This window comes from Corynebacterium massiliense DSM 45435 (assembly GCF_028609805.1).
Lineage (GTDB): Bacteria > Actinomycetota > Actinomycetes > Mycobacteriales > Mycobacteriaceae > Corynebacterium > Corynebacterium massiliense.
This window is the reverse complement of sequence record NZ_CP063189.1, coordinates 1,548,470-1,662,359: the sequence shown is the minus strand read 5'-3', so window position 1 is coordinate 1,662,359 and position 113,890 is coordinate 1,548,470. Positions and strand designations below refer to the sequence as shown.

At 64.3% G+C, this 113,890-nt stretch carries 102 protein-coding genes, 3 tRNA genes, 1 other RNA gene and 3 pseudogenes (2 of these 109 cut by a window edge); 60 read left to right on the top strand and 49 right to left on the bottom strand.

Annotated features, from left to right (window positions below):
* From CMASS_RS07790 to CMASS_RS07780, 3 genes are all read left to right on the top strand, one after another.
* On the top strand, positions 1-621 hold the 3' portion of the coding sequence (locus tag CMASS_RS07790; RefSeq protein WP_022863248.1) for a response regulator transcription factor. Its footprint begins 195 nt before the window's first position; only the last 621 of its 816 coding nucleotides appear in the window; its start codon lies off the left edge, out of view; it ends in the stop codon at positions 619-621.
* Positions 622-783: 162 nt separating this feature from the next.
* Entirely contained in the window at positions 784-2,193 is a 1,410-nt protein-coding gene (locus CMASS_RS07785) for a YeeE/YedE thiosulfate transporter family protein (RefSeq protein ID WP_022863249.1), read from the top strand.
* Between the two features lie 79 nt (positions 2,194-2,272).
* The gene (locus tag CMASS_RS07780; RefSeq protein WP_022863250.1) at positions 2,273-2,437 is read left to right on the top strand and encodes a hypothetical protein; all 165 of its coding nucleotides are present in this window, start codon (positions 2,273-2,275) and stop codon (positions 2,435-2,437) included.
* Between the two features lie 2 nt (positions 2,438-2,439).
* On the opposite strand, the gene CMASS_RS07775 is transcribed toward CMASS_RS07780, so the two are convergent.
* Genes CMASS_RS07775 through CMASS_RS07760 form a run of 4 tightly spaced genes read right to left on the bottom strand, consistent with a single transcriptional unit; the run spans position 2,440 to position 7,214 of the window.
* The gene (locus CMASS_RS07775) at positions 2,440-3,912 is read right to left on the bottom strand and encodes an ATP-binding cassette domain-containing protein (protein WP_022863251.1); all 1,473 of its coding nucleotides are present in this window, start codon (positions 3,910-3,912) and stop codon (positions 2,440-2,442) included.
* Positions 3,909-4,751 (bottom strand): ABC transporter permease, encoded by an 843-nt coding sequence (locus tag CMASS_RS07770; protein WP_022863252.1) that lies wholly within the window; start codon positions 4,749-4,751, stop codon positions 3,909-3,911. The genes CMASS_RS07775 and CMASS_RS07770 overlap by 4 nt, the downstream gene beginning before the upstream one ends.
* Positions 4,748-5,707: an ABC transporter permease gene (locus CMASS_RS07765; RefSeq protein WP_022863253.1), complete on the bottom strand. Its 960-nt coding sequence runs from the start codon at positions 5,705-5,707 to the stop codon at positions 4,748-4,750. Before CMASS_RS07765 ends, CMASS_RS07770 begins: the two co-directional genes overlap by 4 nt.
* Positions 5,700-7,214 carry an ABC transporter substrate-binding protein gene (locus tag CMASS_RS07760; protein WP_033399618.1) on the bottom strand — a complete coding sequence of 505 codons (1,515 nt, stop codon included), beginning with the start codon at positions 7,212-7,214 and terminating at the stop codon, positions 5,700-5,702. Before CMASS_RS07760 ends, CMASS_RS07765 begins: the two co-directional genes overlap by 8 nt.
* A 102-nt stretch (positions 7,215-7,316) precedes the next feature.
* Here CMASS_RS07760 and CMASS_RS07755 point away from each other — a divergent pair, with 102 nt between their 5' ends.
* Entirely contained in the window at positions 7,317-9,035 is a 1,719-nt protein-coding gene (locus tag CMASS_RS07755; protein WP_022863255.1) for a BCCT family transporter, read from the top strand.
* Here the strand turns inward: CMASS_RS07755 and CMASS_RS07750 are convergent.
* From CMASS_RS07750 to CMASS_RS07730, 5 genes are all read right to left on the bottom strand, one after another.
* Entirely contained in the window at positions 9,032-10,033 is a 1,002-nt protein-coding gene (locus CMASS_RS07750) for an LLM class flavin-dependent oxidoreductase (RefSeq protein WP_022863256.1), read from the bottom strand. The genes CMASS_RS07755 and CMASS_RS07750 overlap by 4 nt on opposite strands.
* Positions 10,034-10,125: 92 nt before the next feature.
* Positions 10,126-11,418 carry a branched-chain amino acid transport system II carrier protein gene (brnQ, locus tag CMASS_RS07745; RefSeq protein ID WP_022863257.1) on the bottom strand — a complete coding sequence of 431 codons (1,293 nt, stop codon included), beginning with the start codon at positions 11,416-11,418 and terminating at the stop codon, positions 10,126-10,128.
* Positions 11,419-11,432: 14 nt separating this feature from the next.
* A complete protein-coding gene (gene brnQ / locus CMASS_RS07740) occupies positions 11,433-12,728 on the bottom strand; it encodes a branched-chain amino acid transport system II carrier protein (RefSeq protein WP_033399619.1) in 1,296 nt (431 codons plus the stop codon).
* Between the two features lie 67 nt (positions 12,729-12,795).
* A complete protein-coding gene (locus CMASS_RS07735) occupies positions 12,796-13,941 on the bottom strand; it encodes a MalY/PatB family protein (RefSeq protein WP_022863259.1) in 1,146 nt (381 codons plus the stop codon).
* Positions 13,942-13,950: 9 nt separating this feature from the next.
* Entirely contained in the window at positions 13,951-15,834 is a 1,884-nt protein-coding gene (locus CMASS_RS07730) for an ABC transporter ATP-binding protein (RefSeq protein ID WP_022863260.1), read from the bottom strand.
* A gap of 70 nt (positions 15,835-15,904) precedes the next feature.
* Here CMASS_RS07730 and CMASS_RS07725 point away from each other — a divergent pair, with 70 nt between their 5' ends.
* The 4 genes from CMASS_RS07725 to CMASS_RS07710 are packed head-to-tail and all read left to right on the top strand — an operon-like array spanning position 15,905 to position 17,253.
* Positions 15,905-16,438, top strand: a complete 534-nt coding sequence (locus tag CMASS_RS07725) for a hypothetical protein (protein WP_027018724.1) — start codon at positions 15,905-15,907, stop codon at positions 16,436-16,438.
* On the top strand, positions 16,435-16,962 hold the full coding sequence (gene idi / locus CMASS_RS07720) for an isopentenyl-diphosphate Delta-isomerase (protein WP_022863262.1): 528 nt from the start codon (positions 16,435-16,437) through the stop codon (positions 16,960-16,962). Before CMASS_RS07725 ends, idi begins: the two co-directional genes overlap by 4 nt.
* A 2-nt stretch (positions 16,963-16,964) precedes the next feature.
* Entirely contained in the window at positions 16,965-17,111 is a 147-nt protein-coding gene (locus tag CMASS_RS07715) for a hypothetical protein (protein WP_022863263.1), read from the top strand.
* Positions 17,104-17,253, top strand: coding sequence for a hypothetical protein (locus CMASS_RS07710; protein ID WP_022863264.1), 150 nt, complete (start codon positions 17,104-17,106; stop codon positions 17,251-17,253). The genes CMASS_RS07715 and CMASS_RS07710 overlap by 8 nt, the downstream gene beginning before the upstream one ends.
* Here CMASS_RS07710 and CMASS_RS07705 read toward each other — a convergent pair.
* Positions 17,234-19,231 carry a 4-alpha-glucanotransferase gene (locus CMASS_RS07705; protein ID WP_022863265.1) on the bottom strand — a complete coding sequence of 666 codons (1,998 nt, stop codon included), beginning with the start codon at positions 19,229-19,231 and terminating at the stop codon, positions 17,234-17,236. The genes CMASS_RS07710 and CMASS_RS07705 overlap by 20 nt on opposite strands.
* 65 nt (positions 19,232-19,296) lie before the next feature.
* Between CMASS_RS07705 and CMASS_RS07700 the strand changes: the two genes are divergently transcribed.
* Positions 19,297-21,132, top strand: a complete 1,836-nt coding sequence (locus tag CMASS_RS07700) for an AMP-dependent synthetase/ligase (RefSeq protein ID WP_022863266.1) — start codon at positions 19,297-19,299, stop codon at positions 21,130-21,132.
* A 120-nt stretch (positions 21,133-21,252) separates the two neighbouring features.
* A complete protein-coding gene (locus CMASS_RS07695; protein WP_022863267.1) occupies positions 21,253-21,939 on the top strand; it encodes a hypothetical protein in 687 nt (228 codons plus the stop codon).
* Here the strand turns inward: CMASS_RS07695 and CMASS_RS07690 are convergent.
* The 3 genes from CMASS_RS07690 to CMASS_RS07680 all read right to left on the bottom strand — a co-directional run bounded on the left by CMASS_RS07690 (position 21,923) and on the right by CMASS_RS07680 (position 25,516).
* Positions 21,923-23,038, bottom strand: coding sequence for an HNH endonuclease signature motif containing protein (locus tag CMASS_RS07690; RefSeq protein WP_273665888.1), 1,116 nt, complete (start codon positions 23,036-23,038; stop codon positions 21,923-21,925). The two genes, CMASS_RS07695 and CMASS_RS07690, sit on opposite strands and share 17 nt — an antisense overlap.
* A 67-nt stretch (positions 23,039-23,105) precedes the next feature.
* Positions 23,106-24,161, bottom strand: a complete 1,056-nt coding sequence (locus CMASS_RS07685; protein ID WP_022863269.1) for a CNNM domain-containing protein — start codon at positions 24,159-24,161, stop codon at positions 23,106-23,108.
* The gene (locus CMASS_RS07680) at positions 24,161-25,516 is read right to left on the bottom strand and encodes a hemolysin family protein (RefSeq protein WP_022863270.1); all 1,356 of its coding nucleotides are present in this window, start codon (positions 25,514-25,516) and stop codon (positions 24,161-24,163) included. The genes CMASS_RS07685 and CMASS_RS07680 overlap by 1 nt, the downstream gene beginning before the upstream one ends.
* Positions 25,517-25,673: 157 nt before the next feature.
* Between CMASS_RS07680 and hemW the strand changes: the two genes are divergently transcribed.
* The 6 genes from hemW to ybeY all read left to right on the top strand — a co-directional run bounded on the left by hemW (position 25,674) and on the right by ybeY (position 31,291).
* Positions 25,674-26,798, top strand: coding sequence for a radical SAM family heme chaperone HemW (gene hemW / locus CMASS_RS07675; protein WP_022863271.1), 1,125 nt, complete (start codon positions 25,674-25,676; stop codon positions 26,796-26,798).
* Between the two features lie 37 nt (positions 26,799-26,835).
* On the top strand, positions 26,836-27,864 hold the full coding sequence (gene hrcA / locus CMASS_RS07670; protein ID WP_022863272.1) for a heat-inducible transcriptional repressor HrcA: 1,029 nt from the start codon (positions 26,836-26,838) through the stop codon (positions 27,862-27,864).
* 64 nt (positions 27,865-27,928) lie between these two features.
* Positions 27,929-29,074 (top strand): molecular chaperone DnaJ, encoded by a 1,146-nt coding sequence (gene dnaJ / locus CMASS_RS07665; protein ID WP_022863273.1) that lies wholly within the window; start codon positions 27,929-27,931, stop codon positions 29,072-29,074.
* A 5-nt stretch (positions 29,075-29,079) separates the two neighbouring features.
* Entirely contained in the window at positions 29,080-29,820 is a 741-nt protein-coding gene (locus tag CMASS_RS07660; RefSeq protein WP_022863274.1) for a 16S rRNA (uracil(1498)-N(3))-methyltransferase, read from the top strand.
* A gap of 11 nt (positions 29,821-29,831) precedes the next feature.
* Entirely contained in the window at positions 29,832-30,779 is a 948-nt protein-coding gene (locus tag CMASS_RS07655) for a PhoH family protein (RefSeq protein ID WP_027018725.1), read from the top strand.
* The gene (gene ybeY, locus CMASS_RS07650; RefSeq protein ID WP_022863276.1) at positions 30,776-31,291 is read left to right on the top strand and encodes an rRNA maturation RNase YbeY; all 516 of its coding nucleotides are present in this window, start codon (positions 30,776-30,778) and stop codon (positions 31,289-31,291) included. The genes CMASS_RS07655 and ybeY overlap by 4 nt, the downstream gene beginning before the upstream one ends.
* Here the strand turns inward: ybeY and CMASS_RS07645 are convergent.
* Complete coding sequence (locus CMASS_RS07645; RefSeq protein WP_022863277.1) at positions 31,288-32,352, bottom strand: 2,3-butanediol dehydrogenase; 1,065 nt, start codon at positions 32,350-32,352, stop codon at positions 31,288-31,290. The genes ybeY and CMASS_RS07645 overlap by 4 nt on opposite strands.
* 113 nt (positions 32,353-32,465) lie before the next feature.
* Between CMASS_RS07645 and pdxY the strand changes: the two genes are divergently transcribed.
* The 5 genes from pdxY to CMASS_RS07620 all read left to right on the top strand — a co-directional run bounded on the left by pdxY (position 32,466) and on the right by CMASS_RS07620 (position 36,928).
* Positions 32,466-33,311, top strand: a complete 846-nt coding sequence (gene pdxY / locus CMASS_RS07640) for a pyridoxal kinase PdxY (protein WP_022863278.1) — start codon at positions 32,466-32,468, stop codon at positions 33,309-33,311.
* Positions 33,312-33,340: 29 nt separating this feature from the next.
* Entirely contained in the window at positions 33,341-34,327 is a 987-nt protein-coding gene (gene era, locus CMASS_RS07635) for a GTPase Era (protein WP_027018726.1), read from the top strand.
* A gap of 6 nt (positions 34,328-34,333) precedes the next feature.
* A complete protein-coding gene (recO, locus tag CMASS_RS07630) occupies positions 34,334-35,077 on the top strand; it encodes a DNA repair protein RecO (RefSeq protein ID WP_022863280.1) in 744 nt (247 codons plus the stop codon).
* 90 nt (positions 35,078-35,167) lie between these two features.
* The gene (locus tag CMASS_RS07625; RefSeq protein ID WP_051126860.1) at positions 35,168-35,845 is read left to right on the top strand and encodes an isoprenyl transferase; all 678 of its coding nucleotides are present in this window, start codon (positions 35,168-35,170) and stop codon (positions 35,843-35,845) included.
* On the top strand, positions 35,846-36,928 hold the full coding sequence (locus tag CMASS_RS07620; RefSeq protein WP_022863282.1) for a VIT1/CCC1 transporter family protein: 1,083 nt from the start codon (positions 35,846-35,848) through the stop codon (positions 36,926-36,928). It begins immediately after the preceding gene.
* Here CMASS_RS07620 and CMASS_RS07615 read toward each other — a convergent pair.
* Positions 36,918-37,343: a Fur family transcriptional regulator gene (locus CMASS_RS07615; RefSeq protein WP_027018727.1), complete on the bottom strand. Its 426-nt coding sequence runs from the start codon at positions 37,341-37,343 to the stop codon at positions 36,918-36,920. The two genes, CMASS_RS07620 and CMASS_RS07615, sit on opposite strands and share 11 nt — an antisense overlap.
* Before the next feature lie 137 nt (positions 37,344-37,480).
* Between CMASS_RS07615 and CMASS_RS07610 the strand changes: the two genes are divergently transcribed.
* The 3 genes from CMASS_RS07610 to CMASS_RS07600 are packed head-to-tail and all read left to right on the top strand — an operon-like array spanning position 37,481 to position 39,806.
* Positions 37,481-38,860, top strand: a complete 1,380-nt coding sequence (locus CMASS_RS07610; RefSeq protein ID WP_022863284.1) for a glycine--tRNA ligase — start codon at positions 37,481-37,483, stop codon at positions 38,858-38,860.
* A gap of 11 nt (positions 38,861-38,871) precedes the next feature.
* Positions 38,872-39,375 (top strand): hypothetical protein, encoded by a 504-nt coding sequence (locus tag CMASS_RS07605; protein WP_022863285.1) that lies wholly within the window; start codon positions 38,872-38,874, stop codon positions 39,373-39,375.
* On the top strand, positions 39,372-39,806 hold the full coding sequence (locus tag CMASS_RS07600; protein WP_022863286.1) for a hypothetical protein: 435 nt from the start codon (positions 39,372-39,374) through the stop codon (positions 39,804-39,806). Before CMASS_RS07605 ends, CMASS_RS07600 begins: the two co-directional genes overlap by 4 nt.
* Here CMASS_RS07600 and CMASS_RS07595 read toward each other — a convergent pair whose 3' ends face one another.
* Complete coding sequence (locus tag CMASS_RS07595; RefSeq protein ID WP_027018728.1) at positions 39,807-41,897, bottom strand: TPM domain-containing protein; 2,091 nt, start codon at positions 41,895-41,897, stop codon at positions 39,807-39,809.
* A gap of 38 nt (positions 41,898-41,935) precedes the next feature.
* Between CMASS_RS07595 and CMASS_RS07590 the strand changes: the two genes are divergently transcribed.
* Together CMASS_RS07590 and CMASS_RS07585 are read left to right on the top strand one after the other, a co-directional pair.
* Positions 41,936-42,568: a YdcF family protein gene (locus tag CMASS_RS07590; protein WP_022863288.1), complete on the top strand. Its 633-nt coding sequence runs from the start codon at positions 41,936-41,938 to the stop codon at positions 42,566-42,568.
* Between the two features lie 13 nt (positions 42,569-42,581).
* Positions 42,582-43,874 carry a deoxyguanosinetriphosphate triphosphohydrolase gene (locus tag CMASS_RS07585; protein ID WP_022863289.1) on the top strand — a complete coding sequence of 431 codons (1,293 nt, stop codon included), beginning with the start codon at positions 42,582-42,584 and terminating at the stop codon, positions 43,872-43,874.
* Here CMASS_RS07585 and CMASS_RS07580 read toward each other — a convergent pair.
* Together CMASS_RS07580 and CMASS_RS07575 are read right to left on the bottom strand one after the other, a co-directional pair.
* Positions 43,871-44,146 (bottom strand): hypothetical protein, encoded by a 276-nt coding sequence (locus CMASS_RS07580; RefSeq protein ID WP_022863290.1) that lies wholly within the window; start codon positions 44,144-44,146, stop codon positions 43,871-43,873. The two genes, CMASS_RS07585 and CMASS_RS07580, sit on opposite strands and share 4 nt — an antisense overlap.
* A complete protein-coding gene (locus CMASS_RS07575; protein WP_022863291.1) occupies positions 44,147-44,608 on the bottom strand; it encodes a guanyl-specific ribonuclease in 462 nt (153 codons plus the stop codon).
* A gap of 100 nt (positions 44,609-44,708) precedes the next feature.
* Between CMASS_RS07575 and dnaG the strand changes: the two genes are divergently transcribed.
* A complete protein-coding gene (dnaG, locus tag CMASS_RS07570; RefSeq protein ID WP_022863292.1) occupies positions 44,709-46,631 on the top strand; it encodes a DNA primase in 1,923 nt (640 codons plus the stop codon).
* Positions 46,632-46,640: 9 nt separating this feature from the next.
* Here dnaG and CMASS_RS07565 read toward each other — a convergent pair whose 3' ends face one another.
* Positions 46,641-46,922, bottom strand: coding sequence for a YtxH domain-containing protein (locus tag CMASS_RS07565; protein WP_022863293.1), 282 nt, complete (start codon positions 46,920-46,922; stop codon positions 46,641-46,643).
* Positions 46,923-47,094: 172 nt separating this feature from the next.
* Between CMASS_RS07565 and CMASS_RS07560 the strand changes: the two genes are divergently transcribed.
* Together CMASS_RS07560 and CMASS_RS07555 are read left to right on the top strand one after the other, a co-directional pair.
* Positions 47,095-47,247: a hypothetical protein gene (locus CMASS_RS07560; protein WP_156831808.1), complete on the top strand. Its 153-nt coding sequence runs from the start codon at positions 47,095-47,097 to the stop codon at positions 47,245-47,247.
* 97 nt (positions 47,248-47,344) lie between these two features.
* Positions 47,345-48,604: an acid phosphatase gene (locus CMASS_RS07555; RefSeq protein WP_022863295.1), complete on the top strand. Its 1,260-nt coding sequence runs from the start codon at positions 47,345-47,347 to the stop codon at positions 48,602-48,604.
* A gap of 28 nt (positions 48,605-48,632) precedes the next feature.
* Here CMASS_RS07555 and CMASS_RS07550 read toward each other — a convergent pair whose 3' ends face one another.
* Both CMASS_RS07550 and CMASS_RS07545 read right to left on the bottom strand, forming a co-directional pair.
* Entirely contained in the window at positions 48,633-49,778 is a 1,146-nt protein-coding gene (locus CMASS_RS07550) for a hypothetical protein (protein WP_027018730.1), read from the bottom strand.
* A 23-nt stretch (positions 49,779-49,801) separates the two neighbouring features.
* Positions 49,802-49,878 (bottom strand) — tRNA-Ile (locus CMASS_RS07545).
* A 185-nt stretch (positions 49,879-50,063) separates the two neighbouring features.
* On the opposite strand from CMASS_RS07545, the gene CMASS_RS07540 reads away from it, so the two are divergent.
* From CMASS_RS07540 to CMASS_RS10335, 3 genes are all read left to right on the top strand, one after another.
* Positions 50,064-51,776, top strand: a complete 1,713-nt coding sequence (locus tag CMASS_RS07540; protein WP_022863297.1) for an alkaline phosphatase D family protein — start codon at positions 50,064-50,066, stop codon at positions 51,774-51,776.
* Positions 51,777-51,905: 129 nt separating this feature from the next.
* Positions 51,906-51,978: transfer RNA gene (locus CMASS_RS07535), tRNA-Asn, on the top strand.
* Between the two features lie 344 nt (positions 51,979-52,322).
* Positions 52,323-52,553, top strand: a complete 231-nt coding sequence (locus CMASS_RS10335) for a helix-turn-helix domain-containing protein (protein ID WP_039676313.1) — start codon at positions 52,323-52,325, stop codon at positions 52,551-52,553.
* A gap of 150 nt (positions 52,554-52,703) precedes the next feature.
* Here the strand turns inward: CMASS_RS10335 and CMASS_RS07530 are convergent.
* The 5 genes and pseudogenes from CMASS_RS07530 to CMASS_RS07510 form a co-directional block, all read right to left on the bottom strand.
* Positions 52,704-53,413, bottom strand: a pseudogene (locus CMASS_RS07530) (IS6 family transposase).
* A gap of 93 nt (positions 53,414-53,506) precedes the next feature.
* Positions 53,507-55,741 (bottom strand): copper-translocating P-type ATPase, encoded by a 2,235-nt coding sequence (locus CMASS_RS07525; RefSeq protein ID WP_022863855.1) that lies wholly within the window; start codon positions 55,739-55,741, stop codon positions 53,507-53,509.
* Positions 55,742-55,792: 51 nt separating this feature from the next.
* A complete protein-coding gene (locus CMASS_RS07520) occupies positions 55,793-56,119 on the bottom strand; it encodes a heavy-metal-associated domain-containing protein (protein ID WP_022863856.1) in 327 nt (108 codons plus the stop codon).
* A 114-nt stretch (positions 56,120-56,233) separates the two neighbouring features.
* Positions 56,234-57,360, bottom strand: a pseudogene (locus CMASS_RS07515) (sensor histidine kinase).
* On the bottom strand, positions 57,357-58,079 hold the full coding sequence (locus CMASS_RS07510; protein ID WP_156831842.1) for a response regulator transcription factor: 723 nt from the start codon (positions 58,077-58,079) through the stop codon (positions 57,357-57,359). Before CMASS_RS07510 ends, CMASS_RS07515 begins: the two are co-directional and overlap by 4 nt.
* Before the next feature lie 404 nt (positions 58,080-58,483).
* Here CMASS_RS07510 and CMASS_RS07505 point away from each other — a divergent pair, with 404 nt between their 5' ends.
* Positions 58,484-59,059, top strand: coding sequence for a CueP family metal-binding protein (locus CMASS_RS07505; protein ID WP_027018851.1), 576 nt, complete (start codon positions 58,484-58,486; stop codon positions 59,057-59,059).
* Between the two features lie 71 nt (positions 59,060-59,130).
* Complete coding sequence (locus tag CMASS_RS07500; RefSeq protein ID WP_022863859.1) at positions 59,131-60,612, top strand: multicopper oxidase family protein; 1,482 nt, start codon at positions 59,131-59,133, stop codon at positions 60,610-60,612.
* Here the strand turns inward: CMASS_RS07500 and CMASS_RS07495 are convergent.
* Complete coding sequence (locus CMASS_RS07495) at positions 60,603-60,755, bottom strand: hypothetical protein (RefSeq protein WP_240482833.1); 153 nt, start codon at positions 60,753-60,755, stop codon at positions 60,603-60,605. The two genes, CMASS_RS07500 and CMASS_RS07495, sit on opposite strands and share 10 nt — an antisense overlap.
* Positions 60,756-61,937: 1,182 nt before the next feature.
* Here CMASS_RS07495 and cmtR point away from each other — a divergent pair.
* From cmtR to CMASS_RS07480, 3 genes are all read left to right on the top strand, one after another.
* Complete coding sequence (gene cmtR / locus CMASS_RS07490; RefSeq protein WP_003849933.1) at positions 61,938-62,297, top strand: Cd(II)/Pb(II)-sensing metalloregulatory transcriptional regulator CmtR; 360 nt, start codon at positions 61,938-61,940, stop codon at positions 62,295-62,297.
* Positions 62,294-62,893, top strand: a complete 600-nt coding sequence (locus tag CMASS_RS07485) for a cadmium resistance transporter (RefSeq protein ID WP_022863860.1) — start codon at positions 62,294-62,296, stop codon at positions 62,891-62,893. The genes cmtR and CMASS_RS07485 overlap by 4 nt, the downstream gene beginning before the upstream one ends.
* Before the next feature lie 199 nt (positions 62,894-63,092).
* Entirely contained in the window at positions 63,093-63,695 is a 603-nt protein-coding gene (locus tag CMASS_RS07480) for a short chain dehydrogenase (protein ID WP_084684467.1), read from the top strand.
* Positions 63,696-63,913: 218 nt separating this feature from the next.
* On the opposite strand, the gene CMASS_RS07475 is transcribed toward CMASS_RS07480, so the two are convergent.
* On the bottom strand, positions 63,914-64,588 hold the full coding sequence (locus CMASS_RS07475) for an IS6 family transposase (RefSeq protein WP_273665917.1): 675 nt from the start codon (positions 64,586-64,588) through the stop codon (positions 63,914-63,916).
* Positions 64,589-64,820: 232 nt separating this feature from the next.
* Here CMASS_RS07475 and CMASS_RS07470 point away from each other — a divergent pair, with 232 nt between their 5' ends.
* A complete protein-coding gene (locus CMASS_RS07470; RefSeq protein ID WP_084684334.1) occupies positions 64,821-65,405 on the top strand; it encodes an antirestriction protein ArdA in 585 nt (194 codons plus the stop codon).
* Between the two features lie 895 nt (positions 65,406-66,300).
* Positions 66,301-67,499 (top strand): annotated as a pseudogene (locus CMASS_RS07465) (IS3 family transposase).
* 279 nt (positions 67,500-67,778) lie between these two features.
* On the opposite strand, the gene CMASS_RS10330 reads toward CMASS_RS07465, so the two are convergent.
* Together CMASS_RS10330 and CMASS_RS10345 are read right to left on the bottom strand one after the other, a co-directional pair.
* Entirely contained in the window at positions 67,779-68,372 is a 594-nt protein-coding gene (locus tag CMASS_RS10330) for a tyrosine-type recombinase/integrase (protein ID WP_420536142.1), read from the bottom strand.
* A 41-nt stretch (positions 68,373-68,413) separates the two neighbouring features.
* The gene (locus CMASS_RS10345) at positions 68,414-69,001 is read right to left on the bottom strand and encodes a hypothetical protein (protein ID WP_475680098.1); all 588 of its coding nucleotides are present in this window, start codon (positions 68,999-69,001) and stop codon (positions 68,414-68,416) included.
* Positions 69,002-69,829: 828 nt separating this feature from the next.
* Here CMASS_RS10345 and CMASS_RS07460 point away from each other — a divergent pair.
* From CMASS_RS07460 to CMASS_RS07450, 3 genes are all read left to right on the top strand, one after another.
* Positions 69,830-71,668 carry a neutral/alkaline non-lysosomal ceramidase N-terminal domain-containing protein gene (locus CMASS_RS07460; RefSeq protein ID WP_240482739.1) on the top strand — a complete coding sequence of 613 codons (1,839 nt, stop codon included), beginning with the start codon at positions 69,830-69,832 and terminating at the stop codon, positions 71,666-71,668.
* Positions 71,669-71,745: 77 nt separating this feature from the next.
* On the top strand, positions 71,746-72,549 hold the full coding sequence (locus tag CMASS_RS07455) for a serine hydrolase domain-containing protein (protein WP_022862390.1): 804 nt from the start codon (positions 71,746-71,748) through the stop codon (positions 72,547-72,549).
* A gap of 192 nt (positions 72,550-72,741) precedes the next feature.
* The gene (locus CMASS_RS07450) at positions 72,742-73,236 is read left to right on the top strand and encodes a hypothetical protein (RefSeq protein ID WP_022862389.1); all 495 of its coding nucleotides are present in this window, start codon (positions 72,742-72,744) and stop codon (positions 73,234-73,236) included.
* On the opposite strand, the gene CMASS_RS07445 is transcribed toward CMASS_RS07450, so the two are convergent.
* Together CMASS_RS07445 and aceE are read right to left on the bottom strand one after the other, a co-directional pair.
* Entirely contained in the window at positions 73,233-73,565 is a 333-nt protein-coding gene (locus CMASS_RS07445; RefSeq protein ID WP_033399450.1) for an acyl carrier protein, read from the bottom strand. The genes CMASS_RS07450 and CMASS_RS07445 overlap by 4 nt on opposite strands.
* 128 nt (positions 73,566-73,693) lie before the next feature.
* A complete protein-coding gene (gene aceE / locus CMASS_RS07440) occupies positions 73,694-76,453 on the bottom strand; it encodes a pyruvate dehydrogenase (acetyl-transferring), homodimeric type (protein WP_022862387.1) in 2,760 nt (919 codons plus the stop codon).
* Positions 76,454-76,742: 289 nt separating this feature from the next.
* Here aceE and CMASS_RS07435 point away from each other — a divergent pair, with 289 nt between their 5' ends.
* Together CMASS_RS07435 and CMASS_RS07430 are read left to right on the top strand one after the other, a co-directional pair.
* Positions 76,743-77,174, top strand: a complete 432-nt coding sequence (locus CMASS_RS07435) for a DUF3052 domain-containing protein (RefSeq protein ID WP_022862386.1) — start codon at positions 76,743-76,745, stop codon at positions 77,172-77,174.
* Between the two features lie 83 nt (positions 77,175-77,257).
* Positions 77,258-77,330 (top strand) — tRNA-Val (locus CMASS_RS07430).
* Positions 77,331-77,499: 169 nt separating this feature from the next.
* On the opposite strand, the gene CMASS_RS07425 is transcribed toward CMASS_RS07430, so the two are convergent.
* The 4 genes from CMASS_RS07425 to CMASS_RS07410 all read right to left on the bottom strand — a co-directional run bounded on the left by CMASS_RS07425 (position 77,500) and on the right by CMASS_RS07410 (position 80,817).
* On the bottom strand, positions 77,500-77,817 hold the full coding sequence (locus CMASS_RS07425; RefSeq protein ID WP_022862385.1) for a hypothetical protein: 318 nt from the start codon (positions 77,815-77,817) through the stop codon (positions 77,500-77,502).
* 115 nt (positions 77,818-77,932) lie between these two features.
* Entirely contained in the window at positions 77,933-78,676 is a 744-nt protein-coding gene (locus CMASS_RS07420; protein ID WP_240482738.1) for an ABC transporter ATP-binding protein, read from the bottom strand.
* Positions 78,677-78,787: 111 nt separating this feature from the next.
* Positions 78,788-79,789 (bottom strand): FecCD family ABC transporter permease, encoded by a 1,002-nt coding sequence (locus CMASS_RS07415; RefSeq protein ID WP_022862383.1) that lies wholly within the window; start codon positions 79,787-79,789, stop codon positions 78,788-78,790.
* Entirely contained in the window at positions 79,786-80,817 is a 1,032-nt protein-coding gene (locus CMASS_RS07410) for a FecCD family ABC transporter permease (protein ID WP_027018521.1), read from the bottom strand. The genes CMASS_RS07415 and CMASS_RS07410 overlap by 4 nt, the downstream gene beginning before the upstream one ends.
* Positions 80,818-80,872: 55 nt before the next feature.
* Here CMASS_RS07410 and CMASS_RS07405 point away from each other — a divergent pair, with 55 nt between their 5' ends.
* The gene (locus CMASS_RS07405) at positions 80,873-82,015 is read left to right on the top strand and encodes an ABC transporter substrate-binding protein (protein WP_027018520.1); all 1,143 of its coding nucleotides are present in this window, start codon (positions 80,873-80,875) and stop codon (positions 82,013-82,015) included.
* Positions 82,016-82,035: 20 nt separating this feature from the next.
* Here the strand turns inward: CMASS_RS07405 and CMASS_RS07400 are convergent, their stop codons facing one another.
* Together CMASS_RS07400 and CMASS_RS07395 are read right to left on the bottom strand one after the other, a co-directional pair.
* Entirely contained in the window at positions 82,036-83,016 is a 981-nt protein-coding gene (locus CMASS_RS07400) for an SURF1 family cytochrome oxidase biogenesis protein (RefSeq protein ID WP_022862380.1), read from the bottom strand.
* Positions 83,017-83,022: 6 nt separating this feature from the next.
* Positions 83,023-83,514, bottom strand: coding sequence for a low molecular weight protein-tyrosine-phosphatase (locus tag CMASS_RS07395; protein WP_022862379.1), 492 nt, complete (start codon positions 83,512-83,514; stop codon positions 83,023-83,025).
* A 102-nt stretch (positions 83,515-83,616) separates the two neighbouring features.
* Here CMASS_RS07395 and CMASS_RS07390 point away from each other — a divergent pair, with 102 nt between their 5' ends.
* The 5 genes from CMASS_RS07390 (at position 83,617) to CMASS_RS07370 (ending at position 88,758) form a co-directional block, all read left to right on the top strand.
* On the top strand, positions 83,617-84,819 hold the full coding sequence (locus CMASS_RS07390; protein WP_022862378.1) for a Nif3-like dinuclear metal center hexameric protein: 1,203 nt from the start codon (positions 83,617-83,619) through the stop codon (positions 84,817-84,819).
* Between the two features lie 15 nt (positions 84,820-84,834).
* Positions 84,835-85,563 carry a zinc ribbon domain-containing protein gene (locus tag CMASS_RS07385; RefSeq protein WP_022862377.1) on the top strand — a complete coding sequence of 243 codons (729 nt, stop codon included), beginning with the start codon at positions 84,835-84,837 and terminating at the stop codon, positions 85,561-85,563.
* A gap of 40 nt (positions 85,564-85,603) precedes the next feature.
* Positions 85,604-86,827, top strand: a complete 1,224-nt coding sequence (locus CMASS_RS07380; protein ID WP_022862376.1) for a bifunctional RNase H/acid phosphatase — start codon at positions 85,604-85,606, stop codon at positions 86,825-86,827.
* Positions 86,828-86,843: 16 nt separating this feature from the next.
* Positions 86,844-87,275: RNase P RNA component class A (gene rnpB, locus CMASS_RS07375), an RNA gene on the top strand.
* Positions 87,276-87,345: 70 nt separating this feature from the next.
* A complete protein-coding gene (locus CMASS_RS07370) occupies positions 87,346-88,758 on the top strand; it encodes an RNB domain-containing ribonuclease (RefSeq protein ID WP_022862375.1) in 1,413 nt (470 codons plus the stop codon).
* Here CMASS_RS07370 and CMASS_RS07365 read toward each other — a convergent pair.
* Positions 88,755-90,074, bottom strand: a complete 1,320-nt coding sequence (locus CMASS_RS07365; RefSeq protein WP_022862374.1) for a galactokinase family protein — start codon at positions 90,072-90,074, stop codon at positions 88,755-88,757. The genes CMASS_RS07370 and CMASS_RS07365 overlap by 4 nt on opposite strands.
* Positions 90,075-90,311: 237 nt before the next feature.
* Between CMASS_RS07365 and CMASS_RS07360 the strand changes: the two genes are divergently transcribed.
* Positions 90,312-90,524: a hypothetical protein gene (locus CMASS_RS07360; RefSeq protein ID WP_022862373.1), complete on the top strand. Its 213-nt coding sequence runs from the start codon at positions 90,312-90,314 to the stop codon at positions 90,522-90,524.
* Here the strand turns inward: CMASS_RS07360 and CMASS_RS07355 are convergent, their stop codons facing one another.
* Positions 90,525-92,258, bottom strand: coding sequence for a CYTH and CHAD domain-containing protein (locus CMASS_RS07355; protein WP_022862372.1), 1,734 nt, complete (start codon positions 92,256-92,258; stop codon positions 90,525-90,527). It lies immediately after the preceding gene.
* A 75-nt stretch (positions 92,259-92,333) separates the two neighbouring features.
* A complete protein-coding gene (locus CMASS_RS07350; RefSeq protein ID WP_022862371.1) occupies positions 92,334-93,389 on the bottom strand; it encodes a DUF2786 domain-containing protein in 1,056 nt (351 codons plus the stop codon).
* Positions 93,390-93,575: 186 nt separating this feature from the next.
* On the opposite strand from CMASS_RS07350, the gene glnA (CMASS_RS07345) reads away from it, so the two are divergent.
* Genes glnA (CMASS_RS07345) through CMASS_RS07310 form a run of 8 tightly spaced genes read left to right on the top strand, consistent with a single transcriptional unit; the run spans position 93,576 to position 102,232 of the window.
* Positions 93,576-94,928 carry a type I glutamate--ammonia ligase gene (glnA, locus tag CMASS_RS07345; protein WP_022862370.1) on the top strand — a complete coding sequence of 451 codons (1,353 nt, stop codon included), beginning with the start codon at positions 93,576-93,578 and terminating at the stop codon, positions 94,926-94,928.
* A gap of 27 nt (positions 94,929-94,955) precedes the next feature.
* A complete protein-coding gene (locus tag CMASS_RS07340; RefSeq protein ID WP_027018518.1) occupies positions 94,956-98,063 on the top strand; it encodes a bifunctional [glutamine synthetase] adenylyltransferase/[glutamine synthetase]-adenylyl-L-tyrosine phosphorylase in 3,108 nt (1,035 codons plus the stop codon).
* A 50-nt stretch (positions 98,064-98,113) separates the two neighbouring features.
* A complete protein-coding gene (locus CMASS_RS07335; RefSeq protein ID WP_022862368.1) occupies positions 98,114-98,539 on the top strand; it encodes a hypothetical protein in 426 nt (141 codons plus the stop codon).
* Positions 98,536-99,060, top strand: a complete 525-nt coding sequence (locus tag CMASS_RS07330) for a hypothetical protein (protein WP_156831753.1) — start codon at positions 98,536-98,538, stop codon at positions 99,058-99,060. Before CMASS_RS07335 ends, CMASS_RS07330 begins: the two co-directional genes overlap by 4 nt.
* A gap of 11 nt (positions 99,061-99,071) precedes the next feature.
* A complete protein-coding gene (thrC, locus tag CMASS_RS07325) occupies positions 99,072-100,526 on the top strand; it encodes a threonine synthase (protein WP_022862366.1) in 1,455 nt (484 codons plus the stop codon).
* A gap of 5 nt (positions 100,527-100,531) precedes the next feature.
* Complete coding sequence (locus CMASS_RS07320; RefSeq protein WP_022862365.1) at positions 100,532-100,684, top strand: hypothetical protein; 153 nt, start codon at positions 100,532-100,534, stop codon at positions 100,682-100,684.
* Positions 100,647-101,705: a trypsin-like serine protease gene (locus CMASS_RS07315; RefSeq protein WP_169460786.1), complete on the top strand. Its 1,059-nt coding sequence runs from the start codon at positions 100,647-100,649 to the stop codon at positions 101,703-101,705. The genes CMASS_RS07320 and CMASS_RS07315 overlap by 38 nt, the downstream gene beginning before the upstream one ends.
* On the top strand, positions 101,705-102,232 hold the full coding sequence (locus CMASS_RS07310; RefSeq protein WP_022862363.1) for an NUDIX hydrolase: 528 nt from the start codon (positions 101,705-101,707) through the stop codon (positions 102,230-102,232). The genes CMASS_RS07315 and CMASS_RS07310 overlap by 1 nt, the downstream gene beginning before the upstream one ends.
* Before the next feature lie 51 nt (positions 102,233-102,283).
* Here the strand turns inward: CMASS_RS07310 and glnA (CMASS_RS07305) are convergent, their stop codons facing one another.
* Positions 102,284-103,720 carry a type I glutamate--ammonia ligase gene (gene glnA, locus CMASS_RS07305; RefSeq protein WP_022862362.1) on the bottom strand — a complete coding sequence of 479 codons (1,437 nt, stop codon included), beginning with the start codon at positions 103,718-103,720 and terminating at the stop codon, positions 102,284-102,286.
* Positions 103,721-103,843: 123 nt separating this feature from the next.
* On the opposite strand from glnA (CMASS_RS07305), the gene CMASS_RS07300 reads away from it, so the two are divergent.
* Entirely contained in the window at positions 103,844-104,320 is a 477-nt protein-coding gene (locus tag CMASS_RS07300) for an RDD family protein (RefSeq protein ID WP_022862361.1), read from the top strand.
* Positions 104,321-104,377: 57 nt separating this feature from the next.
* Here the strand turns inward: CMASS_RS07300 and CMASS_RS07295 are convergent, their stop codons facing one another.
* From CMASS_RS07295 to sucB, 7 genes are all read right to left on the bottom strand, one after another.
* Positions 104,378-105,172, bottom strand: coding sequence for a DUF4191 domain-containing protein (locus CMASS_RS07295; RefSeq protein ID WP_022862360.1), 795 nt, complete (start codon positions 105,170-105,172; stop codon positions 104,378-104,380).
* Positions 105,173-105,232: 60 nt separating this feature from the next.
* A complete protein-coding gene (gene lipA, locus CMASS_RS07290) occupies positions 105,233-106,354 on the bottom strand; it encodes a lipoyl synthase (protein WP_051126798.1) in 1,122 nt (373 codons plus the stop codon).
* Positions 106,355-106,407: 53 nt separating this feature from the next.
* The gene (lipB, locus tag CMASS_RS07285; protein WP_051126781.1) at positions 106,408-107,241 is read right to left on the bottom strand and encodes a lipoyl(octanoyl) transferase LipB; all 834 of its coding nucleotides are present in this window, start codon (positions 107,239-107,241) and stop codon (positions 106,408-106,410) included.
* Positions 107,242-107,427: 186 nt separating this feature from the next.
* Positions 107,428-107,820, bottom strand: coding sequence for a glycine cleavage system protein GcvH (gcvH, locus tag CMASS_RS07280; protein WP_022862357.1), 393 nt, complete (start codon positions 107,818-107,820; stop codon positions 107,428-107,430).
* Positions 107,821-107,908: 88 nt separating this feature from the next.
* The gene (gcvT, locus tag CMASS_RS07275) at positions 107,909-109,021 is read right to left on the bottom strand and encodes a glycine cleavage system aminomethyltransferase GcvT (RefSeq protein ID WP_022862356.1); all 1,113 of its coding nucleotides are present in this window, start codon (positions 109,019-109,021) and stop codon (positions 107,909-107,911) included.
* A 26-nt stretch (positions 109,022-109,047) separates the two neighbouring features.
* Positions 109,048-111,924, bottom strand: a complete 2,877-nt coding sequence (gcvP, locus tag CMASS_RS07270) for an aminomethyl-transferring glycine dehydrogenase (protein WP_022862355.1) — start codon at positions 111,922-111,924, stop codon at positions 109,048-109,050.
* 244 nt (positions 111,925-112,168) lie between these two features.
* Positions 112,169-113,890 carry the 3' portion of a 2-oxoglutarate dehydrogenase, E2 component, dihydrolipoamide succinyltransferase gene (gene sucB / locus CMASS_RS07265; RefSeq protein WP_022862354.1) on the bottom strand. It continues 444 nt past the right edge of the window, so only the last 1,722 of its 2,166 coding nucleotides appear in the window; its start codon lies beyond the right edge, outside the window — the gene reads right to left on this strand; the stop codon is at positions 112,169-112,171.

The following is a 113,890-nucleotide window of genomic DNA, read 5'->3' as shown; positions in this document are numbered from 1 at the left end:
AACGGCATCGAGGCAGTGCGCATGCTGGCCAGCGCCCAGCCCAATGCCGACGAGCGGGCCGCGGTCATTATGCTCACCGCGTTCGATACCGACGCGTTCATCATGGACGCCCTGCGCGCCGGGGCCATCGGCTTTTTGCTCAAGACCACGCCGCCGGATGCGCTGGCGGCGGCGGTTCGCGCGGCGGCCGATGGCCAGCAGATCATGAGCCCCTCGGTCGTCGAGCGTCTGGTGGGGCTCGCCCAGCGCCGCGAGCTGGGGGAGGGGCCAGATGCTGCCGCTGCGGATGCTGCCGCTACGGGTGCTGCCGTTACGGACGGCCCCGCCGCACAGGCACCCTCCGCACAGCCTGTCGCTCGGTACTCCACCGCGGGAGTCGAGTCCTCTCGCGCGCCCCAGGCGGGCGGTTCGCGCGAGGTGGCGCAGCGCAAACTGGCTCTGCTCAGCGACCGCGAGTTCGAGGTCGCCGAGTGTATTGCCCAGGGCTTGGGCAATGCGGACATCGCCTCGCGGCTGTTCGTCTCGCTCACGACAGTCAAGACCCACATCAAGCACATCCTGGACAAGGTCGGCGGCACCAACCGCGTGCACATCGCCATTACGGTCCTCGAAGCCCGCTAGCGCTCCTTGCTCGCGCTCCCCCGCTAGGGCGCCCGGTCGCGTGCGCATTACATTTACCCGCGCGGAGGTCGCTTTTGTGCGGTGGCGCGACCTAACCTCTAAGCGAACAGATCTGTTCACTGTAAATAGACGTTGCAGTCTGCGGCGGGCTACGGTGAGTGCATGCTTGCTACTGGACTTCTCGTCGGGCTCGCTTTCGGGTTCGTGCTGCAGCGCGGCCGGTTCTGCGTGACCGGAATGCTCCGCGACATCGTCATGAACAAAACCTGGCGCGGGTTTACCGCGCTGATGATCCTCATCTCGGTCCACTCGGTCGGACTCACGGCGCTGATTTCTACCGGAGTCATCACCCCGGAGTTCAGCAACTTCGCGCCGGTGGCCGTAGTGGCCGGCGGTTTCATCTTCGGCCTGGGCATCATCCTGGCCGGCGGCTGCGCCTCGGGCACGTGGTATCGCTCCGCTGAGGGGCTCGTGGGCTCCTGGATCGCTCTGCTGCTCTACGGCATCTCCGCCGCAGCCATGAAGAGCGGCCCGCTCGCCAGCTTTACCGATTGGATGAAGCACTGGAATACACCGGTGACCACCATCCACGGCGCCTTGGGGATCTCGCCGTGGGTGCTCGTTTTCGTCGTCTGCGCGATCACTTTCTTTATGGTGCGCTACTACCTGCGCAAGGACGCCGGGCGCCAGCGCTTTGCCCTGGGCCGCGCTTGGTACCAGAAGCCGCTGCATCAGTACGTCGCGGCGGTGCTGGTCGCGATCATCGGCACTGTCGCGTTCCCGCTCTCGGCGGCCGCGGGCCGCAACGACGGGCTGGGCATTACGACCCCGACGGCAGACCTGGTGCGCTACAGCGCGACCGGCGATGAAAAGTACGCCAACTGGGGCGTCATGCTGGTCCTCGGCCTGCTGGTGGGCGCGTTTATCGCCGCCAAGGCAGCGGGCGAGTTCCGCGTGCGCGTGCCCGACGCACAGACCGCCACGCGCGCGGTGTGGGGCGGCATCCTCATGGGCGTGGGCGCGAGCCTGGCCGGCGGGTGCACCGTGGGCAACGGCATGGTGCAAACCTCCCTCTTCAGCGTGCAGGGGTGGGTAGCCCTCCTCTGCATCGGGCTGGGCGTGGCAACGGGTGCCAAGCTGTGGCTGCGCCCGGCAGCCGCGCCCCGGTCGAGCGCCGGCCCGGCGTACAACGGCGCGTCCATCGACCGAGACGAGCAAGCGACCGAGGACGCCGTGCTGGCCGGCGGCCCGAACTTCGCCGACGCCACTGGGGCGGTGGCCCTCAAGCCGCGCACGGCAGAGACGGAGCCCGGCGCGGAGCTCGGCGTGCGTTCGCTTGGCGATGGCCACTTCTACCTCAACCAAGTCGGCGCCGTCTGCCCATTCCCGCTCATCGAGGCCAAACAGGCCATGGCACAGTTGGATCGCGGCGACGCGCTGGTCATCGACTTCGACTGCACCCAGGCCACCGACTCCATCCCGGCGTGGGCGGCCGACGCGGGGCACACCGTCACCGACCTGCACCACACCGGCGACGCCGGGTGGCAGATAACCGTGGTTAAAGGCGCCTAAATCCCAGCGCACATCACACCGGTGTCCGATACACTAAGGCGCTATAGGTTTCTCGCCAACAAGAAGCTGGGGACACCGTATGCACTTCGCTGAGCACGACGAATTCTTCTCCGGGAGCGCGAACAGCGCGGCCGCGCCTGAACACGCGGAAATGGCGGGGCTGGCCGCGGCCTTGAGCGTCTTCGACATCCCCGAAGAGCACCTCCTCGACCCCGCGCTCATGCGCCGGGTGACCGCGGGCTAGCCCTATCGCGTCGTCCGGGCGGCAGTGACCAGCGCGCGGGTGTACGCCTCGCGCGGGTGCTCCCACACCTTGTCGGTCGGGCCCTCTTCCACCACTGCGCCGTCGTGCAACACCACCACGCGGTCGCACAACCGCCGAATGACGGGGAAGTCGTGGGAGATGAACATGAGCGTGAGCCCGCGCTCTTTCACGAGCCGGTCCAACAGCTCAACAATCTGCCCGCGCACGGACACGTCGAGGGCGGAGACCGCCTCGTCCGCGAGCAGCACGTCGGGATCGCCGACGATCGCGCGCGCGATACCGATCCGCTGGCGCTGCCCGCCGGAAAACTCGTGCGGGTAACGGGCGGCGGCGTCTGGGGGCAAGCCGACATCGGCAAGCGCGGCGGCCACCTTGTCCCGCGGCGAGCCCGCCGTAACGCCCTCGGCGACGATGTCGCCCACCCGCATCCGCGGGTCGAGGGAGTCGTGCGGATCCTGAAAGACCATCTGCACCCGGCCGTCGACTGCGAGGTCACCTGCGTCGGGGCGCACCAGCCCGGCGATGCACGACAGCAGCGTCGTCTTGCCCGACCCGGAGCCGCCGACGATGCCGACGCGTTCGCCCCGCGCCACCCGCAGGCTCACCTCGCGTACCGCCTGCGTCGGGCCAAAGGACTTGGACACGCGGGTGGCGGTAACCGCCACGCGCGAGCGCGCAGGATCTCCCGCCGGGCGCGCGGGCTGCAGGCGGGACGCAGCGATGAGCTCCCGGGTGTACGGGTCCTGCGGCGCGGTCAAGACCGCCGGGGCCGGGCCGCGCTCGACGATGCGCCCGCCGTGCATCACCACCAGCTCGTCGCACATGGCTTCCGCGACCGCGAGGTCGTGGGTGATAAACAGCAGCGCGGTGTCGTGGTGCTCGGTGAGATCGTGGATGACGTTGAGCACCTCGGCCTGGGTGCGCGCGTCCAGGGCCGTGGTCGGCTCATCGCAGATGAGCAGGTCGGGGCGCGTGGCCATGGCCATGGCGATGAGCACGCGCTGGCGCTGCCCGCCGGACAGCTCGTGCGGGAAACGGCGCGCGGTCTCGGCCGGCAAGGACACATCCGCCAGCAGCCCTTCCACCGTGGTCTTTCCCGCGCGGGCGGCGAAACGCAGTTGCTTGCCGATGCGCATCAGCGGGTCCAGCGCCGTCAGCGGCTCCTGGAAGACCATCGCGACGGTGCTTCCGCGCAGGCGGCGCAGCTTCCTATCGGAGGCGCCGACGAGCTCGTGGCCGGCGAGTCGGACGCTGCCGGACTGGTGGAGCGCGTCCGGCACCAGCCCCAGGGCGGATAGCGCGGTCAGCGTCTTACCGGAGCCCGACTCGCCGATGATGCCGAGGCGCTGGCCGGCAAAGACGTCGAAGGACGCGCCGTCGACGAGGCGCGTGTCGGACGGGCCCGCGGCGGTGACCGTCAGATCCGTGACGCGGAGGATGGGCGAGTCGGTCATGCGTGCCTCCCTAGGCGGGTGTCGAGGGCGTCGCGGAGGCCATCGCCCAGCAGGTTGAACCCTAAGACCGTCACGGCGATGGCCGCCCCGGGAAACACGGCGAGCCACGGGTCGGTGGACAGGTGCGTTTGCGCGTCGTGGAGCATGCGGCCCCAGCTCGCTGCTGGGGGAGGGGTGCCCAGCCCCAAGTAGCTGAGCGCGGCCTCGGCGAGGATGGCGAGCGCGAAGTAGACGGACGCCTCCACGACGAGGATGCCCGCGATGTTGGGCAGCACGTGGCGCACCGCGATACGCGGGGCCGACACCCGTGACAGGCGGGCGGCGGCGATGAAATCGCGGTGGACGACCTGCAGCGTTCCCGCGCGCGCCAGCCGCATAAACGACGGCACCCCGGCGATGCCGATGGCCGCCATAGCGGTCAGCGTCGACGGGCCCCACACCGCGCCGGCGATGATGGCGAGCAGCAGCGCGGGGAAGGCGAGCAGCAGGTCGGCGCCGCGCATGAGCACACCGTCCAAGACGCTGCCGTGGCGCATACCGGCGGCGATGCCCAACGGGATGCCCACCAGCGCGGCGATGGCGACCGCGATGACGCCCACGCCCAAGGTGATGCGGGCGCCCACCATGAGCCGGCTCAAGGTGTCGCGGCCGAAGCGGTCGGTGCCCAAAAGGTGCGCGGTGCTCGGGCCGTGGAGGCGGGCGGGGGCATCGGCAAGCGCGGGCGGGTACGGCGTCCACACCAGCGACAATAAAGCGACGGCGGCGACCACCGCGACGATGCCGAGGCCGACGCGGCCGGTGGCCGGCAGGCGGCGGTAAAGACGGGCTGCCTGCGTCATACGCGGGCCTCCTTTCCGGGCCTGGCGCCGGCGCCGATCCGCGGATCGATGGCGCGGTACGCCACGTCTACCAGGAAGTTGATGAGCAGGGTGAAGGTGACCAGCAGCATGACGATGGACTGCACCGTGGTCAGATCGCGCTGCGTGACCGCGTCGAGCAGCATGGAGCCCAACCCGGGAAGGACGAAGACGTTTTCAATCACCACCGCGCCGATGACCAGCGTGGTGAGCTGCACGCCGGCGACGGTGAGCACGGGGAGTGCGGCATTGCGCAGCCCGTGGCGGACAAGCGCCTCCCGCGGTGACTGGCCGAGCGCCCGGGCGGTGCGGATGAAGTCCTGGCTCATCACGTCGAGGACGGCCGAGCGCACGTAGCGGGTGAGCATCGCGCCCTGCACCAGCGCCAAGGCGATGACTGGCAGCACCAGGCGCGCGGCGAACGCGCCCACGCTGTCGCGCGGGACCACCCAGCCGTTGGCCGGCAACCACCCCAGGCCCACCGAAAAGACGGCGACGAGCAGGATGCCGACAAGGAAACTGGGCACCGCGATGCCGACCTGCACGGCGGCGGTGACCAGCGTGCCGCCCGCGTCGCGATGGTGGCGCGCGGTCCACACCCCGGCCGGCAGCGCGATCGCGAGTGAGAGCGCCATGGCCAGGCCGACCAAGATGAGCGAGACCGCGCCGCGGTCGATGACCTCGGCCGAAATGTTTTCCTGCGAGGCCAGCGAGATGCTGAAATCGCCGCGAACCAGGCCTGCGACCCACTCGCCGTACTGGACGATGAGCGGGCGGTCGAGCCCCAGCTTGGCGGACAGCTCCGCCACCGACTTGTCGGTGGCGTTGACGCCCAACGCGATGCGGGCAGGATCCCCCGGCACCGCGCGCAGCAGCGTGAAGATGACGACGGACGCGAGGACCAAGGTCACCGCGAAACGGGCTATGAGCTTAAGCATCGGCACCTCGCAGGTCGGTGAGATCCATCCCGTCGGTCACCGCGTCCGGATGCACGCCGTCCACCCCGGGCCGGGTGACCACGATATTCGGCACGTTCATCACCGTCAGCGCGGCGGCGTCGGCCATAATCTGGTCCACCGCCTGTTCCATCAGCCGGTTGCTCTCGGCCGGGTTGGTGGCGCGATCGGCCTGCGCGAGCAGCTCGCGGGTGCGCGGGGAATCGTAGCCCAGGTAGTAATCCGGGTTGCCAAACAGCGTGGTGATGTCCCGCGGCTCCGCGTGGCTAATCACCGAAGCCTGGTAGTCGTGCGCGCCCATCACGTCCGCCAGCCACACCGCCGGAAACTCGGTGCTTTCCAGTGTCACGTCGAAGCCCACGGCGGTCAGCTGCGAGTACAAGAACTCGGCGATGGTCTGCGTGTAGGCGCGGGTGGGCACCTTGATGGTGATGGGGGCGCCGGTGGCGCCGGCATCGGCAAGCAACTGCTTCGCCTTGGCCGGGTCGTAGGGGTAGTAGTCCTTGCCGGTAAACCACGGATCGGACGGCGGGACGGGGGCGCCGCCGGTGTCGGTGCCGTGGCCGTCCCACACGATGGAGTTGGCGGCCTGACGGTCCACGGCGTAGGCGACGGCGCGGCGCGCCCGGGGATCATCGAAAGGCGCGGCGGCGTTGTTCATGGACACGACGAGCTCACCGGTGGTGGACCCGGTTTGCACCGGGTAGTCAGCGGGGAGATCCGCGAGCAGCTCCGGGTCCTGCAGGCCCCAGACGATGTCCGCCTGGTGCGTGCGCAGCGCGTTAACGGACGAGGTGGAATCGGGGAAGAACTTGATGGTCACGTCCTGGTGGGCAGGCTCCGACCAGTAGTCCGCCGCCGGGCGCGCGGCGAGGCGCAGGTACTCGCCGGGCGCGAAGTCGCCGACGGTGAACGGGCCGGTGCCGATGACCTCCCCGTGGGCGGCGGGCGTCATCTGCGCGCCGATGAGCGTGGACAGCGACCACAGCCACGAGCGGGAGGGGGCGCGCAACGTGACCTCGAGCGTGTGGTCGTCTATAGCGCGCGCCGAATCCACGATGTCCATGCCCTTGGCCAGCCCGTTGGTCCACTCGTTGCGCACCTGATCGATGGAGTAGGCGGCCGTGTGGGCGGAAAAGGCATCGCCGTTGGAAAAGCGCACGCCCTCGCGCAGGTGGAACGTGTAGGTCTTCCCGTCGGCGGAGGTCTCCCACGAGGTGGCCAGGCCCGGGGCGGGCTCGCCGCTGTCCGGGTCGATGTTGACCAGCGTCTCGTACACGTTGTGCATCAGCGCCCCGGGGATGGCGACGCCGCCGACGTTGGCGAAGTCGAGGGACGAAAAAGACAAGGTCGACGCAAGCGTGAGGCCGGGGGTGGCGCGATTGTCGTAGGACGGGACGACGGTATGACCAGCCGAGCACGCGCTCAGCGACAGGGCTGTGGCCGCGGCGGCCACGGACAGTGCCCTTGACGATGCGGGACGAACCATGGCCTGAGGCTACCGTGTTGACACTCACTTTCACCAACGGGGCCGGTGGGGATAGCTCTCTACACTGGGGAGAAATCTCTGTCTACCCGGATTGGAAAAGCTATGCCGAAAAGGCGCTTGCAATCGGACCCGTTCGTGTTCTGGACGGCCCTGGGGTTCATCGCGGTCTTCGTCACCGCCACTATCGCGTTCGGCGACACCGCGCGCGAAGTCTACGCCGCGGTGGCCAACACCCTTATGGACAACCTCACCTGGTTGTACGTGGGCGGGATTTCCGCCTCGCTCATCTTCCTCATGGTCATCTTCGTCTCCCGCTTTGGCAACCTGCGCCTGGGCGATGACGAAGACGAGCCGGAATACTCGATGCCGGTGTGGTTTTCCATGCTGTTTGCCGCCGGGCTCGGCGCCACGCTGATGTTTTGGGGTGCGGCCGAGCCGCTGCACCACGCATTCCGCCCGCCGCGCGGTGACCTGGAGCCGATGAGCAACGACGCCATCACCCAGGCCTTCGAGTTCACCTACTACCACTTCGCCGCCCACATGTGGGTCATCTTTACTCTGCCGGGCTTGGCGATGGGCTACTTCATCTACAAGCGCAAAATGCCCCCGCGCCTCTCGTCGGTCTTTTCGCCGCTTTTGGGCGGCTACGTCTACCGCTGGCCGGGCAAGCTGGTCGATTCGTTAGCGATCATCGGCACCGTCTTCGGCCTCGCCGTCTCCGTCGGGCTGGGCGTGCTGCAGATCAGCGCGGGCCTCAACATCCTGTGGGGCGTGCCGCTCGTCGGCTGGGTCGAGGTGATCATCATCTGTGTCATCACCGCAGCCGGCGCGACGTCCGTGGCCACCGGCCTGGACCGCGGCGTGAAACTGTTGTCCAACCTGAACATCGTCGGCTCGGTCGTGCTCTTGGTCTTCGTCGTCATCGTCGGGCCGACGCTGCAGATCTTCGAGCACACCACCGAGTCCTTCGGCGCGTACATCGGCAACCTGCCGGAGCTGATGTTCTGGGTGGACTCGTTCGACGAAAACCCCGGCTGGCACGCCACCTGGACCGCCTTCTACTGGGCGTGGACCATCTGTTGGTCGCCGTTCGTGGGCATGTTCTTCGCCCGCATCTCCCGCGGGCGCACCGTGCGCCAGTTCATCGGCGGCACCATCGCCCTGCCGTCCATCTTCGTCATCATCTGGTTCGCCGCCTTCGGCCGCACCGCCGTGGAGGTCGAACGCGACAACCCGGGCATCCTAACCAAGCCCGTTGTGGAGGAAGGAGACACGCCGCAGGTGCTGTTCACCCTGCTCGAGCAGTACCCGCTCTACGTCATCTCCGGGGCAGTGGCGCTGGCGGTCATCGTCTTCTACTTCGTGACCTCCATCGACTCCGCCGCCATGGTCATGGACATGTTCGCCACCGGCGAGGAGAACAAGACCCCGACGTACTACCGCGTCGGCTGGGCCGTGGCCATCGGCGTGGTCACCGCCGCGCTGCTGTTCATCAACGATTCCGGCATCGAGGCGCTCCAAGAGGTCGTCCTTATCGTGGCGCTCCCGTTCTTCTTCATGCACTTCGTCATGATGTATTCGCTGGTCAAGGCGATGAGCGACGATTCGGCCGCCGAGCAGCGGCCGAAATCCCGGCGGTGGGACAAGACCGACACGCCCGAGAAGCTCGAGGAGGGCGAGGCGCAGCCCGCGCCGGGCTACGACGCCGACGGCAACGAGCTGCAGCGCCCCGAGCTGGAGTACCACGAAGACGGGTACTGGAAGCTTTCCGAAGACGTCGTCGTGGAAGGCGAGCTGCGCCGCACACCCCCGGAGGCTTAGTCCGCGGCGGTGAGCTCCCAGGCATCGGCGAGGATGTCGATGCCCTGAAGGCACTCCGCGTGAGAGGAGGCCAGCGGGGAGATCATCAACTCGTCAGCCTGGGCCGTTTCCTGGAATTCGGTGAGGTAGTCGCGCACCGCGTCCCGGGTGCCCACCGCCGAGTACTGCAGCATGCCTAAAATCTGCTGTCCCTGGTAGTTGCCGATTAGCTGTTCCACCTGCTCGTCGGTGAGGAACCGGCCGCGCCCGGCGAAGCGTTTGACACGGTTGAAGGCGACGCGCTCCCAGATGTCCTGCGCCTCATCGTCAGTCGGCGCGGCCAGCACGTTGACCGCGGCGATGGTGTAGGGCTCGGCAAGCACCTCGGAGGGCTGGAAGTTCTCGCGGTAGTAGGCGGTCGCCTCCTTCAAGTGCGCCGGGGCGAAGTGGGAGGCAAACGCGTACGGCAGGCCGTACTTGGCGGCCAGGCTCGCGCCGAACATCGACGAGCCCAAGATGTAGAGCGGCACGTTGGTCCCCGCGCCCGGCATGGCCTGCACGCCGGGGATAGGGGAGTTGCCGCTCAGATACCCCTGCAGCTCCTTGACGTCTTCCGGGAAGCGCTCGGCGGACTGCGGGCTGCGCCGCAGCGCCCGGCCGAGGGTATTCATATCGGTACCCGGCGCGCGGCCTAGACCGAGATCGATGCGGTCGGGGTACATCTCCGCGAGCATGCCGAATTGTTCGGCCACGACGTAGGGCGCGTGGTTGGGCAACATCACGCCGCCGGAGCCCAGGCGGATCTTCTCCGTGTGCGCGCCGATGTGGGCGATGAGCACCGCCGGGGCCGAGGAGCTGATGCTTTTCATGTTGTGGTGCTCGGCGTACCAGATGCGCGAGTACCCCAGCTTCTCCGCGCGCTGCGCCAGCTCCACCGATCGCGCGATGGAATCGCCGGGCTTTTCGTCGTCGTAGATCGTGCAGAAGTCGATGAGCGACAGATCCGCTCGGTGGGCCATAGCGAACCCCTTCCCGTCTGTTGGCGTCGTGGATGGCTTCCATCATCCATCAACACGCCGCGGTAAGGGGAGATTCCTGCCCGCGGAGGAGGCTAGTGCGCTGGCGATGGTTCCTTGACAGCGCCGGCGCGGTCGACGAACCAGCCGGCAGCTGCCGCGATGACGGTGGGGATGACCCAGCCGATTTCGGCATCGGCAAGCGGCAGCCAATCGCCCAGTCCCGCGACCAGGACGGCGGAGACCACCGTCGCGGTCCACAGTGGGATGCGCAGGGTGTGGTGGAACGTGTGCCGGGTGGGAAGGACGTACTCCAGGATGGTCAGCGCGATGAGTGTGATGGCCGGCGGGTACAGGAACTCGACTACGGGGGCGGCGATGGCCATGACCGTCTCCAGGCCCATCGACGCCATGAGCACCGCCGCGACGGTGAAGATGCTCGCCCACGCGTGGTAGGACAGCCCCGGCACCAGCTGGTGGAAGAACTCGCCGGTCGCGTTGATGAGCCCGATGGCGGTGGTCAGGCACGCCAGGCTGATGATGAGGGCGAAGACGGCCTGGCCGATGGGGCCCATGGTGAGGCGGGCGGCATCGTTAAGCACGGCGGCACCGGAATCGTACGTCTGCGCGTCGGGCAGCAGCTGGCCCACGAACGCCAGGCCCAGGTAGATGACGGCCAGAAAGCCGCCGGCGATGAGCGCGGTGGTGGTCGCGCCGCGGACGACGTGGCGGTGGGAGTCAAAGCCGCGCAGCTTCAGCGCGGTGACGATGACGATGCCGTAGGCCAGCGCGCCCAGCGAATCCATGGTCAGGTAGCCCTCCATCAGCCCGGAGGTAAATGGAGCGTCCATCCCCGGGCCGGGGGAGCGCTGCCAGTTGGCAAAACTCAGCACAATGAGCAGCGCCAACAGCGCGACCAGGATCGGGGTGAGGAAGCGGCCCAGCGCGTCCAGCACGCGGGAGGGGTTCCAGCACAGCAACAGGGCGATGCCGAAAAAGACCGCGTTGAACGCCAGGCGCGCCGGCAGGGAGTCGACGTCCCACGTGTGGGAAATCGCGGTGTCGAAGGAGACCGCGCCGGTACGCGGCAGGGCGTAGAACGCGCCGATGGCCAGGTAGACCATCACGGAAAAGACCGTGCCGAAGGCGACGCCGCCGCGGTTGGCCAGCTGGCGCAGATCGCGTCCGGAGACCGCGATGGCGATGATCGCGGCGACCGGCAGCAGCACGCCGGCGGTGAGGAAACCGAGGATGGCGGGCCAGAAGCTTTCCCCGGCCTCGATGCCCAGCATCGGCGGCAGGATGGTGTTGCCGGCGCCGAAGAACATAGAAAAGAGCATCAGCCCGCAGAAAAAGACCGTGACGGGGCGGGAGGTGGTTTGGGACATAGGGATGGTTCTCCTTAGACGCTCTGCGGCTCTTGCTGCACAGGCCGGGCGAAGTCGACGGCGACGCCGATGAGCGCGGCGATCAGGGTGGGGACGAACCAGCCCACGCCGAGGGCCTGGCCGGGGGAAACGCTCAACCACTGCGGATCCCACGCCACGGTCAGGGCGGACCACGCCACCGCCGTCCACAGCGCGAAGCGGTAGGCGTAGCGCAGGTTGTTGCGCGGATTCAGCACGGTCAGGATGATGAGCGTGATGGCCGGCGGGTACAGGAACGTGATGATCGGCACCGCGACGAGCAGGACCGTGTCCAGCCCCTGGATGGCCAGGACCAGCGACAGGATGGTGAACCCGACTGCCCAGTAGTGGTAATTCACCTTCGGGACCAGCGCGGCGAAGAACTCGCCGGTGGCGGTCAGCAGGCCCACCGAGGTGGTCAGGCACGCCAGGATGACGATGGCCGAAAAGGCCACCTGGCCGACGGTGCCCATGGTCAGATGCGCCGAGTCGGCCAAAAGGGCGGCGCCGGAGTTGTAGTCCTGGCTGCCCTCCACGGTCTGGGCAACATACGCCAGGCCCAGGTAGATGACGGCCAGCAGGGCGCCGGAGAACAGGCTGGTCAGCATGGTCCCGCGGACCATGCTCTTGCCCGGCTTAAAACCTTTGGTGCGCAGCGCGGCGATGACCACGATGCCGAACGCCAGGCCCGAGATCGCGTCCATGGTGTTGTAGCCCTCGAACAGGCCGGTGACCATGGGGTGGCCGGCGTAGTCTTCCATCGGGGCGGCCGGGGTGCGCTGCCCGGTCACCATCGCCACGGCGATGAGGACGAACAGCAGAGCGACCAGCGCCGGGGTCAGGAACTTGCCCAGGGTGTCCACGATGGTGGTCGGGCGCCACGCCAAAAGCAGGGTGACGGCAAAGAAGATGACGTTGAAGGCCACCGACGATCCAGCGCCGTCCCATCCGGTGAGAGGCGTGATGGCCGTTTCCATGGCGGTCGCGCCGGTACGCGGCAGGGCGTAAAACGCGCCGATGGACAGGTAGGCCATGACCGAAAACAGCAGGCCGAACAGCCAGCCGCCGCGGGAGGCCAGGTCACGGACGTCGTTGCCGGAGACGGCGATGGCGATAATCGCCAGGGTCGGCAGGATGACGCTGGCGAGAAGGAATCCCCCAATAGCGGGCCAGAAGTTCGTTCCGGAGTTGGCACCTACCTCGGGAGGAAAAATAAGGTTGCCCGCACCGAAGAACATGGAGAAAAGCATCAGGGACGCTGCGGCCAGCGTTGTCACTCGTGACTTCGTCATAAGTGAGGCTCCGTTCTATGTGGGGATTCTTTAAGTGTGAGATACTACATTCCACGCTACGGGAAATCTACTTCGGTGTGTGAGACAGCGCATTGGCGATGCGCCGCACGGCCTCCGCGACGATCTCCGGGGAGGTGGCGAAATTGAGGCGGGCGTGCCCCGCCCCACCGGTGCCGAAGTCGGTGCCCTCGTTGAGCGCAACCCGGGCGTTGTCGCGCAGCCACTGGGCGGGACGGTCTACATCGCCAATGGCCGTCTCGCGAAAGTCCAGCCACATCAGGTAGGTCGCCTGCGGGTTGGTCACCTTGAGCCCGGGGACCTGCGCGGGCAGCTCGCGGACGAGGAAGTCGCGGTTTTGCCGTAGGCATTCGACCTCCGCGTCGAGGAAGTCCCCGCCTTCCGCGTAGGCGGCCTCGGCGGCCCAAATGCCCAGCGTGCCGGTGCCGTCCTTGGCCACCCCGTTGAGGCCGTTCCACGTGGCGATGTCCCGTGCGTTTGAGAAAATCATCTGCGCGCACTTCAGGCCCGCGGTGTTCCACGCCTTGGACGTCGCGGTCACCGTCAAGCACCTCCGCGCGGCTATATCGCTCACGCTCGCCGCCGGAACGTGCTGGCCGTCGATGACTAAGGGGGCGTGGATTTCATCGACAAGAATGCGCGCGTCGTGGCGGTCCGCAACCTCGGCCAGCTCGGCGAGAAAGTCCCGGTCGAAGGTGTAGCCCAGCGGGTTGTGCGGCGAGCACAGCAGGATCGAACCAGCGCCATCCGCGAAGCGCTTGTCGATGTCGCCTAAATCCAGCCCGCCTTCCGCCGACACCTCGACCCTGTCCCGGCCGGCCGTTTCCGGCAGGGCGAGGAAAGGCGGGTAGGCCGGGGTGGGGACGATAACCGGGGATCCCGGCCGGGTGAAGTACTGGATGCCGAGCAGCAGGCCGCGCACCACGTCGCCGATCCAAAACACCCCGCGCGGGTCTGGGCGCCAGCCGTAGCGGTCTGCATAAAAATCGGAGACCGCCTGCGCGAGCGTGGACCTGTTCGGTGCCGGCGAGTAGCCGAAGCCTTCTTGAGCCACCGCCTTGTCGATGGCCGCCTTCACCGGCGGGGCGGTGGGGAAATCGGACTCGGCGATCCACAGCGGGAGGATGTCCTCGTCGTAGACCGTCCACTTACGGGTGCCGCGGAAGCGGAGAGTAGCTATGGAGGGAAACTTCATGCACCCACACTAGCTATCGCCGTCGCCCTCCTCGTCGTCTTCAGACGCGCTGACAAACCCGTAGCGCTTGAGGCGCTGCTTGTCCGCCGCCGACGTGGACTGGGTCAGTTGCAAAAGCTGCGAATAAATTCCGCCCGTCTGGGCGAGCTCCGCCGGCGAGCCGATCTCGGAAACCTGTCCCTTGTCCACGGTGACGATGGTGTCCACGTTGGCGATGGTGGACAGGCGGTGCGCGATGATGAGCGTCGTGCGGTCCCGCATCAGATCGTCGAGGCCGGCCTGGACGATGCGCTCCGACTTGGTATCCAGCGCAGAGGTCGCCTCGTCCAGGACGAGTACCGGCGCGTCTTTAAGCATCGCCCGGGCCACCGCCACGCGTTGCTTCTGGCCGCCGGACAGGCGCAGGCCGCGCTCGCCGACGATAGTGTCGTAGCCGTCCGGGAAAGAGCTGATGAACTCGTGCGCGCTGGCGCGCTTGGCCACGGCGACGATCTCCTCGTCCGTGGCGCCCGGCTTTCCGTAGGCGATGTTTTCGCGGATCGTCCCGGAGAACAAAAACGGCTCCTGAAAGACGACGCCGACCGAGGCGCGTAGCTCCTCCGCGGAGAGATCGCGCACGTCGTGGCCGAGGACGCACAGCTGGCCCGCGGACGGGGTATACAGGCCGAGTAGCAGGTCGACCAGCGTGGACTTGCCGCCGCCGGACTCGCCGACCAACGCGACTTTTTGCCCCTCGTCGGCGTGGAAGCTGATGCCCTGGATGACCGGCTTTCCCTTTTCGTAGGCGAATTCCACGTCGCGGAAGGAAAACACCGGCGCGTCCGCGTGGGGAACCAACGGCTGCGGCAGGCGCAGGTCGAGGTCCGGCTCGTCGGCCGCGGTGGTGGCCGCCACGACTTCCGTGTTGGCGGTGCGCTCGACCGGCTCTTCCATGACCTTGAAGTAGTCGCGGGAGCCGGCGATGGCGCGCTGGGCCGAGTCCACGATCCAGCTCATCATGAACACCGGTTGCTTGGCCATGGTGACCATCTGCAACAGCATCACCATGTCGCCGATGGAGAAGTACCCGTGCAGGGTGCGCCAGAAGATGACGGCGTAGATGCCGAAAAACAGCAGCGCCATGGCCAACCCGCGGATGGTGTCCATGCTGTGCCACCAGCGGGACTGCGGCTGGGTCGTGGAGACGTACTTGCCGTAGTGGCGCGCGAAGTCTTTTAGCTCGCGCGGCTCCGCCACGAACGACTTGGTGACCTTGATCTGGCCAATGACCTCCGCGAAACGCCCGTTGGCCACATCGATCTGCTCGTTTTTGTCCTTCTCAAACTTCTGCCAGCGCTTCGACGTCAGCGCCGTCAGCCACATGTAGACGGGGAAAAGGGCGGCGAGCAGGACCGCGAGCGGCCAGTAGTACCACGCCGTGATCGCCAGCACCGCGGCGACCTGGATGAGGGTGGAAAAGAAGTTGTTCGCAAACGACTGGACGAACATCGTGATGAACATGATGGAGCGATCCAGCCGCGCGATGATGGTGCCGGTGACTTGGTTGTCGTAGTAGCCCTGCGGCAGGGACAGCAGCTTGGCGAAGTAGCGCGTGGAAAGGATCTGCCGCAGCCGGGAGACCATCACGTCGCCGATGTAGCCGCCGATGTTTTTAAACACCGAATTCGCGGCGTCGGCCAGGAAAAGAAACGCCGCGAAGATGAGCACCTTGCGCAGCGCGTCGCCGCTGTCGGTGCCGCCCTGGACGGCATCGACAATCGTGTTCGTCGCGCCGCGGACGATAAACGGCGAGGTCAGCGCCAGAATCGCGCTGACCGTCGCGGTGAGCAAAACCCCTAGGTAATACGGCCACAGCGCAGACGCGCTGCGCACGATACGCGTAATCGAATCCACTCTTGGAATGGTAACGCGGATGCCAGCTACACTAGGTTTCTGCTGAATTTCGCGACGGAAGGGGTTAGCGGTGAAAAGGAAACTCGTGGCGTGCGGTGTGGTCATTGGTGCTTTGACCCTGACAGGGTGCGGCAGCGACGACGGCGCCGAGGAGACCGACACCGAAATCGTCTCTAGCTCCCAGACGCCGGAGTTCAAGGAAAAAGACGTTGACCAGAAAAAGGTCAAGGACAACCTCGGCGAGCCGGTCAAGGACGATGGCCTGGGCATCGAGTGGACCCTGCAGGGCGTCTACCCCGACGATGTCTCCGGCGCCGTGGTGACCGTCATGGCGAAAAACACCAACGACGTGCCCGTGCCGCCGGAGGCGCTGGACAAGCCCAAGCTGGAAATCGCCGACGGTAACAACCGCTTCACCGGCATCGACCTCATCGACTTCACGCCTGAGCAGGACCCGTCCGCCCTGCCGCCCGGGCTGGACGAGCCGCTGGGTGCCGGTGCGACCACGAACCTGCAGTACCGCTTCGACACCACCGCCGCGTCCCTGTGGAACGCGCGGCTGAGCATCGGCAACGTGGTCTGGGAAGGGAACCTGAACCTGTGACGGAGCTCGTCGTGCTTGCCGATGCCGCCGGACGCCCCGCCGGCACCGCCGACAAGGCCCGCGTCCACACCGCCGACACCCCGCTGCACTTCGCCTTTTCCGCCTGGGTTTTCCGCGGCGACGACGTCTTGGTCACCCGCCGCGCGCTGGGGAAAAAGACGTGGCCGGGCGTGTGGACGAATTCCTTCTGCGGCCACCCGGGCCCCGGCGAGGCGACTGCCGATGCCGTCGTGCGCCGCGCCGCCTTCGAGCTGGGGATCGCCCCGGCCGCACTCGACGACGTCACCTGCTTCAGCCCCGACTACGCCTACCGCGCCACGGACTCGTCCGGCATCGTGGAAAATGAAATCTGCCCTGTCTATCGCTGCACGCTTGCCGATGGCGCCAGAGTGCGACCGAACCCGGAAGAGGTGGATGACTACGCATGGGTTCGTGCCTCAGACCTAAGTCAGGCGGTGCGCCGTGCGCCCTTTGCGTTCAGCCCTTGGATGGTGGAAGAAATCGAGCTTGACGGGGTGATCTAGAATTGGACGCACTCACGCAACTGGTGGTTGACGCCCCCGTCTGGGTGCAGCTTCCGGTCGTCTTGGCAGTCTTGCTGCCGCTTCTGTCCGCCGCGGCATGGGTGGAGATGAAGCTTATCGATGCCGTGCCGAAAGGAACCGATGACTGACAACGATCCCCGGGAAGGTCTCTGGGACCCCGAGCGCCCGCCGCGTCGGCGCCGCGCGCTGCCGAAGTCTCAGGTCAGCACCGCGCTCAAGGTGCTTATCGGGCTCGTCATCGTCGCCGCGCTCATCGGGACGCTGCACTAGCGATCTTCGAAAAGAGCGGATCCGCCCCGAGATCCTCGATGAGCACCGGCTCGCCATCCGAGTTGCACAGCGGCAGCTGCCAGTTGGGGTAGACACTGACAGTCGTGCCCGGCTGGTTCTGCGTCTGGACATCGCCGACCAGATCCACCAGCGACGTGCAGGTCAGTAAGGCAGGCGAACCCGCGACGTACTCGTGCAGGGCGGCCATCTTGTCGGTGTCGTCGCCGTCTACCGCGCCGACCTCGGAGAAAACGCGCTCCTGCCAGGCGCGGTCGGCGGCAACAGCGTCGTCCAGACTGCAGTCTAAGACCCCGAGCCGGTGGCGCAGTTCGTTGTGGCTCCCACGCACATACGCCAGCGTGGGTGGGAGATCGTGGGTGCCTACTGACGCCATCGACAAGCGCCGGTACTGCTCCCGGGGCAGGGCATGCTCCTTGTCGGCGGTGCGCTCGAACCAGACCACCGAGGTGCCGAAGACCCCCTTGTCCGCGAGGTACTGGCGCACCCACGGTTCGGTGGTGCCCAAGTCCTCGCCGATGAACAAAGCGCCGGCGCGTTCCGCTTCCAGTGCCAAGATGCCGAGCATCGCCTCAAAGTCGTAGTGGACGTACGTGCCGGTGCGCGGGGTGCCGCCGCGGGGGATCCAAAACAGGCGGAACAGGCCCAGGATGTGGTCCACGCGCACGCCACCGGCGTGGCGCAGCACCGCCCGCAGCATGTCCGACCAGGGACGATAACCCGTCTCCGCCAGGCGGGTGGGGTGCCACGGCGGCTGGGACCAGTCCTGGCCCTGCTGGTTGTACGGGTCCGGCGGCGCCCCGACCGTGACGTCTGGGGCGAGGACCTCGCTCAGGATGGCCGCGTCCGCGCCGGCGGGGTGGACGCCCACGGCGAGATCCGTGATGAGACCGGTGCGCATGCCCGCGTCCTTGGCGCGCCGGTGCGCGGCGGCGAGCTGCTCGTCGCAGAGGAACTGCAGCCACGCGTAAAAGTCCGGGTCGGCCGTGGCGTCGAAGTCCGCGCACCATTCGGCAAAACGCTGGAGGTACTCGCCCTCGCGGCGGGTGAACTCACGGAACGCGTCGGTTCTTTCCCGCGCCCAGTCCAGGCGGTAAAGGTCGCGGAGGACATGCAGCTTCGCCGCGTAGATCTCGTCGCGGTTGATGCGGTCTGCCGAGCGGTTGCGCTGCTGGAACTCTGCGGCGATGTCGGCGACGTCGGCGCGGGAGGCGGCATCGAGAAGCGTAAGCTCCGGGACGTCTTCAATGCGCAGGTAGATGGGGTTGAGGAAGCGCCGGGTTGTGGGCAGGTACGGGGAGTCTTCCACCGGCGGGCTCGGCTCGGCGGCGTGGAGAGGGTTGATGAGTAGGAAGTCCGCTCCCGCCTTGTGCGCCACGGTCTCGGCCAGCAGCCCGATGTCGTGGAAATCGCCCATGCCCCAGGAGCCGCGGGAACGGACCGAGTAGATCTGCGCCATGACCCCGGTCTGGGGCGTGGCAGCGTTGTCTAGCCGCGCCGGCGTGACGATGAGCGGGCACGTCTCACCGCCGTTGAGCTCGATCTGGTGATAGCCGTGGGGGAGATCGGCCGGGATCTGGAAGGTCGCCTCGCCCCAACCATCGGTCGGGGGAGTGTCGTTGGGTAGCTGCCGCGCGGCCCGCGCCGTGCCGTCTTCCAGCTGGAAGACCACCTCGGCGGGCTCACCGTCTGGGACGTGGACCACGAACTTGCGGCCTTCCCAAGACGGGACGACCACGCAGGGAGGCAACGGCCGGCGCGCGCGGTTGAGGTGTTCGAAGTACAAGGCGGTAGTTAGCTCGTCTGAGGTGGGCGCGGGGCTTAGCGAAACGCCCAAAGATTTTAGAATCGAAACTAACGTGTCGTCGTCGGCGGTGATCGTCTGTTTGGCCTGGTTGGAGTAGGAAACGGCAACCCCGTAGCGGCTGGCGAGCTCCTCGAGCAGCTGGCGCGTAGTCACATCGGACAATCTACCGGTTGCTACAGTTATTTGGACTGCCTGATAGACGCGGAAGGGTCCTTGCAATGACGAAACGGGAAGTACATACCCCAGCAAAGTTCGAAGTTCTCGCCGACGAGACATGCGTCAAGGCGGCCATGGCCACCGCCGAGGCCCGGCCGAACGGCGTCATGTTTACCCGACCGGCAACCTACGAATGGGTCAACGTCACCTCCCGCGAGTTTATTCGCGAGGTCTTCGACACGGCCAAGGGTTTTGTCGCCGCTGGCGTTCAGCCGGGCGACCGCGTCGTGCTGATGGCCAGCACGCGCTACGAGTGGACCCTGCTCGACTTCGCCATCTGGGCCGCCGGCGGCATCGTCGTCCCCATCTACCCCAGCTCGTCCCTGTCCCAGGTCCGGTGGATCGTCGAAGACTCCGGCGCCGTCTTCGCCATCACCGAGACCCGCGAACAGTCCGAACTGTTCGAGCATCTGCTTCTCGATGCAGACGGTCAGCCCGGACTAAAGGACTCGACGTCCCAGCTGGCCCGCCTGCTGGAAATTAATGCCTCCGCCGTGGACACGCTGAAGTTTGAAGGTCGCGGGGTGGACGACGCGGACATCGACAAGCGCGTGGCGGATGCCTGCGCCGAGGACGTCGCCAGCATTGTCTACACCTCCGGCACCACCGGCCGGCCCAAGGGTTGCATGCTCACCCACCGCAACTGGCTCGCCGAGGCGCGCGGCCTGCTGACCAACCCGATTGGACAGATCGCCGTGCCCGGCGCCCGGGTCCTGACGTTCCTGCCGCTCGCGCACGTGTTTTCCCACGCGGTATCTACCGCGGTCCTTTTGTCTGGGGCGACGCAGAACCACTGGCCCGACTTCGGCACCCTGCCGATGGAGTTCGCCCGCTCCCGCCCGAACCTCATCCTGGGCGTTCCCCGCGTTTTCGAAAAGCTCTACAACGCCGCCTCGCAGAAGGCCGAAAGCGCAAACCCCGTGACCGCCGGTATTTTCCGGGCCGCGTCGAAGACGGCAGTGGAATACTCCAAGGCATTCGATACGCCGCAGGGGCCGGGGCGCATCCTTACGGCCAAGCGGAAGATGTACAGCCGCTTGGTCTACGACCGCATCCGTGACGGCATCGGCGGCTCGGTGAAGTACTGCATCACCGGCGGCTCAGCCATGAGCCACGACCTGCTGCACTGGTTCCGCGGCATCGGGGTGCCGGTCTACGAAGGCTACGGCCTGACCGAGGTCGCTGCGGCGGCGGCGGTGGACTTTGAAAATCAGAAGATTGGCACGGTCGGACCACCGGTCGGGGGAGTGACCATCCGCATCAATGACGAGGGCGAGGTCTGCATCAAGGGCGACATCGTCTTCAAGGGGTACTGGAACAACCCAGAGGCCACCGAGGCGGCTATCCAGGACGGGTGGTACAACACCGGCGACCTGGGTGAAATCCTCGACTCCGGACACCTAATTATTACGGGCCGGAAGAAGGACCTCATCGTGACTGCGGGCGGCAAGAACGTCTCGCCCGGACCTATGGAAGACGGGCTGCGCTCGCACCCGCTGATTTCGCAGGCCATGGTCGTCGGCGACGGTAAGCCGTTCGTGGGGCTTTTGCTGACGCTTGACGATGAAGTCTTGGAGCGCTGGAAGCTCGACCACCACATCGATAAAAACACCTCCATCAAAGACCTGTCCGCGGACCCGACCTTGCGCGCGGAAATCCAAGACGCCATCAACGACGTGAACTCGACCGTCTCCCACGCTGAGCGGATTAAGAAGTTCTACATTCTGGATTCCGACCTGACCGAGGAAGACAACGAGCTGACCCCGACAATGAAGGTCAAGCGTTACGTCGTGGCGCAGCGGTATGCCGACGCCATCGACCAGCTCTACTCGCGTTAAAAGAAACCTGTGAGGAAAGTCGGCGCGTCGGTAAGGTTTCGGCGCCGCCGTCGCCTAAAGTCAGCAGGCGTCTCAACCTGTACTTGAAACTTTGCTCGCGGGAAGGAGCGGCCACACCCTATGCACAAGCTTGCTGCCGAGCTGCGCCATCGCGAGCTGACTCAGGAAATCTACAACATTGGCGATGAGGTCGCGGAGTACTTGGAGCACCTCATTGAAGCCATTGAGGACTGGGACCCCGATCTGGCGGTCGACTGCTTGGCAGAGCTCGGCGACATCGTCGCGGACGCGCGGGTGGACGCCGGACGAGTGGTCGGGGAGCTTATCGGTCTGCGGCAGGCGCTGGTGTCTGGGGTTCGGTCGGGGACGATTTCGGCCACTTCGTCTGGACGTTTCGACGTCGAGGCGCCGCGCGCCCTCGACGCTGCCCGTCTGGAGGACATGCACCCCATCGACGGCCCGCCGCTTGTGGTGCACCAGCTAGCCGCCGCGTTGCAGTCCCGGACTTCTTCGACGGCTGACTTCCTGCGCGACCTCGTGGACTACGTGTTGGAGCAGACCGATTCCGTCGCGCGGAATCTAGACATGGTGTCTTTGCCTCACCTCTACAACCGCGTGGGCCGTCTCGCGCAGGCAGCTGCCGATGGTTGGCAGGCAACCGTCGTTAACCGTCACCGTGCCTACGTCAGGACGATGCGCGGACATAACCTGCCCGCGTTCCTCGAGGAACGCGCACGGGTAAATGCCATCGTGGCGAAAGTCGCCGCAAAGCGGGCAGCCCAAAAGGGCACTAATCAGACTGCTTAACTGCCCACGCTCGCCCGGATTGTTGGGTGTGGATCCCGTCGTTGTACTGCGGTGGTCCGCCGTCAGGTGGGTACCAGCATGGGTGGCCGTCGGGGTCTTTTCCTATCCTGCCGTTTTTGGGCGGTGAGTTCGGGTCGTCATCGTTTCGGGCGTTGTGCGGCCCGCAGAGTGCCACCAGGTTGTTGAGGTTGGTGGCTCCGCCGTGTTTCCAGGCGTTGATGTGGTGGGCTTTGGCGTAGATGGCTTTTCTGCGGCATCCCGGCCAGGCGCATTCACCCTGGTCGATGGCCAACATCGTTCGCTGTGTGGTGTTGGCGAACCGCTCGAGCCGGTGGAGGTTGACCGGCTGGGCGTTCTTGTCGTAGATCATCGCCCACCCGTACCGGCCTAACTGCGAGTTCAGGTAGGACTGGGCGTCGATGATCGTGCCGTCCGTGGCCACTAGTTCCCCGTTGCCGTTGCCGACGAGGTCTTCGGCTTTGATCAGAAACGTCGGCTCGGGTGTCTTCTCTTGGTCGGTCTTCGGGGAGGCTTTTCCTTGCAGCAGTGCCCACATGGCGTTGCCCATGGCGATGTCTTCAGGTACGTTGCCGCGTTTGGCGGTCATGCGCCGGATTTTCTTTTCCAGTTTGGCCATTTCGGCGGCCGGTAGTTTCAGCAGGGCGGTTCGCCTGCCGGTGGCGTCGATGTCGCGGCCGATAACCAGGCTGCGTACGGGCTTTGTTCCGGTCTTCTGGTTGAGTTCGCGCACACGGTTGCGGGCGTATTCGCGTAGCTGGTCGATGGTCAGCTCGTGGCGTTCGGCGAGTTCGAGGCGTAGTTGCCAGCGGGTGATGTCTGCGTCGCGGTGAAGTTGGCGGGCGGCTTTGTGGATGACCTGCAGGCGGGTGATGGGGAACTCGGCGGCGTGCTCCAACACTTGGGCGCGCACCTTGGGCTCTGAACAGGGGCCGAACAGGCTCTGGCCTATCGCGGTGTAGGACCGGACGGTGGCAGCATCAAGGCCCGCGGTGGCGTCAAGGCCGTGTCGGTAGGCCAGCTCGGCTATGGCGAGGCCGCACGTGGCTAGGCGGGCGAGTAAGTCTGCTGCTTTATTCACGCCTTTGAACCTAAGACCATCACGGTCAAGCTGGCAAGACTTCCCAGCGCAGCCTGTGGATAACTAGCTATCCGCGACCAGTTTTAGTGCCAGATTTATCCACAGCTCGTAATTCTTCGGCGATTTGTGGCCACAGCTGGCCCATTATGTTATCCCACGTCAACGTCCAGACGGCGTGGGCCTTGTCGGCCTTGCCCACGACGACGATCTGCTCGTTGCGCGCACGCATATGGTCGAGCGTGTGCTGGACGGTGGTGGTTCCCGCCACGGTCAGGACCGGTCGGGACAACTCACTCAGCGGTGTCTCGGGCGCGGCGAGGAGGGTGTCGCGGACGTGGACGACGCGGGGCACACGCGAGGTGCGGTCGGAGACCAGCACGCGCATTATTTGCTCCTGCGCGGCCAACTTGTGCATGTCAGCCACGGTCGCGTCAGACGGGAGCGGCACAATCTCCGATCCGACCTTCCGCGCCAGCGCCTTTGCGGTCGACGCCTCCAGCTCGATGACACCGGTAATCTGCGAGGCCGAGGTGTCATCCATGGCCCCGGTCTCCCGGGAGTGCTCGACCAGGGTCCGCAACGTGTCGGCGTCGTAACCCGCCGCCGCAGCGCGGTCGACGGGATCTTCACCGACCATCCGGACTAACCCATTGGCCGCGCGGTTAATCCAGTTGAGCAGCGGTCGGAACAGCCAGACCCAGCCGCGCGCGAGCGGCGCGACGACCTGCAGGGCCCGTTCCGGGTGGGCAATCGCCCACGACTTAGGCGCCATCTCGCCCAGGACGAGGTGCAAAAACGTCACCACGAACAGGGCGAGGACGAAGGAGGCGACATCGGCAATGCCCGCCGGCAGCGACAGCGCAGTCAGCACCGGCGTGAGCATTTCGTGCACCCACGGCTTCGTCACCGCACCGAGGGCGAAGGTGGCCGCGGTAATCCCCAGCTGCGCGCCCGCCAGCATCACGGTGAGCTCATTGAGCGAGCGCAGTCCGGCGCGGGCAGACCTAGAGGTCTCGGCGGACTCTTCCAAGCGGTTGCGCCGCGCGCCCATCGTCGCGAACTCGATGATGACGAAGAAGCCGGATGCCACGATGATGAGCACAGTCAGCAAAAACTGCAGCATTACTCGTCCTCCTCACGTTCTTCGATGAGCTCCAAGGCCAGCGACGACGGCACGTGCCGGTCAATCTCGCGGACGGTGACGTGCAGGCGCCGCGTCGGCGCGTTGTCAGCCTCCACCCAGTCGTCCGGCTCAGCCGCTAGGTCGATGTCGTGCTGCTCGCCGACTTCCATCAGACCCCCGGTCTCGGAGATAAGCAGCCCGGCGACGGTCTCGAAATCGCCCTCGGGCAGCGCGTGTCCGATGGCGCGTTCCACCTCGTCGAGGGGCGTGTCGCCATCGACAAGCCAGTGCGAGTCGTCCTGCTCGGTAATTTCCTCGGATTCTTCGATGTCGTGCTCGTCGCTGACATCGCCGAGGATCTCCTCGGCCAGGTCCTCCATGGTCACGATGCCGACGAATCCGCCGTACTCGTCGATGACGCACGCCATCTTCTCGTCGTTGTCGCGCAGCTCGGTCACGACATCGGGAAGCGGCATGAGCTCCGGCACGACGAGGGCCGCGCGCATGACCTCGCGCACCGGGGCATCGGCACGCTGCGGCGTGGTCAGCAGGTCCATCAGGTGCACCACGCCGACGGGGTTGTGGTCATCGTCGATGACGGGGTAGCGGGAGTGGTTCTGCGCCATGAGATCGCGGACCTCAGACAGTGGGGTGTCGGGCTCGACCACGTCGGTGCGGGACCGCGGAATCATGGCGTGCTCGACGTCGTGCTCGGGAAAGTCCAGCAGGCGGTCCAAGACCATGTAGGTCTCGTTGTCCAGATCGCCGGTTTCGTGGGACGACTCCACGATGGATTCCAGGTCGTCCGTGGTCGCGGAGGAATCGACGTCTTCGACTGGTTCGATACCGAAGACTTTGAGGATGGCGTTCGACGAGAACTCGAAAAACCGGATGAGCGGACCAAAGATCCGCAGGTACAGGCTCGTGGAGCGGGACAGAGCCTTGGCGGACTTCATCGGGGTAGCGATGGTGTAGTTCTTCGGAAACAGCTCCGCGAACAGCATAGACGCGACGGTGGATAGGGCGAGTGCCACAAGCGTGCCGATGCCCACCGCCATCGCCGTTCCACCCAGGAGCTGTCCCAAGCCCTCACCCACGAGCGGCTCGGCTACGTAGCCGACCAGAAGGCCGGTGACGGTGACGCCGAGCTGGGCGCCGGACAGCATGAACGAGGTTTGGGTGGTGATGTTGAGCGCCCGTTGGGCGGGGCGGTCACCGCCGGCGGCCAGGGAGCGCAGCTGTGTTCGGTCGACGGACATGAACGCGAATTCCTGGGCGACGAAGTACCCGTTAGCAGCGATGAGGAGACCGATGACTATTATCCCAGCGACGACCATGAGAACCGAGGTCAGCATTTACCAGCCCCCAGCTTCTGTTGCGCCGCTGGGACATCGACTCGGAGGTTCCACTTGAAAAAGCCGCCTTCCTGCACTGTGTAGCTGGGTTTTTATCACTTCAGAGTACACAATAAACTTTCGCGAGTACTAAATCGTTTGTGAGAGGGTGCCTGTCATGTTTGGGCTGTATATCCACGTCCCGTTTTGTGCGACCCGCTGCGGTTATTGCGATTTCAATACCTACACTCCCGGCGAGCTCGGCGGAGCGGGCCACAACGTTTCCGGCTACCTCGATGCCTTAGACCGCGAGCTCGACATCGCCGCACAGAAGGTCCGCACGCCCGCCCAGACAGTGTTCGTCGGCGGCGGCACCCCGTCGCTTCTCGGTGCCGCGGGCCTTAGCCGCATCCTCACCACGGTCCGGAACACGTTCGGCCTGGCCCCCGGCGCGGAGGTGACCACCGAATCGAACCCGGAATCCACCTCTCCCGACTATTTCGCCGGCATCCGCGAGGCGGGATTCAACCGCGTGTCGCTGGGCATGCAGTCGGCCGCGCCGCACGTGCTGCAGGTCTTAGAGCGCGCCCACACCCCGGGCCGGGCCTTCGCCGCCGCCCGCGAGGCCCAGGACGCGGGTTTCGAGCACGTCAATCTGGACATGATTTACGCGACGCCTACTGAGACGGATGAGGATCTCGCCCAGACGGTGGAGAAGGTCATCGAGACCGGCGTCGACCACGTCAGCGCCTATTCGCTCATCGTGGAAAGGGGCACGCGCATGTACCGCAAGGTGTCCAAGAGGGAGCTGCCCGCCCCGGACGAGGATGTGATGGCCCGGCGTTACCAGCTCATCGCGAACGCCCTCGAGAAGGTTGGATATGACTGGTACGAGGTCTCCAACTGGGCGAAGCCGGGCGGCGAGTGCGAGCACAATCGCATCTACTGGCGCGACGGCGACTGGTGGGGTGCGGGTCCGGGTGCGCATTCGCACCTGGGCGATGAGCGCTTTTACAACGTCAAACACCCCGCCCGCTACTCGCGGATGTTGGCGGAGGGGGAGCTGCCTATCGGCGGGACGGAGACGCTCACGCCACATGACCGCCACACCGAGCGGGTGATGCTGGGGCTGCGCCTGAAGGAGGGCATCCCGCGCGACTGGGTGGCGGACACCCCGGCGCTGCGGTCGTACCTGGATCGCGGGCTCCTCAGCGCCGACGACGATCGGATCTGGGTCACCGATTCGGGCCGGCTGCTTGCCGATGGCATCGTCACGGACCTCCTAGTGGCCGAAGAGCAGTAGTTATACTCATGGGTTGTTAAGGGAGGTGATTTCCGGGATGTCGTCTATCACGGACAAGCGCCGCGGCGACGTGTTGCGCGCGATCGTCGCGGATTTCATTGCCTCGCAGGAACCGGTCGGCTCGAAGTCCCTGGTGGAGCGCTATCAGCTGGGGGTGTCGTCGGCGACCATCCGCAACGACATGGCGGTGTTGGAATCCGAGGGGCTCATTACCCAGCCGCACGCCAGCTCGGGCCGTGTGCCCACGCAAAAGGGCTACCGGCAGTTCGTGGACAGCCTGCACGACGTTAAGCCGTTGTCTTCGGCGGAGCGCACCGCGATGGTCTCCTTCTTGGAACGAGGCGTGGACGTCGAGGACGTGCTCTACCGTTCCGCGCAGCTGCTCGCGCAGGTGACCCGCCAGGCGGCGGTGGTGCAGATGCCGAACCTCCAGGTCTCGCGGGTGAAACACTGTGAGGTGGTGGCGTTGTCGCCGGTGCGTCTGCTGCTGGTACTCATCACGGACGCCGGCCGAGTGGATCAGCGCAACGTGGATCTGGCCCAGCCTATCGACGAGGCGGACACGGTCCGCTTGCGTGACGCGTTGAACCAGGCGTTGGTGGGAAAGACGTTCCGGGAGGCGTCCTCGCAGCTGGCCGCGCTTGCCGATGCCGCCCCCTCCGACCTCGCCGACTACATTGTCCCGGCGGCCACGACCTTGGCCGAAACCCTGGTCGATCACCCGACGGACAGGCTGCTCATGGCGGGCGCATCGAACCTCACCCGCGTGCCCGCCACCTTCGCCCAGGGACTGCCCACCCTTATCGAGGCGCTGGAGGAACAGGTCACGCTGCTCAAGCTCCTCGCGCGGGTCCCAGAGATGGGGGACGTGGCGGTCGTCATCGGCGACGAGCACGAGGAGGACCAGCTGCGCGGTTCCTCGGTAGTCTCGGCCGCGTATGGCGCGGACGGGGAGACGCTCGGGGGCATGGGCGTGGTGGGCCCGACCTTTATGGACTATCCGGGAACAATTGCCCGGGTGTCTGCTGTTGCCAGGTACGTCAGCGATATCGTGGGTCCTCGGTAGTAGACTCTCGATACCGCGTGTGAATTTAGACTGAACCCTCGTTAGCAAAGGAAAGTTACAACTCGTGGCTCGTGATTATTACGGCATTCTCGGCGTGGACAAATCTGCCACCGATCAGCAGATTAAGAAGGCGTACCGCAAACTCGCCCGCAAGTACCACCCAGACGTAAATCCCGACAACGAGGAGGCCGCGGAGAAGTTCCGCGAGATCTCCGTCGCGCAGGAAGTGCTGCTGGATCCGCAAAAGCGCCAGATCGTCGATATGGGCGGCGATCCGATGGAGCAGCGGGGCGCGGGCGCCGGGGCTGGCGCAGGCGCTGGTTTCGGCGGCCTGGGCGACATCTTTGCGGAGTTCTTCGGCGGCGGGGCCGGCGCTTCCCGCGGTCCGCGTTCGCGCGTGCAGCCCGGTAACGACGCGCTTCTTCGCACGCAGATCACTCTGGAAGAGGCCTACACGGGCCTGAAGAAGGAAGTCACCGTGGACACCGCGGTGCTGTGCGACAGGTGCCAGGGCACCGGGTCCAATTCCAAGGACAAGCCGGTCACCTGTAATCACTGCCATGGCTCCGGTGAAATTCAGGAGATGCAGCGCTCGCTGCTCGGCCAGGTCATGACGGCGCGCCCGTGCCCGCAGTGCCAGGGCTTCGGCGAAATCATCAAGGACCCGTGCAACCACTGCGGCGGCGATGGCCGCGTGAAGAAGCGCCGCGATCTGACGGTGAACATTCCGGCGGGCATCGGCAATGGCATGCGGATCCGCATGGCCAGCCAGGGCGAGGTCGGCCACGGCGGTGGCCCGGCCGGTGATCTCTACGTAGAGGTGCACACCACCCCGCACGAGGTTTTCGAGCGCGACGCCGACGACCTGCACGTCACCCTGCGCGTGCCGATGGTCGACGCCGCCTTGGGCACTACCTGCACCGTGCCGCAGCTGTCCGGTGAAGACCTCGCGGTCGACGTGGATCCGGGCACGCAGCCGGGTGAGTCCATCACGATCGCGGATGCGGGCATGCCGCGCCTGCGCACCGATGGCTACGGCAAGCTCTTCGCCCACATCGACGTGGTGGTCCCGCGCGATCTGGACAAGACCTCGCAGGACCTTTTGGAAAAGCTGCGCGATCACCGCAGCGATGACGCCAAGGTTAAAGCCGAGGGCGACGGGCAGGAGGAGTCCTTCTTCTCCCGCCTGCGCGGAAAGCTGCGCTTCTAACCGCCATGTCGCTGCCCGTCTTCATCTTCCCGGATCTTGCCAGCTACTCGGTCGGCGATTCCATCACCCTCGACGGCGCCGAAGGCCGTCATGCCGTGACCGTCAAGCGGACTGCGGTGGGTGAGCGCGTCGCGCTGAGCGATGGCGCCGGGGTGACCGCCGTGGTGGAGGTGACCGCGGTAGAGGGCAAAGAGGTGCTGCGGGGGAGCATCGTCACGCACGAGCGTGAACCCTTGCCACAGCCGGCCGTGACGGTCGTGCAGGCGATACCGAAAGCCGGGCACGCGGATCTTGCCGTCGACCTGGCCACCCAGGCCGGCGCGGATGCCATCGTGGCGTGGGCCGCGGACCGCTGCGTGGCCAAGTGGGACGGCAAGAAGATCCCGAAGGCGCTGAAAAAGTGGCAGGACAACGCGGCTGCGGCGGCCAAACAGTCGCGTCGCCCCCGCGTGCCGGAGGTCTCCGGTCCGCTGACCACGAAGCAATTGGCCGCGCGCATTGCCGAGGCCGACCTCGCCCTGGTCCTGCACGAAGACGCGACCGAATCTCTCAAGAACCTCGACTGCACGGCCGCTACTGACATGCTGCTTATCATCGGGCCGGAAGGCGGCATCGGGCCGGACGAGCTGGACATCCTCACCCAGGCTGGCGCGCGTCCGGTGAAGCTGGGGCCGCAGGTTCTGCGCACTTCGTCGGCCGCGATGGTTGCCCTTGCTGCCGTAGGGGCGCTGACCGAGCGCTGGTAGCCTGAAGCACCGTGGCGATAGTGACGAAGACCTTCGAGCTCGATTCCGCGTACGCCGACGCCGTCATCGGGCCGGCTGACGCAAACCTCCGCGCGGTCCATGACGTGGTCGGCGCCGACGTCTTTGCTCGTGGCGCGACGGTCACCCTCAAGGGCCCCGACTTTGAGGTGGCGCGGGCGAAGAAGATCCTCAAGGAGCTGGAGGCGTCTGCCCGCCGCGGCAACCCGGTCACGGAGGAATCGGTCCGCTATGCCGCCAACATCGTGGCGGCGGACTCCCACGTGCCGTCTCGCCGGGACATCGTCGCGCGCCGTGGCAAGGCCATCCGCCCGAAGACGGCCGGGCAGGCGCGCTACGTGGACGCCATTGACAACAACACGGTGGTCTTCGGCATCGGGCCGGCCGGTTCCGGCAAGACGTACCTTGCGGTGGCCAAGGCGGTGCAGGCGCTGCAGGCGAAACAGATCCGCCGCATCATCCTCACCCGGCCGGCGGTGGAGGCAGGCGAGAAGCTTGGCTTTTTGCCCGGCACCTTGGACGACAAGATCGACCCGTATCTGCGCCCGCTTTACGATGCATTGCGGGACATGCTGGATCCGGAAGTCATCCCGCGCCTTTTGGAGGCCGGCATCATTGAGGTCGCGCCGCTGGCGTACATGCGCGGGCGCACCTTGAACGATGCCTTCGTCATCCTGGATGAGGCGCAGAATACGACCGCCGCGCAGATGAAGATGTTCCTTACCCGCCTCGGTTTCGGCTCGACCGTGGTGGTCACCGGCGATATTTCCCAGGTGGATCTGCCGCGCGGGGAAGCGTCCGGGCTGCGGCTCGTGCGCGACATCCTGCGCGGGGTAGAAGGCGTCTACTTCGCGGAGCTGGACGCCGCCGACGTGGTCCGCCACCCACTGGTGGGGCGCATCGTCAACGCATACGACATGTACGAGGAGAAAAAGAAGTGAGTATCGAGTTCCTCAACGAGTGCCCGGTCGACGGCATCAACGAAGAAATGCTCATCGACGTCGCCTCGTTCGTCTTAGGGGCCATGGACGTCAACCCGGATGCGGAAGCAAGTATCACGTGCGTGGACCTGCGCACCATCGAGGACCTGCACGTGCGGTGGATGGACTTAGAAGGCCCCACGGACGTGATGAGTTTTCCACTTGACGATGCCGCCATGCTCGGCGACATCGTCCTGTGCCCGGAGTTCGCGGAGAAACAGGCGCGGGCGGCCGGCCATTCGCTGGCGCACGAGCTGGCGCTGCTGACCACCCACGGGTGCCTGCACCTGCTCGGCTACGACCACGCGACGCCGGCCGAGGAAAAGGAAATGTTCGCGCTGCAAAACGAGCTGCTCGCGGATTGGTACGACCACGTGCGCGACAGCGGGCTCGACTTCCCGCCGAAGCCGACGGGCCCGGAAGCATTCCCGTCGGCGGCGCAGCGCGAAAACCTGGATAAGCGCTTAGATTAAAGCTCCGGCGAGACCAGGATCTTCACCGCGGTCTCGTTGTGGTTGATGAGGGTGTCGAAGCCCTTGCTCACCACCTCGTCGAGGCCGATCTTGCCGGTGATGAACGGCTTGAGGTCGATCTTTCCCTCGTTGACCAGGCGGATGGTCTGCTCGTGGTCGTGCGCGTAGCCGATGATGCCCTTGACCGTAAGTTCCTTCATCACCACGGAGTGGATGTCGAAGTCGGCCTTCTTCGACCAAATTGACTCGATGACGAGCGTGCCCTGCAGCTTGAGGGCCTCGATGAGCTGGTCCAGCACGACGTTGACGGACGTGCACTCGAAGGCGACGTCCACGCCCTTGCCGTTGGTGATCTTGCGGATCTCTTCCTGCAGGTCCTGCTCGGCCGGGTTGATGGCGTGGTCAGCCACGCCGGCGTCGAGGGCGCGGTTACGGCGGATTTCGGACGGCTCCGAGACGATGACGGTGAGCCCGTAGGCCTTGCACACCGCGGCGGTGAGCACACCGATGGGGCCTTGACCGCCGATGAGCGCGACGTCGCCCTCCGTGGCATCGGCCGCCGCGAACGCGTGGTGCGCCACGGACAGCGGCTCGATGAGCGCGGCCTCGTCGAGCTCGACGTGCTCTGCGACCGGGTGAACCCAGCGGCGCTGGACGGCGACCTTTTCCGACAGCCCGCCGCCGCGGCCGGCGAGGCCGATGAAGTTCATGTCTGGGTGCAGGTTGTAGGGGCCGTCTTCCTTTGGGTCGACATCGTCAGGCAGGATGTACGGCTCGACGACGACCTTCTGGCCGACCTCCAGGTCGGTGACGTCCTCGCCCAGCGCGGCGACGGTGCCGGAGAATTCGTGCCCCAACGTCACCGGGGCGTCCTCGCCCGAGATCGGGTGCGGGTGGCCCGGGGCCGGGACGAAGATCGGGCCCTCCAGGTACTCGTGCAGGTCGGTGCCGCAGATACCGCACCACCCGACGTTGATGAGCACCTCGCCGGGGCCGGCCTGCGGCTCCGGGATGTCCTCGACGCGAATATCTTTCTGACCGTAGTAGCGAACAGCGCGCATGGTAGGGAGAAACCTCCTCGAAATAGGTGGCGTACGCCTATAAATTCTACGCGCCTGGCACCGGCGAAAAATGGGCTTTGTGCACGGTGGTTAAATGCGCGAAAATGTAGCCCATGAGCATCCTTTCGATCCAGTCGCACGTCGTCTACGGGCACGTGGGCAACTCCGCGGCCGTCTTTCCCCTGCAGCGCGCCGGCCACGAAGTATGGCCGCTGCACACCGTCACCTTTTCCAACCACACCGGCTACGGCGACTGGGGCGGCCCCGCCATCCCGGCCGCAGACGTGCGCGACATGGTCGACGGCCTGTCCCGCCGCGGAGCGCTCGCGGAAGTCGATGCCATTTTGTCCGGCTACCAGGGCGGATCGGATATCGCCGAGGTCATCGTGGAGACCGTGCGCCGCGTGAAGGAAGAAAACCCGCAGGCGGTCTACGCGTGCGATCCGGTGATGGGCAGCTCGGAGACCGGTTGCTTCGTCTCCGAGCAGATCCCGCCGCTGTTGCGCGATCTGGTCGTGCCCGCCGCGGACATCATCACCCCGAACCAGTTCGAGCTGGGCTACCTGACGGACAAGCCGGTAGAAACCCTCGAGCAGACGCTGGACGCGGTGCGCGCGGCGCAGGAAATCGGACCGCAGACCGTGCTGGTGACCTCGGTCAAGCACCCGGAGGACGCCGGCAAGATCCAAATGCTGGCCGTCAACGGGGATGAGAAGTACTTGGTGACCACCCCGTTCATCGACACGCACCGCAACGGCACCGGTGACGTCACCGCGGCGCTGTTTACGGGCCACTTCGTGGACACCGGCGACGTGAAGGCGGCGCTGGAGCGCACGGCGTCCTCGGTATTCTCCCTGTTGGAGACCACCGAAGCCTCCGGCTACCGCGAGCTGCAGCTAGTGGCTGCACAGGAGTACTTCGCCCAGCCGCGCATGCAGTTTACGGCGGAGAAACTCTAGGGCCGCGGCGACGTAGTACTATGACGTCGATGACTTCACCTTTCGATGACCCTTTCCCGGAGTCTGAGCCAGCTCAGGTACTCCCGTCGACCTTCGCGGACACCCCGGAGGGCTTCAAGTCCGGCTTCGTCTGCTTCGTGGGCCGCCCGAACACCGGCAAGTCCACGCTGACGAACGCGCTGGTGGGCGAAAAGATTGCCATTACGGCCGACCAACCGGAGACGACCCGCCATGCCATCCGGGGCATCGTTAACCGCGACGAGTGCCAGGTCATCGTGGTGGACACCCCCGGCCTGCACCGCCCGCGCACGCTGCTCGGCGAGCGGCTTAACGACGCGGTGATGGAGACCTACTCCGACGTCGACGTCATCGGCCTGACCATCCCGGCCGACGAGAAAATCGGCCCGGGCGACCGCTGGATTCTGGATTCGGTGCGCTCCGTGGCCCCGCGGACGCAGGTCATCGGCGTGGTGACCAAGCTGGACAAGGCCAGCAAGGATCAGGTCGGCGCCCAGCTCATCGCGCTGTACAACCTGCTGGAGGAATCCGGGGTTTCGGATCCGGTGGTCATCCCCGTCTCCGCGACGGAGCGGGTCCAGCTGGACGAGCTTGTTGATGTTTTAAGCGACGCCCTGCCCGAAGGACCGCGGTTTTATCCGGAAGGGCACGTGACCGACGATGACAAGGAAACGCGTATCGCCGAGCTCATCCGCGAGGTCGCACTCCAGGGCCTGCGTGACGAGCTGCCGCACTCCGTGGCCGTTCAGATCGACGAGATGCTGCCCAGCCAGACCCGGGACGGCGTGCTGGATATCCACGCCATCATGTACTTGGAGCGCCCCGGCCAAAAGCGCATCATTGAAGGCCGCGACGGGCGCCGCTGGCGGCGGATCGTGGGCAACGCCCGCAAGGAGATTATGAAGCTGCTCGGCCAGAACGTCTACCTTGACCTACGCATCAAGGTGTTGAAGAACTGGCAGTCGGACCCGAAGTCGCTGGGCCGCTTGGGGTTCTAGGCCTTCATGGCACGTGCCTCCTTCCGCGACCGGGCCGTGGTCGTCCGCAGTTACGATTTCGGGGAAGCGGACCGGGTCATCGTCCTGCTCACCGAGCACCACGGCTTGGTGCGTGGGGTGGCCAAGGGCGTGCGCCGCGCCAAGTCGCGCTTCGGTTCCCGGCTGCAGCTGTTCGTGGACCTCGACGTCAACCTGTACCCGGGGCGCAACCTGTACACGATCACCCAGGCCGATACCGTTCGCTTTTTCGGCGCGGGCATTATCGATGACTACGAGTCCTACACGGCAGCCTGCGCCGTCATCGAGTCCGCCGAGCGGCTGGCGCACAGCGATCCGGGCGGCGACCCTTACCTGTACCGCGCGGTGATAACGGCTCTGCAGCGGCTGCAGGACGCAGATGAGCCAACGCTGGTGCTCGACGAGTTCCTCCTGCAGGCGATGGCGCATGCGGGGTGGGCGCCGCGCTTGTTCGAGTGCGCCGCGTGCGGGGCGCCGGGCCCGCACCACGCCTTCCACCCGGCGGTGGGCGGGGCGGCCTGCCACGCGTGCCGGCCGCCGGGCGCCGCGGAAATCGATCCGGAGTCGCTGCACCTGATGTGGTTGCTCAGCCGCGGCGCGGACGACGCGGTGGCCGAGCTGGCGGCGAACGCGCCCCACTTGGTGGGGGAGGCGCACCAGCTCACCCGCGCGCATGTGCAGTGGCACATCGAGCACCGCGTTGCCGCTCTATCGGTGATGGACCAGAGCTGATTAAACTAGGCGCTCGTGACTACATCGAACCGGACGCCAGTGCCCAGCCCGCCCGACATCCCCGCCGAGTTCATCCCGCGGCACATCGCCATGGTCATGGACGGCAACGGCCGCTGGGCGCAGCAGCGTGGACTGCCTCGCACCGAAGGCCACAAGCGCGGCGAGGGCGTCCTGCTCGAGGTGGTGGACGCGTGCCTCGAGCTTGGGGTCGAGTACCTGTCGGCGTACGCCTTTTCCACCGAGAACTGGCGGCGTAACCGCGGCGAGGTGCGCTTTTTGATGGGCTTTAACCGCGACGTGCTGCGCCGACAGCGTGACTACCTGCACTCCCGCGGCGTCAAGGTGGTCTGGGCGGGCCGTCGGCCCCGCCTGTGGCGCAGCGTTATCCGCGAGTTGGAGGCCGCCGAGGAGCTGACCCGAAACAACACGCGCATGACGCTTGCGATGTGCGTGAACTACGGCGGCCGGGCGGAGCTGGTGGATGCCACCCGGGGCATCGCCAAGCGCGTGGCGGCCGGGGAGATCGCCCCGGCGGACATTACTGAGGACCTCATCACCCAGCACCTGTACGACCCGCAGATGCCGGACGTGGATCTCTTCCTGCGCCCGTCGGGCGAAAAACGCACCTCGAACTTCCTGTTGTGGGAGTCCGCGTACGCGGAGATGGTGTACCAAGACACCCTGTTCCCGGACTTCCGCGCGGCGGACCTATACGCGGCGGTCGAAGAGTACGCACGGCGGGATCGCCGATTCGGAGGGACCAAGTAGATGGCCGCGGGCGAGCCGACGCGGCAGCAGATCACCCGCTGGCGCAAATACTTAGCCAATGAGCGCGCGGAGGCGGCGGTCTACCGTGAGCTGGCCTTCCGCAAGGAGGGCGAAGAGCGCGACATCCTGCTGCGCCTCGCGGAGGCGGAGTCGCGCCATGAGAACTACTGGCGCGCCAAGTTGGGCGATCACGTCGGTTTCCCGCGCAAGCCGGAACTGTCCACGCGCCTGCTCGGGTTCATGGCGCGGCACTTCGGATCCGTGTTCACCCTGGCGCTCATGCAGACTGCGGAGGCCCGCACCCCGTACTCCGACGACTCGGACGCCTCGGACCAGATTGCCGCGGACGAGCGGGTCCACTCGGAAGTCGTGCGTGGGCTAGCCGCCCGAGGCCGCGAGAAGATGTCCGGGAATTTCCGCGCGGCGGTCTTCGGCGCCAACGACGGCTTGGTATCCAACCTCGCGTTGGTGGCCGGCGTCATGGGCAGCGGCGTGGACAGCAGCTTCGTGCTGCTGACGGGAATTTCCGGCCTGCTTGCCGGCGCGCTGTCCATGGCGGCGGGCGAATACGTGTCCGTGAAGAGCCAAAACGAGCTGCTGCAGGCATCCACCCCAGACCAGGACACAGGCAAGCTGGCCGCGCTTCTCGATGTGAAAACCAACGAGCTCGCGCTGGTCTACCGCGCCCGCGGCATGGATTCGGTCGCCGCCGAGGACAAGGCGGAGGCCGTCATGGCGGAAATTCACCGCGGGGGAGAGGCACCCAGCGCGGACGATACGGTAGATGGCCCGGACACCGGGGTGGTGGGCAAGGCGCTTTCCGCGGCAATCTCCAGTTTCTGCTTCTTCGCCACCGGCGCGCTGATCCCCATCATCCCGTTCCTCTTCGGCGCGAGCGTGGCCACCGGCGCGGTTGTGGCGGTGGTGCTGGTGTCGCTGGCGCTGTGCTTTACCGGCGGGATCGTCGGCGTGGTCTCGGGCAAGCCGCCCCTAACGCGCGCGGTGCGGCAGCTCGTCATCGGTCTGGGCGCCGCAGCCGTGACCTACGGTCTGGGCGCCGCGGTCGATCAGCTTATGAGCTAGTCGCGCTCTGGCACGCCGCGCAGATACCGAAGATTTCGGCCTCGTGGCCGGTGAGCGCGAACCCGTGGCCGGCGGCCTTCTCCTTGGCCCACGACTCGATCGGGCCGCCATCGATCTCCTCGGTGCGCCCGCACTTGGTGCATACGAGGTGGTGGTGATGGTGATCGGAGTTGCACTGCCGGTAGAGCGTCTCCCCGCTCGGGGGGTGGAGCGCGTCGACGGCGTCGATGTCGGCCAGCGACTGCAGGGTGCGGTAGACGGTGGTCAGCCCGATCTTTTCGCCGCGCTCGCGCAGCTCGTGGTAGAGGTCTTTCGCCGAGGTGAACTCGTTGGTCGCCTCCAGCACTTCCATGACAGCGGTGCGCTGTTTAGTCGTCCGTGCGCCCAATTTCTTGGTGCTCGTTGCAGAACCCATGGGAGAAAGCCTACGCGTAACCCGTTGATGAGTGAACAAACGGAAGGGGCCGTGGCCTGACCGAATCGCGCGGTAGGGCGCGCGCTAGAATGGTGCGCGACCTGTCACGAGTTTTCCCAACCAGAGGAGTCATCCCCATGGCATCGGTGATCGATACCGTTGTGAATTTGTGCAAACGCCGCGGCCTCGTCTACCAGGCGGGTGAAATCTACGGCGGCTCCCGGTCGGCTTGGGACTACGGCCCGCTCGGCGTGGAACTGAAAGAAAACATCAAGCGCCAGTGGTGGCGCCACATGGTGCAGTCGCGTGACGATGTCGTGGGCCTCGACTCGTCCATCATCCTCCCGCGGCAGACCTGGGTATCCTCCGGGCACGTCGACGTGTTCACCGACCCGCTGGTGGAGTCGCTGCACACCCACAAGCGCTACCGCGCTGACCACCTGCTGGAGGCCTACGAGGAAAAGCACGGCCACCCGCCGGAGAACGGCTTTGCCGATATCAACGATCCGGAGACCGGCCAGCCGGGCAACTGGACCGAGCCGCGCGAATTCTCCGGCCTGCTCAAGACCTACCTGGGCCCAGTCGATGACAAGGAAGGCCTACACTACTTGCGCCCGGAGACCGCCCAGGGCATCTTCGTGAACTTCAAGAACGTGATGACCTCGTCACGTATGAAGCCGCCGTTCGGCATCGCCAACATCGGCAAGTCCTTCCGCAACGAGATTACCCCGGGCAACTTCATCTTCCGCACCCGCGAGTTCGAGCAGATGGAGATGGAGTTCTTCGTCAAGCCGGGCGAGGACGAAGAGTGGCACCAGTACTGGATCGACGACCGCTACAACTGGTACGTCGACCTTGGCATCAACCCGGATAACCTGCGCCTGTACGAGCACCCGAAGGAAAAGCTGTCGCACTACTCCAAGCGTACCGTCGACGTAGAGTACGCGTTCGGGTTTACCGGTTCCAAGTGGGGCGAGCTCGAGGGCGTGGCCAACCGCACCGATTACGACCTGCGCGTCCACTCCGAAGGCTCGGGCGAGGATCTGTCCTTCTACGACCAGCAGGCCGAAGAGCGCTGGATCCCGTACTGCATCGAGCCAGCCGCAGGTCTCGGCCGTTCCATGATGGCCTTCCTGGTCGACGCCTACCACGAAGAGGAGGCGCCGAACGCGAAGGGCGGCACCGACAAGCGCACCGTGCTGCGCCTGGACCGCCGCCTGGCACCGGTCAAGGTCGCCGTCCTCCCGCTGTCGAAGAAGGAGGAGCTCTCCGCTCCCGCGAAGGAGCTGGCGGGCAAGCTGCGCCAGCACTGGAACGTCGAGTTCGACGTTTCGGGCGCCATTGGCCGCCGCTACCGCCGCCAGGACGAGATCGGCACGCCGTTCTGCGTCACCTTCGACTTCGACACCCTGGATGACAACGCCGTGACCGTGCGCGAGCGCGACACCATGGAGCAGGAGCGCGTGGCCATCGACGAGCTCGAGTCCTACCTGGCCGCCCGCCTCATCGGGTGCTAGGGCCGGCTGTCATGCATTACACCAGCTGGGACCGTACCGATAGGGAGAACCCGCGGCTGCTTGCCGAAGCCGGCCCAGATCAGCTCGCCACCTTCGGTCAGGACACGGCCGCGGTCGGCGACGCTACGTGGTCGCTGGAGACCGCGGACACCACCGCAACCGCTAGTGGATCGGACGGGTCGGTGTACCGTCTCGACGGCCACCGGCGTAAAGACGATCGCCTCGTCGCCGACCTTGCCGGCCGCCGCGTGGAGTTCCACAACGAAAAGCGCAACGACTGGGTCATCGTCGACGACCACGATGAGAAGATCGGCCAATTCAGTGGCGCGAACAGCGGCGTGCGCCGGGCCATCGTGGAGTTCGACGGGCCCGCGAAGCTGTCCGGCCCAGAGACCGTCGCGGTCTCCTGGTTCGCCCGCCTCATCTTGGAGGCGCGACTGGAGAAGAAAACAACCGGTCTCATCGCCACCCTCGTGGTGTCCACGCTCGTGGCGCTCGTTGCCTTTTTCTCATGAGCTGGCTCTGGACGAGCGGTGAGCTGCTCACGCCAAACGGCGCGGTGCTCGCGGTGGCGCAGAACAACTCCCTGTACTGCGACCGGCAGGAAATCCTCTTGGAATCGTCCAGCGGCGGCACCTTCTACCTGCGCGGGACGGTCAGCGATGGGCGCATGTTCTACCTCCGGCAGGCGGGGCTGACCACCTCCCGGCTGGACGTCAACTGTGACGGCCGAGAGTATCGCGCCGAACGGATCAAGCCGCTGCGCCGGGCCCGCCGCATCCTGCGGGTAGACGACGGCGCGGAGGTGCTGCACACGGACCCGCGTCTGCGCGCCGGGGAGCTGCAGGTAAGTCAGGTGGAGTCACAGCTCTCGCTTGTCGATGCCGCGTTCATCACCTGGGGGTGCGTCCTGCTCGACGCGCCGGACACGCAGGTCCGGATCTAGCTAGAAGGCGCCGCCGCGGCTGGAGCCGCTGAATCCGCCACCGCCGCCCCCGCCGAAGCCGCCGCCAAAACCACCGCCGCGGAAGCCGCCGCCCAAGGCCTGACCGATGAGCATGCCGGTGAGCATGTTGCCCGCGCCGGAGGAGTAGCCGCGCGCCTGCTGCATGCGGCGGTACTGGTTGACGTCGTCGTTGGCGTGCCGGATTGCGGCGCGGGCGGCGTTGGTGGCCTGCTTGGCCAAGTCGGTGGCCTGCCGCAGGTTGGAGTTCTCCGCGCGCAGTGCCTGGGCGTGGAGGCGCTGGGCATCGGCAAGCGCGGTGCGGGCGCGGGAACCGACCAGGCGGCCGCGGGAGGAGATGAGATCCTCGGCGGCCTGGATGTGGGAGGCGGCCGTGCTTACCTGGTTACGGTAGACCTTGAGCTGCCGGTCGTGGGAGGCGGTGACGTCGCGGGCTGCGTCGAGCTGCTTGTCCAACTCGGTGTCCGCGTTGGCCAAGTCGGTGTAGGCCCCCAGCGGGTCCGCGGCGCCGTGGGACTTGGCGGCTTCCACGGACTCGCGCGCGTTCGCTACGGCACGCTCGAGGCTGTCCCAATCGGCCCGGGTGCCCTGGCTCTGGCCCTTATCGCGCAGCGCCGTGGCCTCGGACAGTTCGTCTTCGACCTCCGCGATGAGATCGTCGAGCCCGCTGCGGGCGGCCGCGATGTTGTCGCGGGCATGTTCTACCCCCTTCAGCAGGCGATCAGCGACCTCGGTGGCGTGCTCCGCATCGCGGATGATGCCCACCAGCGCGCCTTGGGTGCCGGCCGGCTGCGACTGCAACTTATTGCCCTCTTCCACGAGCTTTTCCGCCTCGGTGAGCGAGGCCTCCGCGAGATCCGGGTTGTCGTTGACCGATTCCAAGGTCTCGGCGGAATACTCGGCGTGGAGCGACCGTAGCGTCTCGTGGGCGTGAGGGAGCCGGGCGCGCAGGTCCACGGTCTTCTGGGTGAGCTCATCAAGCTTGGTGTCGGCGTTGATGAGCAGGCCCCGCATATCGGCGAAGTTGGCTGCCTCTTCGTCCAAGGCGGCGTCGGCTTGGCCGCACGAGGAGATGATGTCGATGAGCAGCTGCCGGCGCTCGACCTCGTGAGAAGGCGGGGTCTGCTCCAGCTGCTGCCGCAGGCGGAAGGCACGCTGCAAGGTCGAGGTCGAGTGGTTCATCGCCTTGGTGAATTGGCGGGTGCGCTCCGGGCCGAACTCCGAGGTGGCGATATCGAGTTCTTCCTTGCCGCGGCGGATCGACTCGTCCGTGGAGACGAGCTCTTCCTGCGCGAGCTCCTCCAAGGTTTCGGTGGGCAGCTGGTCCAGGCTGTCGGTATCACCCGGGGCGATCTCGCGGGCATGTGCCAGCGTTTCCTGCCTGTCCTGCTTGGTCTTGCGGCGGCTGAGTGCCCAGATGCCGCCGCCGGCGGCGAGAGCGGCCGCGCCGCCGCCAATGAGCCAGCCGGCGCCGCTAGCGTCGCCGGTGTCTACGCCGCCCTTATTTCCCCCGTCGCCGGAGGTGGCCCCGCGGGCGTAGTCGGCCGCGGCGCTACCCGCGCCCGCCCAGTTTTTATCCGCACCTGGTCCTGACGCGGCGTTAAAAAGTTTCCCGCCCGCCTCTTTCGGCCACTCTCTGCCGGCGGCCGTGCCCATCAACCGGTCCTTGGTGGACATGACGACGGCAGCGGTGTTTTCTCCACGCGCTTTAACAATTTCCTCCGCATACTTCTTCTCGTCCTTGCCGCCAAGGCTGTTGATGTACACGACATACAGCACTCGGCCGCTGTCCTCCTGGAGCTGGCGGATCTTGTGCTCGAGCCCTTCGCGTTCCTCGGCGTTGAGCACACCCGCCTCGTCCACGACGTGATCCGTGATGGAGGAGGGCGCCGGAACGGACCCGGAGCCCTGCCCCTGGGCTTCCAAGCGTTCGTGGAGCTCCGCAGCCTGCGCCGGGTTCGCTGTCGCAGGGCCCGCCATCGCAGTGCCGGCGAGGAGCAGTGGGCTGGCGGCGAAGAGGGCGGCGAGGGAGGCGCGCCCGAGGCGTGCGGGGGCTCGATGCGTCGAAGTCATACGGCTAAGAATAACGGTGTAATGGCACAATAGGCGCGATGCACAAAGCACATTCCGTAATCCGCCCGCGCGCCATCGTGGTCTTGGGCGCCGCGCAGTACGACGGCGTGCCGTCGCGCGCGCTGCGCGCCCGGCTCGACCACGCCGTGACGCTGTCGCAGCGTTACCCGGACGCGGAGGTCATCACTGTCGGCGCGAAGCTGCCCGGCGACCGGTTCACCGAGGCAGAGGTGGGCGAGAGGTACCTGCGAGACCACGGGGTGCCAGCCGCGCGGATCACTGCACTCCACGACGGCTGGGACACCTCCGGTTCCCTGGACGCGGTGGCCGCGCACCTGGGGCCTGCTCGCAGCCGCCTCGTCCTGGTGGTCACGGATCCGCTGCATACCGTCCGGGTCGAGTTCCTCGCGCGGCTGCGGCTCGTCGATCTCCCCGTCGTTCAGGCCTCCGGGGCTCCCGGCTGCCCGCAGCGCTTCCCGCACGCCAATTGGTGGCGTGCCGCCGCGCACGAAGCCGGCGGGCTAGCGGTGCTGGCCGTCGAAGCAATCGCCGGCAAGCGGGCATCGCACGTGCTGCGCTGCGGCCTGCACCGCATCGAGGCGTGGATGCGGCCGACCCGAAAAGCCCACCACGCGGAGATTCAGCGCCAACGGCGTGCGCAGGAGTCTTAAACTAACAGGCGTTATGTACCACTATTCCGCAGCCGACACCGAGCGCCTCTTCTCGGAAGCGTCCAAAGGATCCGCCTACGGTTCCGCGCCTTTCCAGACTGACGAGCGCGGCGCCTTCGACCGCGACCGAGCCCGTGTCCTCCACTCGGCGGCGCTGCGGCGGCTAGCGGATAAAACCCAGGTGGTCGGCCCTCGCGACGGCGATACCCCGCGCACCCGGCTGACCCACTCGCTGGAGGTCGCGCAGATCGCCCGCGGCATCGGCAGCGGCCTGGGCCTGGATCCGGATCTCTGCGAGATGGCCGGGCTGACCCACGACATCGGCCACCCGCCGTACGGCCATAACGGCGAAAACGCGCTCAACGAGGTGGCCAGCGAGTGTGGCGGCTTCGAGGGCAACGCGCAGACGCTGCGCATCCTCGCGTTTCTAGAGCCCAAAGTCGTCGATGACGACCTCAATTCTTTCGGCCTCAACCTCACCCGCGCGGCGTTGGACGCCGCCTGCAAATACCCGCGCACTAAAACCAACGCGGATGGCAGCGTGAACCGCAAGTATGGCTGCTACGACGAGGACGCCCACCTGCTGACCTGGCTGCGCGCCGGGCATGCGGACGCGCGGCCGTCGATGGAAGCGCAGGCCATGGACTGGTCGGACGACGTGGCCTACTCAGTGCACGATGTGGAGGACGGCATCGTGTCCGGCCGCGTCTCCCTCAGCGTGCTGTGGGACCTCGTGGAGCTGGCCGCCCTAGCGGAAAAGGGCGCGCAGGCCTTCGGCGGGGAAGCAGACGAGCTTCTCGATGCCGCCGGCTACCTCCGCGAGCTGCCCATCGTCGCCACCGCCGCCGATTTCGACTTCTCGCTCGCCGGCTTTGCCAACCTCAAACGACTGACCTCGGAGCTCGTCGGCCGCTACATCGGCGCCACGGTCAAAGCCACGCGCGCCGCGAATGCGGACCTGCTTGCCCAGGACGGGCTCGGCCGGCAACATGGGCGGCTTGTCGTCCCAGACCAGGCGGCCGCGGAGGTGAAGCTGCTGAAAACCTTGGCGGTGCTTTACGTCATGGACGATCCCGCCCACAAGGCGCGGCAAGACCGGCAGCGCGAGCGTATCTACCGCGTGCACGACTATTTAATGGCCGGCGCGCCGGGCGCGATGGACCCGATGTTCCGGCTCTGGTGGCAGCGGGCGGAGTCCCCGGCCGCCCGCCAGCGGGTGGTCATCGATCAGATCGCGTCCATGACCGAATCCCGCCTCGAACGCCTCGCGCGCGAATCCGCCGAGATCGTCGGCTTCTTCGGTTAGCGCTCGGGCCGCTCCCTGCCGTCCGAGTGGTGGAGGCGGGCGGCGACCCCGGCATCGTCAAGCACCTGCGTAACCGCCTCCACGTCGCGGGCCGGCATGGAACAGGCCGTGGCCGTAACGCTTTCCACGTCGAGTTCGCGCACGGCGTCGGCGAACGCGTCCAGGTTCGGCGGCGGGGGAAGCGGATGGCCTGCGTCCTTCGCAGCCTTCCCCACCGCGGCGAAGAAGTCGTCCCGGGAGCGCAGAGGCGTCTCTATCCGCAGTGAGCGCATTTAGTTCTCCTCGGCGTCGGGGATTTCGCAAAACGATTCGTAGTGGTCGTCGGTGTAGTACCAGACGTCCGGGTCGGTCTCGGACCCGCCGCCGGTGATGATCCGGCGCGCGCCCCGGCTCTTTTCACCCGGCGTTTCCACCGTGTACTCGCGGTAGTAATCGCCCGGCTTCTTCGGCAGGACGCCCTCGTAGTTGCCGAAGCGCTGGTTGTCGTTTTTCGGGTGGTCGTAGGGTCCGCCAGCGAGGATGTCCTCAGTGGTATCGCGCGCCTGGTCCGGCAGGCTGCCCAGCTCGCAGGTGTCCTGATGCGCGGACTGGGCATCGCCCGTGCCGGCGCGCCCGGAGCCGTTGTCCCCGTTGCCGGTGAGGTCGATGCCGAAGTAGCCACCGACGGCGGCCAAGAGGATGGCACCGACGATGGCCGGAATGGTTGTGGGGCTGGACCCGCGGGAATCGCTCATGGGGCCATATTGTCGCAGGACGCAGGACCGCGCCAGAAATCGGCCGCCGGGTATGAGGTCACGTCCCTGAGAAACGGTACGCGGGGTAGAGTCTGGGGCTATGGCGAAAGGCAGAATCCCGGAAAGCGACATCCAAGCTATCCGTGAACGCGCGCCGCTGGAAGAAATCGTGGGTGAGTACGTCCAGCTCAAACCGGCGGGCAGCGACTCGCTCAAGGGGCTGTCACCGTTCAAGGACGAAAAGACCCCTTCGTTCCACGTGCGCCCGCAGCGCGGCTACTACCACTGCTTTTCCACTGACAAGGGCGGCGACGTCTTTTCCTTCCTCATGGAAATGGAGCAGCTGTCTTTCCCCGAGGCCGTGGAAACGGTCGCGGAAAAGATCGGCTACCACATCAACTACCAGGGAGGAAGCACTGGCGCGCGGGCGGAAAAGCCCGGCACCCGTAAGCGGCTCATCCAGGCCAACCGGGCGGTCCACAAGTTCTACCGGGAACAGCTCGAGACCCCGGAGGCGGCCCCGGCCCGCGACTTCTTGCTCGACCGCGGGTTTTCCCGCGATACGGTCTACAACTTTGAGTGTGGCTACGCCCCGGCCGGCTGGGACACGGCGACGAAGCACCTTTTGCGGCAGGGCTTTTCCTTCGAGGAGCTGGAAAAGGCCGGCATTTCCAAGATGGGGAAACGCGGCCCCATTGATCGCTTCCACCGGCGCCTGCTGTGGCCGATCAAAGATCTGGCCGGCAACGTCATCGGGTTCGGTGCCCGCAAGCTTTTCGATGACGACAAGCTGGGCAAGTACATGAACACCCCGGAGACCATGCTGTACCGCAAGTCCAAGGTGCTCTTCGGCCTCGACCTGGCCAAGCGGAATATTTCCCAGTCGCACCAGGCGGTCATCGTCGAAGGCTACACGGACGTGATGGCCATGCATGCCGCCGGCGTGCGCACCGCCGTGGCGTCCTGTGGCACGGCGTTTGGCGGCGAGCACCTGCAGGTGCTGCGGCGGCTTATGCTGGATGATTCCTACTTCCACGGCGAGCTCATCTACACCTTCGACGGCGACGAGGCCGGCCAGAAAGCGGCGATGCGTGCGTTCGAGGGTGAGCAGAACTTCACCGGTCAGTCCTTTGTCGCCGTCGCCCCGGATGGCATGGATCCGTGCGATCTGCGGCTGGCGCGTGGCGATGCCGCCGTGCGCGATCTCGTCGCGGACCGCATCCCGATGTTTGAGTTCGTCATTCAGTCGATCATCGCCGATTACAGCATCGACTCCGCCGAGGGCCGCCTGCAGGCGCTGCGGCGTGCGGTGCCGATTGTGGCGCAGATTCGCGATGCCCCGCTGCAGTCCGAGTACGCCCGCCGGCTGGCCGGCTGGGTGGGGTGGCCCAACCCGCAAGAGGTCATCCAGCAGGTCAAAGCCGAGGCGAAGAAACCGAAGAAGCAGGCGCCGACGATGCGCGCGAAGCGTTTCGACAGTGCCAGCGGTGGGCCCGCGCAGCAGGACGTGCCGGCGATTAAACCGCCCAGCCCGAAAGAAACCCACCTGTGGCCGCAGCGCGAGTCGCTGAAGATTGCGCTGCAGCAGCCGGCGGTGGCGGGCTCGTACTTCGACGGGATTTCGGACGACGCGTTTTCCAACGACGCGTATCTCGCCGTGCGCCGTGCCATCACGCAGGCCGGCGGTGCCGCGAAGGGCGCCACCATGCCGGGGGTGGAGTGGATCGCCGCGGTGGCCGGGGAGATGCTCGATCTGACCGGCCGCAATTTCGTTTCAGAGCTGGCCGTGGAGGAAATCCTGCCCACCAACGCGAGCTGGGAGACCTACGCGGACTCCGTGCTGTCGCGGCTGCAGGAAGCCCGCGTGGGCGATCAGATCGCCCAGCTGAAGGCGAAGTTGGGGCGCATGCGTCCGACCGACGACGAGCAAGCGTACAACTCGCTGTTTGCCGATCTCATCGCGCTCGAGCAGGCGCGCCGCGAGCTCAACGACCGCGCGTTTCGGTTCAGCCCCTACGAATAAGAGGGCGGTTTAGTCCTCGTCGGGCTCGTAAATGCGATCCGGGGTGGGGGAGTCGTCGCGTCCGCGGCCCATCTGGTGCCGGCGCGAGCCCTTCAAATCGCGCACCTCCCGCATGCGCGGCTCGGGGTCGAGGCGGTTGGCCACCGCCCGGCGGGTAGCCCGGATGGCGCCGTGCGTGACGGGTGAATTCACGGTCTTCTGGTAAGCGTCCTTGATCTGGTGGTAGCGCTTGCGGCCCGCCTTGGTGCCGAAGAAGTACCCGGTTGCGGCGCCGACGACAAAGCGAAACATGTGGTGAAAGACTCCCAGCATTGCGTGTCCAAGGAAAAGTGTAGACAGCTAGTCTACCGGCTCCGTCGCGCCGCGGGCATGGGGTAGGGGGTGTGGAGCGCCGAGGCACTTTTATAAGAAAAATATTCGTTTCAAGGTTTTGTTGCGCTGTCATCCGGGTTACGTTGTCTGTGTGGAGTTTAAATCACAGTTTCCCGTTGCCTCTGGTGGCGCGATGGCCCGTTCGGCGCTGTACACCGCTAAGTGGGCGGACGACGCCGGACAGAAAGAAGGGGGTCCGCAGCGCGGCGGGCCGCCGGAAGACGTGACCCCGGAAAACGAATAAGTTAACGCTTTCTTACCCCGGGTTTAACACGCTGGTTACTCTCCAGTTCTAGGGTCGTGCTGCTACGTATCAGCCCTCGGCTAGAGAGAAAAGACCTGTGCAGAACCATCGCTACGCCGCCTCGCTAGGCGGCCTTTTTGCTACTGCGGCCCTGGCGTTCACGGCCGCTCCCGCCACCGCCCAGAGCTCCGACCTGCAGATCCCGCAGCTAGAGGGCTCCGCGACCGGCAGCTCGACCGGCCCGGAAATCACCCAGCACGACGGCGCCCCGACCCCGCGCCCGTTCACCAGCGACTACCTCGCCGGCTTCCCGTCCGACATCTCGTCCTACCAGTACGGGATCTACGTCGACATCAACAAGCTGTTTTTCACCGTGCGCGACGAGCGCGCGGACGTACGCGAGGAAAACCTGAACAAGGCCGTGGAGATCAATAACGCCGCGGCGGACAACCCGGACCTCATCAAGCGCGCCCAGATCGACGCCAGCGCGGATAAGGACGGCGTCCTCCCGGCGGTCTCCGATGCCCTCGGCGAGGAGACGGGGCAGGCGCTTCGCGATGCCCTGGCGGAACACCGCCTGCCCAAGACTGAGTACCTCCTGGGCAACGGCTACCTGGCGCGCGCGGGCGGACTCGCGAGCTCCCAGATCGCGGAGAAGTACATTTTCGACTACGACCGGCCATTCGTCGTGGCATCGGACAAGATCAACCGCTACGAAGACGGCGAGCACGATTTCTACGGCTCCAGCCCGTCCTTCCCGTCGGGACACACGAACCAGGCCGCGTGGATCACCACGCTATTGGCCTACATGCTGCCGGAGCTCGGCCCGCAGATCATCTCCCGCGGCGGCGAGTCCGGCTTCCACCGTGTGGTCATGGGCGTGCACTACCCGCTAGACGTCATCGGTGGGCGCATGTCCGGGCAGGCTGCGGCTGCCGATCGCCTCAATGACCCGCGCATGCGCGACGCCATCGACCAGGCCGCGGCGGAGTTGCGTGCGGAGCTGGAGTGGCGCACCGGCAAGTCCATTGAGGAGCTGGTGGCCCAGGATTCCGGTGCCCAGTCCGATGCGGACGCCGTGGGCCGCTACTCGGAGCTTCTGGATTATGGCTTCGACACCATCTATCCGGAAGACGCCCCGATGCAGGTTCCGCAGGCAGCCCCGGTCCTTCTCGCGCACGCCTACCCGGAACTGTCGTGGGAGCAGCGCGCCGAGGTCCTCCGCCAGACCGCCGGCCCGGCCGGCAACCCGCTCGACTGGCAGGCCGAGGACGGCTCCTGGCAGCGCCTCAACCTCGCCGCGGCAATGGCCGCCGACGTGCAGGTCAATCCTGACGGCAGCGTGACCGTCAACTAAGGCGCCGCGCTGCCGCCGGCGGTCTTTTCTAATTTGCCAGGGACACCGCCGGCTCCCCGGAGGTCATCCGCAGCATGCCCAGCGGGAGCCCGGCATCGGACAGCTGCCAGAGGTTGTCTTTCGCCACGACTACGCGGACGTGTTGGCCGGCGTAGTTTTCCCACCGGCTCGACTGTCCCGTAGAGCTTCCGTACGGCGTGTGCTCGATGCTGTCCAGCAGCGCCGCTTGGTGGGTCTGGTCAGACGCGCCACCGCTCGAGCTACGCACGGGCAGTGACTGCGGTTTGTCGAAGCGCAGCACGAAGTATCGGTTGTTCGGGTCCTCGTTGTTCGGCGGGGTCTTACCCTCCGCGGCTTCCGCGGTGGACAGTTCTTCTACCGTGCCGACGATCTCTACCTCGTTCGGACCGACATCCGCGCCCGCATCCGCTTCCGCCTGTGGGGCGTCTTTTGCGGTGCCTGGGGCAGGGGCTGCCGCGCCGCCCTGGGCGCCCTGTCCCGCCGAGCCGGTCGCGTTCCCATTACCAGTCCCGGTCCGCTCTTCGCCGCCGTCTTTGACCTTGTCGAACGGCCCGCGATCGGTCGTTGACGTAAACGTCGCCTCGACGTGGCCCGGCAGGAGATCGCCCGACGGGGAGGTTTGCACGTCGCCGGCGTTGACGAGCTTGTCGCCGTCGAGTTCGTAGCGCTGCGTGGTCACTGCCGGCGAGTTGGCTTGCCCGGTGGCTTGGTACATTCCGTTTCCGGATTCGGCGAAATGAATAGCCGCGCGGCCCCCGTCTGCGTCGGCGCCGCTCAAGCGCAGGCTGCCGCGGGAGACGGTGGTGTTGCCGGAGTCATCGGCAGTCACGATGTGTACCGGCGAAGACTTCTTATCGTCCACGGCGATGAGTAGTTCCGGTTCGTCGTCGCCGGTGACGTCGCCGAGGGCGTAGCTGTAGTCCCCAGTCGCGTCCGGGGAGGGATCTGAGGCTAGATCCAGCGCGGAGGGATCATCGAGGATGTCCGCAAAGGCAGACCACCGGTCGGTGGCTTCGGCATCCGTCGTCGCTTCGGACCCGTCGTCACGGTGTGTGTCCGCGGAATCCTCAGCCGGGGTGCAGGCGGTGGGGAACAGGGGGAGGCTCAGGCATGCACCGGCGGTTACAGCGGTGCGTATCGATGTTTTTCGCACACCCACAGGGTAACGAAGACTGGTGGTGGGGCCAGCGGGGCTCGAACCCGCGACCAACGGATTATGAGTCCGTGGCTCTAACCGACTGAGCTATAGCCCCATCGATCACGCGCCGCTCCGCATACGTGTTGGGCGGCGAGATCGGGGGAAAGTATACGTGCCGGCAACCTCCCGCAGTCGGTGAGGGTAGGCAGCAGAGAAAACAACACATGAACACTCCGGGAAAGGTTGGCTAACAGCTGCTCTAGCGGTTGCGAGTGCGCGGTGGGGCGCGACCATTTAACTATGCGCGAAACTGAGTCCAACTCGAGTCATTCCATTTCCACCCACCAGATCTCCCGTCGCCGCATGCTGCAGAACTCCGCAGCTGCGGGCGTGGCGGTTTCCACCGCCGCCTTTAGCCCGGGATCTGCGCTGGCGCAGAGCGTGAATCTCTCCTCCAGCAGTGAAGTCAAGCCGGAGGAGCCGCCGCAGGGGGAACTGCCGTTCCTCCACGGCGTGGCCTCGGGCGATCCGCTAGCGAACTCGGTGATTTTGTGGACTCGAATCACCCCTGATGACTCCGCCATGCCGGGGTCTGGCAACGGTGAGCCCACCGAGGTGACGTGGGAGATTGCCACGGACGAGGGCTTCGGGGACATCGTCAAGCAAGGTGCGGTGACCACCACGCCGGACAGTGACCACACCATCCACGTGGACCCGCAGGGACTGGAACCGCAGACGGTGTACTTCTACCGCTTTACCGTCGCCGACGGCCCGCACGAGGGGAAGACGAGCCCGGTGGGCCGCACGAAGACGGCGCCGGCGCCCGGTGCCGCGGTGGAGCAGATGACCATGGCAGTCGCCTCCTGTGCCAACTGGGAGTCGGGCTTTTTCACCGCCTACGGCGACATGGCCCGCCGCGGACGCGCCGACGAATTCGACATCGCCGTGTTTTTGGGCGACTACATCTACGAGTACGCCGCCGGCGATTACTCCGGCAACGGCCCCGTGCGTGACCACCACCCGGCCAACGAGATCGTCTCGCTGGCGGATTACCGTACCCGCTACGGGCGCTACCGCACCGACCGCGACCTCCAGGACGCGCACGCCGCCCTACCGTGGGTCGTGGTGTGGGACGACCATGAGACCGCGAACGACAGCTGGCGCGGTGGTGCGGAAAACCACCAGCCGGACAAGGAGGGCGACTGGCTGGACCGCCGCAACGCGGCCATGCAGGCCTACTTCGAGTGGCTGCCGGTGCGCGCCACCTCCCCGTCGGAGGAGGGGCACATATACCGCTCCTTCACGTTCGGCGACCTCGTCGAGCTGACCATGATGGACCTGCGCACCTACCGCGACGAGCAGGTGACGTGGAACCCGGCGAAATTCGCGGAGGAAGACCGCAGCCTGCTGGGCTCCGAGCAGTACAACTGGCTCGTGGACAAGGTAGAGACTTCGAACGCGGCGTGGAACGTGCTGGGCAATTCCGTCATGTTCAGCCCGATGAACCTCATCACCCTGGAAGAAAACCCGCAGACGGAATCCATCTCCAGCGCGCTGTCGACCAACGTCACCGGCATCCCGCTCAACGGCGATCAGTGGGACGGTTACTCCGCGGAGCGCAAGCGCCTGCTCACCGCGCTTGCCGATGCCGGAAAGACCCCGCTGTTTATCACCGGTGACATCCACACCGAGTGGGCGCACACGGTCAAGCACGAAGGCAAGGAAATCGGCGCTGAGTTGGTGTGTGCGTCCATTACGGCACCGAACATCAACGAGCAGCTGAAGCTGCCGGAAAACAACGCTGTGAGCGCGCTGGGCCAGCAGGTACTGCTAGGCGGCAACCCCCACACCCGACACGTGAACTTGGACTACCACGGCTACTCGTATGTGCGCCTGACACCGAACGCCGCGGAGATGCACTGGCTGCGCGTGGACAACATTCTCGCGCCGGGCACCCCGGTGCGGGAGGCGGTCGTGCTCACGTGGGAGAAGGGCCGCGGGTACACGTCCTAAAAGAGGGCGTGTGAAAGCCCGTAAAAACCTGGTTTGCGCTGGCGATTTGTAACGTGCCGACGTAACCCTATATAGTGAATCTCCGTTGCACAGAGAAGTCACACAGACTTTGAAGTACAACGAAGATATTCCTCCATAGCTCAGTTGGCAGAGCATTCGACTGTTAATCGAAGGGTCACTGGTTCGAGCCCAGTTGGAGGAGCAATACAAACCCACTGGTAACGGTGGGTTTTTTACTTGTTCCGAGTGTCATCGTTGTATCGCGTGCTACAAACGTGCTACTTGATGGTTCGGAGGTTGATTCTCGCCGTTCACCATTGACATTGATCGGCACTGTCGGTACACTGGTGGCATACGAAAATTCGCCCAAGACTTCAACAGGGGTAATCGGCTTGCAGACGTTAACAGCGTGATGTTATCGCGTTGGTGATTAACTGGCCGTCTGGGTCTCTACTGTCAGAACAGTAAGCCTTGTGCCGCTAGACGCTGAGATGCGTGGTGCGTGGTGAGGCCTCGAAGGATAACTAACTTCTTCGAGGTTTTCGCATGTCCGAAATCGTTTTGGATAGGAACGATCTCCTGCGCACGTATACCGCAGGTGAGTTCTGTGAACGTGCTGGTGTGTCCCGTCGCACACTCGATAGGATGCTCTCACGTGGTGAGCTGCAGGCTGTCCCTGGCTCGCGCGGCAATGGTAAAACGCTGCGTATTTCCGCCCTTGAGCTAGCACGGGTAATTTACGGCGACTCCGTCTCCGTGGCGGGTGATGCCCAATGAGCATGGGAACAGCCCCCGCTGGTAGTTGCAACGAGGACTGGAACATCGCAGTTCAACCCTCCAGTCTATCTGGTGCTGTTGCAAACTTCAGGCGGAGAGCCGAGACGACCCAGTTTCTCATTTCCTGATGGCCGCTGCGGGTCGGCGTTCTCAGGCAGCCTCGAACACCCGGCTGACGATCACCGCATCCGGGTTCGGTTGCCCGTAGGCAAACATCGCGCCCTGACCTTTCCGTGATGAGTGCATCGCTTCCATCCCTTTCAACGTCCGGTACGCCGAGGTCCGGTTTTTGAACGCCCCCTTCGGTCCGAGAATCCGTTTCAGCCGCCCATGATCTCCTTCAATGACGTTATTGAGGTATTTCACCTGCCGGTGTTCCACGGTCTGCGGGCAGATTCCCTCTGACTTTAACTCGGCGATTGCCCTGGCCAGGGAGGGTGCTTTATCGGTGTTGATCACCCGCGGGAACCCGGTTATCGTGTTCGACCTCAGGGTCTTGGCCAGGAAACACTTCGCTGCGGCCACGTTCCGCTTTGGGGACAGGTAAAAATCCAGGGTATGCCCGCCCGCGGTGATCGCCCGATAGAGGTAGCACCACTTTCCCCCGACCCGGATATAGGTCTCATCCACCCGCCAGGAACTGGCCTGCCAGTCAGGTACCTGTCGGTACCGCCGTGTTTGCTTGTCCAGCTCAGGGGCGTATTTCTGGATCCAGCGGTAGATCGTGGTGTGATCGACCGGCACGCTCCACTCGGTCATCATTTCCTCCAGATCGCGGTAGCTCACCCCGTAGCGGCAGTACCACCCACTGCCCACAGAATGATGTCACCGGGGAAATGACGACCGGAGAAGATACCCATGGCTGTGACTATTTCACGTCACTCTTCCTACTGCCCCAACTTTGCAACAGCACCTTTCAGGGTCATATGGGGGCAGTGGAGAGAAGTGGTGGATCAGTGGACGGCGGTGGATGCCGGAGTAGGCGTGGTGTGTTCCTCTTGCGACTCGGTCGGAGCCAGGTGAGCCGGATCCAGATCAATGCGGCGCAACAGCTGGGCGTTCAGGGCCACCACGATGGTCGAGGCAGACATCAAGATCGCGCCCACGGCCGGGGACAGCACGAAGCCGATCGAGGCGAGCACTCCGGCAGCCAACGGCACGGCGAGGATGTTGTAGCCAGAGGCCCAGATCAGGTTCTGGATCATCTTGCGATAGCTGGCCTGGGACAGCTCAATCATCGACAGCACTGCCCGCGGGTCATCACTGGCTAGGACCACCCCGGCAGATTCCATGGCCACATCCGTGCCGGCACCGATGGCGATACCGACGTCCGCGCGGGTCAGAGCGGGGGCGTCATTGACACCGTCACCGACCATGGCCACGCTCAAACCCCGGTCCTGCAGCTGCGTGACCTTGGTGTCTTTGTCCTGGGGCAGGACCTCGGCGAAGACCTCATCAATGCCTAAGTCCTGACCGACGGCGTGGGCCACCTGCTGGGCGTCGCCGGTGATCATCGCGACCTTCACCCCGCGGTCCTGCAGGGCTTTCACGGCGGCGCGGGATTCGGGGCGGATCTTGTCCTCGACGGCCACCGCACCGATGATCTGACCGTCGCGGACAATATGGAGCACACCGGCCCCACGCCCGGTCCAGGCGCTGGTGGTGTCGGTGAGCTCGGCCGGGGTGGTGAGGTTGAACTCGCGCAGCATGTTCGGCCCGCCCACGAGGATCTCAGCGCCATCGACAGTGGCCCGGACCCCCCGGCCGGAGGCGGCGTTGAAACCAGTTGCACGGATTTGCCGACGGGAGGCCTCGGGATGGGCGGCCGTGGCCGCCACGATGGCGCGGGCCACGGGGTGCTCACTGTCGGCCTCCGCGGCGGCGGCCAAGGCCAGCAGCTCGCCCTCGGTGACGCCAACAGCTGCCGCGACACCGGTGACCGCGTGCGCACCCTCGGTCAGGGTGCCGGTTTTGTCGAAGAGCACCACGTCGATGGTGCGCATCCGCTCGAGCGTCATACGGTCCTTGATGAGCACCCCGGATTTCGCGGCCCGCTCGCTGGAGATCGCAATGACCAGCGGAATCGCCAGGCCCAGGGCATGCGGGCAGGCGATGACCAGCACCGTGACCGTGCGCACCACGGCATCGTCCGGGCTGCCGATAATGGTCCACACCACCGCGGTGATCAGAGCGGAGATCAGCGCGAACCAGAACAACAACGCCGCCGCCCGATCCGCCAGGGCCTGGGCCCGGGAGGAGGACTCCTGGGCGTCGGCAACCATGCGTTGGATCCCGGCCAGGGCGGTGTCCCCGCCGGTAGCCTCCACCCGGATGCGGACGGTGTTGTCGGTGGCCACGGTACCGGCGACCACCTTGTCACCGGTGTCGCGGAAGACGGGACGGGATTCGCCGGTGATCATTGCCTCATCGAATTCGGCGGCTCCGTCGAGGATGGTTCCGTCGGCCGGCACCCGGGCACCGGCCCTCACCAGCACGACGTCGTCGACGACCAGCTCGGAGATGGCCACGGTGCGGGTGGTCCCGTCGATGACTTTCTCGGCCTCATCCGGCAGCAGAGCAGCCAGCGCGTCAAGCGCGGAGGACGCAGCCCCGAGAGCGGACATCTCCAGCCAGTGGCCCAGCAGCATGATGGTCACCAGCAGGGCCAGCTCCCACCAGAAGTCCAGCTCAAAACCGCCCAGCCCCAGAGTGGTAACCCAGGAGGCGACAAACGCCACGGTGATGGCCATGGCGATCAGGAGCATCATCCCGGGTTGGCGGGATTTCAGTTCTTTCCATCCGCCCTTGAGGAAAGGCGTTCCGCCGTAGACGAAGATGATCGTGCCCAGCACCGGGGGGATCCAGGTGGATCCGGGGAATGCCGGGAGGTGGTAGCCGAGCAGGTTGGTGACCATGGGGCTGAAAATGACGACGGGAATGGACAGAATCAGCGACCACCAGAAGCGGTCCCGAAACATTGCGGTGCTGTGTCCGGCGTGTTCGCCGTGACCATGAACGTGGTGGTCTTCGTCCAGGGCGGAGTGCGGGTGATCGTGGGGCATCGCCTGGCCGTGGGTGTCGGCATGTGCGTGGTGTTCGTGGCTGGCATGATCCGGGTGGTGGGTGTGGTCTGTTTCCGGAGCGGGGTGATCACCATGGTGACCACCCGAATGGTGGGGAGTGCTCATGACGTTCCTTTCGCTCAACCCGGTCGGGGTCGAGATGATGGGTATAACTGATCAGGATAAGACGGTGTAGCCGGCCTCCTCGATGGCCCGGCGAACCATCTCCGGAGGTACGACACCGGTGACCGTGACGGTGGAAACTCCACCAGCAGCGAGATCAATCTGGACGTCGTCGACCTGGGGAAGGGCCTGAAGGGCCTGGGTCACGCTTTTCGCGCAGTGCCCGCAGGTCAGGCCGGTGACCTGGTAGCTAGGGGAGGACCCTCCTGCTGACGAGTCGCTGGCGGCAGGGATGGAGGCGGTGTCGGCACGTGAGGCAGGTCCGCAACAGCTGCAGCCGTGGGAGGCCATCGGCAAGAGGCGGGGCGGGGTGGTGATCATGGGAAAGCTCCTTCGGTTCGGTGGGGTGCGGCGATGCCGCTCTCTAGCGCATACCCCCCTGGGGTATATTTTCAAGGGGTGGAGGGACCGGCCCTCACGCGGGGCAGGGTGTGGTCACCGAGCAGCCTCCTCACTGTCGGGAGGGGACAGCGGGAGGCGGAGGGCAAACACCGCTCCGCGACCGGGTCCGGGGGAGGTGGCGGTGAGAGTGCCGCCGTGAGCCTCGATCAATGCCTTGGAGATGGTCAGACCGATACCGGCCCCGCCGTTGTCCCGGCTGCGGGCGGCGTCCCCCCGGTAGAAGCGTTCGAAGATGTGTCCGAGCTGGTCAGGTGGGATGCCCTCGCCGTCATCGGCGACGTGGATGAGCGCGGTGGACGCCCCCTGTCGGTGGACGCTGATCCGGACCTGCCCGCCGGCCGGGGTGTGCCGTAGCGCGTTCGACAGGAGATTGCTCATCACCTGGCCGAAGAGTTGCCGGTCCACGAGCACCCGGGAGGTGTCTGTAATGGTCTCGACCTGTAAATCGACGCCTTTGTCAGCATAAGCTTCCCCCGCGGCAGCAGCGGCGGTATGGAGCAGATCCCCGAGCCCTTCCTCCGCCAGGTCCAAATCGATCCGGTGTTCCTGGGCCCGGGAGACATCGTCGATGTCTTCCATCAACCGGGTCAGGCGGGTGAGTTGGTCAGCCATAATCGTGTGGGTGGCATTATTCCAGTCCACGACCCCGTCCTGGAGACCATCGAGGTAGACCGTGAGCACCGATAAGGGGGTGCCCATTTCGTGGGCCAGATCAGAGAGCATCTGGCGGCGGACCTGTTCGGTGTGTTCCAGCCGGTCGGCCATGGTGTTGAAGGCATGCGCCAGGGTGGTAACCTCGGGGCCTGCTTTTCCGGCGGGCACGCGGATACGGGAGTTGCCGGCCGTCAGGCTGGTAGCGGCGTGGGTGAGATCCTGCAGGGGGTGCGCAGACGACGCGATAACCACAGGCTGGCCAGCAGGGCGCTGGTCAAGGCGGTGGGCAGGGCGACGGCCAGGGTGATCAGGTTGGCGCCCCGGTAGGCCTGCTCGGCATGGAACAGCTCCAGTGAGGGGTCCTCCCGGCCGGTCATCAACATATGATCATGGAACAGGGTCGGGCCCACCATCGTGGCCACGGCCGCGGCCACCAGCAGGCTAATCACCACGACCAACACCTGGGCGGCCAGGAAGCGGAAGGTCAGGCCGGGTCCGTGATTCATGGCTGCCCCACCCGGTAGCCCACGCCACGCACGGTGTCGATAAACCCCCGGCCCTGGTTGTCGGTGCCGAGCTTGCGACGCAAGTTGCCGATGTGGGCATCGACGATGCGTTCATCACCGACCCAGGTGGTGTCCCAGACCTCGGTGACCAGGTCGTGGCGGGTCAGCACCTGGCCGGGGCGCAGGGCCAGGGCAACCAGCAGCTCGAACTCCGTGCGGGTGAGCTCCACGGTCGTCTCCCCCACCCGTACCTCATGGGCGACGGGGTCAAGGATGAGGTCACCAACGATCAAGGGGGTAGTCACCTGCGGTGGGGTGGTGCTGGTGCGCGGGCGGCGCAGCACCGCATGCACCCGGGTCACCAGTTCCCGGATGCTAAAAGGTTTAGTGATGTAGTCATCCGCCCCCAGGGTCAAACCGCTGATCTTGTCGTCCTCGCTGCCACGCGCGGTGAGCATGAGGATGTAGCAGTCCGAGAAGGTGCGGATGCGTCGGCACACCTCCAGGCCGTCGAGTTCGGGCAGCCCCAGATCCAGCACCACAACATCGGGGGAAAAGCGACGGGTCTCGTCCACGGCCTGAGTGCCGGTGTGCGCCTGGCGGGTATCAAAGCCGGCCCGGATGAGGTAGGAGGCCACCAGCTGAGCCAGGGGTTGTTCATCATCGACGACCAGCACCCGCCCCGGGGGCGTGGCGGTGGTCGGTGTGCGGTCAGCCATAGACCCCAGTATCGCTCCGGTCAGGGGGGAATACCACCCTCGCTCAGTGCCCGGCGGGGAAATCTTCATCAAATCTTCAAACATCACCCTTCGACCGCCGTCACCCCTGTGCCCCACCCTGGGTCGGCGGCATCGCCTCCCCTGGCCGGTTCAGCAGGCGCCACCAGGGATTTCACTGTCTGCACCGCATACCCGGGGCGGGTAGAAGTACATCGCCCACGGCTGTGGGGTGGTGTCCCGGTGGTGACCCAGCCCACCGAATTCACCCCCTTTTCGCCCTGTTATAAGGCTGTGAGCAGGGTTTTTGATTTCTAGTCCGTCAGGCACCCGTGCTAGATAAAGGTATGGCATCGACCTTGAGACGGTGTCTTCTCATGGTCTTACCACGATCCAAGGAGATTGACGTGAAACGAGCAGCGATCGCAGCCGCCGCCCTTGCCCTCGCCCTCACGGGGTGTTCGGCTGCCGACCCGGAACCCACCGCCGATGGGACGGTGTCCCAGGATACATTCCTGACTGCCCATGGCCTGGCCGACATGGACGCGGTGGAGATCATTGATCACCTCGACCGGCAGAAGGTCACTGAGCGTCCCACGGATCTGATCGCCTCAGTACGTGCCGATGAACTGCTGCTCTCGAGCGATGACCAGGAAGTTGTGCTCGATCTTCCCGACAATCAGACGTATGTCTCGATCGCACCCTATCTCACCTCCACCCACGACTGCTTCTACCACAGCCTCACGACCTGCCAGGGGGAACTCGACAATGAGGATATCCAGGTCACGATCACCGATGAGGCGACCGGTGAGGTGCTGGTGGACGAGGCGACAACCACCTTCGACAACGGGTTTATTGGCTTCTGGCTTCCCGATGATGCCACCGGTCTGATTGAGGTCAGCTACCAGGGGCGTACCGGCACAACGGAGTTTTCCACCGGCGACGACGGTGCCACCTGTGTCACAGACCTGCACCTGACGTGATGGCTCAGCCGGGTCCTCACCTGCGCCTGTCTCCCGTATCACTGAAATCTAACACCAAGGAAGGTTAAATCATGATAAACGGATTTTCCCGACGACAGTTTCTGCTCGGTGGGCTCGTCCTCGCCGGCACCGGGGCCGTGGCCGCCTGCACCAGCGACCCTGGACCCGCTGCCTCGGCACCAGGTTCCTCCCTTCGCCCCACTCCCACCCCCACTGCGCTCGGTGAGCCGACGGTGCGCCGGACACTGACCGCCCGGCCCCTCTCTCTGGATATCGGCGGTATCGAAGCCAAGACGTGGGGATACGTCTCTGACACCGGGGATGCGGCCATTGAGGCCACCGCCGGCGACGTCCTCCAGGTCGATATCACCAATGAACTGCCTGAGAGCACCTCCATCCACTGGCATGGCATCGCACTCCACAACGCAGCCGACGGTGTGCCCGGCATGACCCAGGACCCCATTGAACCTGGCGAGTCTTTCTCCTATGTTTTTGAAGTCCCCCATGGTGGCACCTACTTCTACCATTCCCACTCCGGCCTGCAGCTTGATCGCGGCCTCCACGCCCCACTGATCGTCCGTGACCCGCAAGACGCTGAGGACCAGGACGTCGAGTGGACCATCGTGCTCGACGACTGGGTCGATGGCATTCAGGGCACTCCCGACGATGAGCTCGACAAGCTCACCGGAATGGGTTCGGGTGACCATAACGGGAAGAAGGGGATGGGAGGTCACGGCCATATGATGCACGGCACCCCGGACCGGGTACTGGGCGGGGATGCCGGCGATGTGATGTATCCGCACTACCTCATCAACGGACGTATCCCCCGTGCTCACCGGACCTTCGAGGCTCGCCCGGGCGACAAGGCCCGCCTGCGGTTTATCAACTCCGGCGGTGACACCATCTTCAAGGTGGCCCTCGGTGGCCACCGCATGACCGTGACCCACACCGACGGCTTCCCTGTCCAACCCAGGGAGACCGAATCGATCTACCTGTCGATGGGCGAGCGTGTCGACGTCGAGGTCATCCTCGACGACGGTATCTTCCCGCTCACGGCTTTGGCGGTGGGTAAGGACGACCGTGCCTTCGCCGTCATCCGCACCGCCGGCGGCCAGGCCCCCCACCCCGATGTCGACTTCCCCGAGTTGTCGTCCACCGGGCTGCTTCTGTCCTCCCTGAAGCCAGCAGACCGTGCACTCCTGCCCGAGGACACACCAGACCGAGAAGTCAGCATCGACCTGGGCGGGCAGATGATGCCGTATGAATGGAGCATTCTCACCGACGGCCAATCCTCCTCCGCGACCGTGCAGGAGGGCCAGCGCCTGCGGATGGTCATGCGCAACAGGACCATGATGCCCCATCCCATGCACATCCACGGCCACACGTGGGCGCTGCCCGGCAGCGGCGGGCTACGCAAGGACACCGTCCTTCTCCGCCACGGTGAAACCATGATCGCCGACCTGATCGCTGACAACCCCGGTGAGTGGGCATTTCACTGCCATAACGCCTATCACATGGAAACCGGGATGTTCAGCTCGCTTCGCTACGAGTAACCCCCACAGCAGGGGTGGAGTGCCGAGGTGGGCGGGGGTGTCCCCCGAGTAGCGGACACGGTGTTGGTGTCAGGGGTGAGCAATGTGTGCCAGGAGTCAACGGGATTGAAGTATGCGTCAGCGCGCACGGCAGCAAGTCCAATGATGCGGTCGTAACGCTTGTTAAAGCCGGTGGTTTCGGTATCAATGACCGCAAAGACCGGCTTGCCCGGTGTGCGCGGGGCGTAGCGGTTGAGGAGGTTTTCTAAAAGCCCATAGCCCCAAGCCTAGAGGCCCATACCGACATGCCCGCCTAAACGCCATCGAACACTGCAACCAACGTGGATTTCTGTGGATAACCACACTAGCCCTGTGCGGGTTGTCCACAAGGTTAGTGTGGTTGGCCTTTCGTAGCGGGCGTGGGTGTGGTTGCCTTAGTGCTATGAGCACTTCGCAGGACTATCCGAACTCCACCCCAACCCCCGCTACTACGACCGCTGGGGAGGGTCAGCGGCGGGGCCGAGTTTGCGGGATATTTCCCAGCAGGAATTAAATACTGCTACCCAGTACATGATTGATGAGCATGGATATGCTGCGTACTAAGCAGAAGAACTGCGACTAGGAAAAATAAAAAGAACCGGAGTGGAAACTTCTGTGGTTTCCATCTCCGGATTTCGATGGTGTGATGTTCACGATGGCAGCTCAGCATGGCTTTTCAAAGAGCATATCCCGTACTGCGGATATGGATTCTTCCCTAGTGCTTCCAACGACGAGAAGCACTAGGGGAGTTTCCTTTTATTGAGCGCCGTTTTCCTTCGGCCGGCCAGGGGTTTCGTGGAAAGATTGAAGATGTTTCTTGAAAGCCCCGTGACGGACGAGGGGCTTTTATGAAACTTCCTGACCAGATGTATTAGGTCCGCGGCAACACCCCGGTTACACGCAGTTTCGCCTCGGGTTACACAACAGAAGTAAATTTTTGACGTGAGCAGGAGCGCTCCTGAGAACGGGAAGTCAGGAAATTCCGCTTCCGACTCTTCCTGCCTCTCGGCAAGCTCCACGCTCCACGGTGAACGTTCGACAAGTTCGTCAAAGGTGAGCACCTCCGGTGACTTATGGTTCGAGCGGAAACTTTCAACGCTACGGAACTTCGAGCCAATTCGGTTGCCTTCGGCGCGGCACAAATCGCACATGGGCCGATCATCAGAAACGAGCGTGGTTCAGCTGTTTTCGCAACTTTGCCGGAATCTGCGCCATCTCTGCTACTTTCACTGTCTCTTCAGCAGCGCACACAGCTGCACCGCTACCCGGAACTTGACTAGTTCAGCGATCGCTGTATAGTTCAGCGCATGCTGACTATTGCTTCGCGTCTCGACGTGATGAACCGCCTGGGTCGTGCACTGGCCGACCCCACTCGATCCCGGATCATCTTGACCCTGCTCGACCATCCCGCCTACCCGGCGGAACTATCCCGAGATCTGGACCTGACCCGCCCGAACGTGTCCAACCACCTGACATGCTTGCGCGATTGTGGGATTGTCGTCTCCGAGCCAGAGGGGCGTCGGACACGATACGAGATCGCCGATCCGCACCTGGCACAGGCACTGACAGCACTGGTCGATGCCACCCTGGCAGTAGACGAAGACGCCCCGTGCATCGATCCCGTCTGCACGCTTCCCGGGTGCTACGCAGCTGGGGAGGACGCATGATCCTCACCTCGGTCTTGCAGGCGATAGGCCTGTTCGCAGCTACCAACATCGACGACATCATCGTGCTCTCCCTCTTCTTCGCGCGAGGGGCAGGCCAGCGCGGCACCACCGCCCGCATTCTGGCCGGCCAGTACCTCGGATTCGCGGGCATCCTCGTCGCCGCGATCCTTGTGACCACCGGCGCCGGAGCATTTCTGCCCCCGGCAGCCATTCCATACTTTGGTCTCATCCCTCTGGGCCTCGGCCTCTGGGCCGCATGGGAGGCCTGGCGCGGAGACGGTGACGACGATGACGAGGCCAAGGTTGCCGGCAAGAAGGTCGGCGTGGGGACGGTCGCAGGCGTCACCTTTGCCAACGGTGGCGACAATATCGGCGTCTACACCCCTGTATTCCTCAGCGTGGAGCCTCTCGCAGTAGTCGCCTACTGCGTCATCTTCCTCGCGCTCGTGGCGGTCCTGGTGGCCCTGGCAAGGTTCGTCGCAACCCGCCCCCCGATCGCGGAAGTGCTCGAACGCTTTGAGCACATCCTCTTTCCCATCGTTCTCATCGGCCTCGGTATCGTGATCCTCGTCAGCGGCGGAGCCTTCGGGCTCTGACGTAGCGGCAGCGTTCCAAACGGCCCCGACCGGGCGTTATCGGTGGCTCCTATAACGCCTGGAAGGTCTTTTTGAAGCGCTGTCGGGGCGTGTGAATCTAATCACACAGAGTTTACAGGGATTTTAATTCCACCTCTCGCTCAGTTTGATTTCTAGTAGTCTCGGGCTACACAAGACACTTCGCGAGAAAGGAGACAGTATGGGAAGAAAAGTTGCCGTTATCGGTGCTACCGGAACTATCGGAAGCGCTGTTGCCGACCGTTTCGAGAAGCACTATGAGGTTCTTCGCGTTTCTCGACACTCGACTCCACAAGTAGACATGTCTGATGTGGACTCGATTCGTGCCTTTTACAAAGAGGCTGGTCCGCTTGACGCGATTGTAGTCTGCGCAGGGTTTGCACCCTTTAGTCACCTTACAGATCTTTCTCGTGAGGACTTCTCGGCTGCAGCAACTGGAAAACTGTTAGGACAAGTTAGCTTGGTTACCGAAGGGCTTTCATATCTTAACGACGGTGGATCGTTTACCCTTACGACTGGAATTTTGTCTCAGCATCCTATTGCTGGCAGTGCTGCAGCGTCTATGGCTAATGGTGGTGTTGAATCGTTTGTCACCGCAGCTAGCACTGAACTTCCACGCGGACAGAGGATTAATGCGGTAAGCCCAACGGTGCTCAAAGAAGCTACCGGTTTTCATTCTGCTTTTCCTGGGTTCAAACAAGTTCCTGCGACAGAGGTAGCCGACGCATATATACGCTCTGTAGAAGGAGTCGAAACAGGGAAGGTGTTCCAAATCTGGAACTAGAAAACCTCACCCCATAATGTTCTAGGCGTTGAAAAACGCCTAGAACGACGCAATCGTGAGGGTAACTATACGCACCCATCAGTCCCGCCATATGGCGGGACATATGTTTAAGCATATGTCCAGTAATGCGTAGTCCTAACGGTGCTGTTGCAAACTTCAGGCGGAGAGCCGTGACGACCCAGTCTTCATCCTCTGATGCTCGCTGCGGGTCGGCGTTCTCAGGCAGCCTCGAACACCCGGCTGACGATCACCGCATCCGGGTTCGGTTGCCCGTAGGCAAACATCGCGCCCTGACCTTTCCGTAATGAGTGCATCGCTTCCATCCCTTTCAACGTCCGGTACGCCGAGGTCCGGTTTTTGAACGCCCCCTTCGGTCCGAGAATCCGTTTCAGCCGCCCATGATCTCCTTCAATGACGTTATTGAGGTATTTCACCTGCCGGTGTTCCACGGTCTGCGGGCAGATTCCCTCTGACTTTAACTCGGCGATTGCCCTGGCCAGGGAGGGTGCTTTATCGGTGTTGATCACCCGCGGGAACCCGGTTATCGCGTTCGACCTCAGGGTCTTGGCCAGGAAACACTTCGCTGCGGCCACGTTCCGCTTTGGGGACAGGTAAAAATCCAGGGTATGCCCGCCCGCGGTGATGGCCCGATAGAGGTAGCACCACTTTCCCCCGACCCGGATATAGGTCTCATCCACCCGCCAGGACCGGGCCTGCCAATCCGGGACTTGTTGGTACCACCGGGTCTGCTTGTCCAGCTCAGGAGCATATTTCTGGCCCCAGCGGTAGATGGTGCTGTGATCGACCGGTACGCCGCGTTCGGTTATCATTTCTTCCAGATCGCGGTAGCTAAGCCCGTAGCGGCAGTACCACCGGACCGCCCACAGGATGATGTCACGGGGGAAATGACGACCGGATTAGATGCCCATGGCTGTGATTATTTCACGCAGGTCTTGATTATTTCACGCAGGTCTTCCTGTCGCCCGAACTTTGCAACAGCACCAAATCAAGTGTCATCTAGTAGAGAGCGGTGAGTGCAGGGGTATTTTTTATGTCCTCACACCGGGTAGCGACCCGGTGCGGAGTTAGTGGTGGCAAGTCAGTCACTAACAAGGAGGAGCGAACATGTTCACCCAACGAGAAGCACCCGATACAGTTCTAGAGCGCGAGCCTGGCGCGCTTGTCATGTGCGAGCACTGCTACACCGTCGACGGTATCGACAAAGGGCGATTTATTAAAGTATCTGAATGGGAAGGTGTTCCGACCGCTAAAGACGTGCATGAGTGGAATGGATATCCCATGACAGATAGGTGTAGTGGCGCGATAATATTCCGTTCCTATGGTGTGCCAGAAGGCTATTCAATTGAGCCGGTAAACGTTGAAGCATGGACTGCTGCATATGAGCAGATCGGCTACACACTATGGCCCGCCTTTTGTCGCTGGGCTGAAGATGGTGTTGTTGTTGAAGATATAGACAATGTACCTGATGTTGCCACTTTTGAAGAACAGTTCTGCGGATGGTGGCCGAGCTTTTATGAGTACGCGCTAAATCTCGCCGAAGACACTGGGTTGATGGAGGATACTGACCCCGACTCGCCGCTGCGAATCTATTTTGATTGGGACTCCTGGGTGAGTGACCTAGCTTACGATTATACCGTCACCGCTACCGACGCCCGCGAGGGTGGAGTATTTATCTATCGCAATTTCTAACACTCAAGACCCCGTTGCTGCTTATGCAGTAGCGGGGTTTATTTTTTCGACCAGATACTGACCATGTGTGGTTAGTATGTGGTTAGTGTGTGGTAGAGACCATACAGTGACCAGATAGCGACCACGTGTGGTTAGTGTGTGGTAGAGACCATACAGTGACCAGATAGCGACCACGTGTGGTTAGTGTGTGGTGGCAACCAGATAGCGACCAGATACAGACCAAGTACTGACCATCTATGGTTCGTGTATGGTAGCGACCATACAGAAGCCATCTACTAACCACGTGTGGTTAGTGCCTAAAGCCACCTACGGGTGGTTTATTTTTTGACACACCGCGAGGTGACAAGAGTGCCACCGGGGTGTGCCAGCCACGAGGTAGTAGCCCCTTTAAAAGGGGCAATTTTAAAATTGGGTGCAGCGGAATCGCTCCACCCCGGCCAATTTTCATCGTGTGCCACGATACGTCACCAATTTTAAAAATTGGATACTTTAAAAATCCCCTGACCAGGAGTTTTAAACCTGCGGTTTAATTTTAAAATACCCGAAGACGCGTTTAAATGGGTACTTTTAAAGAGTGCTTTATTACCCATTTACCCACGTCATCGTACGTTTTTACCGCGCCAGCGACCACCGTAGGTGGTCTAAGGGCGCAAGGAGTAAAAAGGGCATAAGAGAGAGTGGTTCATTTGGGGCAGAACCCCTGCATTCGGTCGGCATAGCCGACGCCTCTCTTATCCCCACATTTAAAAAAGACCCCGCCCGAGGGGCGAGGCCTTCGATAGGCTAGTCGGCTTAAAATCTATGCAGCAACATTCAGTTGCTGGGACCTGACCCCTTTTTGGTGGACACCTGATATCCAGCCCGGTTGGGCTAGGAAGAAAGGTAATCTACCACCATGTCCAGGTACTCCGAACAGTCCAAACGCGATGCCGTGGCCCTCTATAAGAACAATGAGGACCTCTCACTGAACGCAGCATCAGCAGAGCTCGGTATCAACCGTGCCTCGCTGCATTCTTAGGTCAAGAAGTACGGCACCGGAAAGCGTGCGCGCATTAAAGCTGTGCATGAGAAAGCCCAAACGGCGAACAATTCCGAACGGATCCGCCAGCTAGAAAAGGAAGTCTCTAAACTACGCGAAGAATACGATATCCTGCGCAAGGCCGCGAAGTATTTTACTTAAAGAGACTCACTGGCGATCCGCTTCCAGTTTGTCTATGACCACCAAACCGAATACTCGGCTCACACGGATGTGCCACGTTTTAAAGCTCAATCGATCCTCGTTTTATAAATGGGTCCAAACCCGTAAAAAGCGCAGGTTAAAGATGTGTTCCGATGCCCTTATTGGTGCGAGAATTACAACCATCTTCGATGATGAGCACGGGCTTTATGGTGCTAAACGCATCGCTGCAAGCCTCAACAGTGATACGAATTTCGGCCCGACAATTCACAAGAAAGTCGCACGCATCATGAAATCCATGGGACTTCAAAGGCTTTACCAAGCGCCGCCGATGTGCCACTACCAGGCGCAAGCCTGGCCACCGTGTCATGCCGGACTTAGTAGGCTGCAAATTCACAGCCACCGAGCCGAACCGCATTTATGTCGGCGACATTACCTACCTGCCCTGTAAGGGTGGCAAGAACATGTATTTGGCCACAGTCATTGACACGTATTCACGGAAACTTGCAGGTTATTCTCTCGCAGACTGTCAGATGCGAGTGTCACTGGTCGTCGATGCAATAGCCCACGCGCACGGTGTCCGTGGCAGTCTTGACGGTGCTGTATTCCATTCCGATCACGGCAGTGTGTACACCTAACAAGCCTTTAGAAACTATTGCTCGTCGTTGGGTGTGCGCCAATCCATGGGCGCGGTAGGAACGAGTGCGGATAATGCCCTGGCAGAGTCGTTTAACGCTACTTTAAAGCGGGAAGTCTTACGTGATAGGAAAGTCTTTGACAATCCCATTATCTGCCGGCAGGAAGTCTTCCGGTGGTGCATGCGCTACAACACGCGCCGGCGACACTCGTGGTGCAACCTTCTAGCTCCCGATGACTTCGAAGCACTCACATCAGCTACACTGACCAAAGCAGCATAGCTAACCCCCGACGTGTCCACTGTCCGGGGGTCAGGCCCGTCTACCAAATGGGGGTCAGGTACCCAGCAGTGCGTTGCGCTGACCGGTCAGTTCTTGCCGCTGTTCGGTAAGGGTGTCGTCCTCTGGGGCGAGCGCGCGCCGCGGCGTGTCCAGGCCGACATCGACAGCACGGTGGTCTACCTTGCTGCGAAATTGATCAGAGACGACGACTAGCTGTAGCCCTGCTATACGCCCTGTACGGTCTTCTGAGGTCTGTTAGGGTTCGTCGGCAGTAGTGCCTCAATTCGGTCTCTGGCGGTAAGAAACCCGTCTCAGCATTCGTTCTGAGGCGGGTTTGTGTTCGTCTCGTTGGTTCCTTGCGGCGCGTCGTGCGAGTTCGTTCATGCGTTCTTCTGCGGCTTCTTGGTAGTGCATCGCGCTGGCGACGTCTGAGTGTCCTAGCCATGCCATGATCTCTGCGAGTGTAGCCCCTGCCTGTGCAAACCGTGTGCCTGAGTAGTGCCGCAATGCGTGGAAGTGTAGGTCTGGGCGTCCTGCTTGTGTTCGCGCCTTTCGCCAGTGGTACTGGAAACCTGAATAGGTAACGTTGAGCAGTTGGTCTCCGTGCGTGTTTACGTGGTCTGCGATTGATCGTGCGTCGTTGCCGAAGACAGTTACGCTGCGCACTCCGGCTCGTGACTTGGGCCGTTTGACTTCGCGGGTGCCGCCTGCGAGTCGTACCTCTGCCTTGTCCACGTTGATGTGCACGGCGTCGATCTCGCCGCGTTCGTCCCGTGTGACCGTGAAGTCATCACGTGTCAGTGCTTGTATCTCTCCCCAGCGCAGACCCGCCGCTGCTGCAGTAATGACTGGGTAGCGAAGGTGTTCAGGCATCGCCTCAATAACGATGTCTAGCTCTGAGTCGGTTGGTGCCGTCACGGTGAGTTCTGTGGATGTCTTCGACCCGCCGCGTACCCTGCACGGGTTTTTGCTATGAGTCCGTCTTCCTCGGCGGTCTTCAACACGCTCTTCATCAGGTCGTATTGGCGTCCTACAGACGTCTTCTTGCCGGATTTGAGTTGTTCTGCGTGCCACGTTCGTACTTGGTCGGGCGTGATCGCGTTGATCGGCATGTCGGCCCATACGCTGAGCCTGTCGGTGAGATAGCGCCTGTACTCCTCGCGTGTTCTGCTGGCGAGCCTATCTCCCTGTGAGTTCGTGCGGGTGTCAACCCATTGTGTTGCGTATTGCTTGAACGTGACTGCACCTCGCTGTCGTTCTGCCGCCTCGCGTGCTTGGGTCTCTTCTCGTTCGCTTGGGTGTGTCCATGCGTGCTGGGCTATGAGGGCGTGTTCGCTGGCGAGCCACACTTCTGCGTCTGCACGCCTGTCATATGTGGTTGGTCCTGTGATGCGTTTGCGGGTGCCTTCTGCTGACGGGTCCGGGTAAGACGCTTGCCAGCGTCCGGAAGGCAATTTCTTGATTGACCCCCACCGTGCGCGGCGTCCTCGTGATTGTGGCATGCGCTCCTCCTTGCGTGCTACATACGTGCTACATCTATTGGCACTGATTGACGTTCAATGGCGTTCAATGTCGTCAATAAACGTTTATATGCAGGTATTTTATATTTCTACCTTAATTACTCTACCTGGTTCGAGCCCAGTTGGAGGAGCACTTCAAGCCCCCTGGATTCCAGGGGGCTTTTCGCGTACATGGTCGGTGAAGGCTTAAGTAGCACGATGTGTGTCCGCCCGGTGTGTCGGTGCGAGGTGCCAGTTGTGCCGTCGTGGCGCCAGACGGGGGGCGTTGGTTCTCAACCAAATACCTGTGGATGCTCTTTCCGGCTCGACAAACACGCCTATTCCACGTGACTGCGTCCGAAGAAACATGTTGAGGCGGTTGCTGATTCGTCGGGGGAGTCTCTTCATTGCCCCGCAGGGAGGAATGGGTGTGTAAGAGCTGGATCTGACCGGGAATAAATTCCCATAGCTGGGGTAAGCGGTACGTCGAAATAACTCATTGTCTATCTCCCGCGCGCATTTTAATGACGCCACGGACGGCCGGGGAGGGACAGCCGTCCTAAACGTGCTTTAATGCTCCTGGCAATTCAGAAAGCTTCAGAGGGGAATTATATGAGTGATGCGGGAAAGTCCACGCGCATTGGGCGCCGTGGCTTCATGGCGGGTATGGCGGCTGCTACGGCTATGGCGACCGTGGGAATTGCCGGAGCTGGTAAAGCGCCTGCCCGGGCGGGAATTTCTACAGATTCCGCAAGCGGTGTAGGTGAAGGTACTCCGATGGATGTTGGCCGTGGCCTCGCGGATATGACCGGTTAGCCGCTCGGTGCCGGAATGAACGGTTACTCGGTCGTCGACCAGCAAAGTAGTGGTCTTCACCTTCGTCAGTTTGCTCGTGCCTTTGTTTTCGCCGATGAGAACGGAAACCGCATTGTCAATGTTATTTGCGATACCGGTTTGATGTTCCAATCCATTCAGATGGAGGTGCTCCGGCGCCTGAAGGAAGAGTTCGGCGACCTCTACAACGAATCGAATGTTCACATCGCCGCGACACATACTCACGTGGCGCCGGGAGGAACGTCTTGCCATCTGTTGGTGGATATCACGGGGTTCGGCTTTAGGCCGGTGACGTTTGAGGCGACCGTCGCCGGTATCGTTAAAGCAATTCAACGAGCGCACGCGGATGTTAGCCCGGCAGAGCTGCGGGTCACGAAGGGGCACGTTGACGACGCGGGCGTGAACCGTTCGCTTCTCTCTTTCGAGCGCAATCCAGACAAGGATCTATTTCCGGATGGTGTGAATCGCGACAGCGTGACCCTCCACGTATATAAGGGAGGGGAAGAGGTAGGTCTACTCAATTGGTACGGTCTGCACGGGACGACGTACAGCCCAGAGCACACGCTCATTGACGGTGACAACAAGGGCTATGCAGCGTGGCACCTGGAGCACGATCATGGAGTGGTTCACCGAGATCCGGAAAATGCTCCGTTTGTCGCTGCTTTTGCTGCCGCCCCGCAGGGTGACATTACACCGAATCACGGACTGACTCCGGGCAATGACCCCGCCGGTAAAGACCAGTACAAGTCTGCTCAAATTCTCGGTGACCGACAAATTGACGGCACAAGTGGCGACGCGATTGCGCTGAACGGATCGGGGATTCAAAGCGTCTACAAGTGGGTAGATATGGCAAATGTCCAGGTGGACGGTAAATACACCACTGACGGGAAACCAAACCGCACCGGCCCGGCCATCTTGGGTTCATCGTTTGCCGCAGGCAGCCAAGAAGATGGCGGCGGTGAGCCATTGCTGCAATTTAACGAAAACGAGCACGGCGGAACCCCATGGGTCCACGAGGTCAATAAAGTAGTCGTTCCGCCGGAAGTTCGCGACGTTCACGGCAATAAAGATTGCCTTCTTCCCGTCGGCTTTATCGACGGTTTGGTTCAGCAGACACATATGTTTTCCATTGTTCGGCTTGCTGGGCTGACCATCATCACGAATGGGTTCGAACCGACTACGATGTCGGGATTCCGAATGCGCAAGACTGTGGCTGACACTCTCGGGGTGGATATCGACACTGTCGTTTGCCAGGGGTACACCAATAGTTACGGGCATTACGTCACGACCCCTGAGGAATATGACGCCCAGAACTACGAAGGCGGCGCGACTATCTTCGGCCGGAATGAGCTGCCGGCCATGCTGCAGGTGTATGAGGAGTTGGCTCGGGCACTTGCTGACGGCAAGGACGTTGATAGTGGTTCAGCAGCCGGGGATCTTACTGGGGTTATCCCTTCTTCACCGTCAGGAGCTCCGCTGGTTGATGCCCCGGAAATTGGCCGCAACTTCGGCGATGTGATTCATGCTGTGCGAGACGTCGATGCAGGACAGGCTGCGCTTGCCACCTTCGCTTTCGCTAACCCCAATAACGACCTGCGGCTGGAAGATGGGTATCTCATCGTCCGCAACGATGCGGGCGACATCGTGGCTGATGACTACGATGCGTCTACGATCGTGGAGTTCGACCACGACGTTGCGGTCACGAATGCGCGCGTGACGTGGAACACTATTGGAATGCAACCTGGGCATTACACTCTCACCATGCGCGGCACATGGAGGGACGTCACCGGGAAGCTAACTGATTTTGAGGGAACCTCTGACGTAAACGTTCATTAGAAAAGGCGCGACGACCTCCTCTGTTTGAAGCCCTGGTTGGTGTGAATTCATCAATCAGGGCTAAGTAGGCTGAAAATATGAATCCCTTGAGCTCGTTATCGAAATGGCCTGTTGACAATGTTGCCGCGGCGCTCGTTGCGGCTGACGGAAGCGTGGAGACGTTCGGGGACACTGCCAAGGTGTTTCCTGTCGCATCGTTGACCAAGCTCGTTTCGGCCTATGGGATCATGATGGCGGTCGAAGAAGGCGCGGTGGAGCTGGATGGCGCCGCTGGCCCAGAAGGCGCGACCCTGCGGCACCTGTTGGCCCACGCCTCGGGCGTGGGCTTCGACAGCCGGGAGTCACAGAAACCGGTCGGGGAGCGTCGCATCTATTCCTCGGCTGGCTACGAATGGGCCGCCGATACCGTCGCGGAAGCCTGCGAGATGGATTTCGTCGATTACCTGACCGAAGGGGTTTTAGAACCGCTCGGCATGCGGGATACGGCGCTGCGCGGCTTGGCGGGACACGGGCTGCATTCCTCGGTGCAGGATCTGGCGGTGTTTGCGCGCGAGATGCTGCGCCCGCAACTTCTCAGCGCGGCGTCGGTAAACGAAATGCAGACTGTTCAATTCGATGGCCTGCGCGGCGTCGTTCCGGGGTATGGCATGCAGAAGCCGTGTCCGTGGGGGCTGGGTTTTGAAATCAAGGGCCAGAAGGCCCCGCACTGGACGGGGGAGACCATGCCGCCGGAGACTGTCGGGCACTTTGGGATGTCCGGCACGTATCTGTGGGTGGCAGGCGATTACGCGATGATTGCACTGACCGACCGCGACTTCGGCGACTGGGCCAAGCCGCTGTGGGCCGAGACCAACGACGCGGTGTGGGGCGCGCTGGACTAGCTTCCCGTCCTTGCCTCAAGTTCTACTTCAGGGTTAATAAACGGGGGCTGAAGTAGCGATTGAGGGTTGCCGCTGGGGTGGATGTGACGCGAGACTGTCCCCGTAACGCATGCGAGTTCGTAGGGGAAGACGAAACTCGTCTTGCGTCGCCTGAGCGGCGGCGTTGAAGTGATGTCGAAGGAGACTCGGCACATGGAAACATGCGTTGACGGTACCCAGGCTCTTGGTGCCCGTGATGCGGCGCAGAACGCGCCCGAAACCGGTGTGCCCAGTGCTGGGTTACTCACGGCTGCGGAACCTGAAGCGGGCGTGGAAGCTAGTGATGCTGCTGCGACGCCGGAAACAATCGCCGGCGTGCTCCGCATTGGGGCGATGCCGCGTCGTTTTCGGCCTATGGTCGAAGAGGCGATGGCGCGCTGCGTTACTAGCGATCCATCCTTCGTGGTCCCCGGGGACGACCCGCTGTACGCACAGTGGTGCACCCGCTGGTTCAAGGACGTGCCGGCAGACAATCTCGTGGCCATAGCTCGCGGCACGGCCGGAGCGCAGAGCGGAAAGGGTGTTCCCGCCGGGATCGGGTGCCATCAAGTGCTCACGGGCACCCGCGCGGAGCTTGCGTCGCTCGACGCCGAGGTGCGCGAGCTGGCCGCCGAACACGGCTTTCGCGCGCAGGTGGATATCGCCTAGGACTGCGCGGACTGATTCTGCTTGCGGCGCGCGTCGACGTAGTCGACCACCTCGCCCACCGTGGTGAAACCCGCCGCGGTCTTTTCCTCGAAGCGCACGCCGAACTCCTGCTCCATACGCACGGTGAGTTCGATCAGCGCGAGAGACGTCGCGCCTAAATCTTCCAACGAGCTTTCGCGCTCAATGTCGTCCGCGGATACCCCGGTGGCCTTGGACACGAGCTGCACGACCTCGGCAAAGGTGCTTTCCGGCTCGTTTCCCGGGGCATCGGCAGGCGCAGCGTCTGAGTTGAAATGGGCTTTCAGCTGAGCTTCCAGGTCGTTGGACATACCCGAAAGTGTAATGCACGCGCTTTTGGCGGCCACCGCCTCCAACGGCAAACCCCCGCACCCTGAATGTTGACCAGGATGCGGGGGTAGCAGAAGGTGCGGGAGCTGAATCTCCTAGCGCTCTCCGACTACTCCTCCAGGCGGTCGTAGGCGGTGGCGGTCGGGTCGTCCAACTTGAACTCCTTCGCCGCCTTGGCAACGGTGTCCCACTCGACCTTGCCTTCGCGGGCCAGGCCGGTGAGGACTGCGACCACGATGGAGACATCGTCGACGTTGAAGAATCGACGTGCGCCCTCGCGGGTGTCGGCGAAGCCGAAGCCGTCCGCGCCCAGGGTGAGGTAATCACCCGGAACGGTGCGACGGATCATCTCCTGCAGGTCGGTGGCGTAGTCGGAGACGCCGACGAACGGGCCGTCGAAGCCCTCGAGCTGGGAGGTAGCGAAGGCCTTCTCCGGCTCGCGGCCCTCGCGCAGCGCCGCGGTCTCCTTGGCCGCCGCATCGCGGGCCAGCTCGGACCACGAGGTGACGGAGAACAGCGACGCCTTAACGTCGAACTTCTCCGCCAGGATCTCCTGCGCGCTAAGCGCGGCGTACATACCCACACCGGAGGCCAGAATGTTGGCCGGGATGGAGCCGGACTCGGCGGTGTTGAAGTGGTAGATGCCGCGGTGCAGGCCCTCGACGTCTAGGTCTTCCGGCTCGCCCGGCTGGTGGACCGGCTCGTTGTAGGTGGTCAGGTAGTAGATGACGTCTTCCGGGTTCTCGCCGTACATCCGGTCGATGCCGCGGGTGATGAGGTGCGTGACCTCGTAGCCGAAGGCCGGGTCGTAGGAGACCACACCCGGGTTCGTAGAGGCGAGGATAAGGGAGTGGCCATCCATGTGCTGCAGGCCCTCACCGGTCAGGGTGGTGCGGCCGGCGGTCGCACCGATGAGAAAGCCGCGGCCCATCTGGTCCGCAACCGCCCAGAATGCGTCGCCGGTGCGCTGGAAGCCGAACATGGCGTAGTAGATGTACACCGGAATCATCGGCTCACCGTGGGTGGCATACGAGGTGGCGGCGGCGGTAAACGATGCCGCACCGCCGGCCTCGGAAATACCTTCGTGCAGAATCTGGCCGTCGGTGGCCTCGCGGTAGGACAGCATCAGATCGTGGTCCACCGGGGTGTAGTTCTGGCCGTTCGGGTTCCAAATCTTCATGGTCGGGAACCAGGAATCCATACCGAAGGTGCGGGCCTCGTCCGGAATGATCGGCACGATGCGCTTCGCCAGCTCCTTGTCGCGCATGACCTCCTTGAGGGTGCGCACCAAGGCCATGGTGGTGGCGATCTCCTGCTTGCCGGAGTCCTTGCGCAGCTTCTTCATCTTGCTGATGTCCGGCGCCGGCAGCGGCTTGTATTCCACGCGCCGTTCCGGCAGAAAGCCGCCGAGCTCCTTGCGGCGCTCCAGCATGTACTTAATCTCCGGCGCGTCCATACCCGGGTGGTAGTACGGCGGCAGGTACGGATCCTTTTCCAGCTCTTCGTCGGAGATCGGGATCTGCTGCTTATCGCGGAACAGCTTGAGATCCTCAATGGCGATCTTCTTCATCTGGTGGGTCGCGTTGCGGCCCTCGAAGCTGTGGCCGAGGCCGTAGCCCTTAATGGTGTGCGCCAGGATGACCGTCGGCTTACCGGTACCGCGGTACTCCAGTGCCTTGGCGTACGCGGCATAGATCTTGCGGTAGTCGTGGCCACCGCGGCGTAGCGCCCAGATCTCGTCGTCGGACATGTCCTCCACCAGCTTGGCGGTACGCTCGTCGCGGCCGAAGAAGTGCTCGCGAACGTACGCGCCGTCGTTGGCCTTGAAGGTCTGATAGTCGCCGTCGCTGGTGGAGTTGATGAGGGCCACCAGGGCGCCGTCTTGGTCGGCCTTGAACAGCTTGTCCCAGCCGCGGCCCCAGACGACCTTGATGACATTCCAGCCGGCGCCGCGGAAGGTCGACTCCAGCTCCTGAATGATGTGGGTGTTGCCGCGCACCGGGCCATCGAGACGCTGCAGGTTGCAGTTGACGATGAAGGTCAGGTTGTCCAGGTTGTACAGCGACCCCATCTGCAACAGGCCACGGGATTCCGGCTCGTCCATCTCACCGTCACCCAGGAAGGCCCAGACGTGCTGCTTGCTGGTGTCCTTGATGCCACGCATCTCGAGGTACTTGTTAAAGCGTGCCTGGTAGATGGCGTTGGCCGGGCCCAGGCCCATGGACACCGTCGGGAACTCCCAGAAGTCCTCCATGCCGCGTGGGTGCGGGTACGACGGCAGTGCACGGCCCTTGTCCTTGCTGTACGACGCCTCCTGGCGGAAGCCGTCCAGGTCGTCTTCGCTTAGGCGGCCTTCCATAAAAGCACGGGAGTACATGCCTGGCGATGCATGCCCCTGGAAGAAGATCTGATCGCCGCGCTGGTCCGCGTCTTTGCCGCGGAAGAAGTGGTTGAGACCGACCTCATAGAGCGGGGCCGCACCTGCGTAGGTGGAAATGTGGCCGCCCACGCCGATGCCTGGGCGCTGTGCGCGGTGAACCATGATGGCCGCGTTCCAACGGATCCAGCGGCGGTACCGCTTCTCGATTTCCTCGTCGCCCGGAAACTCCGGTTCCAGATCGGTCGGAATGGTGTTGACCATGTCCGTATTGGTGACAGAGGGGAGCGGAACGCTTTGCGCGGTGGCGCGCTCCATCAGCCGCAGCATCAGGTAGCGGGCGCGTTCCGGCGACGACTCAGCGAGCAGCCCATCCAGGGAATCCATCCACTCCTGGGTCTCTTCGGGGTCGTTGTCGTTCAAGTAAGACGCGACACCGTCGCGGATCTGCGGGACAGTGGAGTCGCTGTTGCGCGAGTCCTGGTCAGCCATTCCAAACCTCCTCAGTGGGAAAACGCGATATAGCGTAAGGATACCGTGGCCAATTTTTGCCGCTCAATGAGTCGCATATCTTTCTCCGCTGCGGGAAGAAGTTCATGTTCAGTTAACATTCGCAGCACCGTGACATGCGGCGTCTGCTACCTACACCCTTTGATGGAGTGGGGTAAAACCGGGGGCACCAACGTGCAGAAATCCCTAGATATAAGCTGTAATGTGCCGTACATACCTCTCGGTGCACCCGCCGAGGGGCCGACTGAAACTCTCTAGGAGGACTAACACCGTGGTGAACGCTGCAGGCGTGACCAACGAAGACACCCGTTCGTACGCAGAAATTCTCGACATCGAAAAGGGCATGATCGCCCTTGAGGTCGGCTGGGACGAAGACTGCGATCCGGCAATTTCCGAGTCCATCGAGGATGTTCTTGGGGACGACTTCCTCGAAGACGACACCGATGAACTGTGCGACGTGGTGATCCTGTGGTGGCGCGACGAAGACGGCGACCTGGTGGATGGCCTCGTCGACTCCCTCCGGCCCGTCAGTGACGGCGGCCGCATTTGGCTTCTTACCCCCGGCGCCGGCAAGCCGGGCACCGTGGAACCCGGCGTTATCGCCGAGTCCGCCCAGCTGTCCGGTCTGGTGCAGACCAAGGCGGAGCGCCTGGGCGACTGGCAGGGGAGCTGCCTCGTCGGCCGCGGCTACACCAAGAAGTAACGCCCGCCGAGGGTGGCACGGCGCCGATTTGCTGCGTGCCGATGTCGTTGTCTAAGCTTTTATAAGCGCTTCGAAGCGCGCATGCGTCTTTAGCTCAGCTGGAAGAGCAACTGGTTTACACCCAGTAGGTCACAGGTTCGAGCCCTGTAGGACGCACAATCAACCCCCAGCTCATAGCCTCATCTCAGAGGCAGCGAGCTGGGGGTTCATCCAATTCGGCTACAAAATGGCCGCACGAGAATTACTCTCGGCCATCGCGCTGTGCTTTATTGCAAGTACGGGTCGATGCTGCAGAAGTATGCGAGCCGCTTTATAGAGGTGCCGTCTAGTGCTGGATGAGCTGGCTCTTCATTTCGGCGTAGGCCCGGGACATCCGGTCGTACTCGGACTCGCCGTACCACAGATTGCTGCTGCCATCGACGATGGTCGCGGGTAGTGATGCGCTGCCCAGGGACTCGAAGGGGAGCTCGTAGAGCAGCCCGCGGAAGAAGTTATACACCCGGTCGAACTTTTCACCGCCGAGCTGAGCGGACAGTTGGAAGACGTTTTCCGGCTGCGGGGTGTAGCCCTCTGCGTGAGCCACGCTGGGGGCGGAGGCAGCGATGGTGAGTGCAGCTACAAGCGATGCGATTTTCCTGCGCATGGTGCGTGTTGTCCTTTCGACAAGTGAAGCGGGCATGCGGCATGCCGCATGTACTTATCTTGCCGCCTTGCGGCAGGCGTTACACACACACCGCCTTCGAGGTCCGTCTGCTTGCCTATTCGCTGCGCGGGACGATGGCCCATTCGCCGGCGACCTTTTCTACGCGGGTGTCCAACCCGTAAAGCGTGCGGATGAGTTTCGGGGTGATGACGTCACTCGGCGCGCCGGCCGCCTGGACTTCACCGCCGTGCAGTGCGACGACGTGATCGGCATAGCGCAGGACGTGGGCGAGATCGTGGATCACCGCGATAAGCGTCTTTTCCCCGGTCAGCGTGCGCATGAGTTGCATGAACGAATGCTGGTAGCCAATGTCGAGCGCGCTGGTCGGCTCATCGAGCACTACCACGGGGGTGTTTTGCGCCAGCGCCATGGCAAACCACACGCGCTGCCGCTGGCCACCGGACAGGGCGGCAACCTCCTTGGTAGCTAGCTCCTCCACGCCGGCGGTGCGCATCGCCGCGTCTGTTTCGGCCACGTCCTGCTTACTGCGCCAGCCCATCATGCCTTGGTGCGCGAATCGTCCGCGGGAAACCAGCTCGCGCACGGTAATTCCTTCCGGCGCCGTGGCGTGCTGCGCCATGACGGCCATGCGCTTAGCTAGGTCGCGGCGGGAAATGTCCGCGGTCTTCTCGTCGCCGATATACACCGCGCCGGCCCGTGGCGATTCCAAGCGGGCGAGCGCGCGCACGAGAGTGGATTTGCCGCACCCGTTGGGGCCGATGACGGCGCTGAACTTGCCGGCGGGGAAGAGGGCGTCGACGGAATTGACGATGAGCGGCTCGGTACGTCCGTAGGCCACAGAAAGGTTTTCCGTACGCACGGCGGGTGGCGGGGTCGGGGCATTTTCCGTTGCCACGGGAGCGGAGTGAGGGTGGTTCGAAACGCGGGAAGTAGAAGCGGTCACAGTCAGTTACCGTCCTTTCGCCGAAGTGGAACGCGATTGCCAGAGCAAAAGTCCCACGAGGTAAATACCACCGGCGCATACGGTGATGAGGCCGGCGGGGAGAGTGATCGGGGAAAACAGTCGTTGGCCCGCGGTGTCCGCAACGAGCAGGAACAGCGCGCCGATGACACCCGAAAGAAGTAGGGGAGTGCGCGCGGTGCGGCTTATCATCCGTGCGATGTGCGGAGCTGCCAGGGCGATGAACGAAATCGGGCCCACCAGTGCGGTCGACAGGGCGATGAGCACGGTGCCAATGCAGACCATCGCGACGCGCGCGCGGTTGACGTCCAATCCGAGTGTCGCCGCCGGGGTCTCCCCGAGGGTTAGCACGTCGCACCAGCCACGCAGGAATAAACCGAGAACGCAGGCTATGAGGCCCAGCGCCCCCAGCGGGACGACCTGTGCCCACGACAGAGACGACAGCGTTCCCGCCGCCCACGTCGCCGCGCCGAGCGACTGCTCAAGCTCGCCGGACAGGATGAGCCATTTGTTTACTGCCGAGAGGAAGAAGGTCACGCCGATGCCGACGACGATGAGACGCGGGCCGCTGAGCCGCCCAGCGAATGTCAGCGCCATGATGACGAACGCGGCTACCGCGCCGCCACCCAGCGCGCCCAGGGCAATATTGAGTGCCGAGCTGAACCCGGCGAGGGTGACCACGATGACGCCGGTGTAGGCGCCGGTGTTGAACCCGATGATGTCCGGCGAGCCCAGCGGGTTGTGGGTGAGCACTTGGAACAGCGCACCGGAAATGCCCAGGCACATCCCCACGATGAGCGCCGCTACCACGCGCGGGGCGCGCCATTGCCACACCACAGTGGGCGCGAACCCCTCCGTCCCCGGGTGGAGAAGTGCGGTGAGAAGATCGGAACTGGTTTGTCCCGCGCCAGGCCCGAGTAGGGCGTACGCCATGGTGGCAAGCACCAAGGCGGCGACGAGGGAAGGCCGGATGAAATGCGAAAACCTCATAGTCGCCTCCCCGCGCGGTGCGACAGCAAGATCAAAACTGGGGCGCCCACCAGCGAGACCGCCACCCCGGCTGGGAGCTCAGACGTGGTGAGGAAACGGCCGACGATATCGGCACCTAGTAGGAAGAGCGGGCCGACCACAGCGCACGCGATGAGCTGCGAACGTTCCTCGTAGATGCCGCACAGACGCACAACGTGGGGGATGATAAGGCCCACGAAGACGATGGCGCCGGCCGCCGCGGTCGCGGTTGCGGCGAGAATGGTCACGGCCGCCAAGAGGCCGAGCCGGGTGAGCTGAACGTTGACACCGAGGCTTGCCGCGGCGTCATTGCCCAGCGCTAGCGCGGGTAGGTTGCGCGCGAAGATCGCGAGCAGCACGACGCCCACCCCTAAGCCGCAGGCGGTGATGACCACCGGCGGCCAGGAAGCGACGTCCACCGACCCGGTGACCCACGCGCGGATGCGCGCGAAAGTCCGCGGATCGAGCAGGATGAGCGCCTGCGAGATTCCCTCACACACCGCGCCGATGGCAACGCCCGCCAGGATGAGCCGGAGAGGATCCACGTCACCCAGACTCGAGCGGCCAAGGAGAGTAACCACCACCATCGTGGCGGCTGCTCCCACGATGGCGGCGAGAGAAAACATCAGTGGCAACTGCAGCCCGAGCCAGCCCATTCCGATAGCCGCCGCGAGGCTCGCGCCCACGTTGATGCCGAAAATGCCGGTGTCAGCGAGCGGGTTGCGGGTTACGATCTGTAGAACCGCGCCCGCGAGTGCTAGGGCGGAGCCGGCACACACGGCGACCAAAGTGCGCGGCAGGCGGCGTTCCCACACTGTGGAGGTGGCGATGCCCGGCTCCTTGTGGAGCGCAGACACAACGTCGTCTAAGGACAAGGCGCGGGCACCGAGCGCCAAGCTGGCGAGGGCGAAGGCCGCCAGGAGGGCGAAGCCCACAAACAGTACGACACCTAGGCGGCCGCCCGAGCGGCGGCCCGAGAGCGCGGAATATCGATAAGTGTCCTTATTCACATTCATGAGTAAAGGTATTTTTAGCGGGGACAAACTTAGGATAGGGTACCTTACTATGATTCATCTCAGTAAAAAACGGGCTCACGCTCCGCGCACAGCACTCCGTGGTTTCGCTGCCCTTTCCCTGACCGCAGCCCTTGCCGTCAGTGGCTGCTCCAGCTTGGAAAACGGCAACGAGGCAGACTCGTCGAACGCCGGTGACCAGTCTGTACAGTCGGAGTCGGCCGAGGCTAGCTCCACCAAGGAGGGCAACGCCAACTCCGCATCCGGCAAGGATTCGGTCGCTACCGGTGGCAACGAGTTCACTAAGGCAGAAGAGCAGACCAAGACCTTCGGCTCCGACGCACAGCCGGGGGAGTTCCCCCGCACGGTTAAGCACGCGCGCGGCACCACTGAGATCAAGGAAAAGCCGAAGCGCGTCGTCGTCCTGGAAAGTGGCGAGCTGGACTCCGTTCTCGCGCTTGGCATGAAGCCGGTGGGCATGACCGTGTCCAAGGGGCAGAACCCAGTGCCGGAATACATGGCGGATAAGGCTGAGGGCATCGAGACGGTGGGCACCAACACCGAGGTGAACCTGGAGAAGATCGCCGAGCTGAAGCCGGATCTCATCATCGGTTCCCAGCTGCGCTTGGACAAGCAGTACGACCAGCTTGCCGACATCGCGCCGACCGTCTTTTCCGTACGCCCGGGCTACACCTGGAAGGAAAACTTCCGCCTGGCAGCCGAGGCAATGGGCGAAGAAGAACGCGGCGAGGAAGTCATGGATGACTACAACCGCAAGATCGAAAAGGTCAAGGAAACCGTCAAGAACAAGTCCATCGACCCGGACGCTACGTTCACCATCTTGCGCTTCATGCCGGGCAAGATCCGTCTGTACGCAAACATGTCCCTGTCCGGCACCGTGCTTTCCGATGCCGGCCTGAAGCGACCCGAGAACCAGGACATCGACGAACTCGCCACGGAAATCTCCCCGGAGACTCTCGACGAGGCGGACGCGGACTACATCTTCTACTCCAGCTACGGCGATCCGTCCGCTACCGGGCAGGACACGGCGCTGGAGTCCGCAGCCTTCAAGTCGCTGCCGGCCGTCAAGGACGGGCACGTCTATGAGGTGAGCGACGACGCATGGGGCTTGGGCCTCGGCCCGCTCGGTGCCCAGCAGATCGCCAGCGACTTGGACGATCTCCTCAACCGCTAAGCGCGGCTCGGCACGAAATACTAGAAACGCTCGTTGCGCTGCGCGCGAAGCTTGGCATAGTGGTCCGGCTTCGCGCCGCCGTAGCGGGCGTGCCTGCGTCGTGCGGGGGACGCCGCGGCGCGCTGGGGAGCGCCCGGCGTGGTTTCGGGGGCGTGAGACGCGGCATCGCTAGACGCGGCATCGCCAGACGCGGTATCGGCAGACACGGCATAGTCACGCGCGGTAGCGCTGCGGGTGGCGGTGGAAGAGCGGCGTTGGCGCACCTCAGACCAGGCGAGGTAGCCGAAACCCAGCGGCGCCATGATCCCGAAAGCGATCCACTGGTAGCCGTAGGACAGGTGGTTGCCCCGGTCGAGCTGGGGGATGGGAATCGGGTGGAGAACGCCCGGTTTGTCGGCCGAAAGCTGGATGTAATCGGCGCCCAGTTTGGTATCGGTCAGCTCCGAAACCTGTTCGGGGTTCATGGAGTAGACCTGCGTGTAGCCCTCGCGATCAATGGGCGCGGACTCGTGTTTCGGCTCGCCCTTGCGCACGAGGCCCTCGATGGTCGTAGTTTCCTGCGGGGCGCGGGGAATGTCCGGCACGGCATTGGCCTCCCCAGCGGGCAGCCACCCGCGGTTTACCAGGAAGGTCGACCCATCGTCGGTCTGGAAGGGCACGAGCGACTGGTACGCCGGGCCCGAATCGACGGGACGCAGGCGCAGCAACACCTCCTTGTCCGCCAGGTAGTGCCCGGTCAGCGTGACGCGGGTCCATTCCTTACCGTCTTTCGCCGCGCCGCGATCGTCGACCGCGCTGTAAATAGGCACCGGATCGGCATCGTAAGCGGCTTCGATCTGCTGGTTCCGCGCGACAATCTGGTCGTCTTTGCCCAGCTGCCACGGGGCCAAGACGGTAAAGGCGAAGTAGGAAAAAACGACTACGAACAGGGCGAGAAGTACCCAGTTAGGGCGTAGAAATTCCCGCCACCAGCTCTGGCGCTTGTCGGTCGCAGCAGTCACGGAGAGTTATTTTAGTTCCTCGCGCACCCACTGAACCAAGCCGTCGAGCGCGGCCTCAATATCCGCGCGCGCTTGCGCGAAGTCATCGGCGGTGCCGTAGTACGGGTCGTCAACCTCCGCGCCGCGCGGGGCCGAGGTATCGAAACTGCGGAACAGGCGGACCCGCTCCGGGTCGGCGCCCTTGTCGATGAGCGCGTCCCGGTGACCAGCATCCATCGCCACGAGCAGGTCGGCTTGGAGGTCAGCGCTGTTGAGCTGGCGGGCACGGTGCTTGCGGCCGTCGTGGCCGGAGCGCTGCAGCTCCGCGACGGCGCGCTCGTCGGCCCCTTCGCCGACGTGCCAGCCGCCCAGACCGCACGACGACACCGTGGTCACATCGTCCAGCCCCTCCTCTTCGAGGCGGTCCCGCAGGATGATTTCCCCCATCGGGGAACGGCAGATGTTGCCGGTGCATACCACCACGATGTTCAGGGAATCGTTCGAATGAGCAAGTGCCATGGTCCGGAATCTACCTTTCAACGGGGTGGATAGAGGCACCGCTAGGATATAGCAGCACGTGGGCTCCAGCCCAAGCCGCAGCGAACGAGGGAGGACGACGCGATGAGCACTCACCCCGGCCCCGACACCAACGCCGGCACGGGGGCCGACGCCGCCACCGGCACGAGCGTGACGGTGGAATCCATCCGCCAGACCATGGACGCGGCCTATCCGCCGCGCTTGGCGGAAAAGTGGGACGCCGTCGGTCTTATCTGCGGGGACCCGCATGCCCCGGTGCGAAAGGTGGCCTTCGCCCTGGATTGCACCGATGAAGTAGCTCGCCGCGCGGTAGACATCGGCGCGGACATGCTCATCGTTCACCACCCGCTGTTGCTGCGCGGGGTGGAATCGGTCGCGGCCGACACTCCTAAGGGGCGGGTGCTCCACACCCTGATCACCGGGGGAGTAGCCCTTTTCGCTGCCCACACCAATGCGGACAAGGCCCGGCCCGGGGTCAACGACAAACTCGCCGAGCTCGTCGGCATCACCCCGGGGAGGCCGATCGTCCCCGAGACGCCTCCGGCGCGCGATAAGTGGGGCGTGAATGTACCAGTGGACGCGGCCGAGGCCGTCAAGGATGCCGTCTTCGCGGCCGGCGCCGGGGAAATTGGAAACTACCGCCGGTGCGCGTATGAGACCACGGTCGCCGGCCAATTCGAACCGGTTGCAGGCGCCGAGCCCGCCGAGGGCGAAATTGGGGTGCTGCACCGCGGGGAGGAGGCGCGCGTGGAGTTCGTGGCCCCCGCCGCGCGGCGCGCGGCCATCGTCGACGCGCTGCGCGCGGCTCACCCGTACGAGGAACCCGCCTTCGACGTCACCGCGATGCAGCCAGATGGGGATCTGGACAAGGCGGAAGGGCTGGGGCGCGTCAGCGAGCTGCCGGAGCCGATGAGTTTGCGGCAGTTTACCCAGCAGGTAGCTAATGCGCTGCCGGAAACCGCCTGGGGAGTGCGCGCAGCCGGAGATCCCGACCAGATGGTCTCGCGGGTCGCGGTGTCCTCCGGTGCAGGTGACAGCTTTTTGGACGCGTCCACTAAGCTTGGCGTGGATGTCTACGTGACGTCGGATATGCGCCACCACCCCGTCGACGAGCACCTGCGGGCAGGCGGCCCCGCGGTCATCGACACCGCGCACTGGGCTAGCGAGTTCCCGTGGACCGCGCAGGCAGCCGAGGTCATTCGCGCACACCATGATGTGGAGTGCGACGTCATTTCCGTGCGGACCGACCCGTGGACTGTGTCCGCGCACCCCGCGACCGACAACTAACTACAGGAGGACGACGTGAAGCTGGACGTTTCGCTGCAACCGCAGCTACTCGAACTGGCCAACCTCGAGCGAGCAGCCGACCATTCGGGATCGGTGGAGCCGGCCCCCACCCCGGAGCAGGACGAATTGGACAAGGCGCAAGCTCGGCACTCTCGCCTGCAGTCGGCGGCAGCCTCGGCGCAGATGGCTGTCGATGACATGGAGCGCGAGATCCTGCGTATTCAGGCAGACGAGCGCAAGCTGCGCCGCCGCGAGCGCGACGACAAGCGCCAACTGTCTGCCGAAACGGATCCGGAGCGCCGCCGCGACTTGGAGCACGACCGCTACGCCGCCAAGTCGCGCATCGCCGATCTGCTCAGCGAGCTTAAAGAAGCGCACAACGAAATCCACGCGCTGCGCAACAACGTCGACGTGCACGGCGCGAAGCTGGACGAATCCGAACGTAAGTTGGACGCCGCGCGCCGGGCCGCGGATGCCGCCGCGGAAGCCGAGTCGAACAAGCCGGACCCGGCGGTGCGAATCTCCGAGCTGCGCGCTGCGCTGCCGGACGATGTACTGGCGGAGTACGAGACCCAGCGCACCGAAAACGGCGTCGGCGTCGCGGAGTTTAAGGCGGCCAAGACCTGCGGCGGCTGCTTCATCGTCCTGCCGCCCGCCGATCGCTCGGCCGTGCGCAACGCTGCCGCCAATGAGCTGCCGCAGTGCCCCGACTGCGGCTCCTACCTCGTCCGCCCGGCGTCCTAAACGCCTTCTCACACACAGTCAAAGGAGCGCTGCATAGCCCATGAAGCTCGTCATCTTCGCCGACGGCGGTTCGCGCGGCAACCCAGGCATCGCCGGGTCAGGCACCGTGGTCTTCGACGCCAGCGGGAAAAAGCGCCTGCGCGAAATCGTCTACGTGGTGGGCACACGCTCGACTAATAACGTCGCGGAGTACCACGGGCTGCTCCGCGGCCTCGAGGCCGCCGTGGACATGGGCGCTCAAGACGTCGAGTTTTACATGGACTCCAAGCTCGTTGTCGAGCAGATGAACGGCCGGTGGAAGATCAAGCACCCCGACATGCGGGAACTCGCTCTGAAAGCCCGCAAGCTCATCGATTCCCTCGAGTCCTTCCAGCTGGAGTGGGTGCCGCGTGCCAAAAATAAGGTCGCGGATAAGCTGTCCAACGATGCGATGGACGCCGCGGCCACAGGCCACGCGCCGGGCATCGTCGGGGGAGAAAAGGGCGATGCGGCCGCGCACAAGGATAAGGCGCAGCGGGAAAGCGGGGCATCGACAAGCGAGGCATCCGCAGGCACCGACTCGGACCGCGACGTTGCAGCGGGCGCGGCGCTGACCTCGCCGGCCGATTGGCACCGCGACCGCGGGGAGGTGACCCGGTTCATCCTGCTGCGCCACGGGCAGACCGAAATGTCGGTGCACAAGCAGTACTCCGGTGTTTCCGACCCGCGGCTTACAGCGGTGGGCGAACAGCAGGCGCTGGCCGCGGCGCAGGCCCTGGCCGCGCGGTGGGGGACCGGTGAGGAGTGCCGCATTGACGCGGTGGTCTCCTCGCCGCTTATCCGGGCCACGGAAACTGCCTCGGCGGCCGCGGAATTGCTCGGCCGCGACGTCGTGGACGTGCCGAATCTTGCCGAGCTAGATTTTGGCGATTGGGAGGGGCTGACCTTCGACGAGGTGGCCCGCCGCGACCCGGAGGCGCACGCGCAATGGCTCACGGACGCGTCGGTGGCGTGCCCGGGTGGGGAGTCGCTGCAGCAACTCCACCGCCGCGTGCGCAAGGTGCGCCGCCAGCTAGAAGAGGACTACCGCGGCAAAACCGTGCTGGTGGTCTCCCACGTCAACCCGATTAAGTCGTTCCTGCGGCAGGGGCTCGATGCCGGCCCAGTGATGTTCCGCCGGCTGTTTTTGGATCTCGCTTCGCTGTCCGAGGTGGAGTTCTACAGCGCGGGCGGCGCGCTCGTGCGCGGGGTGAACGATATTGGTCACCTCGCGGCAATCGACTAAGATGAGCGTTCGCGAATGAGCCGGCCGGGCGAACGCGGCGCGCGAACCGCCCACCTGGAAATCAGGTGGCGTAGCGCGCGTCGAGGAAAGTCCGGACTCCACAGAGCACGGTGGTTGCTAACAGCAACCCGGGGTGACCCGCGGGCAAGTGCAACAGAAAGTATTCCGCCCAGCCTGTGCGCTGGGTAAGGGTGAAAGGGTGCGGTAAGAGCGCACCAGCATCCCAGGTGACTGGGGTGGCTGGGTAAACCCCACCGGGAGCAAGGCATCACGGCCCGTCCACCGCGGCGGGCCCGATCAGGCCGAGTAGGTTGCTCGCCGAAGCCTGAAGGTAGCTGCTTGAGGCGGTCAGCGATGGCCGACCCAGATGGATGTTCGCCGCGCTGTACGGCTCGTCGTGGCCTGTGCAGCGGCAAGACAGAATCCGGCTTACAGGCCGACTCATTCGCCCTACTTTTCTTCCCCGGCACTTTGGGCCGCAGACGCGTACTGCGAGGTGTGTGGAACAATGGCGCGACATGAAGCTATACGCCGCTGAGCTCGATTTCCGCAGCATCGCCGACGAACACGACGTGGACACGGAATTTCCCGCCGACGTGGACGCAGAAGCGAAAGAAGCAACCGACCGTTTCGCTGAGGCACGCCGCGACGCCCGCGAGATCCCGTTTGTCACCATCGACCCGGCCGGTTCGATGGATTTGGATCAGGCGGTGTGCATCGAAGGCGGGATGGATGGTTCTGGTTTCCGCGTCTACTACGCCATCGCGGACGTTGCCGCCTTCATCGAGCCCGGCTCGGCGCTGGAGGAGGAATCCCTACGGCGCGGGCAGACCATCTACCTCCCGGACGAGCCGGCCCGCCTGCACCCGAAGTCGCTGTCGGAGGATCGCGCTTCCCTTCTGCCGGAGGTGGATCGGCTCGCGGTGCTGTGGACCATCGACCTGGATGCCGCCGGCGAGGTCGAGGATTTCAATGTCGAGCGCGCGCTGGTGCGCTCGCGCAAGCGTTTCGATTACGAAGAGGTGCACGACGATCTCACGCGCGGTCAGCTGCATTCATCGATTGCGCTGCTGCCGCAGGTAGGCAAACTCCGGCAGGCGTCGGCTCTGCGCCGGGAGGCCATCAATCTGCGTCTTCCCTCCCAGCGCGTCGCGGAGCTTGACGATGGCACCTTCGAGCTCGTCATCGAGCCACGATTCGAGGTCCACGACTTTAATTCCGAGATTTCGCTTCTCACCGGAATGTGCGCGGGCCAGCTCATGGAGGACCACGGCGTCGGGTTCCTTCGCACCCTCCCCGGGGCTACCGCGGAGGCGGAAGCAGAGTTTCGCCGCGAGGCCACAGCCCTCGGGTTTGACCTGGGGGAGAAGTCCATCCCGGAGTTTTTGCTGGACGTCGATGCCGCGTCGCCGCGCGGAATGGCGGTGATGCGGGAGGCGCAGCACCTGTTGCGCGGCGCGGATTACGTGTGGTTAGAGGACGGCGACGCCGAGGTGCACGCCGGCATCGGCGGGTACTACTCGCACGTCACGGCGCCGCTGCGGCGGTTGGTGGACCGCTTCGCCACCGAAGTCTGCCTTGCGTTGCAGGCGGGCGAGGACATCCCGGAATGGGTAAGCGAGCGTGCCGATGCCGTGATAAAGACCATGCGCTCAAGCTCGCAGCTTGCCTCCCAGGTGGATAACGCCTGCCTGCACCTCACGGAGGCGACCGTGCTCAAGCCCTGGGAGGGTCAGAGCTTTGAGGCGGTGGTGCTCACCGTCAGGGAGAAGACCGACGATCACCCGGCGAGCGCGCGCATCTTCGTGGCGGAGCCGCCGCTTCTGGCGCAGTGCATCGGCAATCCGGAGCAGGGGAGCAAGACGACGGTCACGCTGGTGACGGCAAACCCAGACAAGCGCGAGGTGACCTTCGCCTGGCCAGCCGACTAGTCACCGAGCTGGTGGGCACACGCCGGATCACCGGCGCTGAGCGGCGTGACGATGAGCCCGTCCGCGGCCAGGTCGGCGGCGAAGTTCGTCGCCTTGGCACCGGGTACGAAAGCGATGGCGGCCGCGGCCAGGCCGCCGCAGGCAGCGCGTGCTGCGGCGGCGCCGCGCATGCGTGCTAGATCCACGAGTTGGTCGGCGGCATCCAAGTGGAAGTCGCGGTGGAGCGCCGCCTGGGAGTCACTCAGCAGCGGGAAAAGGGCCGCGCCGCTACGGGAGCGCAGCGTGCTCGCCACCTGCAGCGCGCGGTTGGTCTCCGCGGCGTAGAAGTCGAGCCACGCCCGAGCCGCGGCGAGGGTCGGGCGGTTCTCGGCTCCGTGGACGGCATGGACGGCGTCTAGCCAGTCGATGACGCGGGACTCGGCGTCGGGCAGCGCCCGCAGCGATTCGGTGCCGAAGGCGCGGCAGGCTGCCTGCAGGAAAGAGCGGCGGGCGCGCAGTTCCGGCAGGGCGGATTCCATCGAGTCGGTTCGCGCGGGGATGGTGCGCGGCTCGGTGCCCGGCACGGCAATGACGAACCCGCATAGCTCCCGGTTGAGCGGGTGCGGAGCCTGGGTCAGCGAGCCGTCGGCGTAGTTGAGGACGGACACGGTCTGCCCGCTCCCGCGGACGCTGGCTGCGTGGCGGGCATGGGCCACCGGCAGGGCGCTGAACGCCGTGACGGCCTGGGTGCAGATTTCGGTCACGCGGGTGCGCAGCGGGGCCTCGTCGATGTCGCTGTGTCCGCTGAGCATGGCGATGGCGACCGCGGCGTCACAGGCCGCGCCCGCGCCCAAGCCGGCGTGCGGCGGGATGTCGCTGACAATGGTGAAGTCCCACCCCGGGGTGTCGCGAGAGAGCACCTGGCGGTTGATCATCATCCAGACGACGCCGCCGAGGCGGGCCGCGAGGCCGCCGGTCGGCGCGGCGGGGCGGTGGGGCAGGCCGGATTCATCCACCTCCGCGGGCATGGCGGCGAACTGCTCAGCCAGCTTGGAATAGGTAGTGGAGTCCTCGGCGGTCACCACGTCTTGCGTGACGGTGGTTTGCAGCACGCGGACTGTCACCGCGTCATCGTGCCGCGGGCTCGCCGCTACCCCCACGCGCAAGCTCGCCAGCCCAGTGATGACGACGCCGCCGTAGACGTCGGTATGCTCCCCGACAAGCTCCCAGGTCGCCGGTGCGCTGCCAGCGTGCGTCGCATCGACGCCGTGCGCCTCGCGGTGCGCGGTCACCGCGCGTTCAACGGCGGGGCGATTGGGTTCGGGCCACAAGGGCATAGCGAGATGAACTCCTTATTTTCTTTGGATACCGGTGCACGTACGGCGCCTGAAAGACCGAGCGCGCCGCCCACGTGCATACTGCGGGACAAACGCCAAAGGACAATAGCGTACACAGTCTAACCATGCCGCACGCGCACCCGCTGTCGCCCTCGACAAGGCTCTTGCGGCGGGTACCCTCGCTAGCACCGCCCGTCATACCGCGGGCACGTACCCGACAGAAAAGGAGTAACCAGCATGGCCGCAGAAGATCAGAAGTGGTACTACAACCCGTCGACCGGCGAGGTGAACCAGGGCAAGGAATCGGGCTGGGACGACCGCATGGGTCCGTACGACACCGAGGAAGAAGCACGCAACGCGCTGGGGATTGCGAACCAGCGCAATGAACAGGCAGATAAGGCCGAGGAGGCCGACGACGACTGGGGCGAGCCGGCCTCCTGGGAGAAGTAACTACTTCATCTTCTTCTTTAGGGCCTTGAACGCGGACTTGATGTCCTTGGCCGCCTCGGAGTAATCGTCCAGCGCGGCCAGCCCAATGGCCCGCTCGCGCTGGTAGAGGAGACCGTATCCGAAGGTATCCTCCCCGCGGCGACGCGCCGTCGCCGCCACCTTGAGTAGCTTGTCGCGCGAGGTCACCGAATCCTGGAAGTCACCGAGCACGGACTGCATTTTCTTGCACGCCTTGTACAGGCGCTTCGTCTTAAGCGAGGTAGCGGAACCGGCGGCTTCGGCGGCGTAGCGCAACTTCTTTGCCGCCTTGCGCATGTCGTGGAAGTAGTCCTCGCGCTCGTGCAGGCTTAGCTCGTCGTTGTCCCAGTTGCTGACGGCCTTCTCGTGCCGCTTGCGCAGCTTCTTGTAAGCCTTCTCCAGGTGGGCGACCATGACGGTTTCCATGTCCTGCGGCTCGTCCTTCGCGGCAACGGACTTCTTCTCGCCGCCCTTCGGCTCTTCGGCCTTGGGATCCTCGTCGGAGGAAGACTGCTCCGGCTCTGCGGCGGTGCCATCCGCGGCAGAGTCCTGGTTCTGGGGCCGCTCCTCGTCCTGTTCGTCCTGCTCGTCGTCTTCGTTGGCTACGGGCGGATCGGCCAGCAGGCGATCGAGGGATTCCAAAAGCTCCAGGTAGCGGTCCGAATCCAGCGCGGACACCACGCGGCGATGCGCCTTGCGGTAAGCCTCGCCCATGTCGTGCGCCAGGTGCTGGCGGGTGGCCTCGTCGAGAGTGTCGGAGTCCTCGTCCGCGAGTAGCTTTTGCCAGCGCTCTTCGACAACTTCGGCATCGCGAGCGGTGCCCAGGATGCCTGCAAGCATCTTCAGCTCGGATTCGATGCGCTCGATCTCCGGGCCGGTGACGATGCCGTGGAAAGTCTGCAGGTGGCTGCGCAGCTCACGCGTGGCCACGCGCATCTGGTGGACGGAGTCCCACTCGTCGGCGCGGACCTTCGGGTCGTAGGCGACCAGCTTGTCGCGGTTTGCCTGCAGCGCGGCGACGACCGCGGCGGCGGGGGAGTCCTCGTCCACGTCCGGGGTCACCATGGAAGGCGGCAGCGGAGCGTTATTAATGGAACTTCCCAGCGCGCTCTGCAGCTTCGACGACGAGGACGCGACACGGGCGCCGGCGCCGATGAGCAAAGACGTGGCGTGGCGGATTAAAAGGGTGCCTTCTTCGGTGCCCGGCATATCGCCGGCGAGTTCAACCTCCCACTCACGCCACGAGGTCTCGGTCCCGCCCGGAAGTAGGGACCAAGCGGTGACGTGGTCGTCACAGAATTCCGCCACCGGGGAGCCGCCGCGCATCAGCGTGGACTCGGTGCGCTTGTTGTCCACCTGCGCGATGGGCTCGACGTCGTTGTGGCGGATGATGGAGCGCACGTGGCCCAGCAACTCATCCGGGACCCGGTACATTCCGTCCACCGGCTCGCCGAGTTCGGCGTGGATTTCCTTGCGGCCGCCGTCACCGGGAACCTTCAAGTGCCATCCGTCGTCGTTACCACCGGTGCGGCGGCGCAAGGTGATCTTATTGCGGGTGAGGCGAAGGTCCTCGGTGTCGTAGTAAATCGCAGACAGCGAGTGGTTGTTGACCTCTCCGATGCTGTCGACTTCCTCCAGTCGGGTTAGTTCCGGCGTGAGGGTCGATTCAGCAACTGCGAACTTCGCTTCTACTTCAAGGAAACTTTGCGTAGACATGCATGCACCTTAATTCATCGTGGAGAAAGGACGACTTATGCGGTTCGCCTTCACCCTACCCGCGGTCCGAATGGTCTAACCGCAAATCGCTCGCTGCCCGGCAAGGCCGGCACTGTCACCGCCGAGGTGGGACCTGTCTGCCGCGGATGCGCCGTCAGTGAATCCGGTGACGTGCGAAGCGGATAGGTGCATGACTCGGAGATTGGGAAACAGCTCGTTCATCGCATCCACGGCTCGGTCGTACCGCGCCGTGAGCGCGGGAAGGGACTCGGCCAGCGCTACCGCGGTTGTGTCAGAGGTGCCGTCTTCGTCGCCGTCCGAGGCATGCGGTGCGGTGGTTGCTGTATCCAGCAACTGCGATATCCGGTCCGCGTAGGCAATCCAGAAGCTGCGGCGGTACGCGGCGGTCTCATTGTTGGCGCGGGCAGCGGCGGCATTCGGGCTGCGGTCCAGGAAGAACGCGCACTGTCGATTGAGACTTCGGTAAAGGTCAATAACGTGCTCGACGTCGCTGGGGGAACCGAAGACGGTGGCGATGCCGTGTTTGTTGAGAAGTAGCGTCGCAGTGCCATTGAAGTGCGCGATGCAGGCCAGCAAGTGATACTGCTGCCTAACCCACGGGGAATGGATATACACCCGGCGGGTAATGACGCGCAGGTTTTCTGGTTCTTTAGCTTCTTCAATGCGGTAGCGCTGGCGCAGCATTTGAGCCTTGGCCACGAGCGATTCCGCCTCGTCGCTAAATTGGGTCGATTCGGCCTTGCGCAAAAGTTTCTCGACGCGTTCCCGAGCGCGCTGTTGTTTGTCGGTGAGGTTGGAATTGCTGGGATCGCTGTAGGTGGCGGTGAGCAAAGCGGCATCGTCAAGCTGGCCCAAGCTCGGCATCAGCTTGAGCATGCGGTGCAGATCTTTGTCGGCGACGTCGGTCTGGGTCGGCGGGCCGAGGCGCAGCCACGCTTTGCGCAGAGTGACTGTCTGGATGTTCGCAGGAATAAAGGGGGCTGCCTCAAAGAGGAGGGGATGGCTTGCGGGGCCGAGAACGTGGAGCAGATCGTCTGGTCCCCAGCCGTATTTGGCGAGGAAAATAATGAGGTTTACTACACGGCTACGGAGTGAGATCGGCAGGGGCATGAGAGTCATCCTTTTCGAATATGTGTTTCATTCGCGTGGCTTACTCTGGCACACCCTTCGGACACGGCCGGTGGCCGTTGCCCCTGCGCACTACCCCCGAGATAGTCTGCTCAGCTGGGGGTTTGGACTATTCCCGGTTGCCTAATCCAGTGGGCAGACGTCTTGCAACCGGTAGAGTCGACAGACATGAACAGCCAGCAAGAATTTGTTCTTAGGACCGTCGAAGAGCGGGATATCCACTTCATTCGCCTGTGGTTTACAGACATCCTCGGTTCGCTCAAATCGGTCGTGATGAGCCCGTCGGAACTGGAGTCGGCCTTCGACGAGGGAGTCGGCTTCGACGGCTCGTCGGTCGAGGGGTTCTCCCGCATTTCCGAATCGGACACCATTGCGCTACCAGATCCGTCGACCTTCCAAATCATGCCGGCTGATGATGACGACTCGGACCTGCGGTCTGCGCGCATGTTCTGCGATATCGCCCAGCCGGACGGGCAGCCATCCATGGTGGATCCACGGCATATTCTGCGCCGCCAGGTCACCAGCGCCGCCCACGACGGGTTCGAATGCATCGTCTCCCCGGAAATCGAATTCTTCCTGCTGCGACAGTCAGCCTCCGGCGCCGACGGAGACCCCGACAACCTGGTGCCCACCGACAACGGTGGCTATTTCGACCAAGCCTCCCCGCATGCGGCACCCCGGTTCCGCCGCGCGGCGATGGCCACCCTGGAACAAATGGGCATCGCCACGGAATTCAGCCACCACGAGACCGCGCCGGGCCAGCAGGAAATCGATCTCCGGCACGCGGACGTGTTAAACGCCGCTGACAACATCATGACGTTCCGCTACCTCATCAAGCACGTGGCCACTCTCCACGGGGTGCGCGCGACGTTTATGCCCAAGCCCTTCCCGCAGTGGCAGGGCAACGGCATGCACACGCACATGTCCCTGTTCGAGGGGGACTCCAACGCCTTCCACGACCCGGACGACGAGTTTTCGCTCTCGGACACCGCCAAGCAGTTCATCGCCGGCATCCTGGCCCACGCGAACGAGCTGACGGCGGTGACTAATCAGTGGGTCAACAGCTACAAGCGGCTGATGTTCGGCGCCGAGGCGCCGGGGTCCGCCACGTGGGGCGTGTCCAACCGGTCCGCGCTGGTACGGGTTCCTACTTACCGCCTCAACAAGGAAGAATCTCGCCGGGTGGAAATCCGATCGATCGACTCCGCGATGAACCCGTATCTGGGCTACGCCGCGGTCCTGGCGGCGGGTTTGCGGGGTATTCGGGAAGGCTACGACTTGGAAGACGCCGCGGAGGACAATGTCCACCAACTTACCCGCCGCGAGCGACGCGCTATGGGGTACAAGGATCTTCCGCTCAGCCTCGATCAGGCCCTGCGCTACCTGGAAAAGTCAGAGTTCATGGCGGACGTGCTGGGCGAGCACGTCTTCGAGTTCTTCCTGCGCTCCAAATGGGACGAGTGGCACGCCTACCAGGAACAGATCACCGCTTTCGAGCTGCGCAACAACCTCGACATCTAGGGCCGGAACGCGGGAAAGGAGCACGCTATGACTCAGCAGGGACACTCCCGGCGAATGCCGTCTGTGGCAACGTTGGGCTTAACTCGTTCCACCGCCGCGGAGGACTTGGAATTCCTGGGGTGGGACTCGGCGGAATCGACCGAGCTTTTGTGGTGCCTTGCCGCCGCCGGCGATCCCGACTTGGCGCTGAACAACCTGGTGCGCCTGTACACCGCCCTCGACGGGGAAGCAGCAGCCCTTGATCGTGCGGTGCGCGATGAGGAAGCGCTGCGCGTGCGGCTCATTGCCCTGCTGGGGGCATCCACTGCGTTGGGCGATCACCTGGTGGCGCATCCGGAGCAGTGGCGGGAGCTGGGCAAAGCACTGCCGGAACCGGCGGAGATGAACCGGGCGCTACTCGAGTCCATCGAGGCGCGCCCGGCCGATTACGCCGCGCCGCTGGAACACCCCGATTCTGCGAGCGACACTCTTGACACCCCCGGCACCTACCGGGCGGGCGTGGTGGGCGCGGAGGCGAAACCCCGCTTGCGCGAGACCTACCGCACGCTCATGATGCGGATTGCCGCCCACGACCTAGCCGGCACGTTCCACTCCCGCAAGGGGCAGACCACGCCGCAGCCGGCGGTGCCGTTTACCGATGTCACCCGCCGCACAACCGCGCTTGCCGATGCCGCCCTAACCGCCGCCCTCGCCGTCGCCTGCGGCACCGTCTATGGAACCGGGGACGAAGCAGAGCCGTTGACCACCACCCTGGCCGTCATCGCTTTAGGAAAGTGCGGCGCGGGCGAGCTCAATTACATCTCCGACGTCGACGTCGTCTTCGTCGCCGAGGCGGTAGGGGAGAACCGCGCACAGACGCGCGCGACCCGTCTGGCCTCGGAAACCATTCAGGTGGGCACCGCCTGCTTCTTCGAAGTGGACGCCAACCTGCGCCCAGAAGGAAAATCCGGCGCTTTAGTGCGCACGCTCGATTCATACGTGGCGTATTACCAGCGGTGGGCGGAGACATGGGAGTTCCAAGCGCTGCTCAAAGCCCGGGCCCAGACCGGGTACCTCCCGCTGGGCAAAGACTACGAAGAACAGCTCGGGCCGTTGGTGTGGCAAGCCTCCGAGCGCGACTCTTTCGTGGAGGACGTGCAGCGCATGCGCCGGCGCGTGTTGGATAACGTGCCCAAGGACATGCAGGAGCGCGAGCTAAAGCTGGGAACCGGCAGCCTGCGGGACGTGGAGTTCGCCGTGCAGCTGCTCCAACTGGTGCACGGGCGCTCCGATGCGACCCTGCGGGAAGCCTCGACTGTCGGGGCGCTCGCGGCACTGGTAGCCGCCGGGTACGTCGGCCGCGAGGATGGCAACCAGCTCATCGCGGACTACGAATTCCTGCGCCTCGTGGAGCACCGCCTACAGCTGGAGCGCTTTCGGCGCACCCACACCATGCCCGACAACACTGACACCGACGGATGGGCTTGGCTCGCGACCATCGCTGGTTTCACCCCGGAGGGGATGCGTTCGGCTGCTGACGAGTTGTCGGCGGAGCTCAAACGCGCCCGCCTGCGCGTGACCGATCTTCACTCCAAACTCTTTTACCGGCCGCTGCTGAACTCGGTGGCGGGGATGTCCGAGGCGGAACAGAGGCTTTCCCCGCACGCCGCGAAACTACAGCTGGCGGCGCTGGGGTATGGGGATCCCGATCGCGCCTTCGAGCACTTAAGCTCCCTCGCCGCCGGCAGCTCCCGCAAGGCGCGCATCCAATCCATTCTGTTGCCCACCCTCATGGAGTGGCTGTCTGCCACTGCAGACCCGGATGCGGGCCTGTTGAATTACCGCAAGCTATCCGAGGCAGCCCTGGACCGCACGTGGTTCCTGCGCACCCTGCGGGATGAAGGAATCGTCGGCCAGCGCCTCATGCATATTTTGGGCACCTCGCCGTATGCGGCAAGCCTCATCATTGCCGCGCCCGACGTGGTCAAGTTGCTCTCCGATGGCTCGGACGGCCCGAAGCTGCTCGGCACGACCGCCGAGCAGGTTTCCTCGGCGCTGGTGAACTCGACGCGCCGCCACCTCGACCCGGCCAAAGCCGTCGCCGTCGCCCGTTCGCTGCGCCGCGTGGAGCTTGCCCGCATCGCCGCGGCCGATCTGCTCGGTTTCATTTCGGTGCGGCAGGTGTGCGAGCACCTATCCACTGTATGGAACGCGGTGCTGGAGGCCGCCTTGCGCGCGGAGGTGCGCGCCTGGCGCCACGCTCACGACGACGCCCGCCCACCGGCCCGCATCGCGGTCATCGGCATGGGGCGCCTCGGGGGCAAGGAACTCGGCTTCGGCTCCGATGCGGACGTCATGTTCGTCGCCGAGCCGACGCAGGACGGCGACGCACTGAAATGGGCTACCCGCATCGTGGATTCGCTGCGGCGCCGCCTGTCTACGCCCTCCGGGGACCCGCCATTGGAAGTCGACCTCGGCCTGCGCCCGGAGGGGCGATCGGGTGCGGTAGTGCGCACCCTTGACTCCTACGAACGCTACTACTCGCAGTGGGGCGAACCGTGGGAGATGCAGGCACTCCTGCGCGCTTCTTTCGTCGCCGGAGATGAGGCGGTGGGGAAGAAATTCATTGAGATGATCGACCGCTTCCGCTACCCAGACGGCGGCACGGACGCCGACACCATCCGCAGCATCCGCCGGATGAAAGCGCGGGTGGATAACGAACGGCTCCCGCGGGGCGCTGACCGCAACACGCATACCAAGCTGGGGCGCGGCGCGCTGACCGACATCGAGTGGACCGTGCAGCTGCTGACGATGATGCATGCGCACTTACACCCGGCACTGCGCGAGCCTTCTACTTTGCAGGCCCTCGACGTGCTGGAAGACACGGATCTGCTTTCCGCAAACGCGTGCACCATTTTGCGCGATGCCTGGCTGATGGCCACCAAGGCGCGCAACGCGCTGGTTTTGGTCCGCGGAAAGCGCGTCGACCAGCTGCCCCAACCAGGGCATCAGCTCGCGCAGGTGGCGGCGGCCTCCGGGTGGGATCCTGCCGAGAACCAACAGTTTCTAGAGGCTTACCTGAAAGCAACCCGGCACGCGCGACGCATCGTCGATGAAGTCTTCTGGGGAGAGCCAGAATCTTTCGAGCACGACTAAAGGTGCGTGTTTTATCCTTGCGGTCAGCAAGACAAAGGAGGCATATTCCCATGGCTTTAACGCTGTCTGTTGATATTTCTGACGCCACGTTTGCGGATCTCACCGCTGTGATCACGGCTGCGCAGGCCGCCGGCGTCAAGCCGGACGCCCAGCTCTCGCTTGAGGGCAGCACGTTGCACATCACCATCGACAAGCCGGAATCGGCGGGGCACCAGAATCTGCCTCACCACGGCCCGCGCCACGGCGGGGATCGCGGACCACAGCCGGCCCACCACGACGCGCCGGGCCCGCGCAATTCCCGCGGATCCCGCAATCCCGTCGGGCCGGTGGGGGAGGCCGCCATCAAGTCCGTCGTCGACATTCTGACCGGCAAACAGGAACCGCCGCGCCCGACCGGGGGATTCGGCCCGCACACTGGTCACTCCGGTCATAACGGCCCGTTCGGTCACTTCGACGTGGAGGACGACGACCAGTGAGCACGCCCAACGCCACGCGGGAAGAACGCTTTCCGGACAGTGGTGAGACCGCGGCCGTCGTGCGCCCAGTCCGCGCGCGGACTTCTGTCCGGCGACCGCGCCTGCGATCCCGGCCCATCCGTTGGCCGTGGGTTGTGGGCGGCGCGGCGGTCATCGCGCTGCTCGGGGTGCTGGTCATCATGCTCCAGCCGCCGGCTAAACCGAAAAACGCCAAGACGGTCGAAGAGGTGCTCAGCGGCTCACAGATCGATCGTCGCAACCCCGAAGATTCCACCAACGACTCGGCACTGGCGGAACTAGCCCGTGCAATGGGTCTGCCGCAAGGCGCGTTTACTGCCGATGAATCCGGGCGCACGGTGGACACGGTGGCCACCCGTCAGCACCTCGTCGACAACTTGCGGGAGGCAACGCACGGCGGGGAAATCACGGCGGAGGAAGCCGACGCGGTGTTAAAGGCGTACGACTCCGGCTTGGTCGATGCTCCGGTCGAAGCGGTTATCTTGCAGTCGCCGGACCAGTAAGCTGTGTCTTCGTGTATTACATTTCAACGCGAGATCCGCAGCGCATTCCCGCTAGCTTTACGGATATCCTGCTCGGCGGTCTAGCCCCCGACGGGGGCCTGTTCGTCCCCGAGACCTACCCGCAGGTGGATTCCGCGCAGCTGGACACCTGGCGCGAGCTTCTCCACACGGATGGCTACGCTGCCGTCGCCGCCGAGATCTGCACGCTGTTCATTGATGACATCCCCGCTGAGGACGTGGCGAGGTTGACGCGGCGGGCGTATCGCGAGCCCGTATTCGACACCCCGGATATCGCACCCGTGACCGCGCTTGGCGATGGCCTGTTGCTCGGCCACTTATCCCAAGGACCGACCGCCGCGTTCAAGGACATGGCGATGCAGCTGCTCGGGGAGCTTTTTGAATACGAACTGGGCCGCCGCGGCGAAAGCCTCAATATTTTGGGCGCCACGTCGGGTGATACCGGCTCCTCGGCCGAGTACGCGATGCGGGGCAGGGACAATATCCGCGTCTTCATGCTCACCCCGGCCGGCCGCATGACGCCGTTCCAACAGGCGCAGATGTTCGGGCTGAAGGATCCGAACATCTTCAACATCGCTCTCGACGGCGTCTTCGACGACTGCCAGGACGTGGTTAAGGCGGTCTCCTCCGACGCGGAGTTCAAAGCGAATTACCGAATCGGGGCGGTCAACTCCATCAACTGGGCGCGGCTGATGGCCCAGGTGGTCTACTACTTTTTGACCTGGTTACGCGCTACCGATAGCTCGCGCCCCGCCGCCGAACAGCGGGTGTCGTTCGCCGTACCGACGGGCAACTTCGGCAACGTGTGCGCGGGGCACATCGCCAAGCAAATGGGCCTGCCGGTCGACCGCCTCATCGTGGCGACCAACGAGAATGACGTACTCGATGAATTTTTCCGCACCGGAAATTACCGCCCCCGCAGCGCCGCGGAGACGGTGGCGACGTCCTCGCCGTCGATGGACATCTCGCGCGCGTCGAACTTCGAACGCTTCGTCTTCGACCTCGTTGGCCGCGACGCGGAGCGCACCGCAGACCTTTTCGCCCACCAGGTGAAAAAGGGCGGGTTCACCCTGCCAGCCGAGCTTCTCGATGCCGCGGCGGAAAAGTACGGTTTCTTCTCCGCCTCCTCCCACCACGCGGATCGTCTGCAGACAATTAGGGACGTCGCCAACGCCTACGGGGTCGTGGTCGACCCGCATACCGCCGATGGCATTAAGGCGGCCCGCGCTGCCCAGGATGCCGGGGTCCAGACCCCGATCATGTGTATGGAAACGGCCCTGCCGGTCAAGTTCACCGAGACCATCCGGGCAGCCGTCGGGCACGATCCGGACGCTCCCGAGCGCTTCGCCCACATCATGGAGGGCGGCCGCTACGTCACCGAGATGCCCAACGATGCGGCGGCTGTGAAAGACTTCATCATGCAATCAATCGACAACACGGAGGTGTAACACGCATGGGCCAGGAGCAGTTTGCCGGTCCGGACTACTTCACCGAGTTCGATCCGGAGAAATTCCTCCGTGACATGCGCGCGGCCGCGCAATCCGATAGCGACAACGCGGCAGATGCAGATGACAGCGAGCACTCCGGAGGCGATGACGTTGATTAGCCCGCACAAAACAGCAGCGCGCCGCGTGGCAGGTCGCCTGCTGGCCGCCTCCGTCCTCGCCGGTTCCATGCTGGTTGGCGGCTGCACGATTGGCGATGAAAACGGCGCCTCGAACGCGGACGGCACCGATTCCGCCGGCCCCGCGGCCACGTCGGATCCCGCTGATCACGCGGGGAAAGGTGGGGCCGGGGAGACATCGGCAAGCACGGCTTCCGATGCCGGCACCGGCTCGGCAGATAAGTCTTTCGAGCCCGACAAGGACGGCTTCGGCGCGGTCAGCGGCGAAAAGGACAGCTATATTGTCCCGGATGAGTCACCCCTGCCGCCGGGCACGGCACTGGATATCTCACCGGAAGAACCAACACCGGGTGAGTACTTCAACTTTCAGGTGTGCAGCGCCGCCTACTCCTTTAGCCTGCCGGATGGCCGGAAGTACGCGGTCACGGCATCGCACTGCGGAAAGGAAGGCGACACCGTGTGGGCAGGGCAGGAAAACCGCAAGTTCAAATACCCGGCCGAACCCATCGGGCATGTCGTCTACTCCGACCTGTACGCGGGGGAGTCCCACGACCTCGACGTCGCTCTCATCGAGCTGACGGGAGACGCCGAGTACTACACCCCGTCGTACTCAGACACGGCCGTCGCCGAGAGCCTGCGGAAATTGCCCGACGAGGTGTGCAAGCTGGGGCGCAGCACCGATATCACCTGCGGGAAGGTCACCGGGGATAAGGAAAAGGGGACGCTGAACACAAAGGAAGAAAAACTCGAGTCGACCTCTGCGCGCGCCCACATGTGCGCGAAGACGGGCGACTCTGGCGGACCCGTCTACACCGACGTGGACGGAATGCGCGTCATTGTCGGTATCGTTTCCGGCACCACCGAGAAACTCGGCGACGATGAGGAGTGCACGGCCGATCGCGACATCGGCCTGTCCTTTACCCCGATCGTGGACGTGCAGCGCGTCATCGAGGACCAGTTGGGCGAGACTGCCGGCCACCTCGTAGAAAACGAGGCCGCCTGATGCCTACTCCTGACTACATCCTCGATCTCCGCGAGCACGTGGGGAACAAGCAACTCTTCCTCCCCGCCTGCACCGCGATCATCCTCCGGCCGGTACCCGCGGGCGCGCCGATCTGGGAGGTGCCCAAGGTGCTCCTAGTCAAGCGTGCCGACAACGGTAGGTGGACCCCGGTCGCCGGGATCTGTGAGCCAGGTGAAGAGGTTTCCGAGACCGCCGTGCGTGAGACCAAGGAGGAAGTTGGACTCGACGCCACGGTGGAAGCTCTCCTCGGCGTGGGCAAAGTGGGGCCGGTGACCTACCCCAACGGCGACGAGTGCCTGTTCATGGACACCACGATGCGTCTGTCCGTGCCTCACGATGCCGAGCCGGTCATCAGCGACGAGGAAAACACGGAGGCCCAGTGGTTCTCCGTGGCCCAGCTGCCGGACTCCGTCGACCGCCGGGCTCGGCTGTGCATTGCCGATGGCGTGGCCCAGATGCGGCACCCCGCGGGTTTCAAGCCGCGGATGGGTTACCGCAAGCGCTAGGCCATTTCTGACCGCAGCGCTAGGCTAAACGTGACCTAGCGCCGCGGTTAGTTAGCAGTCAAAGTACATCTCGAACTCCTGCGGCGTCGGGGCGAGGCGCGCAGGGGTGATCTCGTGCTCGGTCTTGTACTGAATGTAGGACTCGATGAGATCCTCGGTGAACACGTCGCCTTCGGTGAGGAAGTCCATGTCGCCCTCTAGGGCCTTGAGCGAGGCATCCAGGGAGGTCGGCGCCTGCGGGATCGAGGCTGCCTCCTCCGGCGGGAGCTCGTAGAGATCCTTATCCACCGGGGCGTGCGGCTCGATGCGGTTCTTGATGCCGTCGATGCCGGCCATGAGCATGGCGGCAAATCCCAGGTACGGGTTGCCCGACGGGTCCGGCGCGCGGAACTCGATGCGCTTGGCCTTCGGGTTGGATCCGGTGATCGGGATGCGGATGGCCGCCGAGCGGTTGCGCTGCGAGTACACCAGGTTGATCGGCGCCTCGAAGCCCGGCACCAGGCGGTGGTAGGAGTTCAGCGTCGGGTTGGTGAAGGCGCAGACCGCGCCAGCGTGGGCGAGGATGCCGCCGATGTAGTAGCGCGCCATATCCGACAGGCCGGCGTACCCGGTCTCGTCGTGGAATAGCGGCGTGCCGTCCTTCCACAGCGACTGGTGCGCGTGCATGCCGGAGCCGTTGTCCCCGGCGAGCGGCTTCGGCATGAAGGTCGCGGTCTTGCCGTTCAGGTTGGCGGTCTGCTTGATGATGTACTTGAAGTCCTGAATGTCATCGGCCGCGTGCAGCAGGGTGTTGAAGCGGTAGTTGATCTCCTGCTGGCCGCCGGTGCCCACCTCGTGGTGGAAGCGCTCCAGCTGGAACCCGGCCTGCTTCAGATTCTGCGCCATCTGGTCGCGCAACTCCACCGTCTGATCGTAGGGCGCGACGGGGAAGTAGCCGCCCTTCAAGCGGTTCTTGTAGCCCAGGTTGCGGAAGCCGTCCGTGGTGGTCTCCGCGCCGCGGTTCCACCAGCCCTCGTCGGAATCCACCGAGTAGAACTGCGCGTGGGTGTCCGTCTGGTAGCGCACCGAGTCGAAGACGTAGAACTCGGCCTCCGCGCCGAAGTTGCAGGCATCGGCGATGTCGGTCGAGACCAGGTACTCCTCAGCCTTGCGCGCGATGTTGCGCGGATCGCGGGAGAACGGCTCGAGGGTGAACGGGTCGTGGACGAAGAACTTCATGTTCAGCGTCTTGGCCGTGCGGAACTGGTCGATGCCCGCAGTTTTCACATCCGGCAGAAGGGTCATGTCGGATTCTTCGATGGTGGTAAATCCACGAATCGACGAACCGTCGAAAGCGAGGCCTTCCTCCGCAGCATCCTCGGTGAACTCGGAGGCCGGGATGGTGAAGTGGTGCTCGCTGCCGGGGACGTCCGTGAACCGGATATCGACGAACTCCACGTCTTCATCGGCGATGAATTTGACGACGTCCTGGACGGTTTCGAAGGACACAATGGCTCCTTGAGGGGTGTCGCGGAAATGCTTCTTTCCCTAGGGTACTAGTCCCGCCGTGTCCCACAGGAATCCCGGAGTCCGCTTTTCGCGCGGCGTTTCGCGCGCGCTAAGTTAAGGGGTATGGCTCAACCGAAGCGCACGTGGCTCGATGGCCCGAACATTCCGGGAGAATACGAAGACCCCGACGCGCCAGCCCGCTGGCCGGGAGAGAAGCTGGGGTTACCGCAAAGTGGCTCCGGCTCTCTCGCCCCCGTGGGCAGGCGCGCACTCGCCGTGCTCATCGACTGGATCCTGGCCGCGCTGGTCGCCAGCGTGATCGTCCACCTCACGCCGGTCTTCGGCGGGCAGGCGCTCGTCGGTTACCTGGTCTGGGTGCTTATCGGCATCGTCACCGGTTGGTTGTTCGCCCGCACCCCGGGGATGATGGCGCTCGGCATGGGAGTCGCCCGGTTGGATAACCCCGGCGAGCGCGTCGGCTTCTGGCGCGCGGCCGTGCGCACCATCCTCACCGCGTTCTTCTTCCCGGCCGCCATGGTGGACTCGGATGGTCGCGGGATCCACGACCGCGCCACCGGCACGGTGGTTATCAACGCATAAGAAAAAGGGCGGGCCTTTCGTGGCCCGCCCTTTTTTGAACGCATAGGGGATAAGACCCTACTTCTTCTTCTTGTTCTGCCGCGCCGCTGCCCGGCGCATCCGGCGGTTCATACCGGCAGGGTTCTTTGCCTGCTGCGGCATCGGCCCCTTGGGCATGCCCGGCATTTGGCCTGGGAGGGCGTCCATGGCCTCGATGCGGCGCGCGGTCTCGTAGACCTCGTCCTTGTTGTAATTGCGCGGCAGGCGCATGATGTGGCTGCGCAGCTTGCTCACCGGCACTTCGCCCTCGCCGTGGCCGACGAAAACCTCGTAGATGGGAACGCCCGCCACCAGCTTGTCCACGCGCTTCTTCATCTGGTTGATGGTGGGGCGCAGACGCTTCTGGTCGCCCTCGCCGACGAAGATGACGCCCGGGTTACCGATGACGCGGTGCACCAAATCCTGCTGCTTGGTCACGCCGACACCCGGCTCGACCTTCCACGCCACGCCCATGGTGTTGCGCAGCTGCTGCTCGAGCGCCCAGCCGGCGACGCCCGGCTTGTCCTCGACCTGCTTGTACATGTCCCGTTCGAGGCGGCGGGTAAAGATGAACATCGCCAAGGCGAAGCCGATGACCAGACCGATGGGCAGCATGAACCACTGCCCGTGGAACAGCCAGCCGATCAGGAAGAAGACAAGGCCCACGCCCAAAATGGCGGCAAGCATCAGCGGGATCAGCGCCTTGTCCTGCTTGCGCTGCATGTTGAATGCTTGCCACATCTGGGAACGCTGCTGCTTGTTGCGCTCGCGCTTGGCCAGCTTTTCGCGTTTCTTCGCCGCTTTTAACGCGGCCTTATCTTCGCCTTTTGCCATGTCTTACACCTTAAAGGAGGGGTGGGGGAATGGAAAACGTTGCGCCTGCAGGGCAGAGCCTTAGCGGATAGCAGTAATCGCCGACGGTTTCTTCGGCTTTTGGCCGGCGCCCTTTTCAGATCCCGTGGAGGAATTCTTCGCCCGCGAGGTCACCGGGGTTTCCTTCGTGGGGCCGTACTTGTCCAGCAGGGTCGACGCCTCCTGAGCGGTGGCGCCCTGCGAGGTCTCGGCGAGGTGCTTGAGGTTGTCCGGCAGCTCCAAGCCACGCTTTTCCATTGCCTGCACGTACAGGCGGCCGGCGCGGTAGGAAGAACGCACCAGCGGACCCGACATGACACCGCCGAAGCCTAAGCTCTTGGCCAGCTTCGCGTGGGCGACGAACTCCTCCGGGCGGACCCAGCGCTCGATGGGGTGGAAGCGCGGTCCAGGGCGCAGGTACTGCGTGATGGTGATGATGTCGCATCCCGCCGAGCGCAGATCCTTGAGCGCCTCCTCGATTTCTTCCTGCGTCTCACCCATGCCGAGGATCAGGTTGGACTTGGTAATGAGGCCGAAGTCGTGGGCCTGACGGATGACGTCGAGGGAGCGCTCGTAGCGGAACGCCGGGCGAATGCGGCGGAACAGGCGCGGCACGGTCTCCAAGTTGTGCGCGAAGACCTCGGGGCGCGCCTCGAAGACCTCTTCCAGTAGATCCGGCTTGCCGGAGAAGTCCGGGGTGAGGTTTTCTACGCCGGTGTGCGGATTCAGCTCGTGGATCTTGCGCACAATTTCCGCGTACAGCCAGGCGCCCTCATCCGGCAGATCGTCGCGGGTCACGCCGGTGATGGTCGTGTAGTTAAGGTCCATTTCCTGGATGTTTTCGGCGACGCGGCGCGGCTCGTCGCGGTCGAGCGGATCCGGCTTGCCGGTCTTAATATCGCAGAAGTCGCAACGGCGCGAGCAGAAATTGCCGCCGATAAGGAAGGTGGCCTCGCGAGACTCCCAGCATTCGTGGATATTGGGACACCCTGCCTCCTGGCAGACCGTGTGCAGATTGGCCCCGCGCACGCGGTTTTTCATGTCTTCGTAACCGGGGCCAGTGCGCACCTGGTTACGAATCCACCGTGGCTTTTGCTCGATGGGCGATTCCGAGTTCTTCTTCTCGATGCGGAGAAGCTTGCGTCCTTCAGGCTTAACAGTCACGTCGATCACACTACGCTTTACTCATCACTGGGTCTAAATGCTGGACAGGGTAATCAATTCTGCTGGTCACGCTCGCGCCGGCGCGCGTTATCCACCTTCGTCGGATCGGGGGCTGAGGCGAACGTGTGGTCCGCGACAATCATGCGGCCCTCCAGGGCGTCAGCCAATGCATCGAGAAGCAACGGCTCCGCCTCCGCCATGTCGATGTGTCGGCCGGTTTCGAGCGACAGGGTGGTCACGTCGGCATCGTCAATCCCGCAGGCGACGATGTAGTCGTAGTACTCGAGGGTGTTATCGCAGTTGAGCGCAAGCCCGTGCATGGTCACCCCGCGCGTAATACGGATCCCCAGCGCCGCGATCTTCCGGTCGCGCGTTGGGGCCTGCGGGTCGGCGGCCGGGGTCGTGGAAGGCACCCACACGCCCGAGCGGCCATCGATACGCCCGGCGGTCGTGACCCCCAGCTGCCGCACCGTATGGATGGTGGCCTCCTCGAGCCGGCGGACGTAGTCCACCACGTCGATGGGCTGCGCCAGCTTGACGATGGGGTAGACCACCAGCTGCCCCTCGCCGTGCCAGGTGATGCGCCCGCCGCGATCCACGGTGATAACCGGCAGATCGTTGGTAGGCATATCGCTGGGCTGGGTGCGCTTACCTGCGGTGTAGATGTTGGGGTGCTCGACCACCAAGAGCGTGTCTGGAATGTCCCCGCGGGCGCGCTGGGCGGCGAGGTCTGCCTGGAGATCCCACGCCTCGCGGTAGTCCATCCGGCCCAAGCGGCGGATCTCTAACGGTTCCGCATCCGCGCGGATTGATTTTTCTGCCGGAAAGAACGGATCGCGCGGGGCAGTGGTGGGTTTTTCCACTCGTGGGCGGGTGTGGTCACTCATGAAACTCCAGGGGTTTGCTGTTGTGCGGTGCGGAACGCGCGTTCCCCACTCGGATTTCCAACGCGCGGTTACGACTCGGCGCTACCGAGTGCAACGCAACGGGCGGGCGGGAAAATTCCCTGGTGTGGGAGTTCCCGCCCGCCCGCGAAGAGGTGGGTGCGCCTGCGCGCAGGCAGAGCGCGCGTTTTACAGGCCGTTGGCGGCGGCGTAGTCGGCGGCGTTGGACAGCTCGCCGGCCTCAGAGACCTCGACCTCGTAGAGCCAGCCTTCGCCGAACGGGTCGTTGTTGATGACGGCGTAGTCATCGTGGACGTCCTCGTTGACCGCGGTCACCGTGCCGGACACCGGGGCGTAGAGGTCGGAAACGGACTTGGTGGACTCCACCTCGCCGGCCTGTTCGCCAGCGGTGATGGTGTCGCCGACCTCCGGCAGCTCGGCAAAGACGACCTCACCGAGGCGGTCGGTGGCCACAGAAGTGATACCGACGCGCACGGTCTTGCCGGCGAGATCCTCATCGGCGGCGGCGTTGATCCACTCGTGATCCTCGGAGTAGGCGTAGTTCTCGGGAAGATTCGACATCGTCTTATCCTTTCCAAACGTCATGCGCGGGCCACCGGCCAGTGGGGCGGTAGATAGGAGGCTTATCCGCGCATAATCTTAGCTAGTTTTACTTTTCGCGTTTGTAAAACGGCGTTTCCGTCACCGTGAAGGGGTAGCGCTTGCCGCGGATGTCCGCCTCGACCTCATCGCCGGGCTTTAGGTCTGCCGCGGTATCGATGAGAGCCAAGGCCACGGGGTGGCCCAGCGAGGGCGACGGCTGCCCAGAGGTGACGGTGCCGACCTTCTTGTCGCCGACGTACACCTCCGCGTCCCCGCGGGCGGCGCGGCGCTGGTCGGACTCCAAGCCCGTGATGGCAACCGCCGGGCCCTCCGCTGCGCGCTGACGGATGACATCCGCGCCGACGAAGTCGGCCTCCTTCTTTGCAAATGCGCGGGACATCCCGGCTTCCACCGGGGTGATGTCGCGGGAGAGCTCGTTGCCGTAGAGCGGCATGCCGGCCTCGAGGCGCAGCGAGTCGCGGGCGGCGAGCCCACACGGCTTGATGTCATACTCCGCGCCCGCCTTGAGCAGTTCGTCCCACAGGTCTGCGGCGTCGGAGTTGTAGACGATGAGCTCGAAGCCGTCCTCGCCGGTGTAACCGGTGCGCGCGATGACGGCGAACTTGCCGGCTACCTTGCCCAGCGTCGCGGCGTAGTAAGGCAGCTCAGCCACCGCATCCTGCTTGTTGTCTTCGACCAGCGGCACGAGGACCTCCACAGCCTTCGGGCCCTGCACGGCGATGAGCGCGACGTCGCGTGACTCGTCCTTCAGATCCACATCGAAGTCGGCGGCGCGCTCCTCCAGCGCCGCAAACACGGTCTCGGCGTTGGAGGCGTTGGGGACCACGAGGAATTTCTCGTCCTCGATGCGATAGGTGATGAGGTCATCGATGATCCCGCCGTCTTCTGCGGCGATCATCGAGTACTTCGCCTTACCCACCTTGAGCGGCTCGAAGTTGGAGATGAACGCGTAAGACAAAAACTTCGCGGCGTCGGCGCCGTTGACCCAGATTTCGCCCATGTGGGAAAGGTCGAACAGGCCGACGGAGGTGCGAACGGCGCGGTGCTCTTCGAGCTCGTTGTCGTACTTCAGCGGCATATTCCAGGGGCCGAAGGCGGTGAAACTAGCGCCCAGCTTCTCGTGCTCTGCATGCAGCGGCGAGTGCAGTAGGTCAGACATGGTGAAAGTAGATCCTTCCGTTTCGGTTAGTTATCGGCAGGGGAGTCGTCCGTTGCCGGCGAGGAGAACTCGAAAGCCTCCGGCGGCGGGCAGGCGCACACGAGGTTGCGGTCGCCGTAGGCCTCGTCGATGCGGCGCACCGGCGGGAAGTACTTGTAGTTGCGCAGGGAGTCCACGGCCCAGGAGGCCTTCTCGCGGCCGAAGGCATAGTCCCAGGAGTCGCTGGAGACGGACTCGGCCGTGAACGGGGCGTGGTGGATGACCGAGTCTTCGTAGGCAACCTTGCCGTCGATAATTTCCTGAATCTCCGCGCGGATGGTCTCCATCGCCTCGATGAAGCGCTTCAGCTCCCCGAGGTCTTCCGATTCGGTCGGCTCGAACATCAGCGTGCCCGCGACCGGGAAGGCCAGGGTGGGGGCGTGGAAACCGAAGTCGATGAGGCGCTTGGCCACGTCGGCGGCCGTCACACCCGAAGCATCTGTGAGCTCGCGCAGGTCAAGGATGCACTCGTGGGCCACGAGCCCCTTGTTGCCCGTGTAGAGCACGGGGAAGGAGTCGTTGAGTCGGTGAGCGACGTAGTTGGCGCCGAGAATGGCGTGCGCGGTGGCCTGCTTGAGGCCCTCGGCTCCGGCCATGGCCAAATACGCCCACGAGATCGGCAAGACGCCGGCGGAACCGTAGCGCGCAGCAGTAATGGGCACACCCGTTCCCACCGGGGCGGGCTCGGCCGGGTTTACCGACGGGTCCGCAGCGTCGCTCGGCAGGAACGGCACGAGGTGCTGAGCAACCGCCACCGGGCCGATACCCGGGCCGCCGCCACCGTGCGGGATGGTGAACGTCTTGTGTAGGTTGAGGTGGGAGACGTCGCCGCCGATCTTGCCCAGCTGCGTCCAGCTCGACAGCGCGTTCATGTTCGCTCCGTCGATGTAGACCTGACCGCCGGTGGCGTGGACCTTCTCGCACACCTCGCGGACCTCCGGGTCGAACACGCCGTGGGTGGACGGGTAGGTGATCATGATGCCGGCGATGTGCTCGCCGTGCTGCGCGATCTTCTCGTCCAGGTCAGCGGTATCAATGGAACCGTCATCTGCCGTCTTGACCACGGCGACGCGCAGGTTTGCCAGCGTCGCCGAAGCCGCGTTCGTACCGTGCGCCGATGCCGGAATCAGGATGATGTCACGCTCGTTATCGCCGTTGGCCACGTGGTAGCGGCGGATGGCCAGAAGACCCGACAACTCGCCCTGGGAGCCCGCGTTCGGCTGGATGGACACCTTGGCGTAGCCGGTCAGTTCGGCGAGCCAACCCTCGATTTCGGCGATGAGCTCGCTCCAGCCCGCAGTGGTCTCTTCCGGGGCAAAGGGGTGGATGTTGGCGAATTCCGGCCAAGAAATCGGTTCCATGGCCGCCACCGGGTTGAGCTTCATGGTGCACGAACCCAGCGGGATCATCGAGCGATCCAGCGCAAGGTCCTTGTCCGAGAGCTTGCGCAGGTAGCGCATCATCTGCGTCTCGGAATGGATGGAATTGAAGATGTCGTGGGTCAGGATGTCGTCGTCGCGGGTGAGCTCCGCCGGAACGACATCGCCAGTGTTCGCCCCCGTTGCGTCAACGTTCGTGGCGCCGAACGCCGCTGCCAGTACTTCCACGTCGGCGGCGGTGGCGGACTCGCCGAAGGACACCGAGACCTCGTCGTCCCCGATGGTGCGCACGAGGTAGCCCTTGCCCTGTAGCTCCTGCGCGATCTGCGCCGCGTTCACTCCGGTGACGGTCACCGTGTCGAAGAATGCGTCTGCCACGGTGTCATTGCCCGCTGCCTTGACGGCGGCGTGGAAGGAAGCGGCGAGGGAGTGCACGCGCTTGGCGATGTCCCGAAGTCCCCGCGGCCCGTGGTAGACGGCGTACATGGACGCGACGTTGGCCAGAAGCGCCTGCGCGGTGCAGATGTTGGAGGTGGCGCGCTCGCGGCGGATGTGCTGTTCACGGGTCTGCAGTGCCAAGCGGTACGCGGGCCGGCCCTGTGCATCAACGGATACGCCCACGATACGGCCGGGGATCTGTCGCTTGCGCTTCTCGGCCACCGCGATGTAGGCGGCGTGGGGGCCGCCGAAGAAGAGCGGCACACCGAAACGCTGGGTGGAGCCGACCGCGATGTCGGCGCCGAGATCGCCCGGGGACTTCAGGTGCACCAGGGACAGCGGGTCGGCCACGACTGCGGCCAGCGCCCCGCGCTCGTGGGCCTCTTTGATCGCCTTCGTCGGGTCGGCGATGTCGCCCTTAGTACCCGTGTAGGCGACGACGACGCCTACGATGTCTTCGCCGACGATGCCCTGCGAGGCGTCGGTAATTTCCACCTCGAGCTCGATCGCCCGGGCGCGTTCGGCGGCGACGGCAAGAACCTGCGGGTGGAGGCGGGAGTCCAGCACGACGCGGCGTCCCTTCTTCACCGCGCGCGACATGAGCCCGACCGCCTCGGCGACGGCACTGGCTTCATCGAGAAGCGAGGCGTTAGCCACCGGCAGCCCGGTGAGATCCTGGATCATGGTCTGGAAGTTCAACAGCGCTTCCAAACGCCCCTGGGAAATCTCCGGCTGGTACGGCGTGTAGGCGGTGTACCAGCCTGGATCCTCCAGCAGGCCGCGGCGGATGACCGCTGGGGTGATGGTGTCGGAGTAGCCCTGGCCGTAAAAGGACTTCAGCACCGTGTTGCGGCTGGCCAACTCGCGCAGGCGTTCCTGCGCGGCAGTTTCCGTCAGCGCTTCCGGCAAGTCAGGCAGATTCTCTGCCTGGATGGAGTCGGGGATGGCGGTCTTCACTAGGTCCTCGACGGAGTCGTAGCCGACTTCAGCGAGCATTTCCTCGCGCTCAGCTGCATCCGGTCCGAGGTGGCGGGAGATAAATTCCATGTGTCTGAACTCCTTGCATTGCGGCGGATTAAGCCATACCTAATCAAGTATATGGCTCACAGTTGCCGCTCGAAGCCGTTTTGTTCACACGCTCGGTGCTCCCGCCCCAACGGGCACCGAGAGGCGTGAGGGGGGAGTGGCGAGGAGGGCGCGGGTGGCGCTGCAAACACAAAAAGGGGCCCGGCACCGAGCGCGTACTGCACGCAATCGATGCCGGGCCCTGGGGCAGGGCCGTCAGGAACGGTTAGAGCTCGAGGTCAGACTCGAAGTTTGCGGTCTCCAGGCGGTCCTTAATGGTGGTCACGAAGCGACCGGCGTCCGCACCGTCCACGACCTGGTGGTCGTAGGTGAACGGCAGGTAGCACATCTGGCGGATGGCGATGGCGTCCTGGCCGTCCTCGGTGACAACCACCGGGCGCTTGGTGATGACGCCGGTGCCCAGGATGCCGGCCTGCGGCGGCACCATGATCGGGGTGTCCAGCAGCGCGCCCTCGGAGCCGATGTTGGTCACGGTGAAGGTAGCACCGGTGAGATCGTTCGGCTTCAGCTTGTTGTTGCGGGCCTTATCGGCCAGCTCAACAATCGCCTTGGCAATCTCCGGCAGGGACATGTCCTGCGCCTTGTGGATGACCGGGGTGAGCAGGCCACGCTCGGTGTCAACGGCGATAGCGACGTTGACGTCCTCGTGGTAGGTCATCTCCTTGGTGTCCGGGTTGTAGGACGCGTTGACGTTCGGGTGGGAGACCAGCGCCTCGACGGTGGCCTTCACGATGAACGGCAGGTAGGAGAGGTTGGCGCCGTGCTTGTCGATGAACGCCTGCTTCGCTTCCTTACGCAGCGCCGCGATGGCGGTCATGTCGACTTCCTGGGTGTGGGTCAGCTGCGCGGACACCTGCAGGGACTCGACCATCTTCTTCGCGGTGATCTCGCGAATGCGGTTGACCTTCTGGGTGGTGCCGATGAGCTCCTGCTTGGCCGGGTCGACCGACTTGGTGGACCAGTTGGCGCGCGGGCCGGCGTCCTTCTCGGACTTGCCGGAGCCCTGCGGGGCCTCGCCCTCACCAGCGGCGACGAGCACGTCCTGCTTGCGGATGCGTCCGCCCACGCCGGTGCCCTCAACGGAGGAGAGGTCGACGCTGTGCTTTTCCGCCAGCTTGCGCACCAGCGGGGTGACGTACGGGACGTTATCGCCGTTGTTCACCTTGGCAGATGCCTTCTTATCGTCCGCCTTTTCCGCAGACTTTTCGTCCTCGGCGTCGACGTCCTTGGCCTTTTCCTGGTCGCTGGACTCTTCGGTCTTTTCGACCTTCTCTTCGGAGTCGTCCTTCTTGTCAGCGTCCTTGGACTCAGCGTCGTCGTCGTCGGACTTCTTCTCGTCCTTGGACGGCGCCGCGCCATCGCCAATGCGGGCGATGACATCGCCGACGTCGACGGTGTCGTCTTCCTCGGCCAGGATTTCCTGCAGAACGCCGGCGACCGGGGACGGGACCTCGGTGTCGACCTTGTCGGTGGAGACCTCGAGCAGCGGCTCGTCGACGGAGACCTCGTCGCCGACTTCCTTCAGCCACTGGGTAATGGTGCCCTCGGTGACGGACTCGCCGAGCTCCGGCATGGTCACGTCGGAAGAACCTTCGCTGGAGCCCTTATCGGAGCCAGACTCGGATGCGGAGCTGGACTCTTCCTTTTCGGAATCCTTCGACTCAGTGTCCTTGGACTCGGACGCCTTGGAGTCCTCATCTGCCTCGTCAGCCTCGTCAGACTCATCAGCGGAGGAGTCGTCGGATTCGTCTGCAGCAGCGTCGCCGTCGCCAACCACAGCGATGACCGCGCCGACGTCGACGGTGTCGTCTTCTTCAGCCTTAATCTCGAGCAAGGTACCTGCGACCGGGGACGGAACCTCGGTGTCGACCTTGTCGGTGGAGACCTCGAGCAGCGGCTCGTCGACCTCGATGGTGTCGCCGACTTC

Excerpts from the sequence above, each read along its gene's own strand:
- CMASS_RS07785 (WP_022863249.1), top strand. The coding sequence starts at position 784 with ATGCTTGCTACTGGACTTCTCGTCGGGCTCGCTTTCGGGTTCGTGCTG.
- CMASS_RS07780 (WP_022863250.1), top strand. The coding sequence starts at position 2,273 with ATGCACTTCGCTGAGCACGACGAATTCTTCTCCGGGAGCGCGAACAGC.
- CMASS_RS07775 (WP_022863251.1), bottom strand. The coding sequence starts at position 3,912 with ATGACCGACTCGCCCATCCTCCGCGTCACGGATCTGACGGTCACCGCC.
- CMASS_RS07770 (WP_022863252.1), bottom strand. The coding sequence starts at position 4,751 with ATGACGCAGGCAGCCCGTCTTTACCGCCGCCTGCCGGCCACCGGCCGC.
- CMASS_RS07765 (WP_022863253.1), bottom strand. The coding sequence starts at position 5,707 with ATGCTTAAGCTCATAGCCCGTTTCGCGGTGACCTTGGTCCTCGCGTCC.
- CMASS_RS07760 (WP_033399618.1), bottom strand. The coding sequence starts at position 7,214 with ATGGTTCGTCCCGCATCGTCAAGGGCACTGTCCGTGGCCGCCGCGGCC.
- CMASS_RS07755 (WP_022863255.1), top strand. The coding sequence starts at position 7,317 with ATGCCGAAAAGGCGCTTGCAATCGGACCCGTTCGTGTTCTGGACGGCC.
- CMASS_RS07750 (WP_022863256.1), bottom strand. The coding sequence starts at position 10,033 with ATGGCCCACCGAGCGGATCTGTCGCTCATCGACTTCTGCACGATCTAC.
- brnQ (WP_022863257.1), bottom strand. The coding sequence starts at position 11,418 with ATGTCCCAAACCACCTCCCGCCCCGTCACGGTCTTTTTCTGCGGGCTG.
- brnQ (WP_033399619.1), bottom strand. The coding sequence starts at position 12,728 with ATGACGAAGTCACGAGTGACAACGCTGGCCGCAGCGTCCCTGATGCTT.
- CMASS_RS07735 (WP_022863259.1), bottom strand. The coding sequence starts at position 13,941 with ATGAAGTTTCCCTCCATAGCTACTCTCCGCTTCCGCGGCACCCGTAAG.
- CMASS_RS07710 (WP_022863264.1), top strand. The coding sequence starts at position 17,104 with ATGACTGACAACGATCCCCGGGAAGGTCTCTGGGACCCCGAGCGCCCG.
- CMASS_RS07700 (WP_022863266.1), top strand. The coding sequence starts at position 19,297 with ATGACGAAACGGGAAGTACATACCCCAGCAAAGTTCGAAGTTCTCGCC.
- CMASS_RS07695 (WP_022863267.1), top strand. The coding sequence starts at position 21,253 with ATGCACAAGCTTGCTGCCGAGCTGCGCCATCGCGAGCTGACTCAGGAA.
- CMASS_RS07685 (WP_022863269.1), bottom strand. The coding sequence starts at position 24,161 with ATGCTGCAGTTTTTGCTGACTGTGCTCATCATCGTGGCATCCGGCTTC.
- CMASS_RS07680 (WP_022863270.1), bottom strand. The coding sequence starts at position 25,516 with ATGCTGACCTCGGTTCTCATGGTCGTCGCTGGGATAATAGTCATCGGT.
- hemW (WP_022863271.1), top strand. The coding sequence starts at position 25,674 with ATGTTTGGGCTGTATATCCACGTCCCGTTTTGTGCGACCCGCTGCGGT.
- hrcA (WP_022863272.1), top strand. The coding sequence starts at position 26,836 with ATGTCGTCTATCACGGACAAGCGCCGCGGCGACGTGTTGCGCGCGATC.
- CMASS_RS07660 (WP_022863274.1), top strand. The coding sequence starts at position 29,080 with ATGTCGCTGCCCGTCTTCATCTTCCCGGATCTTGCCAGCTACTCGGTC.
- CMASS_RS07645 (WP_022863277.1), bottom strand. The coding sequence starts at position 32,352 with ATGCGCGCTGTTCGCTACTACGGTCAGAAAGATATTCGCGTCGAGGAC.
- pdxY (WP_022863278.1), top strand. The coding sequence starts at position 32,466 with ATGAGCATCCTTTCGATCCAGTCGCACGTCGTCTACGGGCACGTGGGC.
- era (WP_027018726.1), top strand. The coding sequence starts at position 33,341 with ATGACTTCACCTTTCGATGACCCTTTCCCGGAGTCTGAGCCAGCTCAG.
- recO (WP_022863280.1), top strand. The coding sequence starts at position 34,334 with ATGGCACGTGCCTCCTTCCGCGACCGGGCCGTGGTCGTCCGCAGTTAC.
- CMASS_RS07625 (WP_051126860.1), top strand. The coding sequence starts at position 35,168 with ATGGTCATGGACGGCAACGGCCGCTGGGCGCAGCAGCGTGGACTGCCT.
- CMASS_RS07620 (WP_022863282.1), top strand. The coding sequence starts at position 35,846 with ATGGCCGCGGGCGAGCCGACGCGGCAGCAGATCACCCGCTGGCGCAAA.
- CMASS_RS07615 (WP_027018727.1), bottom strand. The coding sequence starts at position 37,343 with ATGGGTTCTGCAACGAGCACCAAGAAATTGGGCGCACGGACGACTAAA.
- CMASS_RS07610 (WP_022863284.1), top strand. The coding sequence starts at position 37,481 with ATGGCATCGGTGATCGATACCGTTGTGAATTTGTGCAAACGCCGCGGC.
- CMASS_RS07605 (WP_022863285.1), top strand. The coding sequence starts at position 38,872 with ATGCATTACACCAGCTGGGACCGTACCGATAGGGAGAACCCGCGGCTG.
- CMASS_RS07600 (WP_022863286.1), top strand. The coding sequence starts at position 39,372 with ATGAGCTGGCTCTGGACGAGCGGTGAGCTGCTCACGCCAAACGGCGCG.
- CMASS_RS07595 (WP_027018728.1), bottom strand. The coding sequence starts at position 41,897 with ATGACTTCGACGCATCGAGCCCCCGCACGCCTCGGGCGCGCCTCCCTC.
- CMASS_RS07590 (WP_022863288.1), top strand. The coding sequence starts at position 41,936 with ATGCACAAAGCACATTCCGTAATCCGCCCGCGCGCCATCGTGGTCTTG.
- CMASS_RS07585 (WP_022863289.1), top strand. The coding sequence starts at position 42,582 with ATGTACCACTATTCCGCAGCCGACACCGAGCGCCTCTTCTCGGAAGCG.
- CMASS_RS07580 (WP_022863290.1), bottom strand. The coding sequence starts at position 44,146 with ATGCGCTCACTGCGGATAGAGACGCCTCTGCGCTCCCGGGACGACTTC.
- CMASS_RS07575 (WP_022863291.1), bottom strand. The coding sequence starts at position 44,608 with ATGAGCGATTCCCGCGGGTCCAGCCCCACAACCATTCCGGCCATCGTC.
- dnaG (WP_022863292.1), top strand. The coding sequence starts at position 44,709 with ATGGCGAAAGGCAGAATCCCGGAAAGCGACATCCAAGCTATCCGTGAA.
- CMASS_RS07565 (WP_022863293.1), bottom strand. The coding sequence starts at position 46,922 with ATGTTTCGCTTTGTCGTCGGCGCCGCAACCGGGTACTTCTTCGGCACC.
- CMASS_RS07540 (WP_022863297.1), top strand. The coding sequence starts at position 50,064 with ATGCGCGAAACTGAGTCCAACTCGAGTCATTCCATTTCCACCCACCAG.
- CMASS_RS10335 (WP_039676313.1), top strand. The coding sequence starts at position 52,323 with ATGTCCGAAATCGTTTTGGATAGGAACGATCTCCTGCGCACGTATACC.
- CMASS_RS07525 (WP_022863855.1), bottom strand. The coding sequence starts at position 55,741 with ATGAGCACTCCCCACCATTCGGGTGGTCACCATGGTGATCACCCCGCT.
- CMASS_RS07520 (WP_022863856.1), bottom strand. The coding sequence starts at position 56,119 with ATGATCACCACCCCGCCCCGCCTCTTGCCGATGGCCTCCCACGGCTGC.
- CMASS_RS07510 (WP_156831842.1), bottom strand. The coding sequence starts at position 58,079 with ATGGCTGACCGCACACCGACCACCGCCACGCCCCCGGGGCGGGTGCTG.
- CMASS_RS07500 (WP_022863859.1), top strand. The coding sequence starts at position 59,131 with ATGATAAACGGATTTTCCCGACGACAGTTTCTGCTCGGTGGGCTCGTC.
- cmtR (WP_003849933.1), top strand. The coding sequence starts at position 61,938 with ATGCTGACTATTGCTTCGCGTCTCGACGTGATGAACCGCCTGGGTCGT.
- CMASS_RS07485 (WP_022863860.1), top strand. The coding sequence starts at position 62,294 with ATGATCCTCACCTCGGTCTTGCAGGCGATAGGCCTGTTCGCAGCTACC.
- CMASS_RS07480 (WP_084684467.1), top strand. The coding sequence starts at position 63,093 with ATGGGAAGAAAAGTTGCCGTTATCGGTGCTACCGGAACTATCGGAAGC.
- CMASS_RS07470 (WP_084684334.1), top strand. The coding sequence starts at position 64,821 with ATGTTCACCCAACGAGAAGCACCCGATACAGTTCTAGAGCGCGAGCCT.
- CMASS_RS10330 (WP_420536142.1), bottom strand. The coding sequence starts at position 68,372 with ATGCCTGAACACCTTCGCTACCCAGTCATTACTGCAGCAGCGGCGGGT.
- CMASS_RS10345 (WP_475680098.1), bottom strand. The coding sequence starts at position 69,001 with ATGCCACAATCACGAGGACGCCGCGCACGGTGGGGGTCAATCAAGAAA.
- CMASS_RS07460 (WP_240482739.1), top strand. The coding sequence starts at position 69,830 with ATGAACGGTTACTCGGTCGTCGACCAGCAAAGTAGTGGTCTTCACCTT.
- CMASS_RS07455 (WP_022862390.1), top strand. The coding sequence starts at position 71,746 with ATGAATCCCTTGAGCTCGTTATCGAAATGGCCTGTTGACAATGTTGCC.
- CMASS_RS07450 (WP_022862389.1), top strand. The coding sequence starts at position 72,742 with ATGGAAACATGCGTTGACGGTACCCAGGCTCTTGGTGCCCGTGATGCG.
- CMASS_RS07445 (WP_033399450.1), bottom strand. The coding sequence starts at position 73,565 with ATGTCCAACGACCTGGAAGCTCAGCTGAAAGCCCATTTCAACTCAGAC.
- aceE (WP_022862387.1), bottom strand. The coding sequence starts at position 76,453 with ATGGCTGACCAGGACTCGCGCAACAGCGACTCCACTGTCCCGCAGATC.
- CMASS_RS07425 (WP_022862385.1), bottom strand. The coding sequence starts at position 77,817 with ATGCGCAGGAAAATCGCATCGCTTGTAGCTGCACTCACCATCGCTGCC.
- CMASS_RS07415 (WP_022862383.1), bottom strand. The coding sequence starts at position 79,789 with ATGAGGTTTTCGCATTTCATCCGGCCTTCCCTCGTCGCCGCCTTGGTG.
- CMASS_RS07405 (WP_027018520.1), top strand. The coding sequence starts at position 80,873 with ATGATTCATCTCAGTAAAAAACGGGCTCACGCTCCGCGCACAGCACTC.
- CMASS_RS07395 (WP_022862379.1), bottom strand. The coding sequence starts at position 83,514 with ATGGCACTTGCTCATTCGAACGATTCCCTGAACATCGTGGTGGTATGC.
- CMASS_RS07390 (WP_022862378.1), top strand. The coding sequence starts at position 83,617 with ATGAGCACTCACCCCGGCCCCGACACCAACGCCGGCACGGGGGCCGAC.
- CMASS_RS07380 (WP_022862376.1), top strand. The coding sequence starts at position 85,604 with ATGAAGCTCGTCATCTTCGCCGACGGCGGTTCGCGCGGCAACCCAGGC.
- CMASS_RS07370 (WP_022862375.1), top strand. The coding sequence starts at position 87,346 with ATGAAGCTATACGCCGCTGAGCTCGATTTCCGCAGCATCGCCGACGAA.
- CMASS_RS07365 (WP_022862374.1), bottom strand. The coding sequence starts at position 90,074 with ATGCCCTTGTGGCCCGAACCCAATCGCCCCGCCGTTGAACGCGCGGTG.
- CMASS_RS07360 (WP_022862373.1), top strand. The coding sequence starts at position 90,312 with ATGGCCGCAGAAGATCAGAAGTGGTACTACAACCCGTCGACCGGCGAG.
- CMASS_RS07355 (WP_022862372.1), bottom strand. The coding sequence starts at position 92,258 with ATGTCTACGCAAAGTTTCCTTGAAGTAGAAGCGAAGTTCGCAGTTGCT.
- CMASS_RS07350 (WP_022862371.1), bottom strand. The coding sequence starts at position 93,389 with ATGCCCCTGCCGATCTCACTCCGTAGCCGTGTAGTAAACCTCATTATT.
- glnA (WP_022862370.1), top strand. The coding sequence starts at position 93,576 with ATGAACAGCCAGCAAGAATTTGTTCTTAGGACCGTCGAAGAGCGGGAT.
- CMASS_RS07340 (WP_027018518.1), top strand. The coding sequence starts at position 94,956 with ATGACTCAGCAGGGACACTCCCGGCGAATGCCGTCTGTGGCAACGTTG.
- CMASS_RS07335 (WP_022862368.1), top strand. The coding sequence starts at position 98,114 with ATGGCTTTAACGCTGTCTGTTGATATTTCTGACGCCACGTTTGCGGAT.
- CMASS_RS07320 (WP_022862365.1), top strand. The coding sequence starts at position 100,532 with ATGGGCCAGGAGCAGTTTGCCGGTCCGGACTACTTCACCGAGTTCGAT.
- CMASS_RS07315 (WP_169460786.1), top strand. The coding sequence starts at position 100,647 with ATGACAGCGAGCACTCCGGAGGCGATGACGTTGATTAGCCCGCACAAA.
- CMASS_RS07310 (WP_022862363.1), top strand. The coding sequence starts at position 101,705 with ATGCCTACTCCTGACTACATCCTCGATCTCCGCGAGCACGTGGGGAAC.
- CMASS_RS07300 (WP_022862361.1), top strand. The coding sequence starts at position 103,844 with ATGGCTCAACCGAAGCGCACGTGGCTCGATGGCCCGAACATTCCGGGA.
- CMASS_RS07295 (WP_022862360.1), bottom strand. The coding sequence starts at position 105,172 with ATGGCAAAAGGCGAAGATAAGGCCGCGTTAAAAGCGGCGAAGAAACGC.
- lipB (WP_051126781.1), bottom strand. The coding sequence starts at position 107,241 with ATGAGTGACCACACCCGCCCACGAGTGGAAAAACCCACCACTGCCCCG.
- gcvH (WP_022862357.1), bottom strand. The coding sequence starts at position 107,820 with ATGTCGAATCTTCCCGAGAACTACGCCTACTCCGAGGATCACGAGTGG.
- gcvT (WP_022862356.1), bottom strand. The coding sequence starts at position 109,021 with ATGTCTGACCTACTGCACTCGCCGCTGCATGCAGAGCACGAGAAGCTG.
- gcvP (WP_022862355.1), bottom strand. The coding sequence starts at position 111,924 with ATGGAATTTATCTCCCGCCACCTCGGACCGGATGCAGCTGAGCGCGAG.